Genomic DNA, 115,343 nt, shown 5'->3' with positions numbered 1-115,343 from the left:
GGCTTTGTAAAAAGCCTCCCCCTTTGGCGCATCTTTTGGTTACTTTTCTGTGCGAGCAGAAAAGTGACTCCCCGAAGGGCGTCCCCTTAATTAAACCTCGTACAGCTCTTTTTCCTTCTTCTCGGCAATCTTGTCGATTTCCTTCGTATAATCGTCCGTCATCTTCTGAAGGTCCTTCTCGATATCCTTCAAATCGTCCTCGGTGATCTCGGATTTCTTTTTCTGCGCCTTGAACACTTCCATCGCGTCCCGGCGGATATTGCGAATGGCCACCTTCGCCTCTTCGCTGTATTTGCTGACCTGCTTGACCAGCTCCTTGCGCCGCTCCTCCGTCAGCTGCGGAAACAGGAGCCGGACGACTCTGCCGTCGTTTGTGGGATTGATCCCCAGGTCGGAGGTCTGGAGCGCCTTGTCGATCTCCCTGAGGCTGGAGGCGTCCCAGGGCTGGATCACCAGCGTCCGCGGGTCCGGCGACGAGACGGAAGCGATCTGCTGGATCGGCGTGGGAGCGCCGTAGTATTCCACCCTGATGTGGTCGAGAACAGAGGCGTTGGCGCGCCCGGCGCGCACGGAGGTGAACTGCGAATGCAATACTTCAACCGTTTTCTTCATTTTATTTTCATATTCAGCGTACATGGCGTTCATGGCTATACCTCCTGATGTATTGATGATCAGCCGACAATCGTGCCGATTTTTTCACCCGTGATGACGCGTAGAATGTTTTCAGGGTCCTTGAGCGCAAAGAGGATGACCGGGATATGATTGTCCATGGAAAGAGACGTTGCCGTTGAATCCATCACCGTCAGCTTCTGAGCCAGCACCTCGTCATACGAGATGGTGTCGTACTTGACGGCGTTGGGGTCGAGCTTCGGGTCGGCGCTGTAAACGCCGTCGATATTCTTGGCCAGCAGGATAACGTCGGCTTCGATCTCGGCGGCGCGTAGAACGGCGGCTGTATCGGTAGAAAAATACGGGCATCCTGTGCCGCAGCCAAAGATGACCACGCGCCCGTTTTTCAGGTGCTTATCCGCCTTGAGCCGGATATACGGCTCGGCGACGGCCTTGATCTCAAGGGCGGTCTGGACCCGGACGGAGACGTCCATCTGCTCGAGCACGTCGGCCAGGGCCAGGCAGTTCATCACGGTGGCCATCATGCCCATATGGTCGGCGCGCGTGCGCTCGATCTTGCCGCCGCCGTCCTTCGTGCCGCGCCAGAAGTTGCCGCCGCCGACGACGATGCCGATCTCCACGCCCATTTCAACGCATTTTTTTATAACATGGCAGACGCTCTTTATCACATCAAAATCAAGCCCGAAATGCTTATCGCCAGACAGCGCCTCACCGCTGATCTTAAGCAACACGCGCTTGAAAACAGGTTTGTCAACAGCCATTTATGCACCTCCAAGAAGCTTTTCCCATGTATTTTAAACTATTTGCGGTAAAATTGGAAGAGCAAACTTTCAATATTATTCCCCGCGCCTCTTGTTGACATTGAATACGCCTGTTGCTACCATAAGATGGTGCGAGAAAAAGGCGTCGCGCTTCATAATACTGAATTCGGAGGCGTTATGGTTCAAAACGACTATCTGCTCCGGGGCGGCATCGCGGGCGCCCTTGTCCGGTTTGCCGTTCCCGTGCTCCTGTCCAGTCTCCTGCAGGTGTTCTACTCGGCCATCGATCTCCTCATCGTCGGGAAATTTGCCACCACGGCCGACATGTCGGCCGTGGCCGTCAGCAGCGGCGTCATGACGACGGTAACGCTGGGCGTGGCCGGCCTCACAACGGGCCTGACGGTGCTCATCGGCCAGTTTGTCGGCGGGGGGAACCAGGGGAATATCAAGCGCATCGTCGGCTCGTCGGTCGTCTTTTTCGCCGCCCTGTCGGCGGTGTTGACCATCCTGCTGGCCTTCTTGAGCGGCCCGATCGTGACAGCCATGAAAACGCCGGCGGAGGCCGTTCTGCCGGCCTGGCAATTCCTCTTCATCTGCTCCTTCGGCACCGTGTTCATCGTCGGCTACAACGTGGTGAGCAGCGCCTTCCGGGGCCTCGGGAATTCAAAGACGCCGCTGATTTTCGTGGCGGCCGCCTGCGGCGTCAACGTCGTTTTGGATTTGATTTTTATCATAGGGCTGGGCATGGGCGCCGCCGGCGCGGCGCTGGCCACGGTAACGGCCCAGGCGTCGAGTCTTCTGTTCTCCGTCCTTTATATCAAAAAACGGAAGGACACGGGCCTTCGCATAGGCCGCGCGGACCTGCGGCCGGATTTCAGGCTGCTTTGGAGCATGATCAAAATCGGCGGTCCCATCGCGCTGCAGGAGGTGCTCGTCAACTTCTCCTTCGTGCTCATTACCGCCGTTGTGAATGGAATGGGCCTGTACGCCTCGGCGGCCGCCGGGACCGTTGAAAAGATTATGAGCTTTCTGTCGATGCCGACGCTGGCTGTGTCCATGGCCGTGGCCACCATGTCCGCGCACAACTTCGGTGCCCTGCAGTATGACCGCGCCCGGAAGTGTCTCTGGACAGGGATCGGCCTGTCCCTCCTTTTTGCCGCCGTGTTCACCGCCTTTTGCTGGGCGCAGAGTACGGCCCTGCCATCGATCTTCAGCAAGGACCCGGAGGTCGTGCGCGAGGCGTCGCTTTACCTTAAAACCTACGTTCTCGACAGTCTTGGCATCGCCTTCGTCTTCAACTTCAACGGCTATTTTTCCAGCTGCAACAAGTCCCTTTTCTCCATGGCCCATTCGCTTTTGACGACGCTTCTGATCAGGATTCCCTTTGTACTCATCGCGGGCGGCATGGCCGGCGTGACGCTGTCGACCATCGGCTGCGCCGCCCCGCTGACGTCGCTGGGCTCGCTGATCCTGTGCCTCATCTACTTTATGAGCCTCCGGCGGAAGCTGGGGGACGGCGCCGGCGCGCCGGTACCGGCGGCGGTGAGCGACGGCGGCCCGGATGCCGCGCCGTAATAAGACGCTGTCATCCTGAGCGGCGGCGAAGGAGCTTTTGCGGCCAGGGCCGTATTGCGTAAGCTCCTTCGTCACATTGCTTCTCAGAATGACAGCTTTGTTCAGGTATCAGTTCGCGCCATATTCAGTTGGCTTCTTTAAAACCGCTGTGCCCTTACTTCTTGGGCAGATAGCTGGCGGGGTCGACCGGCTGGTCGTCCTTCGTTATGGCAAAGTGGAGATGCGACGCCTGGCTTGTTTCGCCCAGGGCCGTGTCGCCCACGGCGCCGATCACGGAGCCCATTTCGACCTTGTCGCCCTCGCTGACGACGGGGGTCTTTGCCAGATTGGCGTAGATGCTCTTCAGGCCGTTCCCGTGGTCGATGACGACGGTCGTGCCAAGAAGATCGTCCGCGTAGACGTCGGTGACCGTACCGTCGGCTGCGGCCATGACCTTGGCCCCGATGGCCGCCGAGATGTCCATGCCGTTGTGGGTCCGCCAATCGCCCATGGTCTGGTTGTAGACGAGCTCATCCTGCGAGAAAACAACGGAGATGTCTCCGACGACCGGCCAGACAAAGCTTGTCGCCTTGGCCATCGCCGCGGCGGACTTGCCCGCGTTGTTGTCGGTTTTGCCCGTCGTGGGCGCGGCGCTCGCGCTCGGCTTTGCCGAGGCGGACGGCGCGGCGGACGGCGAAGCGGACGGCTTTGCCGAGACCTCCGGCTTCTTCTCCAGCGTGTCGATGGCGGAATCACCGGGGTCGCCGGTGACGGGCGCGATGACCTGCTGGCTGCTTTGCGGGCTGGCGATGCTGTTCGTGTCCGTCTTATCGACCTTGTTCCCCGTAAAGAGCAGGATCCACGCCGAGACGCCGATCACTGCCGTGCAGACGAAAAGGACGACGTAAAAGCCCTTGCCCGCGAGAAAATCGCCTATTCTTTTTGAAAATGCCTTTTTATCCTTCACACCGAATCCTCCTGTTATTGTCGTTTGATTTATACCAACGCGGCGATAAGTATGGTATAACGATAAAAAAACGTGTCTGCCGCTATTTTTGACGGCAGACACGCTGTTTAAACCATATTCAGGAATTTTTTTGAGATATTTTGTTTCGGGGATGGATTCCCGCCTTCGCGGGAATGACATGGGGGCGGCTATTACGGCTTGAAGCTGTCCTTCAGGGGCACGGACCTGTTGAAAACGAGCTGCCCCGGCTTTGAGTCCCGGCTGTCCGCGGTGAAGTAACCCAGGCGCAAAAACTGAAAGGTGTCGGGGGATTTGGCGGATTCCAGGGAGCGCTCGGCCTTGCAGCCGGTGAGCGTTTCCAGAGAATTCGGGTTCAGGCATGTAATAAAGTCCTTGTCGCCGCCGTCGGGGTCCGGGTCGGAAAACAGATTGTCGTAGATGCGCACCTCGGCGTCCAGCGCGTTGGCCGCGTCCACCCAGTGGATGGTGCCGCGCACCTTGCGGCCGTCCGGCGTGTTGCCGCCCCTTGTCAAAGGGTCGTATTCCGCCAGCACCTCGGTGACGGCGCCGCTGTCGTCCGTCGTATAGCCGGTGCATTTGACGATATAGGCCGACTTCAGGCGCACCTCGTTACCGACAAACAGCCTGTTGTATTTTTTCGGCGGCTCGGCCATAAAGTCATCCTGCTCGATCCAGAGGTGTTTGGAAAAGGTGATGCGCCGGGTACCCGCCGCTTCGTCCTCGGGATTGTTCTCGATCTCGAATTCCTCGCTCTGCCCGGCCGGGTAATTGGTGATCGTGAGCTTTACCGGGCGCAGCACGGCCATGGCGCGGCGGGCGGTCAGGTTCAGGTCCTCCCGGAGGCAGTGCTCCAAAAAGCCGTATTCGACGGTGCTGGAGACCTTCGCCACGCCGATCCTGTCGCAGAAATTGCGCACGGCGGCCGGCGTGTAGCCCCGGCGGCGCAGGCCGCAGAGCGTGGGCATGCGCGGGTCGTCCCAGCCGGAGACGTAGCCCTCCTCCACAAGGCGCCTGAGCTTGCGCTTAGACATGACGGTATAGTTGATGCCAAGGCGGGCAAACTCAATCTGGCGGGGGTTCGACGGCACGTCGGTATTCTCGATGACCCAGTCGTACAGCGGCCGGTGGTCCTCATATTCCAAAGAGCACAGCGAATGGGTGATGCCCTCCAAAGCGTCCTGGATCGGGTGTGCAAAATCGTACATGGGGTAGATGCACCATTTGTCACCCTGGCGGTGGTGGTGGGCGTAGCGGATGCGGTACAGCACCGGGTCGCGCATGTTGAAGTTGCCGCTGGCCAGGTCGATCTTCGCCCGGAGCGTCATCTCCCCTTCCTTGAACTCCCCGCTTCTCATGCGCTGAAACAGGTCAAGGCTCTCCTCGACCGGCCGGTCCCTGTACGGACTCGTGGCCGGCACGCCCACGTCGCCGCGGCGCTCCTTGAATTCCTCCGGCGACAGCTGGCACACATACGCCAGGCCCTTTTTAATGAGGCCCACAGCCAGCTCGTATGTCTTTTCAAAATAATCGCTGCCGTAATAAAACCGGTCGCCCCACGTAAAGCCGAGCCACCGGATGTCCTCCTGGATCGCGTCGACGAATTCCTCGTCTTCCTTGGCGGGATTCGTGTCGTCCATGCGGAGGTTGCAGAGCCCGCCGAAACGCTCAGCGGAGCCGAAATCGATCGTCAGGGCCTTGCAGTGGCCGATGTGGAGGTAACCGTTCGGCTCGGGCGGAAAACGCGTGTGCACCGTTTTCCCCTCAAAACGCCCGCCGGGGGCGAGGTCTTCCTCAATAAAGGCGTGGATAAAGTTTTTTGTCTCTTCCATGGCGCTTCAACTCCAATAACTCCAATAGCATCTTAAAATGTTATTATAAACGAATAGAGTAGAAATTACAATTCTTACATGGTAAAATGTATTTAAGGATCAACCTCAAGGAGGCCGCTATGGTCGATATTATTGTTGTAGGGAGCGGGCCGGCGGGGCTGTCGGCCGCCATCACGGCGCGGATGCGCGGGAAAAGCGTCACCATCATCGGAAACAGCAGCGCCGAAAGCGGACTGGCCAAGGCCGCCGAGATCGGCAACTATCCGGGCCTGCCCGGCCTCTCCGGCGCCGAGCTCTCCGGCAAAATGCTGATGCACGCCGTGGGCATGGGCGCCGAGCACGTCACGGGCCGCGTCACCACGATCCTGCCCGTGGGCAGGGAACTGAGCGTCAGCTACGGGTCCGAGATCGCGACGGGGGCCAGCCTCATCCTGGCCACCGGCGTCGTGCAGTCCTCCGTATTCCCCGGAGAGGCGGAGCTTCTGGGCCGCGGCGTTTCCTACTGCGCCACCTGCGACGGCATGCTGTACAAGGGCAAAAAGGTCTGCGTCGTCTGCCTGTCGCCGGACGCGGAGGAAGAGGCCAATTTCCTGGAGTCCATCGGCTGCAGGGTGACGCGGCTGAAGACGAAAAAGATCAAGGTGAACGGCGAAGACAAGGTGACCTCCGTCACGGCGGACGGGAACGAGCTCGAGTGCGACGGCGTCTTCATCCTCCGGGCCACCATCGCGCCCACCGCGCTGCTGCCCGGCCTTGAGACGGACAAGGGCCATATCAAGGTGGACAGAGCCATGAAAACGAATATCCCCGGCGTCTTTGCCGCCGGAGACTGCACGGGCACGCCCTATCAGGTGGCAAAGGCCGCCGGAGAGGGTCAGATCGCCGTGCTCTCCGCCGTGGAGTATCTGGCGCACCGGTAAAAAAACATCCGATGATTTAAGAAAGGCTGGTTACTATGGAAATTCTTCATCTCACAAAAAACGATTTTAACGACGTTATCGCCTCCGGCACCGTGCTCGTCGACTTCTGGGCGGGCTGGTGCATGCCCTGCAAAATGCTCGCGCCTGTCATCGAGGAGCTGGCGGAGGAGCTGAAAGACAGCGTCAAGACCGGCAAGGTCGACGTGGACGCCGAGGGCGAGCTCGCCGCGGAGTACGGCGTCATGAGCATCCCCACCGTCATCGTTTTCAGAAACGGGCAGGAGGCCAAGCGCTTTGTCGGCGTCCAGCCCAAGGAAGTGTACACAAACTTCCTGGCGCCGGAAAAGGCCGCCGCGTCCGGGGCCGAGGCCGCCAACACCGGAGAAGAGGAATAGGGGACATAATAAATATAGATGTGTCCTCCTGAGCAATGAAATGACGAAGGATCTTTTCCCGCGGCCGTTTGCCGGAAAAGATCCTTCGCTTCGCTCGGGAGGACAGGCTGTTTCAGGGCTGCCCCGGTTCGTTTTCCGGCAGCGCCTCCAGCGCGTCCTGCACGTCGTTTTTAAAAGCCTCCCATGCGTCCGGATGGTCCACGAAATACTTCGGGCACACCTTCCCCGTGACGTCGTAATGGCGGATGACGTCGGAGGAATCCAGGCCGTAAGCCTGGCATAAATAGGCCGTGAGCTTCACAAGGGACGCGTATGTATCGTCGGTGAACTTTCCCGTCTTGTCCGGGTGGCAGCACTCGATGGAGATTGTGTCGTCGTTGCGCCAGTTGGAGCAGTAGGCCACTTCGTCCGTGGGGACGCATTGCAGTATCCCGCCGTCCGTCCCGATCACAAAATTGCTGCTGGCCGACGTTTCGCCGGTTTCAGCCAGATTTTCATAGTAGCTGCGGTTCTGCTCCGCCGTCGTGCCCGGATTGCCGACGTAGTGTATGACGATGGCGTTCACGGCGGCGAGCTTCGTGCCGGGCCGCGAATACTCGTTGACCGGCAGCAGGTCGGCGGTCACCCACGCCGGCATGGTGATGTTTTTGACATTTTTGATGCTGCCCGCGCCGGTGGCGCCGGGCTTGGCCTCCCCGGCCTCCGCCTTTTGCGTCCCGAACACCTGAAACCCCAGCGCGACGCCCAGGATGACGAGGGCGATAATCAGAAACGTACCGACCCGCCTCCCGGTCAGGCGCCTTCTGCGCCGGGTCCTTCTTTGTGTAATAACGGCCATACCGCACCCCGCTTTTCGACATATCTCGCGAATTTGCTTCTATTATACAATAGAAATATTTCGAAAAAGTAACGCAATTGCTACGAACTTGTAAAATTTTGTCGATTCCGGTCCGGAAAGCGGCGCGCGGGGGCTGACCGCGGCCATGTGGCACTTGACAATTTTATCGAAATCATCTATACTTTTTAGACAAATGCGGATAGGAATTCGCCCCCGGGACATCCCCGCGGGCGTTTTTTGCAGGAAGAAACCTGAATCACGGCGCGCCGCGCGCCTGAACAGCGGTACCGCTGCACAAGCCTGATAAGCGCCGTGCTTTTGGGCTAAACTTATTTAAATGTGGTGCGGAGCATGGAGCGTGTCTATGAATAAAGAATTGCCGAAAGTGTACGACCCCAGGGACGTGGAGAAGAAGATTTATAAGCTGTGGATGGACGGCGGGTATTTCAAGGGCGTCATCGACCCCGGGAAAAAGCCCTTCACCATCGTCATCCCGCCGCCCAACGTCACGGGCCAGCTCCATCTCGGGCACGCCTTTGACGAGACGCTGCAGGATGTTCTCGTGCGCCATAAGCGCATGCAGGGCTACGCCGCCCTCTGGGTGCCCGGCACGGACCACGCCGGCATCGCCACCCAGATCAAGGTGGAGGAGCAGCTCCGGAAGGAAGGCCTCACCCGCTACGACCTGGGCCGTGAGAAATTCGTGGAGCGCGTCTGGGATTGGAAAAACAAATACGGCAGCCGGATCGTCGAGCAGCTCAAGACGCTGGGCAGCTCCTGCGACTGGAGCAGGGAGCGCTTCACCATGGACGAGGGCTGCTCCCGCGCCGTCCGCGAGGTCTTTGTTTCGCTTTACGAAAAGGGCCTTATTTATAAAGGCAACCGCATCATCAACTGGTGCCCCAAATGCACCACCGCGCTTTCCGACGCCGAGGTGGAGCACGCCGAGCAGGCCGGCCACTTCTGGCACATCAAATATCCGGTGAAGGGCTCCGACGAGTATGTCGTCGTGGCCACCACCCGCCCCGAGACGATGCTGGGCGACACCGGCGTCGCCGTCCACCCGGACGACGAGAGGTATAAGCATCTCGTGGGCAAAACGGTCGTTCTGCCGCTCATGAACCGGGAGATACCCGTCGTGGCCGACGAATATGTTGACCGCGAGTTCGGCACCGGCTGCGTCAAGATGACGCCCTGCCATGACCCCAACGACTTTGAGGTCGGGCTTCGCCACAACCTGGAGCAGATTCTCGTCCTGGACGAGAACGCCCGAATCCAGAACGGCGGCAAATACAACGGTCTGGACCGCTACGAGGCGAGAAAGCAGATCGTCAAGGATCTGGAAGAGCTGGGCCTGCTCGTCAAGGTCGAGGAGCACACCCACAGCGTGGGCGAATGTTACCGCTGCGGCACCACCGTGGAGCCGATGACCTCTCCCCAGTGGTTTGTGAAGATGCAGCCCCTGGCCGAGGACGCGCTGCGCGTGGTGGAGGACGGGACGATCCAGTTCGTGCCCGACCGCTTTGTGAAGATTTATAACAACTGGATGACCAACGCCCACGACTGGTGCATTTCGCGCCAGCTCTGGTGGGGCCACCAGATTCCCGCCTGGTACTGCGCCGACTGCGGCCATGTGACCGTCAGCCGGCAGGACCCCGCGGCGTGCGAGCACTGCCACGGCAAAAGCATCACCCGGGACGAGGACGTGCTGGACACCTGGTTCTCTTCCGCCCTGTGGCCGTTTTCCACGCTGGGCTGGCCGGACAAGACCCCGGACCTTGAGTATTTCTATCCCACCAGCGTCCTCGTCACCGGCTACGACATCATCTTCTTCTGGGTCGCGCGCATGATCTTTTCCGGCATGGAGCATATGAAAAAGGAGCCGTTCAAAACGGTCCTCTTCCACGGCCTCATCCGGGACGCCCAGGGCCGCAAGATGTCCAAATCTCTCGGCAACGGCGTGGACCCCATCGAGGTCATTGACACCTACGGTGCGGACGCGCTCAGGTTCAATATCATCACCGGCAATTCCCCCGGCAACGACATGCGCTTTTATCCCGAGCGCTGCGAGGCCATGCGCAACTTTGCCAACAAGATATGGAACGCCAGCCGTTTCGTGATGATGAACCTCACCGTGGATAAAAACGCGCTGCCGGATAAGCTGGAGCTGGAGGACAAATGGATCGTCTCCAAGCTCAACACGCTTGTGCGCGAAGTGAACGAGAACATGGATAAGTTCGAGCTGGGCATCGCCGCTTCGAAAATCTACGACTTCATCTGGGACAGCTACTGCGACTGGTATATCGAGCTGACAAAGCCGCGCCTGAATGGCGACGACGCTGCGGCAAGGGTCGGCGCCCAGCAGGTGCTTTTGTATGTGCTTATTGAAACGCTGAAGCTCCTGCACCCGTTCATGCCCTTCATCACCGAGGAAATCTGGCAGGCGCTGCCTCACGAGGGCGCGGCGCTCATGGTGGAAAAATACCCCGAGTATTCCGAAAAGCTGGCCTTCCCCGAGGACGAGGCAAATTTCGAGATGATCATGGCCGCCGTCCGGACCATACGGCAGCGCCGCTCGGAGATGAACGTGCCGCCGTCCAAAAGGCCGCACCTCATTATCGCCGCCGACAAGACCGCCGTGTTTGAAACGGGCCGCGTCTACCTGTCCAAGCTCGCCTTCGCCGGGGAACTCACCATCGGCAGCGTCCCGCCGCCGTCGACCGACGGCATGGTCACCGTTGTCACAAACGACGCCAAGCTTTACATGCCTCTCAATGAGCTTGTGGACCTGGACAAGGAGCGCGAGCGCATACAAAAGGAGCTCAAAAAGGCCCAGGACGACCTGGGGAGGACCGAGGCCAAGCTTCAAAACGAGAGCTTCGTCTCCAAGGCGCCGGAAAACGTGGTAAACGCCGAGCGCGAGCGTGTCGAAAAGCTGAAAGCGCTCCTCGGGAACCTGCAGGAAAGCCTGAAGGCCCTGGGCTAATTGATGCAAAAGGTGATTTTCCGGCCGGAAAATCACCTTTTTTCATCCTCCTGCCATTTCCGTATCCCTTTCTGCCGCGCCCTTTGCTCCCGCTCTGTCATTCGCCATCTCGGCCCTGTCATGCCCTTGCCCCGCCGTGTCGTTCCCCGTCTCCGTTCTGCCATTCCCGTCCCGTTCTGCCATTCCTGCCCCGTTCTGTCATTCCCGTCCCGTTCTGCCATTCCCGCCCCGTTCTGTCATTCTCGTCCCCATTTTGTCATTCCCGCGAAGGCGGGAATCTACATTCTCCGCCGGACCTGGATTCCCGCCTCCGCGGGAATGACAGAAGTAAGCGGGAATGACAGAAGTAAGCGGGAATGACAGAAGTAAGCGGGAATGACAGAGGTAAGCGGGAATGACAGAAGTAAGCGGGAATGACAGAGGTAAGCGGGAATGGCAGGGGTGAGCGGGCGGGCAGCGGGCGGTCGTATCACGCGAATTCCCCGTTTCCCGTGCTATACTGATGCTGAAAAAATCTATTTTGGAGGTGTCGGTATGAAAAGGGTCACAACAACGGAAAGAGTAACGGCGACGGAAAGGCTTGTCAGGAAGTTCGCGAGGGGCTACGAGCGGGGCACCGGGAGCGCCCGCTACATCGCGGCGACGGAAATGGCGGTCTTTATATCGGATTTGATCCGGCAGTTTTCCGGAATGAGCTTCGCCGTGCGCAGGGACAGGGGCAATGGGGCCACGCTGTCCGTCAGGTCGAGAGCGACCCGGGACGAGCTTTATTTTGCGCATGTCCACAATACAAACGCCCGCGGGCTGGACAGGTCGCCCGTCGCGTACTGCCTGACATTTGAGAACGCGGACGTCAACTTCGAGGTTGGCTGAAAAAAATAAATAAATATAGCGCAAAAAGAGATTTCAAAATTTGATTATCCAGCAGCCGCAACGCTTTGAAGCCTGCGCGAACCATCAGAGGTTCATAATTCTGTAACAATTCATCCAAATAACAGGCCCAAAAGAGAGCAATTTGAGGAAAATACACGGCAAATTTCGCGCAATACAAGCCTGAATTCAAATTTATCGGGCATTTTCGGGGCGATACACCCCCTCCCGCAGGGTCGTGGCGGCCCCGGCACGCCGCCGGTCCGGGCCGTTTGATAACGGCCCATTCCCCGGGATGAACCGTCCCGGGACAGTCAGGAGGCTTATTATGGAGCAGCACATCATCGATACCGTCCGGGCGCTGCGGGCCGAGCTGCACGGGCTGGCCGAGCGCTCCGGCAAGGAAAAGAAAACGAAGGCGCGTTTGATGGCCTTCCTCAGGGAGCACACCTCCCTGGGTCTTGTGGACGAGGGACAGTGGTTCTGCGCCATACATAAGGAGCCCGGCGCGTGCGGCACCGTCGCCGGCGATACGGTCGCTTTCCGGGCGGACATGGACGCGCTCCCGTCCGGGGACGGCGCGGCGCATCTCTGCGGGCACGACGGCCACTGTGCCGTCCTGGCCGGGCTGGGGCTCTGGCTGGAGGGCAAAAGGGTCGGGAAGAACATCGTCCTCATCTTTCAGCACGCCGAGGAGACGGGCGAGGGCGGCAAAATCTGCGCCAGGGCGCTGGACAAATACGGCGTCGGCCGCGTCTACGCGTTTCATAACATTCCCGGCTGGCCTGCGGGAGCCGTCCTGCTGTGCCGGGGCACCTTTGCCTGCGCTTCGCGCGGCATGGTCATATCAATGGCCGGCGCGCCGTCCCACGCGGCCTATCCCGAATACGGGCGCAATCCCGGCTTTGCCGCCGCCCGGCTGATCGCCGCCCTGCCGGCGCTGACAAGGCAAGGCCGGTATAACGGTCCCGCCATGGCCACGCTGATCGGCGCGGACATCGGCGGCACGTCGTTCGGTACTGCCGCCGGCAGTGCCGAGGTGTATCTGACGCTGCGCGCCGCAAATGACGGCGATCTGGACGCGCTGATTGCCGCCGTCAAAGGCGCCGCCGAAGCCGAAGCGTCGAAAGACGGGGTGTCGGCCGCCGTCTCCTTCCGCGACGCTTTTCCCGCCACCGTCAACAGCCCCGCCGCCGCCGACCGTCTGGAGAGCGTCTGCCGCAAGGCGGGGCTCCGCTGCGTCGGCGTCCCCGAGCCCTTCCGCTGGTCGGAGGATTTCGGCTGGTACGGCAAAAGCGCCGAAGCCGTCATGGCCGGCATCGGCGCAGGCGAGGACTGGCCTCAGCTCCATACGGAGAACTATGAATTCAACGACGATATCCTTCCGTCGGCCCTGATGTTATTTTCCGCCCTGGCGGAATTCGGATAAAAGGCGTATGTACCCGCGCGGCGCGGGCTTACGCCTTTGTCACCAGCGCGGCGAGCTCTTTTTCGAGGGCGGATTTTTCCGAGACGCGCGCGTCTTTCATGGCGGACAGCCTCGACAGCGCGCCGCTGACCTGCTGCCGGAGCTGCTGTACGCTCTCCTGGGAATCCCGGATGCGGGAGAGGACGGACCAGTCGGCAAACAGCCCGTCAAAGAAATAGTCGGCAAAGCGCAGGAACCCGTCGATATTGATGGATTCCAATGAGGCGCTGACGCGGACATCCGCCAGCTCCGTATGGAACCGGCTCAGCAAAACCTGCAGGTGTTCGGCGTCAGCCTGCGCGTCGTCCAGGTGGGAATGCTTTTCCATGTCGGCGAACAGCCCACCGCCGAACAGGTCCCAGGTGCCCCAGCTTTCGGCGCTGTCAAGATTTTCTTCGATGCACCCGATCTGGTTCAGGACGGCCCTGCCGGCAGAAATGGCCTCGTCCAGCTCTTTAAGCTGGCCCGCGGCTTCGCCGCGCCGGCGCTCCAGGGAGGAAAGCCGTTCGGCGTAGTCCGGGTCCTCCCGGAGCGTTTCCTTCAAGGCTTCAAAAACCAGGTCATATTGCTTGAAGCAGTCTGAAAAGGCGTTTCTTTCCGCGCTCAGCTGCCCGATGCGCGCCCGGCAGTCGTCCAGCTGGCGGTTGGCGGCGCCGTATTTCAGGCGGGCGGAAAAGGCCTCCTGCCGTTCCTTATCCAGTCTGGCCTCCTTTTTGCCCAGCATGGCGTACAAAATCGACGTGGCCGTTGTTTTTTCGAGCCGGGATACGTCGGCGTCCTCCTTGGAAAGCGCCGCGTTCAGCTGCTGTGCGTGCTGTGCCAGCTCCTGTTCCTCCCGGTTAAGGCTTTGCAGCATAACGTCGAGCTTCTTCCGGCGCTCGATTTTGGCGGAAAGCTCGGCAAGCTCCGCCCGTAATGTTTCAATCATATATCTGCCTCCCTGTCTCCGCGCGCCGTGCAGGCCCGCGGACTGATGCTTCGATTATAACATACGGCGGAGAAAGGAATAACTTTACGGCTTCAAAGCGGCGCGGGGGCGCTTGCCTGAGCATGAGATTTGCCCGGCGCCCCATATACCGACAAAAACTGCGGGCAAAATCAGATAGAATACCCGTGAACAGCTTGTACGCGGGTATTTTTTTATCCGCCGGCGCATATACTAACCGGTTATTCGTTTGCAAAGGAGGGGAAAAGATGACGGTCGGCTCAATGTTTGAAAACGGGGTGCTGACGATTTATCTGGACGGCGAACTGGATCATCACGCGGCGAAAAAGGCCGTGGCCTATATCGAAGAGAAAATCGACACGCATCTGCCGCCTGAGATCGTTCTGGATATGAAAAGCCTGTCCTTCATGGATTCCAGCGGCATCGCCGTCGTACTCAAGACATACAGGCGCATGAAGGAGATCAGCGGCAAGGTGCGTGTGGAAAACGTCAACAAGCAGCCGCGGCGCGTTCTGGACGCCTCCGGCGTCGAGCGCATCATTAAAGTCATCGCCCTGACGAAGGAGGCCTGATACATAATGACGGAGATCAATTCTATCAAAATGGAGTTCCTGAGCCGGTCGGCCAACGAGGGCTTTGCCCGGACGGCCATGGCCTGCTTCGCCGCGCAGCTGGACCCGACGCTGGAGGAGCTGGGCGATATCAAAACCGCCGTCAGCGAGGCGGTCACCAACAGCATCGTCCACGCCTATCCGGACACGCTGGGCAAAATCACGGTGCGCGCCCGCCTGTTCGACGACAATTCCATGGAAATCGTTGTCCGCGACTGGGGCTGCGGAATCGAGGACATTGTCCGTGCCCGGGCGCCGATGTTCACCACCGGCGGGGACGACAGGAGCGGCATGGGCTTTACCATCATGGAGAGCTTTATGGACAAGCTGCAGGTGCGCTCCAAGCCGGGCCGGGGGACGACCGTCACCATGCGCAAGCGGATATTGGTCCGCAAAAGCGGTAAGTGATGGAGCAGACGGCGCTGGACCGTCTGCTCGCCGCAAAGAACGGGGACCGTGACGCGGCCGACGAGATGGTCAGTATGAATTCAGGGCTCATCTGGAGCATCGCGCGCCGCTATTTCGGGCGGGGCGTGGACCCGGACGACCTATACCAGCTGGGCTGCGTCGGGTTTTTAAAGGCCGTGGCCGGCTTCGACCCGTCTTACGGCACGCAGTTTTCAACCTATGCCGTGCCAAAGATCGCCGGCGAGATACGGCGCTTTCTGCGGGACGACGGCAGCATCAAGGTCAGCCGCAGCATCAAGGAGCGGGCGCACGCCATCCGCAGCGCGAAAAGCACGCTGGAGCAGCGGCTGGGGCGGGAACCGACGCTGTCGGAGCTGGCCGGCGAAACCGGCGTGTCCGTGGAGGAGATCGCCGTGGCGGAGACGGCCACCGGCGCGCCCGAATCCCTGCAGCGGGAGACGGGTGACGACGGCTTCACGCTGGAAAACGTCCTGGGCGACTGGTGCCAGGAGGAAAATCTCATCGAGCACGTGGCCCTGCGGGAGGCCATCGGGGCGCTGGCTGAAAAGGAACAGATCGTCATCAAGCTCCGCTATTACAGGGGCATGACCCAGGACCAGGTGGCCCGCGTTTTAAAGGTCTCCCAGGTGCAGGTCTCGCGCCTGGAGCGCCGCGCCGTGGAGCAGCTGAGAAACCAGCTGAAATAGGCGGATATTATATATGTATTTTGAGGAGGCAATCGGCTGCCGGTATAGCGGGAGCAAGCAGCAAGGGGGATGACCGTCGTCACGGTCAACCCCCTTGCTGCTTATTCTAAATTATTTTGTCACGTTCTTGACATATCGCATGAGGATCGTCGCCGCCTGCGCGCGCGATGCGATACCCGTTGGGGAGAGCGTCGTGGCCGTCGTGCCGGTGATCAGGCCCTCGGCGACAACCCACGTCATGGCTGTGGAGGCCCAGGAATCAACGGCCGACGCATCCGCGTACGCCGTCAGCGCTGTTGTTTTTGTGACATCGCAGCCCTTATATTTGGCGTAGCGGTACAGGATGACCGCCATCTGTTCCCGGGTAATCGCGTCGTTTGTCCCGAACAGGCCGTTGCCGTAGCCGTCGACGATGCCGTTGGCGCTTGCCCAGACGACGGCGTCCGCGTACCACTCGCCGCTCTTCACATCCGTAAAGCTGCTTATTCCGCTTGCCGCCGGCTTGCCCGCCAGCCGGTACAGCACTGTGACGAGCATCGCCCGTGTCGTGTTCGCGCCCGGGTCGAAGGTGGTTGCGGTCGTGCCGCCCATCAGGCCGTTCCGGCCGGCATACTGCACCGCGTCGTAGAACCAGTCGTCTGTCAGGACGTCGGTATATGGATTCGCCCAGTCGTCGTAACCCACGGCGTAGTACGACAGATGCGTCGTCACGAAGGTCGCCAGCCTTGCCGCCGCGTCGTACGAGCACGTCAGCCGCTGGAGCGCGCCGGCGTCATTTAAGTACCACACCGCGACGTTTGACGCGCTTTGACCGTTCTTGAGGGTATACGGCAGCGAGATCGTGAGATTCGCCCCGCCGAAGCCGGAGATATGCGTCCCGCCGCTAAGGACGGAGATGCTGTAGACCGTGTCGTTTCCCACGGCGGCCCGCTGCGTGTCCGTCAGCGACGCTGTGTTGACAGTTTCAAGGCTTACAGTGACCGCCGAACCCGATGCCTGGGACACGATGGAGGAGAGCGCCGCGTTGGAGAGCGTGATGCTCCCGAGGGAGGTTTTGATCGTCAGATCCGCGCTCGTCTGGACGGCGACGGCGTTCAATGCCTCCTTGCTCAGCTCGAGCTTGGCCGCTGTGACCGTTCCGCTCGCAGAGGGCGCGATGGTGATGGCACCGCCGCTCGTCTTGGCGCTGACGATGGCGTCCTTCAGGTCGGACAGCGACATGGAGACGCTGGCCACGCCATCCTTGACGGTTGCGACCGGCGTCAGGGTCTGTGCCGTCCCGGCGGTGGAGCCGCTGCCGGTGTCGTTCCACTTTTCGCTGCCCTCCTCCTGCGTGTAATCGTCCGTGTAGTGCCAGACAATCACGTCGCCGTTGGAGAGCCTCTGATCCCGCAGGGAGTTGAGAGAGTGCGTTCCGTTTAACGTGTACATCCAGCCGGAATTGGCGCCGTTGGTGAATTCGGCCAGCGTCACGCCGCCGGGCGTCGTAATGGAGGTGATGTAGTAGCCCGTGGTATCGTTGAGCAGTGTGCCGTTCGGCCCCTTGTTGTACCAGGAGTAGCCGTATTTCATCAGAGCGGCCGCGAATACGTCCATAACCGTGGAGCCTGCGGGAAGCGTGAAGGACTCCGGCGGATTGATCCATGGGGTGAGATTGCCGGCCTTGAGCGTGTGGACGATACCGTCCGTGTCGGAGTCGTGGACCGTGTCGCCGAGGAGACTGAAGGTCACGGTGATGTCTGTTTTCGGCGGTTCAGGCTGATTTGCAATCGCTGCCAGCGCCGCTTCCGCGTTCGTCAGCTTTTTATACGTTGCACTGGCAATCGTTGACTGGACCTCCGGACTCAGGGCGTTATAGGCCTTCCGCGCGTTTGTGATCCTCGCCTCGTCGCTTTTGACGACGCTGGCGCTGGCGGGCAGGGCGTTCAGCAGCGCCGTAACGGAAGCCGCCGTTGCCATGCTCAGCTTTTCAAAGCAGAACAGGTATCCGGATTCGTTGAAGAAATAAAGCCGCCCGTCGTTATCCGCCGCGATCTGCTCATACGCGAACTGGCTCGCCGTCGGCGATGCCAGGACGCTCACATTTGCCGGATCGGCTGCTGTGATGGCGGCCGAATCCTTCATGACATAAATGGGCGACGGCTCGGAATAGCCCTGGAAATAAAGGTAGACGGTCTTGTTCTCATCCGTGGCATAGGCGGTGGACAAAATGGGCGTGCTCTGGATTTTTGTGGCCCCCGGTGCATTGATCGTATAGAGCTTTGTAAGCGTACTGGCTGTTGTTTGCAGCACGTCAACATTGCCGCTCTGCCCCGTAACATAGACCCGTCCGTTATAGATGACCGGCGTACATACGGTGGACTGGCTGAGATCAATGGAAAGCGGCTTGTCCGCGGCGGGGGTATAGGCTGTTATCAGCTTTCCCGTGGCCTGATCGATTTTATATGAATAGAGCATCTTTCCGCCGTAGGTTCCCCAGTACAGCCGTCCCGTATCCGGGGAATACGCCACGCCGCCCCAGGTATATGCCGTGTTGCTGCCGAAGGTGTAGCTGTTGAGAATTTCACCCGTCTTGTAATTGACGGCGTAGATCTTTTTGGCCGCGGCCACGTAGTAAGTGTCGCCCACGACGACGCCGGTGTTCCAGTTGAAGTCGTCATTAATGCTCCAGGCGGGAGCGTTGTAGCCGTTGGCGTCTACGGCAAAGCTGGTGGCGCGGAACGCGTTTTTTCCGCAGAAAACGTACCCGTTGCTGTACACGATGGGCCGGAAGGTGTTGATCGTCCCGTTGCTGTTTTGGCTGCCGCCGACCATCGTGCTGTGCTGGCCGCCCACGCTGGTCCGCCACAGGAAGGTCAGCGACCCGACCTCATACGCGGCAATATAGCCCGAGGTCGACAGGAATATCATGCCGTCACCGTAGGCCAGGTAATCATAGACGTAGCTCGTAACGCCCGCTTGTGTCTGGGCAACGATGTTTCCCGTATCCACGTCGATTTTATTGAGGTAGCCGTTGCCCGTGATATACAGATAGCCGTTGACCACGACGCTTTGCCCGGCGTAGGCGGCGCCGTAGTTGTTTGTGCCGACCATTGCGGACCACTTCTGATAGGTGCCGTCGGCACTTGTCGGAAGTGTCTTGGCTACAACGGCGTTGCCGTTGGTGTGGTTGTAAGCGCCGCTCCAGTCGGCCGCAGGAGCGTCGATGCCGCGGTCCTTGTTCATAACGACAGGGACGGTCCCTTCGCTGCTGAAGGCGCCGGAGGCGGGATAGCAGCCGTCGAGCGTCACGGTAAAGGTATACGCGCCGTTAAGCTGCGAATACGTGCCGCCGGAGCCGGACACAGGCGCGTTGTCACTGTCGTAGACGGTAATGACGGCTCCGTCCGTGCTCGCTACACCCTCCCCAGCCCGGATATTGAAGGTGGCCCTATAGTATAGGGAAACGGACGCGCTGTTTGCGCCGCCCTCCGAGACCGCGAAGGTGCCTGTCCGCGTCGGGAAGCCGTCCTTGGAGACGGCGTAGGCGTATTCTCCGTCCTCAAGCTGATATGTATATACGCCGTCAGACGAGGAGACGGGGGAATACCTGAAATCGCCCTTGGAGACGACGACGTTGAGGCCGGGGTCCGCAATGTCCACGGTCAGGGTGGCGGTACGCGGATTCATCATGGGGACAACCGTCAGGTCGTACGTACCGGTCACACCGAGGCAGCTGACCGTGATCGTCGCCGTTCCCTCAGCCACTGCTGAAACGACGCCCGCGCTGTCCACGGTGGCAACGGCCGTATTGTTGCTCGTCCATTCCGAGACGAGGGCGGGGTCAATGCCCAACGGCATGGAGGTGTTCAGCGTCAATGTGTGCGTATTGCCCGGCGCGGTGACCGTAAACGACGCCGGCAGCGTTTTGACATAGGCGTCGACGGTCGCCGGCTTTTCCGCGAAGCTTCCGATCAACCCGGGGTTATACAGGCCGTTGCTCAGGGTCGTGATATAGCTGCCCGACGTTTCAAGATAATACGTGCTCCCCACAGAGCCGGCGAAGCCCATGTAGTATGTGTCGGCGGGCAGAGTTACGGACAGCTCGTCCGCCGGCGCGCCGCCGGACAGCTTTTTGAGCGTTAGTATACTGCCGGTGGTCAACGGACCGCCCTCGGCGAGCTTGAGGGATGTAAAGCCCTTGTCCGCACCGTCCGCTTGGGTAAACTTGCCGGTGGACTGGACGCTGTACGCCGCCGAGCCCTTATTGCCGGCGGCCGCTATCAGGGACGCCGCATCTTTGATTGCAAAGGCGGTTCCCGTATACATGCGCACGCCGCTTCCCGCGCCGTACGCGAACATCGTGCCGCCGTTCATGACCGCGGTGCCGTAAAAAATTGCGCCGTATGCGTAGGACGTCAGCGTCGTAAAATTATTGATGATGACCGACCCGCCGTTTTGCGTATAGGCGCTGCTGCTGCCGCTGAAGGACAGCGCGCCGGAGGTACCGGACGAGGTGCTGCCCTCTTTTTCGGGGATCGTCAGGGTGACGGCGCCGCTGTTAACGGTCAGCGACGTGTCGTTGAGCGACAGGCAGTTGAAATTCGGGCCGCTTACAGAGCAGGAGAAATTCACCGTGACATCCGAAATCGTTATCGCGCTGCCGGCGCTTGAATAGGCCGCATATGAGGTGCCTGTGGCGTTCAGCGTGCCGGTCCCGCCGATATTCAGCGTGGAGGCGTCAAGAGAAATGCCGCGGCCTGTGCTGCTGCCGCCGCTGTTGAGCGTTTCGGCCGACAGGGTGTTCACGGTGCCGTCCTTTGCCGTCAGGTTCACCATCGCGCCGCCTTTGATCGCCAGCGCGTAAGGCCCTGTGCCGGCGTAATCGGAAGGGAGCCGGATACTGGCGTTGTCAAGCGTCAGGTCGACAGCTTTGTCTGCCGCGCCGGTGGTGTCGATAATCAGGGTATACTGCGTTGTCGAGCCGGAAACGATGTAAGAGCCGCCTTCGCTGATGGTAACGTCCCCGGCTGCGTCGTTAAGGTCGACGACAGTCGGCGGGTCGGCGGCCAGGGCGGGCGCGGGCAGCAGCGCGACGACCATCAGGAGCGTCAATAACACCGCGATATTCTTCTGTAAACGTTTTTTAATCATGTTCTTCTCCTCTTTTTGATTTGCCTGTCATTCCACAACAGGCAGAAAAGCTTTCGGCTATATATCTTCTGTAATCACCTCCCACACGGCTTCCAAAGCCTTTTGTTTTTATAAGAAGCAAGGAGCTCCATTGCCAACGGTTATATCTTTAGCGGCGAAATGGAAATTCCCCATAGCTTATTCTCATCGGCCCCAGGCATGACAAAACGGAGGTAAAACAGATACGGGACGCTCGTCCTGTCTGTTAAACCTCCGTTGTTCGGTCAGTTTGTGGCTTGATTTGATGCCACAATCATTCGGTTTTTATATCGGCTTCAGCTTCCGGCCGGAGCCGTATCGGGTTCTGTGGGATAAAAAACGGCTGTGGCAATCAAAATGATCGCCACAGCCGTATATCTGTGTTCTTATGTGCTCCGCTGGATGGCATAGCTGTTGTGTGCGGAGCCATTTCTGAGCAGGTCTTCTGACTTGCGTCTGTGGGAGATTTATTCTCCCGAAACGCGCTCTGCCTTCTCAGGTTTCCCCAATGACCGGCTTTGGCCGACGAGCGCGGACCGTCAAACGCTTACAGCGGCGGTACCGTCCGTGATTTTCACACGATTCCCTATCCTTCCCCAAAGGCCATACGCCCAAGGGGACACTCGAAATGATATTCTGTTTTCATGAACTCAATCTTACTCAAAATGTCCTGAAATGTCAAATCTTTTTCATTTATTCCAATCTTGTGCCATGCGTTTATTTCCTGAAAACGGATCCGTCACCATAGAGATTATTATTGTTTATCGATAAAAAACTATTGCAATTCAATAACGGGTTTGATATAATGCGGGTGAAAGTGCCAAGGGGAGGAAAAACAATGTGGAATGACAGCAAGTCCATCGTTCTGAGCAGAATCAGCGTCATCGCGTTTATGGTGCTGCTGGTCCTGGCGGTCATATTTGCGCCGTGGATCGTCAGCATGACCTTTAGTTACGCCGTCAAGCCGGGGTGGGACAAATGGTTTCTCGTGACGATCTACACCGGCTGTATCCCGGCGGCGGCGCTGCTTTTAAGTCTGTATCGCCTCCTCCGGCGCATCGAGCGGGGAGAGGTCTTTATACAGAAGAACGTCGAGAGCCTCCGGCACATCTCCTGGTTCTGCTTTGCCGGGGCGGTCATCAGCGCCGTCTCCGCGCTTTATTACATCTCCTGGATCATGGTGGCTGTCGCCGCCGCGTTTGTGGCGCTCATCGTCCGCGTCGTGAAAAATGTGTTCGCCCGGGCCGTCTCCCTGCAGGACGACGCGGATTTCACGATTTAGGAGGCGTCATATGTCCATTGTCGTAAATCTTGACGTCATGATGGCAAAGCGGAAGATGTCCTCGGGCGAGCTGGCCGAGAAAATCGGCCTGACCCAGGCGAACCTGTCGATCCTGAAAACGGGCAAGGCCCGGGCCATCCGCTTTTCGACGCTGGAGGCCATCTGCAGGGTGCTGGACTGCCAGCCCGGCGACATCCTGGAATACCGGGAGGAATAAAGAAACAAGGAGGCCCGCTCATGAGCGAACCGAACGAAAATGCGCTGAATCCTCAGCCTGAAAATCATTATCTGCAGCCGGCGCCGGCAGCGGTGCCCAAGCTCCCGCCGCTTGCCGCCGACAGAAGAGACGGCTATTTTGCGATATTTGCCTTTGTCCTGGGGTATCTCTTTTCCCGATGGGTGCTCGGAACGGTCCAGGGCTGGGGCACAGCCGTTTTCACGACGGTTTATCTGGCCTCGGTGCTGGCTTACCTGCTTGTCAAAGACGTCCGGCTGCCGAAATCGTCCTGGTTCTGGTTTGCGGTCACGCTGCTGACCGGCTGGAGCTTTGCCTTTTGGGATAATACGGGGCTCATGCCCCTGCGCAATTTGTTCCTGTCCTGCGCGGCCGTCTACTGGGTCGCGGCGGCGACAAATGTCCAGATCGGCGGGAAAACGGGCAATCTGCTCCTTTTGGACGGGATCAACAGCGTGCTGCTCATCCCCTTCAGGAATTTCGCCAATCAATACAGGGCGCTCGGCGCGCTCAGAGGAAAGCGGGAGCGGGACCTCAAAAAGGCGCTGCCCGTCCTTTTGGGCATCATTCTGGCGCTGCTTGTCCTGCTCGTCGTCACGCCGCAGCTCCTGCGCGCGGACAGCGGCGGTTTTAATAATCTTTTGAAGGACGTCACGGGGCTCTTTAAATTCGACACGTCAAAGGTACTGGAATTTCTGTTTTACTGCCTTTTGGCCGTCCCGACGGCGGCGTACCTGTTCGGCCTCGTTTCGGGCAGCGCCGCGCGGCGGGCGACGGATACGATTAAGGCGGACAAGACGGCAAAGGCCGTCGCGGCCCTGCGCATCCTCGCCCCGGTCACGATCTATACCGTACTCGGTACCGCCTGTGCCCTGTATGTCCTTTTCATCGCCTGTCAGGTGCCTTATTTCTTCTCCGCCTTTTCCGGTGTCCGGCCGGACGGCTGGCTCTCCTATTCGGATTATGCCCGCCAGGGCTTTTTCGAGCTGTGCCGCCTCTCGGCCATCAATCTTGCAATGCTGCTAGCGGCCAATATTCTCAGCAAAAAGCCGCGGGAAGAAAGCGCTGTTCTCAAGGTATTCAATATTGCCCTGTCGCTGATCACGCTTTTGTTGATTGCCACGGCCATGAGCAAAATGGCGCTGTATATCGGGGCCTTCGGCCTGACCATCCTCCGCATCCTGCCGTGTGTTTTCATGCTCCTGCTGGCCGTCGTCTGCGTTGCCGTCGTCCTGCTGCAGAGGATGCGCTTTTCCATTGCCCGCGTGTCGCTGGCCGCCGGGGCTGTCCTGTTCGCGGCGCTCTGCCTCGTCAACGTCGACGGAATTATCGTCCGGTATAATACGGAGCGTTACCTCGCCGGAACGCTGGCCACCTATGACAGCGCCATTCTCTATCGCTCCGGTCCCGCCGGTGTCCGCCCCGCGCTGGAGGTCTATGAGACGACGAAGGATGCCGCCTTGAAAAACGAGATCGAATCGTATCTTGTCTTTGAGAAAGAGAAAACCACCGCGTACAGGGGCACGTTCCGCCACACGGTCGAGAAGGAGCGCACCTGGGAAGCGCTGCAGGATATAAAGCTGCCGCACTACGGCGAGCCGCGGGAAGCGGGAATTTAAGCGGGGGAGGGAACACGGCATGAAGCGCCCGAAAAGAACCGTAAAATTCGCCGTCCTCCTCGTTCTGGCCCTCCTGATACTGGCTCCGGCGGGATGGTTTACCTACACACGTTTCTGTGTCGACCGGTATGCCATATCGATGGACTGGGAAACGATCACGTTTAAAGGCGAAACGTATATCCCCAAAAAGGAGCAGTATGAGACGGACGCCGACCTGCAGGCGGCCCTCGGCTATATGAACAGCCACGTCGGGAAGAACATCGGTATCGGCGTCTTCCCGAAACGGTCCTTCACGGACCTGATCTGGCCCGTCTGGATCAGCGAATATGACGGCGACAAGTCGCATGGGGAGATATTTGTCCGCGGGCTGATGGATGTCGGCAGCGTCTATGTCAGACAGCAGTGAGGCGCCGGATGCAATCGCCCTGCACAGCGGATGAAATAAACGGACAGCCGATATTGAAAAAATATGATTTGGTAACAAAGCGGACGATCCTTGTCGTCCTCATTGAGAGCGTGCTTGCCGTTTTTCACGCTGAATTCGGCGGGGTGCTCCTGGCGGCGCTGTGCGCCGTTTTCCCCCTTGCCGTCCTGGGAATCCCGGTGCTTATGGTTCTTTTCCCGCTGCTTTATGGGTTTACGGCCGCTTGGTCGGTGATCTTTGCGTTCATGAAGATCAGGCGGCACAAGCTGATCTCGTTTGTGCCGCTTGCAATGGTCGTTTTGACGGCGCTCTATCTGTGGCACGCGCGTCCGATTGGCTTTTTTGATGTTTTGGATTGATCGGTTCAACCGCTTAAGTTAAGCGCCGTGTTCTTAAGAAATTAAGAAACACGGCGCTTTTATTCTGTGGTATTATTCGGCCTGTTCCCCTTCCAGGGACCAGAAGAAATTGTACAGCGGGACGAGGGCTTGAAAATCCTTGCAGAGCTTTTCGGCGAATTTCGGGGAGTAAAGCGGCTCGTGGCCCTTGCCGGAGGCGATGAGCGAAATTGTTTTGCGGTTGTACCACTCGGCGAGGAGGCCTTCCTTTTCGCCTTTTTTACGGCTGTATTCGTCGCCATCGATCTGAAAACGCTTCTTGTTCTTCAGGTCAGAGGCGATGCGCTCGAGCTCGGCGGGGTTTGAGTCCACCCGGGCGCGGAATTTTTTCATCGTCTCGGCCGTGGCCGCGTAATAGCCCAGGCCGTACATGTAGCCCTCCGGCTCGATCTCAAAGAAAAATACGGGCGTCGACTGCCAGTCCTCATGGTCCTTCTCCAGTGAGAACCAAAGATGCTCCTTGTACAGATTGCCGTCCCGGACACGGCGGGCGTCCCGGTAGATGCGGGCCACGCGGTAGCCGAGGTCCAGCTTATTTTTTTCGGTGAAGCGGGTCCAGACGTCGTTGGCCAGCTCCCGCATGGGGGCTTGCAGATGGTCCAGGTAGTTTTGCTTGTTTTCCAAAAACCACGCGCGGCTGTTGTTGAAACGGATGCCCCACAGGAACTCCGTCGTTTTCTCGTTAAAACCGGTGAACATTGTCGCACAACCCTTTCTGTAAGTCCCTGAGTCACTCGCCGATAATCTTGATCAGAACGTGCTTGTCGCGCTTGCCGTCGAACTCGTAATAAAAACGCTGGAGGTGATGTGCATGGGATGAGCGCCAGCCCTTCCGTAATGCCGCTTTCGGCGACGGCCTCCTCCACAAGGGGCGTGATGTTCACAAGGCCCCGGCGGGTGGGCAGGTTGAAGTACAGCTCCGTGCGGTAGGATTTCATGGATTATTGCCTCCGGTTTGATTCAGTTCCACTGTTTCCGATTCGGTGGTTATCGTCTCTTTTGCCGAAGCGGCTGTTGCTTTTTTTCTGAAAAAGCCGAGCTTCGTCTCGCTGATGAGGACGGCGGCAAACGTCAGGAGAAAGCCGATGACCAGCCGCAGCGTCAGCGTTTCGCCGTAAAAGAGGACCGAGGTGGCCGCGCCGAAGACGGCCTCGAAGGTCATGATGACGGAGGCCTGGGCCGTGGGCGTGTGCTTTTGCCCGAAGATCTGCAGCGACAGGCACAGCGCGGTGCTCATCACCGTCAGAAACACCAGCACCCAGACCGTGCTCACCGGGATATGCGTAGGGGCGGGCTGGAAGATGAGCGCCATAATGGCCGCCAGAACGCCGGCGACGGCAAACTGCAGCATCGAGACGAGGATAGGGCTGCGCTCCTCCACGACGGCGCCGCAGATGACCATATGCACGGCGTAAAGAAAACCGCAGATAAGCGTCAGGCCGTCGCCGAGGCCGATGGCGAAGTGGTTGTCCAGGGAAATGAAGCCGATGCCGGCAAGACAAACCACGCCGGCGATGACGTTATATTTATCCGGCCTTTTTTTGATGATGAACCAGTACAGAAACGGCACCATGACGCAGTATACCGAGGTGAGGAAGGCGTTTTTCCCCGGCGTCGTCAGCGGCAGCCCGAAGGTTTGGAAGCAGTACGCCGCCAAGAGGATGACGCCCATGACGACGCCGCCCCGGATATAGCCCCTGTCGATTTTTTTCAGTTCCCGCGCGCCGACGGCCAGCAGGATGACGGCGGCGCCCAGAAACCGGATCGCCAGTATATACAGTGCCGGGACGCTGTTCAGCGTCAGATCCATCAGGACAAAGGACACGCCCCATATGAGAGTGGCCAGAAACAGCGATACCCGCCCAAGATTTTTTTTATCAGTCACAATAAAACCCCGTTGCTTTACTCTGAGAAGAGAACAGATTTAAATTTTTTGCATATAGGCCGAGGCGGATTTCGCCATCAGCCGTTTTGTGCCGACGCTGTCGAAGGCGACCTCAATCAGCGCGTCGCCGCCCGCCGGCTGCACGTCCGTAATAAGTCCGCGCCCAAAGGCCTTGTGATTTACCACGTCGCCTTTATTGTAGGCCGGAACGGGCGCCGCCGCGGCGCCGGGCGGGGTAATTGGCTTGAGATCCCGCTTTTTATAGTCCTGGCGTTCGGCACGGTAGACGCGGGAGAACGACCGGCTTGCGGTCTCGTGCTTTTCGGAGGCTTCGCCGTCGTCGAAGATATAGCCGACCGGCGCGCTGACCGCCTCGGGCTTTTCGATGTTCTCGCTGGAAACCTCGTCCACAAAGCGCGACGTTCGGCCCGCCGTGGTGCGGCCGAAGATCATGCGCTGCCGGGCGGCGGTAAAATAGAGCTTCTTTCGCGCCCGGGTCATCGCCACGTAACAGAGCCGGCGCTCCTCCTCCATCTCTTCCGCCTCGCCGATGGAGCGCACGCCGGGAAAAATGCCCTCCTCGGCGCCCACGATGAACACCGTGTCGAACTCCAGCCCCTTGGCGCTGTGCATTGTCATCATGACGACACTGTCGGCGTTTTTGTCGTACTGGTCGATGTCGGTATATAAAGCGATCTCGTTTAAGAAGTCAAAGAGCGTGCCCTCGGGCATTTCACGCAGGAAATTCACGATGTTGCTTTTAAGCTCCTGGACGTTCTCGATGCGCGTCAGGTTTTCGTCTGTGGCCTTGGCTTCCAGGACCTTGACGTATCCGGTGCGCTCGATGAGCGTGTCGTAAAAGCCGTCGAGCGGGGCCTCTGCCGCCGCGCTTTGCAGGTCCGTGATCAGATTCACGAACTGGTGCAGCTTCGGCGCGGCTTTGCGGAGGTCCTCGTAGGCCTCTGATTCCTTCAGGACCTCGAAGACCGGTTGGCCCGTCCGGGCGGCCAGCGCTTCCACGGCGTCCAGCGTCACCTGGCCGATGCCGCGGGGCGGGTTGTTGATGATGCGCATCAGCCGCAGATCGTCCGATGGGTTTACGACGACGCAGAGGTAGGCCAGCATGTCCTTGATCTCGGCCCGGTCGAAGAAGCGCGTGCCGCCGATGATGCGGTACGGCACGCCGCTGCGTTTGAACGCATACTCCAGGGCGTTGGATTGGGCGTTTAAGCGGTACAGGACGGCGTGGTCGCTCCACTTGTCCCCGGCGGCGAGATCGGCGATGATCCGGGATGTGACGAAGGAGGCCTCCTCACGTTCGTCGTGAGCCACGTGGAGCGTCAGCTTTTCGCCGTTTTCCTTTTCGGTCCACAGCTTTTTCCCCTTGCGGCCCTGGTTGTTTTTGATGACGTCGTTGGCGGCGCTCAGTATGTAGCCTGTGGAGCGGTAGTTCTGCTCGAGGCGGATGACGCGGGCGTTTTTATAGTTGCTCTCAAAGCTGAGGATATTTTCGATCGTGGCGCCCCGGAATTTATAGATGCTCTGGTCGTCGTCCCCGACGACGCAGATGTTCTCGTGGCCGCCGGCGAGAAGGCTCGCCAGCAGGTATTGCAGATTGTTCGTGTCCTGGTACTCGTCGATCAGGACGTAGCGGAATCTCCGCTGGTAATATTCCAGAACGTCCTCGTGCTCCTGCAGGAGCCGCACGGTGAATAAAATGAGGTCGTCAAAGTCCAGGGCGTTGGAGGCCTTCATGCGATTGGAGTATTCCAGATACGCCCGCCCGATGTGCCGCCGCCGGATGTCGCCGCTTTTGTCGGCGGACTCGTAAAATGACTCGGCGGAGATCATCTCGTCCTTGGCGCGGCTGATGTAGCCCAAAAGCGTGCGCGGGGGATACGTTTTGTCGTCCATGTCCAGCTCTTTCAGGATGCGCTTCATCAGAGACTGGCTGTCCGACGAGTCGTAGATGGTAAACGACCGGTCAAAGCCCAGACGGTCGATGTCGCGCCGCAGGATGCGCACGCAGGCGGAGTGGAACGTCATGGCCCAGACGTCGTTTGCCCCCTCGCCCAGCACCCGCTCCAGGCGCGCCTTCAGCTCATCGGCGGCCTTGTTGGTAAAGGTGATGGCGATCATGCGCCAGGGCTCCACGGGCTCAACGGCGCAGAGGGACAAGGCGCGCCCGCTGCCCTCCGGCGTCGGATTTTTCGCGTAGTGCTCCAAAAACTGAAGGTCCTGCTCGGTCACAAAGTCCGGCACCTCGGTCGTGTCGGCGCCGCGCCCGTATTTCAAGAGGTTTGCGATCCTGTTGATCAGCACGGTCGTCTTGCCGCTGCCGGCCCCGGCCAGCAGCAGGAGCGGGCCCTCCGTCGTCATGACGGCCTTAAGCTGCATGTCGTTTAAATGCTTAAAATCCAGGGCGATCACGTCATGCCGCGCCTTTATAAATCTTTCTGTAAATGTCAGTCCGGTCATGTGCGATACTCCCAAATCCAAATGTTAATAACCAGACGCTATTATATACTAAAAAGGACAGGCGCGCAAACGGCCAGGTTAATATGATACTGATTTATTTCAGTAAACTATGCGTGGGGAGGAGAAGGATGTTATTAAAAAGAAGCGGCCAACGGGAGCTTTTGCAGCTCCCGTTGGCCTAAAAGGTTATGAGGATAATAAAATGAAAAAAGATAAAAAGATGGAATTGGCAACCCTACACCAGTTATATTACCAGGGAGTTGTTAACAAATATACATTAAATTGTTGCGAAATTATTAAACATTGAAAATTTTTAAATGTTTTTTTATGCAATTCGGAAAATTATTTGTAATATCAGTCGAAAGCCGGGCCATACCATTTCATATTATGCGCCGCGCCGTTTTCCAAATCGGCGTTCGCCAGCAGCATTCCAAAGCGTTTTTTCCCCGTCGGCGGCGTTACAGCGCAGGGCGACGTTGTCCGGACGGCGTATTCCGCCGCCGGAAAGTGTGCCGCCAGGGCGGATACGGCGTCTTTTGGGCGGCGGTCACTGTCGAGCAGCAGCTCTTTGACATGGACGGCGGGCCCGTCCGGCTCGACGATCGCGCAGCCGGCGTCGCGGCCGCCGTCGGACAGGGCGTACAGTCCGCCGCCGGAAGCCGCGCAGAGATACTGCTGGTAGGCAAGGCCGCGCTCGTCCATGTCGATGTACACGGTACCGTCCAGAAAGTGCCGCCGCAGCGCGCGGTAGGCTTCGGGCGTGGCCGGCGCGGCGGTCAATGTGGGCGCCGGCAGCGCAGAAGGGCGGTACCGGTATTCATAAACGTCAAAAAACTCCCGGAAATCGGAGCGCTGCCCGTAAAAGTCGAAAAGCCCGTCGTCAGCTGGCTTTAAAACGACGGCGGGAAAGCCGCGCTTGACCGCCAGGTTTCCCGCCGCCCCCGTCACCGCTTCGCCGTAGCCGCGGCCACGGCATGCCGGCTGTGTGGCCACCGCGTAAATCATCGCGCAATCCACCGGCGTGCGGCCCGGGCGGACAAGCCGCCCCACGGGCAGGATATACGCCGCGGAGACGGGCGTTTTGTCTTCGTCGATAACGGCCGTCAGTTCCGGGGAAAAATACGTCTCAAAGAAGTGGTCAATGTCCGCCGGGTCGTCGCCGAAGACGGCGCGCCACAGTGCTTTGAGCGCGGACTCGTCCTGAGCGTAGGCCGTCCGAACGATATTATCGCGGCCGCTCATGGCGCGGCGTAGGTATTCGGGCACGTCTCCCGGATGACGCGTTCCAGTTCCTTGAGGTCCACAAACGTTTCCGGCCGCCGCCCCGGGTCACGAAGGAGCGCGGCGGGATGATAAAGCGCCATGAATTTGACGCCGTCCTTGTCGTACCATTTGCCGTGGTCCCGCGTGATTTTAAAATCCTCGCCGATGAGCCGGTAGGCGGCGATGCGCCCGAGGCAGACGATGATTTTTGGTTTGATGAGCCGGAACTGGGCCCGCAGATGGTCGATGCAGGCGTCCTGCTCCGTGTTCAGGGGGTCCCTGTTTTTTGGTGGGCGGCATTTGACGATATTGGCGATGTAGATGTTCGTCTTCCGGTCAAGCTCGATGATCTTCAGCATGTCGTCCAGGAGCTTGCCGGCCCGCCCGACAAAGGGTTCCCCCTGCAAGTCCTCCTGCTCGCCCGGTCCCTCGCCGACGAAGAGAACCTCCGCGTCTTTATTCCCCACGCCGAACACCACGTTCGTCCGCGTCTCATACAGCGCGCACCTTGTGCACGCCAGACAGGCATTTTCGAGTTCTTCCCAGGTCAGCATGGCGGAGCCTCCGGATTCCTTTATTGTTGCATAGAGTATACTGCATCGGCATGAAAAAGTCCACGAAAACGCAATGAAACGGCCGCGTTATGGAGACTGGGAATCCAGCCGGTCCGAGGAGAACTCGCAGGATATAATGTAAGCGTAGCTGTATGCCTTTAATCTGTCGGGATTGCTGAGCGTGTCGGCATAAACGAACATGCTCTCCGGTTTGCAAAACAGCCGGGCGAACAGGGCATAAGTGTCTGTGGCTTTAATGCCGGCTTGCGGGCCGTTTGACGGCACGTCAATTTGTGACAGCGCGCCGACGTCCAGCGCGTTCTGCAGATTGAAGTACGCGCCGCCGCTGCCTGTCACAATGCTGAGATGAAAAGCGGTGTTGCTGCTCTGATCAGGCAGTACAGCCATTTTTCCTTCGGCAGCGTTTAAGCCGACGGCACCGGAGAGCTTTCTGTCAAGCAGGGTGCCATCCTGATAGACGTCGAGGTATATTTTCAGGCTTTTGACATCCTCGTTGACGGCATAATGATAGATGCTCGCATTGCCGCCGTTATTCAAAAGGTTGACAAGCTCCTGTTCCGCTGCCGTCAACGGCAGCTTTTCTATGTAGGCTTCTTTCGAATTCTGCGTCGTTTCGGCCGAGCACGCCGCCAGTAGTAACACGGATAAAGCCAGTACCAGGATAGTCTTTTTCATGGTATCATCCTTTCGGGAAAGATCGCTTCACAGAGGCTTTGCACCAATATGTGGTAATTATATAACGGCTGCGTCAAAGCGGCAAGCCACGGGCGTTTTCGCTTTTGTCGGCGCGGTCAGAATATTTGCCCTGCCGGGAAATATAACATCTTGACTTTGCCCAGCATATCTACTATAATAACAAAGCCTGCCCAAGGCGGGGAAAAATTGAATAGAATTATGGAGAAGTCGCCTAGCTTGGTCGAGGGCGCACGATTGGAAATCGTGTAGGCCGCAAAACGGTCTCGAGGGTTCGAATCCCTCCTTCTCCGCCAGACTGAAAAACCCGCAGAACCTTGATTTTACAGGGATCTGCGGGTTTTTATTCGTTACTAAAGGAGTGCTTGACCCCAATTTTGACCCCTTAGAGATTTGGCGCACTACACCCGGGTAAAATTGTCCTCCCTACTTACTCCGCCCTCAATGTTCCGACCCTAAAATACAGTTGTATTCTACTCAGTTACAGGCATGTTTGACAAACTAGGGCAGGCACCGTAAAGTGTCTGCCCGTTTTTCATTCAGCCGCACAGATTGATTTTATTCTTAGCACCGCTGTTTGCCGTTGTAAAGGAATGCCGACCTTTTGCTTAAATAAAAAAAGTCCAACAGATTATCTGTCAGACTTTTTTATGTTAACTATAGAATCCAAGATGTTCATTACTTCTTTCTGATCTTGCTTGCTCAACCGAATCACTTTATTCACTATTAATGGAACGATTAAATCTTCGTATTCCTTTGTTGAAGGCTGGATATATTTAAAAAATTCCTCAAAGGAAACCTCCAGCGCATTAAGTATCTTTTCAAGACTCAATAATGAAGGATTTTTTTGGCCCCTCTCCAGCTTACCAATGCTGGTAGGGCTTAGCCCTGCCATTAAAGCCAACTGCTCTTGGCTCAATGATTTTTCAAGTCTATGGTATTTAATTCTTTCACCAACAATTTTTACAATATTACTCATCTATTGACACCACTCCTTGTACATAGACAAGGTAAAAGTATATTTTAGTAATAAATTATGCAAGTTACTTTTATTCTGATTTATATATTTTAAAGAACTAAAGTGTTGACACCGATCCATTAATTTTCTATAATGGGCCATGTCATTAATTTACTTTTTGAGGTGATATTTGGTGATGATGTTCACAACAGGTAATCCGGTTGTTGATCTACTTCTTTTAGGCGGGTTAATATTTGCCCTTGTCTTGGCATTGATTGTTGACAGTATATACAGAAAGAAAAAGGGGCTTGGTCCCCGCTCAAAAGATGATTGGCCTTTCTGAAAAGCGCTGATATTTTGCTTAATAGGTTTCCCATTGTTTACGCTGTACGACAAAGCGATCAAGGGCATAATAAATAGTAAGCTAAATGACAGGTGACGGATTTGAAGGAAAAACTTTTTAAATATGCGCCTATTATCTTATTGGCGGTCAGTTCAATAATATGGCTTATTGCATTTCTGCTGCACAATATTATCAATTTTGTTACTTGCATCGTAAGTCAGGGGGTCCTGCTGGTTTGTTGCGGTATAATAATGAAGCAGTTGCACCAGCAAGCTATCAAGGACAGCCTGACGGGACTGTACAATCGTCGGTTCTTCCTCTCAAAATTACGCGAGATTCCAAAAGCAGACTTCCCTTTAGCTCTGCTGATGATCGATATAGACAATTTTAAAAAAGTGAACGACACTTACGGGCACCTAGCGGGCGACGAAGCTCTAAAGCAGGTCACTGAAATTCTGACCGGCAACATCAGAAAATCGGATTGGGGAGCAAGATTAGGCGGCGAGGAATTTGCAATCGTACTCTCTCGGTCCGATTCTGAAAATGCTTACAGACTTGCAGAGCGGTTGAGGGATATCGTTGAAAATTTTGATTTCAGCTTTGAGCAAAATACTATTAAAATGACAATCAGCATCGGGGTCGCAACGACATATAAATGCGTAAGCATCAACGATTTACTAAGACTAGCGGATATGGCGCTATACGAGGCAAAGGAAATCAGGAATACAGTCATCATGCTGTAATAAAACACAACGCGCCGGGCCTATTGGCCCGGCGCGTTGTGTCGACGTTGCTTTCCAATCTTCCTTCCGTGACCGCTCTGACCATTGCTCCATCACCAGGCGATCTTTCACTGCCTTTTCCTCCTAAGGTAATTAATTCATGTAGACCTGCTTACAGCTATTTTAACAAATAAAAAATTAATTTGATAGATAAATACGCAGGAAATGTTGTGAAGTCCATTTCCTGCGTATATTTTTTTAACCTTACGATGCAGGGTGTTAAGAATATTAATGGATCCATTTCGATTTAGTCAGATCCAACGTATAACACCATTATTTAACAGCGGCAGTAAGCAAAATTAGGTACAAATATGTTAGGGAGAACCAGGCAATAATACAATTCTAAGGAACAAAAACATAATTAAGGAGCGATCTGTATGGGTACACAAGCGGCCGATCATATTAGTTCAGAAAACCAAAAGCTCCTCAGCCGGGATTTAAAAGCCAATATTGTCACCCTACAAACCGACTTCGGACATAGCCCCGATTTGATCATCAATCTTGCGCAACTAAGGAAAAATACGGCATTGTATGCATCCGTCTATCTGACGGAAATGATCGACCACACCGTGATTAACTCAATTTCAAATGAACTGTCTCAAATTGACGCAGAACGCATAAAGAGCAAATCGGAATCTGTTTTTGATTTCTTGCTCAATACTGTAACAAAACTCAGAGCGACAAGATCAGGAAACGACTATACGAAAATGTACGAAGAAATCCTATCCGGCAACACTGTTTTTTTAGTTGACGGTTATGATATCTATATTTCCGTCAGCACGGCATCTGACGAAGGTCGTGCCATATCGGAGCCGACAACACAGACTGTCATTAAAGGACCGAAGGATGCTTTTACGGAAAACATCGATAAAAATGTTTTTATGATCAGAAGCAGGGTGAGAAACGAAGCGCTTCGCATTGAAGACATCACGCTGGGCACCGTCACGCATACAAAAGTCAAGCTGCTTTATTTTAATGGAATTGCCAAAAAGGATATTGTGGACGACCTCCGCAGCAGGGTATCCAAAATAAATTATGACGGGGTATTAGGCAGCAATTATATAGAAGAAATCATAAAAACGGATCCATATTCGATTTTTCCGACTATATTGAATTCGGAAAGGCCCGATACGGTCGCGGCTGGGCTGCTGGAAGGCCGGGTCGCGATTCTATGCGACGGTACACCCTATGTTCTGTTGGAGCCGGCGCTTTTTTCCGATTTTCTTCAATCGGGCGACGATTACTATGAAAACTTCTATGTACAATCACTGATACGCATTATCAGATATATTGCGCTGATATTTACGCTGTTAGTTCCGGCAGTATTTATCGCTTTGGTCACTTTTCATCAGGAGATCATACCGACGCCGCTTCTCATCAGTATTGCTGCGCAACGTGAAGGCGTACCGTTTCCCGCCGTGCTGGAAGTATTACTGATGGATCTGACCTTTGAGATTTTGAGGGAAGCCGGCGTTAGGATGCCGCGTGCCATCGGCTCCGCCATTTCGATTGTCGGGGCACTTGTTTTAGGACAGGCGGCCGTCGAGGCGGGCCTCGTATCGGCGGCCACAGTCATTGTCGTAGCGCTCACGGCTATATCGAGCTTTGCAATTACGAATTATGCAATGTCCAATGCCGTTCGATTGTTAAGGTTTGCCTTTATTTGCATCGCAGGGATACTCGGACTGTATGGCATATCCATGGGCCTTATCATTCTTCTCCTGCATTTGTGCAAGCTTAAATCCGCTTCAGTTCCCTACCTTACGCCGGCGGCGCCTTATATTAAGGGAGCTAATAAAGATACACTGGTCAGATTTCCTCTTTTTAAACTGAAATTCCGTCCCGCAGGTATCAGCGGCACCGGTAAGGCGCGAACTAACGGCCGAAATACTATGGACCCGAATATAACGAAAAAACCGGAAATAAGGTAGTCCCTATGAAATCAAGAAGAGTGCTGGCTGGTATTGTTTTGCTGGCAAATCTGTTCCTCTCAGGCTGTTGGAGCAGTCGTGAGGTCAACACGCTCGGCATCAGTGTTTGTCTGGGAATCGATAAATCCGATAAGGGCTACGTTATTTCCGAGCAGGTGATTAATCCGAAAACAATCGCCTCAAAAAAGATGACATCTGAGTCCCCGGTCGTCGTGTATACTCAAGAAGGCGAAGACATCAATGAGACCATCACGAGAATGACGACAATAACTTCCCGAAAAATATATCATTCGCATCTTCGGATGGTCATTCTCGGCGAGGAGATTGCCAGAGAGGGTATTTCAAATATCGTTGATTATTTGCTCCGGAATCCTGAATTCAGAACGGACTTTTATTTTGCTATAGCAAGAGGCTCCTCAGCCCGAGAAATTCTCAGTGTCCTGACGCCGATCGAATTGATACCCGGCGTCGATATGTTCACTAAACTGAAAATGGCCACTGAAGAATGGGCTCCTGTAAGAGGCCTCAGGATTATTGAGCTGGCCAACGACCTGACAGCAGACGGCATTAATGCGACAATCACCGCTGTTGAAAAAGTTGACGACGGCGACACAACCAATTCAACAGATACGCTTAAAAAAAGCGGAGAGTTTGAAAAACTTAAATTTACCGATATCGGGGTGTTTAAACAGGACAAGCTTGTCGGATGGCTGGACGAGCTTGAGTCAAAGGGATACAACTATATTACGGACAAAGTCCTGCATACAGTAGGCTTTGAGACTTATGGAGATAACGGCATGGTCTCTTATGACATACCAAAAACAGCTTCGAAGATCAAGGCAGTCGTACGAAATAACCAGCCTGCCATCACCGTCGAGGTGAAACTCACCTACGACATTGTCGACGTGAAGGGTGACCTTAATGTTTCAAAAGTTGAAAATATTGAATTGATCAATAAACTGGTTGAAAAAAAACTCAGAATTATTTGTGAATCGGCCATCCACAAAGCACAAAAAGAGCTGGGTTCGGATATTTTTGGTTTTGGAGAGCGTGTGCACGACGCCGATAAAGCTTACTGGAAGACCGTCAAGGACAAATGGAATGAGGTCTTCGTGGATATCCCCGTCACTTTAGAATTGTCGGCAAAAATGAATTCGACAGGCGACATCACAAAATCAATAACGCAGAAAAACTAGCGGGAAGCAGGAGGCGGCTATTATGGCAATCGTCTCATTCGCTGCAATAATAGTATTTGACATCGTCTTATGCATCGTGGAAATACCCAAAATGATCAGCCAGAAGCTCATAAAAGAATTTGTTACATTTTCCGTGCTGCTGCTGGTGGGAACAACTATTGCAGTGCTGAAATGTCTCAATATCAATGTCCCAAATCCGTCAGAATGGCAGGAATGGTTTTTTTCGCCGGTGGCTGACCTGATGAAATCTCTTTTGAAGCCATGAGTAAGGCCGCCATAACATTAAATCCTGAGAGGTAGAATCGATGGACGATAAAATTATTACGAATCATCAGCTATTTACTTTCACAGGCTTATCGCTGCTCGGTGGTTCTCTGCTTGTGATATCAGCTTCGGTCGCAGGGGTCGCGAAGCAGGATGCCTGGATCTCTCCGCTCATCGTTCTGGTGCTCGGCATTTTGATGATGTGCCTGTATGGATATCTTGGAACACGATATGAAGGATTGACGCTTGTCGGAATCTGTCAGCGGATTTTCGGAAAATGGCTCGGCAAAATCGTCGGCGCGTGCTATTTCATCTTTATATTTACAACGACATACGGCATCCCGTGGTGGATCGGCAATTTCGGAACACATGTTATGTCGGAGACACCGGTGCCTATAATAATTCTGCCTTATGCCGCGGCGCTGGTCATCGCCGTTTATTACGGTATCGAAGCGATCGTCCGAATGTCGGAACTGGCGTATATTTTTGTGACGGTTCTTTTTGTCCTGTCCATTGTACTCGTGCTGCCGAACGCCAGAATCGAGTATATGAAGCCTATTCTTGAAAACGGTATTGCTCCAGTGCTTAAAGGCGTCTGTTTGCTTCTTCCTTTTATTGTTTTTCCCGGTATTGTTCTTCTCATGTTTTTCCCGCGGCACGCTTCGGATGTAAGCGGCGGGAAAAAAGCGATCATCAAAGGATTTGTCTGGTGCGGTTCGGTTGTTTTCATCACCGTTCTTGTTTCGGGACTGGTACTTGGTAACGATGTCGTTGCAAAATCATCTTTTCCAACGCTGCAATTGGCAACGGAAATTAACGTCGGTACGCTGCTGACAAGATTTGAATATGCAATTTCAAGCATTTGGACAGTGACGGAGTTTATGGTCGGTATCTTCTTTTTCTATTCAAGCGTCACATCCCTGGCGGAATTGATCGGCTTAAAAGATCACAAGAAAATTGCCATGCCGCTGGGATTCATTGTCCTCCTTTTGGCATGGATTGTCTATCCAAATACAAACGAGCAGCTCAATTGGGTTAATGTCGGTTATACACCCGAAGTCACGCTGTTTGGATTTATCTTACCGGTAATCATGGTTATTGTGTATCAAATTAAAAAGGTGTTTAATCGATAGAGACAGTATCCAATTGTTTTCGTCGAAAGTATATCAAATGGTGTCGATCGAGGTTTTTATAAGCGACACGGCCTGGGGATTCTTATTGCTCATCAGTAGCTCCCCCTCCATGCCGGTGAGCAATATAGGCCTCAATTCGTATGCATAGACCGGGTAGCTGCCATTCCAATACTGGTTTGTCTCGTATGTCAGGAATTTTGGCGGTAGCCCCAGGTCTCTAATAAGATTTCCGAGCAGATTCAGGTGAAGCAATTCGACAGAGATGATGCATTGATAGGCCTCGGTAATCTGCGGTTGTACAAAAGTGAAGAAATTGTGTGCTGTGTACTGGGTAATCGCTGTTGTTTCAGAGCCGGGGCCAGCAAATACGCCCGAAATAAGCGTTGCGTAATATGTATTATATTCGGTTATCTCGACAGGCGGATATGGCAAATCGACAAGAAAGTCATGGCAGTTAATCATAAGACACCCCCTGATACCGCGTATGACTCAGTATTGGCTTCTATAACCCACGTCATCAACCGGTTGGCGCCTTACGGCACCGTAATTCTGTTTATATAAAGCTTACATAAAAGGAAGATGCAGATCATATGATCTGCATCTTCCTTTTACAAGCTCAATCTGTAGTGTTTAGTCGCCGTCATTATTCTGAATCTCGCTGCGGGCTTTTCTTTTCTTTATAAACCAAAGGATAAAACCAATGCCGATAACAGCCATAGCACCAAGTGCAACGTACGAATAAACATCCATGTATTTATTAATGCGTTCCCAGCCGGCTCCGGCAAAGGCACCAAGGCATACTAAAACTACATTCCAAATAGCGGTACCGAGAGTTGTGAAAAGGAGGAATTTTCCCCCGCGCAAACGCGCCATACCCGCTGGTATGGAAATTAGGCTTCGGACAATAGGAATGAACCGGCAGAAAAAGATGGATGACGTACCGCGCCGGATGAACCAATCCTCTGCCCGCTTTACATCTTCTTTTTTTAACCTGAGAACATGTCCCCATTTACCGATTATCCATTCTAATCTCTCCACCGTCAGCAGCCGGCCAACGCCATAGAGAATAATTGCGCCTGCAACCGAACCAATGGTAGCAGACAATGCCACTATCCAGATATTCATATTGGTATACGTGGTCATAAAGCCGCCGAAAGTCAAGATAAGCTCAGAAGGAATGGGCGGAAATATGTTTTCAATTGCTATTAATAAAGCAATTCCAAGATACCCAAACTGATTCATGATGTCGATAATCCAATCCTGCATCTTCTAACTCCTTTTTTAATCTGATAAGTCGGCTTTTCTGTTCTTTTTTAAAAATTTGTCATCCCAAAGATAATAGATACATATTGAGATAGCAAATCCGAATAACCATCCGCCTAAAACGTCTCCTGCATAATGTACTCCCAAATAAACCCTGCTGCATCCAATGAGAATTGTAAGAACAGCGCAAATCGCGGAAAGGGAGACCTTCAGGGGAGTGTTTTTAACGTATTTCCAAATCATCAAAATCAGCATAGTATAAAGACTGGCATTGATCATCGCATGACCACTGGGAAAGCTGTAGCCTGTTTCATTTATAAGCCGCAAGATATCCGGCCGGGCTCTTGCAAAGACCTGCTTGAGCAAAATATTGAGGGCAGTAGATGAAATAACTGCAATCGACATTGGCAAAGCAATTGTTTTTTTCAATTTTGGTATAATAAACAGTATCAAACAAAAAGAAATAATAACGATCGAATCACCTAAATATGTGATAACTTTCATGGCCATAGTTAAAGAAGGCGTCATATCTTCAACTGCTTCTCCATAGGCCCAGCCCTCAAATGGCGAAGAAATATTTGCCCGAACACATACGGCCAGCATCGCAAAAAGAATAATAGGCATTATAACAAACCATTTTCTGCGTTTATTCATCCTGTTCCTTCTCTCCGCTCGGCTTAACGCTGCAGTACCAAGTCTTATAATAGCCGCCCAACTTAAACTCCAGTCAAATTGGAGTTAAACTATTCTTAAACTATATGACTGCTTTTCGGATTGACGGGTGTCTGATTGGCGGATAAAAAAGGAGAAAATGGCAATCTGTCTTTAGCATTGTTTATGCTGGGTTTAACATTGACGAAAAGATTCATGCTATAATTGGGGGACATTAAGTTCGCAAGGCGGCGCCTGATATGACGATTAAAAAAAGGCTCATCATTTCAAATATTCTGATGATCCTCGTGCCGGTGGTGATCACCGCGCTCATCGCGCTTGCGTGCGTGGGTGTGATCTGGTATTCGGTGACACGCAACGCAGGAATCGGATTCGAAGACAGCGAGGACTTTTATAAGGCCAGCCGGAGCATTACTATGCTTGTCGAAAACACGCTTAAGGATATCTCTCACTCGGGCCGGCCGAAGGAATTGCCAGGACTCAGCAGGGCGCTTGATAAATACTCCATGGCGCTGTCCGTGGATGCCTCCGGCGAAAATATTTATCACTACGGAACGGGTACCGCTGCCGACGGGAATCTGCTGACAGCAGTGGACACATTGGGCGGTGAGGGCTTTGTTTCCAACGGGAACCGGGAGCTATACGTCCGGCAGACAGAAATTGACGGCATCGTTTACCGCATTGCGCTCTTCGCCAGCCCCTCGGAGTTGTCCTATAGCTCTTTAAAGATCGCTATTGCACTGTCTGCAATCGTTTTGACGGCTGCCATCGTCTTCTCCATCCTGCTCACCAATCGTTTTCTTACCAAATTCGTGTTCCAGAAGATCAAGCGCCCTCTTGACATTCTCTCCAATGGCGTGAAACAGATCAGCGAGGGCAATTTGGGGCATCGCATCGACTATGGATCACAGGATGAGTTCGCGCCTGTCTGTATGGATTTCAATGAAATGGCCGCCCGGCTGAAAGCCTCGGTCGAGCTGTCACAGCAGCATGAGCAAAGCCGTAAGGAACTGCTTGTTGGCATTTCACATGATCTTCGCAGCCCGCTGACCTCCATCCGCGCTTATGTGGAGGGGCTCTTGGATGGTGTCGCCAAAACACACGACGCACAAAAAGGGTATTTGGAAACAATAAAAAGCAAGGCCGAGGATATCGACCGAATGTTGGCGAAGATCTTTTTGTTCTCCAAAATGGAGCTTGGCGAGTTTCCGGACAACCCAGAGCTTTTGCGGCTTGACGACGAGGTGCGCCAGCTTGTACGGGCATTGGGAGCGGAGTATGAGGAAAAGGGACTTCTTCTCTCCGCCGATGCACTCGCACCGGCAACCGTTATGGCCGACCCGGATCAGCTGCAACGTGTGCTTATCAATATTATGGAGAATAGCCTGAAGTATAAAACGAAGGCGACGGGAAAGCTGATCATTTCTCTGCAGGAGGAAACCGGCAGATTTCGCCTGTCTCTTCGTGACGATGGCCCCGGTGTTTCACAGGACGCGCTGCCCCATCTGTTTGAGGTATTTTACCGCGCTGATCCATCGCGGCAATACCCCCATCGCGGCAGTGGTCTTGGACTTGCCATCGCTGCCAATGCGATCCACCGTATGAACGGAACCATTGAGGCGAAAGCCGGAGAAGACGGCGGCTTGGAAATCGTGATTTGTCTCCCAAAAGCGGAGGAGTAGTATGGAAAAAATACTGATAATAGAAGATGACGACGCCATCGCCGCCATAGAGCGGGATTATCTCGCTATTGACCATTTTGAGGTAGAGCTCGCACAAGATGGCAAGAGCGGAATGGAAAAAGCTTTACAGGGCGGGCTTGACTTGATCCTGCTGGATCTTATGCTCCCCGGCATGGATGGTTTTACCGTCTGCCGTGAGCTGCGGGAGAGGCTGGATATTCCGATTCTGATGGTTACGGCACGACGGGAAGACATCGACAAGATACGCGGACTCGGGCTCGGGGCGGACGATTATATCGAAAAGCCTTTTTCGCCGAGCGTGCTTGTGGCGCGGGTCAAGGCACATCTGGCGCGTTACTCCCGCCTGAAACAGGCCGGTAAAACCGGGCCAGCCCAGCAGATCGGCATGGGCAATATCCGAATCAACACCGATACCCACCGGGTCTATGTGAACGGAAAAGAAATCGACCTGAAAAATAAGGAATACGAACTGCTGCTGTTTATGATACTCAACGTGGATGTGGTCTTCAGCCGCGAAACGCTTTACGAGCGCATCTGGGGGATGGACGCCATGGGCGACAACGCCACGGTTGCCGTCCACATTAACCGCCTGCGGGACAAAGTGGAAGCGGATCCGAGCAATCCGCGTTATATCCAGACGGTCCGGGGTGCGGGCTACCGGTTTAAAGCGTAATTGAGAAAATAAGTTTATCTACAGTTTAATCATCGGATTTTTTACTCGTCCGCTTTTACCCTGCAAACCATTTTAAAATACAGCAAAACGGCTATTGCTTCCGCGATACAGGTCAAAGCAATAATGATCCACGCTTGATTCAGGTCGTATAGCCATCCCATCAGCGCTGATCCGATCAAAAAGGCCAGACCGTAGACAGCGTTGAAAACGCCATAGCTGGTGCCGCGTTTATAATAGGGCGTAATATCCGCAATGGCGCAACGCATGACGGTTTCGTGGGTGCCCATAACGATACCGAAAATTATCATACCAATAACAATCAGTATTACTGAGCTGCTTATTGTTGTGAATGGCAGCAGCAGTGTAATAAAGGGGATCGCCATCAGAACAGCAAGACCTCCCGTTTTCATTTCTCTTTTCTTTTTCAAATGGTCGTACACTTTGCCGACTACCAGTGCCGCCACGGCATCTACTGCCATAGCTCCCGCATACAGCAGCGTAATATTACCATCGGACATCAAATTATGTGCCTTCAAGTGATAACCAATGATGCTGAAATTGACAAACCCCAGGGTACAGAAAAAGGTGAAGGCCGTATATATCCAGAAGATCGGTTTGAGCCGCTCCGATCGGAATTCCTTCTTTTTTATGTCGGTGATCAGGTTGTTTCGTTTGATGCTGCGGTAGGCATAGGCCACAAAAAGCATCAGGAGCGCAAACGGTATAAAAAGCAATTTATAGCCTAGCTGGTACTCCGGAATCCTGTTTTGGCTTGTAAATAAGAATACGAATGTGAAAATCAGAGGACCGGAAAGGGCTCCAATCTGATCCAGAGCCTCCTGAAGTCCAAAAGCAAACCCCATACCGACCTGATTTTCAGCGACTCCGGACAAAATCGTGTCTTTTGCGGGATTGCGAAGTGATTTACCGATTCGCTCCATCAGGATGAGGATAACGAGAATATTCCAGTTCATTGTAAAACCCATAAAAGGCACAACGAGCAGCATGCCATAGCCCGCAAAAATAAAAATCCAGTGTTTGCCGCTCTTGTCCGACAGGACCCCGGCCAATAGCCTTAAAAAATACCCGAGGAACTCTCCGATGCCGAATACAAGGCCAACCTGTGCTGCGCTGATGCTCAGGAGATTGAAATATTGGCTGTTTGCACCGCGAGCGCTCTCATAGACCATGTCCCCCAGCAGGCTGATAACGCCGAACAAAATAATGATTTTAACGGCAGACGTAAGCCTTGGCCCACTTCTTGTTACCATATTCGCGCACTCCTTTTCAATATTTCAATAAAACAGTACGACAAAACTCCAAGTATGGCAGATGCTGATGTACTTTACATGAGAAAAACATTTTCATGCCTTCGCTTATATTTGGTCATTTTTTTCTGGTCCTCTGCCTGACGGCACGTATTTCTGATTGGCTTCCAGCTTGGAATCTTCGCGCAAATCCCAGAAGATTTTAAACTCCAATTTCTCAACCTCACGCTGCTGTTTATAGCTGACACGAAGCGTGGCGTTGTCGGGGATGATAATATCACGGTTGAGTTCATTCAATATGATTTTGATATTATTGTCGTGTTCCTTTACCTTGGACAAGGCTTCGCGGATCCTGTCGAACAAGGCGTTGGATGTGCCGGGTACATCTTCGGAAACCATATATCGCTCGTTCTGATTAATATAGTCAATCGAATCCCCGGAAGAAAACCATTGAACCAAGGCCTCCCGGCTGAACCGCCACTCCCGGCCAATCTTACGGGCTGGGATATGTTCTTCCCGGAGCAGTTTTATCAGCGTCTTTTCACTGACCCCCAAAAATTCAATTGCTTGCTCAAGACTTAAAATATCATCTGACATAAAAAATACCTCCTTACAACCTGTTTAATTATACGGCAGCAAAATGAAAATATCAATGGTGGCGGAATTTAATACCCATTTAGCAGTATTTAATATGAAGATAATATACAAATAACAAGTCCCGAAAACCTGGAATTTGGTTTTCGGGACTTTAAGTTTTGCGGATAATCGGAGGTAAGTGTCAGCTGCCAAAGAAAAATATTATCACGCCTCCGTTTTATCGGGGCGGGGCGGAAGGTAGAGGATGTGGAGCATACCCGACTGAGCATCGCGAATGATCTTGACGTCGACGTCGAAAACTTCTTTCAGGAAATCCCGGCGCAGGATATCCTGCGGTGTGCCGCTCCCGCAAAGGCGCCCGTTTTTCAGCACGTAAATATAGTCGCAGTACATCGCAGCCATGTTCAGGTCGTGGAGGGCCGTGACCACTGTGAGCTCCATGCGCTTGACAAGGCTCAGCAGCTGGAGCTGGTATTTGACATCCAGGTGATTCGTCGGTTCGTCAAGGATCAGGCACCTGGTGCGCTGGGCCAGGGCGCGGGCCAGAATGATCCGCTGCTGCTCACCGCCGGAGAGCGTCGAAAAGATCCTGTCGCCGTACGCCTCCATGTCGACCTGGCGCAGGGCATCGCTGACGATCTCGACATCCTCGGCGTTATCCCGCTCCATCTGCTTTTTGTGTGGCGCGCGGCCCATCATGACGACTTCCCGGACTGTGAAGTCAAAATTATAATAATTGTGCTGGGCCACCACCGCCATTTTTCTGGCCGATTCCTTATACGACAGCGCCCCAAGCGGCGAATCGTCAAGATATATCGTGCCGCCCGACGGCTTGAGTACACGGTAAATACACTTCAGCAACGTGGATTTGCCGCTGCCGTTAGGGCCGATGATGCCGACGAACGCGTTGGCAGACGCCCGCATTGAGATTTCTTTGACGATATCGGCCCCGCCAAGGGCGGCCGATACCCCGTCACACCGCAGCTCCACTAGTTATCCCCTCCAAAGCCATAGGATCGCCTGACGAGCAGGTAAACAAAGCACGGCGCGCCGACCATGGAAACCAGGATGCCGATCGGCAGCTCCGTATGCGGAATGATGATCCGTGACAGCACGTCCGCCCAGATCAGGAATATGGCACCGGTCAGCGCGGCTGTCGGCAATATCTTTTTATGGTCGGACCCGAAAAGCATCCGCATGAAATGCGGAATGATGAGGCCCACAAAGCCGATCATTCCGGAAGAGTAGACGACAAATCCGATGATCAGGGAGGTGGCCAGCATATATGCCTGCCGGTATCGGTGCAGATTCGTGCCCAGCGTAATGCTGACCTCATCCCCCAGCAGCATCAGGTTGAGCGTACGATACTGGGTCATGAAAAAGAGCGTCCCGACAAGGACGACGGACAGCACGACGGCGTTGGAGGACCAGGCCGCGCCGGCCAGGCTGCCCATCAGCCAGTAAGTGATGTTTTTGATCCCCTCCATATCGTCGGACAAATAGACAATAAAGCTGGAAAAGGCCGAAAACACCGCGCTGATGGCCATTCCCGACAGCAGCAGCTTTACAGGATTCGACCGTGTGCCGAGGTTGGATATCATCATCACGAGGGCGGAGGCGCCCAGCGCGCACAAAAACGCCACGATGCCGACAAAGTTCCTGCCCAGCGCCGCGCCGACGCCCAGCATGATCGCCAGCGTCGCTCCGAAGGAGGCCCCTGAGGAAACACCGAGGATGTAAGGGTCCGCCAGAGAATTCTTGACGACGGCCTGCATGACCGTGCCACAGACGGACAGGCCCGCGCCCACGGCCGCCGCCAGCACCAGTCTGGGCAGGCGGATGAGCCAGACGACGTCGTGAACGGCACCCTGGGCATAGGGCGACAGCTCATCCGGGTGGAAAAGCTCGTAGAGGATCACCGAGTATACATCCTTAACGGAGATGTGGGTGGAGCCGATTGTGACGGCGGTGACAACGGACACGACGACGGCGGCCAGCAAAGCGAGGGAAACGCCGATACTGACCGGCGTTCCCCACCGCGCTTCCTTTGCGCTATTCTTTTTGGCAGGATGGTTTTCCATTTATCTATTTGTAGAGTTCGGGATATATGCCTTTCGCCAGCCGCTGGATACCGTCCAGCGTCCTGGTGCCGCTGCAGTACACCTCTCCCAGCGAAATGGCGTAGACCTTACCGCTCTTTACGGCCGAGAGGCTGGCGTATTTCGGGTCGTCCAGCAGCTTTGCTGTGGCCGCGCCCGCGTCCGCGATGCTGCCGGAGCTGCCGAAGTATACGGTGAAGATCACATCGGGATTTTTGGCGATCAAGTCCTCGCCGCTCAGATGGTTATCCGGCGCCGCAACGAGATTTGCGCCCAGCTGCTTGACCATATCGCCGCCCAGCGTGTTCTCGCCGTAGACGCGGATGCCGTCATCCTCAAACTCCATCACCAGAACGCTCGGTTTTGCAGCGCTTTTTGATGCTTCCGAGGCAACCTTTGAGACCTCCGACTTCATTTCACTGACAATGACCTCCGCCTTTTCCTCAACGTCGAATATTTTCCCGAGATTTAGAATATCGGTGTATTCGTTTTCAAGCGTTTCCTGGGGCGCGCAGCCGGAATTGAGCATCATATATGTATTGACGCCTTTCCCCTGCCAGTAATCCACCTCACCCAGCTTTTTGTCGCTGAAGTACGAGTACCAGCTGAGAATGAAATCCGGCGCCATCATAACGACGCTCTCCTTATCCGGGGAGAACTCCGTCAGATAATTGACCTTTGAAAATGCGTCGGCATACTCCGGCTTGACATCCTGGTCGAGGCCGGCGCAGGCGACGATTTTGTCCCCGAGTCCAAGCGCCAGGAGCGTTTCGATCGAATCCTGATAAACGGCGAAGACCTTTTCCGGGGCTTTGTCAAAGGTTTCCTGAATGGGCTGCTTGGCGTAGTTATAGGTCGTGATCGTCACGGGATAGTGAGACGCCGGCGTTTCCGGCGACGAAGCCGGCTGCGCGGAGGAGGTGCCGGCGGAGGGCGAATTACTGCCTGACGGCGCGGGAGTTTGTGCCCCACAGGCATAAAAGGACATTAATAATGCAAGGGTCAGTAATACGAACGCTGTTTTTTTCATTTTTTTACTCCTTTTCTATATTGACCGCAGCGGCGCTGACGAACAGTGCCGCCGCCGCTGCCGCGCGCTATGACGCGCAACAAAAAAAGTCCAGCGAATCAGAGGGGATGCCTGTCCTCTCTGATCTGCTGAACCTCCGTTGTTCGGTCGGTTCCGGATTATAAGCAATAAAAAACGGCTGTGACGCATTGTCACAGCCGGATTCCTGTACACACAACAAATAACCGCGGCGTCTCGGGCCGACGGGCTACATGGATTTCAAGCAGGTCTTCTGACTTGCGCCTGGGGGAGTCTCCTCCCGCTCAGCACTCTGCCTTCCCGGTTTCCCAGTGACCGACTTTCGTCAACGAGTGCGGATATCAAGCGCATACAGCGGCGGTTCCGTCCGGGATTTTCACCCGATTCTCTATTCTTCCCCGGAAGCCGAACGCCTGCGGGGACACTTGAAATGCTATTCTTTTCCCTGTAAAGCTAACATATTACATTTTTCTTGTCAATACGAATGTGTACGAATCCGGATTTTTGACGGCCGGTTTTACGGCTTTATATAATTCACAAAAAATTCATGATTTCCACATAATATCTTCACATCAAGGCCGTTGACATTGCGCCGGCCCTATGGTATGCTTATTTTATATAATACATATTAATCATATATGTATTATATAATTTAGCGAAAAAGGGGTTCCGGTATGAAAAACAGATTGATCTCGGGGATCATATTCATCATTTTAGGCCTGTTCATAGCAGTGGGGCCGCAAACTGTTTTCCCTGTTTGCGGCGTACATACGGCGGCGCAAAGCGCCGAGCAAACCAGTATGCCGATGAACAGCCAGGAAACGGACCAGTCCGAGCAATGCGCTGCTGACGGGGACGCCATGTCCGCGTCCATGAACATGATGATGAAGTGCCATGGGACCGGGCAGGCGGCACTTGGCCTCGGGGCGCTCATCGCGGTTTCCGGCGTCCTGCTGATTTTGCTGCGGTCAAAACAGACGCGCCTTGGCCTGAGTATCGCGCTGTTCCTGAACGGGATACTGGCCCTGCTGATCCCGACGGCGTTAATAGGCGTCTGCGACGGGGCGCAGATGAGCTGCCGGATGCTGGCCCTGCCGGCGCTGACGATCCTGAGCAGCCTTGCTATCATCGCGGCGGCTGCCAACGCGGTATATCTGTATCAATCCGACAAAAAGGAACGGCAAAAAAATGAAGCAGCGGCCGTTAACCACTAACCGGATATCGATTTATAACATCCGGCGCAAGCCCTTCCGCGCGGCCTGCCTCATTATCGTCGTCGCCATTCTGGCCTTTGCCCTGTTTGGAGGCGCTATTTTGACAGGGAGCCTGAAAAACGGGATGAACAGCATGCAGCAGCGGCTGGGCGCAGACCTTATGGTGGTTCCCGCCGGACACGAAAGCGACATGAAGGGCATTCTCCTGGGAGGAGAGCCGGCCTATTTTTATTTCAGCGGCGCCGTCGCGCGGCAGGTCGCGCAGGTGGGGGGCGTCGCACAGGCAACGCCGCAGTTTTATCTGTCGTCTCTTTCGGCGGACTGCTGCGACGAGGCGGTACAGCTGATCGGCTTTGATCCCGGTACTGATTTTGTGATACAGCCGTGGATTGCCAGGGCTTACGGCGGCGCCGCCGGAGACGGGCAGCTGCTGGCGGGCAGCGGCATTATCATCCGGGACGACGGGACGCTGAAATTTTTCAACCAGACGTATCGGGTGGCGGCGCAGCTGGAAAGAACGTCAACCGGCCTGGACAATTCTGTTTTCATGAGTATGGATATCATAAAGGCGCTGGCCGCCGCGGCGCACAACGCCGGGATGAATTTCCTGTCCGACGAGGCGCCGGAGGACGCCGTCTCCGCCGTGCTGGTGAAAATTGATAAGGGCTATGACGCGGACGCGGTCGCCGCGGGCATCCGTTCGGGCGTACCGGGTGTGGAGGTTATTGTGTCACAAAGCATGATTTCGGGCATATCCGGCAATCTGGGCTCTTTGGTCGGCTATATCAATACCATATCCGCCGTGCTGTGGATTCTTGCCGTTGTCGTGCTGGCGGCCGTTTTTCCCTTTACGATGAATGAGCGGAAAAAAGAGTTCGCCATTTATCGGGCAATGGGCGCGACGCGGAAACGGCTGATCGGCATCGTTTTAAACGAAGCGCTTCTCGCCAGCGCGGCCGGCGGCGTTCTTGGGACGGCGATCGCCGCCTTTGTGGTGTTCCCGTTCAGCGCGTATATCGGCAGCAGGCTGAATCTGCCGTATCTGCAGCCGGGCACCGGCGGTATCCTGGGGACTCTGGCGCTCAGTCTGCTCCTGTCCTTCGCCGTTGGGCCCATAACGTCCCTGTATGCCGCCGTCAAAATCAGCCGGGCGGAAACCTATATGACCATGCGGGAGGGGGAGTAGCATGCTGCTGGAAGTAAAGGATCTCACCAAGGAATATCAGCGGGGCAAAGCGCCGTTCAAGGCGATAGATCGTGTAAACCTGTCGGTATCGTCCGGCGATTTTGTGAGCATCATCGGGCGGTCGGGCAGCGGGAAAAGCACGCTCCTGAATCTTATCGCCGGGCTTCTGAGCCCGACCTCGGGCAGCATTGAGGCGGATGGGCAGGACATTTTATCGTATCACGACAAGGCCGCGTCTCTTTACAGGAATTCCAAAATTGGCTATGTTCCGCAGGGGCACAGCGTTCTCGCCAATTTGACCGTTTTGGATAACGTCAGGTTGCCGTTCTATTTCTTTAAGCGCGCGGGCGGCGCGGAGGAGAAAGCGCTTTCCCTGCTCGGGCAGGTGGGTATCCCGCATTTGGCGCCGTCGTACCCGAAGGAGCTGTCCGGCGGCGAGCTGCGGAGAGTTTCCATTGCGCGGGCGCTGATCAACGACCCGGGGATTTTGATTGCCGACGAGCCCACAAGCGACCTGGACACCCAGACGACCGCCGAGATCATGGGGCTGTTCCGCCGGATTTCCGGGAGCGGCACGGCGGTTTTGATGGTGACCCACGAGCTGGATACCGTCGATTACGGGAACCGCGTGCTGACGATGGCTTCCGGCAGGCTGACCGAACGGGTAAAATGAGACGAGAACGGTTCCTTGCCGGAAGCAAAGAACCGTTCTCGTGTGTTTTGTGACTGTATCTGTACAGCGAAATTACCGCGGAGAAGCTTGGAAAACTGCCGCGCGGCGCGCCGGCCTCAGCAGAACTTATGGCGCATGGGGTCGATCTGCCGGGGGAGCAGGACGATTTTATCGATCTCAATGCCGGAGACCTCGATGCAGGCTTTTACCGCCTCGAGCTCCCGTTGCTCCACCAAAAGCGACATGCCGCAGCAGGAGGTCGCGGCCCTGGGCGCCGGAGAGATCCTGACGCGGATGCCGCGCTGCCGGACGAACTCGTATAGCGCCATGCCCGACGTGTGGCTGAAAAAAAGCACGTAATAATCGGTGACGGGCATGGGGTCAGCCAAGCAGCTCCAGAAAAGCCTGGATGCGCGTGCGGAGCTGCTCCGCGTCCGTATCGGTGTAATCCGTTTCGATGTTGAGCGCGGGGATTCCGGCGTCCTTCAGCGCGCGCATCACCGAGCGGCTTTCCGTATCGTAGAGCCCGCAGAATTTGAGATTCGTATTGATCACGCCGTCGGCCTTGTATTCCCGGGCCAGCCGGAGGATATCGTCGATGCGGCCCGTGTTCGGCGTAAAGCAGGCGCAGTTGTTTTTCATGTAGCGCGCCGCCAGCGCGTCGACCTGGCCGTCCAGCGTGGTTTGGCTCTCGTCCACCAGGTGCTCGAAGTACCGGGTGCCGGTACACATCTCCTCGCAGACGACGGCGGCGCCGGACGTCTCGATGAGGTGGTGCAGCTTCCAGTTCGGGATGGCCAGCGGCGTACCGGTGAGCAGGATGCGCTTCGTGCCCTTCGGGAAGACGGAAACGCCGTCCTTGATGCGCTTTTCCAGCTCGTCGGCCAGCTTGTTTGCCATTTCGGCGCATCGGGCGGGATCGTCGAAAAAGGCGATCTGCGTCATGAGCAGCCCGTCCTTGCCGCTGATGGGGATAACCTCCGACTTGCGGCACTCGTATACGCGGGCGAGGGCACGGCGCTTATTGTTGATAAGCCGGATGGCCGCCCCCAGGCTCTCCGCCGTGACCTTGCCGCCGGTGAGCTTTTCCACCACGCCGATGAAAATGCGGATTTCGTCGGCCCACTTTGTGTAATCCTGCGGGCGCTTCATCTGCGGCAGGTCCATTACATGAACGGGCACATCCTCCGCGAGAATCTCCCAGGCCTTCTTTTTGCCGTCGCAGGTGGTCTCTCCGATATACATGTCCGCGATGCGGAAGAAGGGACAGGTGCGGTCCAGCCGCGCGCCCACCGAGGCCTTGATGAGCGAGCAGGTGTTTTTAGGCAGCACCTTCTCGCCGCCCGGCACCCAGAACTGGGAGCCGCCGCAAAGGCCGGTGACGACGGCGCCCGCGGCGACGGCGACCTCGTCCGGGACGTAGACGCAGAACGTGCCCAGCACCTTGCCGCCCTTTTTCTGATGCTCTATGAGCTCGGAAGGACGGACACCGTGGATCTCCGAGACGACAAAATCGTAAAACGCCATGTTTTCGGGCCGGTTCTCCTGGGAAAGATACGTGTCTCCAAACGCCACCGGCAGGACCGCGCAAAGCGTATCGTGCGATTCCAGGTCCATCCCGAGCTCTTCCCACATCTTTCGGTAGTCAGCCATAAACTTTCCTCCATCAATTAATATTCTTTATTTCATGGATAGAATCCTCATCCTTTACCGATGGTCCCGGCGGTGACCGCGGCGCCGATGGCGCCCGCGTAACGACCCAGGGGGCTTGTGTTGACATCGGACCTTAAGCGCCTTGAAAGCGGCTCCAGCAGGCCGGGGCATTCGCAAAGGCCGCCCGTGAGATAAAAGGGCCCGCTGCCGCCGGCTCTATGGCACTGGGCGCACACCTTGTCCACAATGGACTCCACGATCCCGAAAGCGATATCCGCCCTTGCCTTCCCCTGGCCGATGAGGCTGATGACCTCGGATTCGGCAAAGACGGTGCACAGGGAGCTGATGGAGACACCGGAGCCCTGCCGGGCAAGCTCGATGAGTGCCGCGGGGCTCTGGCCCATGGAGTTTGCCATGATTTCAAGAAAACGCCCTGTCCCGGCAGAGCACTTGTCGTTCATGATAAAATCGCTGACCCGGCCGCCGGCGACGCTGATGATTTTCGTATCCTGCCCGCCGATGTCGATGACCGTGAAGGGCCCCTCGCCGAAAAGGTACGCCGCGCCCCTGGCGTGGCACGTGATCTCGGTCACCAGCTTTCCGGCGTAGGGGACGTTGAGCCGCCCGTAGCCGGTGGCGACGCAGGCGTGTCCGGCCGGGTCGAAGCCGGCCGAGGCCAGCTCCCCTCGGAGCCCGTCGGCCGCCTCCGCGCTGCTCCAACCCGTGGGGCGGATGCACTTGAAAACGAGCGTGCCGCCGTCGTCCAAAACAACGGCTTTTGCGCTGGTGGAACCAATATCAATGCCGATGGCTGCCATGGAACTCCCCCGTGTTTTTCATGTCAAAAGCAGTATCAAAGCCGCCCCGCGCGGTATGCCGAGGCAAGCTCGGCAACGGCCTTTGCCGCCGTGTCCGCCTCGGCCTCCGTGTTGAAGCAGGAAAAGCTGAAGCGCACGGCGCCCTGTCCGCTTGTCCCCAGCGCGTTGTGCATCCGGGGCGCGCAGTGGCCGCCGGAGCGGGTGGCGATGCCGTAATCCTCCGACAGGCGGAAGCTGACGTCCGCGGAATCCAGCGTGCCGATGTTCAGCGTAACGATGGGCGCGCGCTCCGCCTGCGTGAAATCGCCGTAGACGGCGACATCCTTCAGCGCCGAGACGGCCGTGTAAAAGCTTCCCGCCAGGGACTGTTCTTTATGCCGGATTTCATCCATGCCGACAGACTGTATGTAATCCACGGCCGCGCCCAGGCCCGCGATGCCGTGCCCGTTGAGCGTGCCGGCCTCCAGCGCCTCCGGGAGGCTGGACGGCTGCGTTTTGTCAAAGGTCTTGACGCCGGTGCCGCCGACCTTGAACGGACGGATGGCGACGCCTTCGCCCACGCAGAGCCCGCCGGTGCCCTGGGGGCCCAGCAGCCCCTTGTGGCCTGTAAAGCAGAGCACGTCGATATGCATCTGGCTCATGTCGATAGGGAAGACGCCGGCCGTCTGCGAGGCGTCGACGATGAACAGCAGCCCGTGCTCTCCGGCGATTTTCCCCACGCGCGCGATATCCACCACGTTGCCCGTCAGGTTGGAGGCGTGGGTGCAGACGATGGCTCTGGTCTCCGGCCGTAAAAGGCGGGCAAAATCGTCATAATCGATGCGCCCGGAGGTGTCCGCCGGGAGAAAAGACAGCGCCGCGCCGGCCTCCTCCAGCCGGTAGAGGGGCCGCAGGACGGAGTTGTGCTCCAGGTCGGTGCTGACGATATGGTCGCCCGGGCCGAAGAGGCCCGAAATGGCGATGTTCAGCGCCTCCGTCGAATTGGCCGTAAAGACCATATTCTCCGTCTTTGGGCAGTGAAACAGCTTTGCCAGCTTGTCCCGGGTAAAGAAGACGGTATAGGCGGCGTTCAGGGCCGATTCGTGGGTCGCCCGCCCGTAGTTGCCCAGATTTTGCATGGCCGAAACCACCGCGTCGACGACGGCCTGGGGCTTGTGCAGGGTGGTGGCGGCATTGTCGAGATAAATCATAGCGTCACTTCAAAGCTTTATCAGTTATTTTTGTTTTCCGATATCATCATATCAAGGCGCCGGGGAGAAGTCCAATCATAGTTATTAATAAATTTTATGGCATATATTTCGTTTTATAATAAATGCCGCGAGGCCCGAGGCCCAGAATAATTTTCATACCGTTAATTTTTCCTTTACACTTTGTTAATGACAATGCTGTTATAATAAAGAGGCGCCATGCTGCTCCAGGCTTTGGGTATGGCAATTAAAAAAGTAATATAATAAGGTGGCTTGATATATGCAAATCGTTTCAGAAGCGGTGAAAGACCGAAGTATTTATTTTGATGCGCTCGATAAGGACCGAGACCCCGGGGAGAATAAAAGCATCATCTTTTTTCTCACCGCCAAAGGGTCCGTCGCCTTTTTGGACGAACGCTGCTCCCTGCGGCAGGGGCTTGAGAAAATGAAGCATCACGGGTACACGGCCATGCCCGTCGTTGCCGAGGACGGCACCTACATAGGCACGGTCAGCGAGGGAGATTTCCTGTGGCATATGCTGAACAGCGGCGCGTATTCCATGAAAGAACAGGAGGATTACCCGATCTCCGAGATACTCCGGGAGGGCTGGAACCCGGCAGTGAAAATCGATACGTCCATGGATGAGCTGCTGCTGCGCATCATGGAGCAAAATTTTGTGCCCGTCGTCGACGACAGGGAAAAGTTTATCGGGATCATCACCCGCAAAAACGTCATCAAGCATTATTATGAATCGGAGAATATGCGGAGGTATACCAAAAAATAGGGGTCTCACGCTTAAGATAAAAGACTCCCGGATAAATTCCGGGGGTCTTTTGTGCATTTTATGGAACTTGACAACCGTGATTTGGAAGATTAGTATGAGCATACTAATAGATAGGAAGCTAATCATTAGGAGGCTTACACATGAAAACGCTGCTGGAAATGGCGCTTTACAGAGCGTTCCACGCGCAGAAAAATAAAATCCGGCCCGGCATGCTGGCGCTCGGCCTTTCGCCGGGACAGCCCAAGGTGCTCGGTTATCTGTCCAGGCGGGCCAACTGCATGCAGAAGGATATCGCGGCCGCGCTGGACATTGAGCCCGCCACCGTCTCTCAGCTGCTGAGCAATATGGAGCAGGCCTGTCTGGTCAAGCGCTCGGAGCCCGCCGAGCGCCGGCGGGCCGAATCCGTTTCCGTCACGGAGACAGGCAGGGAATACTATGAAAAATGGCTGAAGCTTTGCCGGGAGGTGGAGGAAATCTCCCTGGGGGGGTTTTCTCAAACGGAAAAAGAGCAGTTCCTGGATTATCTCGGCCGCATGTATCAGAATCTTACGGGTAAAACCCTGGAATAATTAAAAGGCCGCGTTTGCGGCAATTGGGGGAAAATATGTGATAAAGAGATTTTCGGTTTATTTCAGCGATTACCGGAAGGACCTGATCGGCAGCGTGGTCTGCGTGGCGTTCGAGGGCCTGTTTGAAATGGCGATACCGCTGATCATGTCCCAGATCATCGACGTGGGCGTCATGAACAGGGATAAGGGTTATATTTTGGGCAGGAGCCTGGCGATGGTCGTCTGCGCCCTGCTGGCGCTTTTGCTGGGGGCGCTTTACGCCCGCTTTGCGGCCCGGGCCGGGCAGGGCTTCGGCGCGGCGCTCCGCGAGGCCGAATACAAAAAGGTGCAGAGCTTCTCCTTTTCCAACATGGATCATTTCAGCACGCCGTCTCTGATCACGCGCCTGACCGGCGACGTGACGATTTTGCAGAACGCCATCTGCAACGGCATCCGCCCGATCGTCCGCGGCCCGTTTATGATGGTCGTCGCGCTGGGCCTGTCGATTTCCATGAGCCTGAAGCTGGCGGTGGTCTTTTTCGTGGCGCTGCCCGTTTTGGGCGTCGGCCTGTTTCTCATCCTCCGGAAGCTGAGCCCCCTGTACGCCGGCATGCAGAAGGCCATGGACAAGGTGAACTCCATCGTGCAGGAGAACCTGATCGCCATCCGGACGGTCAAATCCTTTGTCAAGGGCGACAGCGAATTTAAAAAATTCAGCCGGGTCAACGCGGAGTACAAGGGCGCGTCCGAGCGCGCCTACCACTATGCCGCCATGAATATGCCCTGCCTGCAGCTTGTCATGTACGCCACGATCACCTGCCTGTTATGGTTCGGCGGCAACTTTATCCATACCGGCACCATGCAGGTCGGCCAGCTGACCGGCTTTCTGAGCTATGTGATGCAGATCCTCAACTCCCTCATGATGATCTCCGCCGTCTTTCTGATGCTCAGCCGCTCAATGACCTCCATGAGCCGCGTCCTTGAGGTGCTGGACGAGACGCCCGCCATCTCGGACGGCACGGGCGGAGGCCGGGTGGCGCGGGGCGATATCGATTTTGAGCACGTTTACTTTAAATATCAGAGCTCGGCGAAGGAATACGTCCTGTCGGATATCAGCCTGCACATCATGGCCGGCCAGACGGTGGGCATCATCGGCGGGACGGGTTCGGCAAAGTCTTCCCTCGTACAGCTGATCCCCCGGCTTTACGACGTCACCGCCGGCAGCATAAAAATAGACGGCCGGGACGTGAAGGAATACCCTCTCGCCGGCCTGCGCGACGCGGTCGGCATGGTGCTCCAGAACAACACGCTGTTTTCCGGCACGATCCGCGAGAACTTAAAGTGGGGCAACGAGAACGCCACCGACGAGGATCTGGACTGGGCCTGCCGCATCGCGTGCGTGGACGAATTCCTCGGCCGGTTCCCCGAGGGCTATGAAACGGACCTCGGGCAGGGGGGCGTCAACGTCTCCGGCGGGCAGAAGCAGCGGCTGTGCATCGCCCGGGCCCTGCTCAAACGCCCGCGCGTTTTGATCTTTGACGATTCCACCAGCGCCGTGGATACCGCCACGGAGGCAAAGATACGGAAAGGTCTCGCCGAGGAGCTGACGGATACCACCAAGATCATCATCACCCAGCGCATCGGCTCCATTGAGGAGGCGGACCTGATCGTGGTGCTGGACAACGGGAGAATCAATGAGGTCGGCACCCACGAGGCTCTTTTGCAGCACAACGCGATCTATCAGGATATCTACGAGTTTCAGAGAAAGGGGGCGAGTGCGTAATGGCGCCGGTAGTCAGAGAGCATGCCAAACCGAAGAACATGAAGAAGACGCTGAAGTTTTTATGGCGTTATTTCAGAAAGCACAAGGCCGTCCTCCTCCTTGTCACCGTTATGATCGCCGTCAGCGCCCTGGCCAACGTTTACGGCACCTACCTTTTAAAGCCGGTGGTGAACGACTTTATCATGCCCGGGGATATCCCGGGGCTGGCCAGAGAGCTCTTGTTCATGGCCGCGATGTATCTGGTCGGCGTGCTCGCTACGTACGGTTATACGCAGCTGATGGTAAAGGTCGCGCAGCAGCTCGTCCGGGAGCTCAGGGACGATCTGTTCCGCAAGGTCCAGACGCTGCCCCTGCGTTTTTTTGACGCGAAGACCCACGGCGAGCTGATGAGCCGCTTTACGAGCGATATCGATACGATCGCCGAGGCGCTCAACAACAGCCTGGCGCCGATGATACAGAGCGTCATCCTCATCATCGGGACCTTCGCGGTGCTCCTCCTTCTCAACGTCACGCTGACGCTGATCGTCGCGGCGGCGTTTCTGTGCATGTTTTTGTTCATCCGGCACAGCGGGAAGAAAAGCCATGAATATTTTACCTCGCAGCAAAAGTATATGGGCAGCCTGAACGGGTTTGTGGAGGAAATGGTGGAGGGGCAGAAGGTCGTCAAGATATTCAATCACGAGGCCAAGGACTTTGTGGAATTTTCAAAGCGGAACAAAAGGCTGCAGGAGGCCGCCACCGGCGCGCTGACCTATTCGGGCCTGATGATCCCCGTGATCGTCAGCATCTCCTATTTCAATTACGCGCTGTCCGCCTGCATCGGCGCGTTCTTCGCCATTTCCGGCCGGATCGATATCGGCACGCTGGCCTCCTATCTCATCTACGTGCGGCAGATCGCCATACCGTTCAACCAGTTTTCCCAGCAGGCCAATTTCGTCCTGGCGGCGCTGGCCGGCGCGGAGCGCATCCTGGAGATCATGGACGAACGGCCCGAGACGGACGAGGGGACCGTCACGCTGGTGAACGTGACGGAGGAGCCGTCCGGGGCGCTGCGGGAGAGCGCCGCGCGGACGGGAAAGTGGGCATGGCGGACGGCGGCCCCGGACGGCGCTTTTGCGTTTGTGCCGCTGCGCGGCGACGTCCGCTTCAACGACGTTGTGTTCGCCTATCAGCCGGGGAATACGATACTCAAGGGGATCAATCTCTACGCCAAGCCGGGCCAGAAGATCGCCTTCGTGGGCTCCACCGGCGCCGGAAAGACGACGATCGCCAACCTGCTGAGCCGCTTTTACGACGTGACCTCCGGCAGCATCACCTACGACGGCATCGACGTCCGGGCCATCAAAAAGGACGACCTGCGCCATTCGCTGGCCGTCGTGCTGCAGGACACCCATCTCTTCACCGGTACGATCGCGGACAACATCCGCTATGGATTTCCGGACGCGACCATGGAGCAGGTGGTCGCGGCGGCGCAGCTGGCCAACGCGGATTCCTTCATCCAGCGCCTCCCGGACGGGTACGACACGCTGCTGACCGGCGACGGCACAAATCTGAGCCAGGGCCAGCGGCAGCTGCTGGCCATCGCCAGAGCGGCTGTGGCAAATCCGCCCGTTCTCATCCTCGACGAGGCGACGAGCTCGGTGGACACGCACACCGAAAAGCTGATCGAAACGGGCATGGACCATCTGATGGAAAACAGGACGGTTTTCGTCATCGCCCACAGGCTGTCCACCATCCGCAACGCGAAGGCGATCATCGTCCTGGAAAACGGATCGATCCTGGAGCGCGGCAGCCACGACGAGCTCATCGAGGAAAAGGGCCGGTATTTCCAGCTCTACACCGGCCAATTTGAGCTGGATTGAGCATAGTAAATTGACAATGTCTTACTTTATGGTATAATAAAATAAAAGGATAGGTGTGGCATCATTGGAAGACACGGGCGACTCGGAACGAAGTAGCGGCGTATTTTCTTTAAAATCCATATACATACAAACGCGCACAATGAGGCGGCTTGAGTAGGCCGGCTTGTCATTGTGCGCGTTTTTGCTGCCGTTTCATATAGAATGTGGCAAGAAGATCGCCGCCGAAAGCGGAAAGAATAATTTTAATGAAAGCATTTTTGATATTATCGGGAGGTTTTTTACTTGACAGACAGTGACCCTATATTATGGCAGATCATTTTGCAGCTGCTCTTAATCGCGCTGAACGCGGTGTTTGCCTGCGCGGAGATCGCCGTCATATCCATGAACGACAATAAGCTGGCGAAGCTGACCGCGGCCGGCGACAAGCGGGCCGTACGGCTATCGTCGCTGACGGCGCAGCCTGCCCGCTTCCTCGCGACGATCCAGGTCGGCATCACGCTGGCGGGCTTTCTCGGCAGCGCCTTCGCGGCCGACAATTTTTCAGGAAAGCTGACGGAGTGGCTTGTATCCCTCGGCGTCAGAATTCCCGCCGCGACGCTGGATACGATCTCTGTTATCCTTATAACGATCATACTGTCATATTTCACCCTGGTGCTGGGAGAGCTCGTCCCAAAGCGCATCGCCATGAGAAAAGCCGAGAAGCTGGCGCTGGGGATGTCTGGCCTCATCTTTGTCATATCGAAAATATTCGCGCCGGTCGTCTGGTTCCTGACGGTTTCGACAAACGGGCTCCTGCGGCTGCTCGGCATTGACCCCCGCGCCGAGGACGAGGAGGTCACCGAGGAAGAAATACGTATGATGGTGGACGCCGGCAGCGAAAAGGGCGCCATTGACCCCGAAGAAAAAGACATGATTCACAACATATTTGAGTTCGACGACACGACGGCGGCGGAAATCATGACGCACCGCACCGAGGTCTCGATACTTTGGGAGGACGAAAACGACGCGCAGTGGGAAAAAACCGTCACCGAGAGCAGGCATTCCGTGTATCCGATCTGCCACGACAGCGCGGACGATATTGTCGGCGTTCTTTACGCGAAGGATTATCTGAGGCTTAAAGACAAAACGCGCCAAAACGTCATGGACCATGCGGTCAGGCCGGCGTATTTTGTGCCCGAATCGGTAAAAACCGACGTGCTGTTTCGCAATATGAAGAAAAACCGGCGGCATTTTGCCGTCGTGCTGGACGAATACGGCGGCATGAGCGGCATTGTTACCATGAACGACCTGCTCGAGCAGCTGGTCGGAGACCTGGACGACGATATCGGCGCCGTAGAGCCGCCGGCCCTGATTGAAAGAATCGATTCCAGTACCTGGAGAATACAGGGCGTCACGCCGCTGGATATGGTTTCGGAGCAGCTTGGCGTCATGCTGCCCGAGCAGGAGTACGAAACCTTCGGCGGGCTCGTGTTCGGCATGCTCGGCACGATACCGGACGACGGAAGTACGCCCGAGCTTGAAGCGTACGGCCTGCTGGTCAAGATCACGAAGATACATGACCACAGGATTGAGAGCTCCGTCGTGTGCCTCCCCGAAAAAGCCAAGGCCAAAGAAGAACAGACGGTCTGACATCATCGGCGGACATCATAAAGATTATAAAAGAGCTTCCGGATTCCGGAAGCTCTTTTTGCTTGGGATTACTGGGGCTGCTTTAATTTGCAGTCGCTGCAGTAGCCGTATATTTCAATGCTGTGGCTTTTGACGTCGAAGTGATATTTGGATTTCATCACCTCGTCGAATTCGCCGAAGGGACAGTCGTCTATCGAAATGATGTTGTGACAGTTCATGCATACCGCGTGGTGCTTATGCTGCTTGCCGGGATACTCGTAGCGCGCCTTGCCGTCCTCAACGAAATTCGATTTATAAAGCAGGCCTTTCTGAGACAGCGTCTCGCAGGTCCTGTAAATTGTCGAGATGCTGACCTTCGCGTCCCGCTCCTTGGCGATCATGAAAATCTCGTCGATCGATTTCGGCGGGGAGTCCTTGAGGATGTCGAGGACCATTTGCCGGCTTTTCGTGATGCGCAGATTTTCTTTATTCAGGATATCGCCGTATATTTCTTTTTGCATCTGCGTCCTTCTCCGTCTTTTTTTATTATTTTAGTCGATTCTTCAAGTAATATCAATAAATTTCTGAGAAAGTCTCAATTGAAAAGCTCGGACATAAGTATTATAATAAACGAAAAATGCAAATGTATTTCATTTGCACCAATGATATTTGCCGATTATCTGGAGGAACTGCTATGCCGTCAGAAATATACGTGATTTCCGGCTTTTTGGGCGCCGGCAAAACAACGCTGATCCAAAAGCTGCTAAAAGAGGCTTTTCACAAGGATAAAACCGTGCTGATCGAAAATGACTTCGGTGAGATCAGCGTGGACGCCGCCCTGCTCAAGTCCGGCGGCGTGGAGGTCAGGGAACTGAATTCGGGCTGCATCTGCTGCAGCCTCTCCGGGGATTTCGTCAAATCCCTGCTGGAGGTCCTGGAACGGTACCGGCCCGACAAAATCATTATCGAGCCGTCGGGCGTGGGCAAGCTTTCCGACGTCATACGGGCCTGCGCGGACCCGCGGATTCAACAGGCCGCCGCCATCAAGACAAAAGTCACGATCGTGGACGTCAAGCGCTGCGGCGTATATTATGAAAACTTCGGCGAATTTTTTGAAAACCAGATTCAGAACGCCGACGTTGTCCTGCTCAGCCGGACGGAGAAATATCCCGATAAGATCGTTGAGGCGTGCCGCCTAGTCAAGGAGATCAAAAACGGGGCCGTCGTTTTATCAAAGGCCTGGGATCAGCTCACCGCCGACGAAATTTTAAACCCGCGGCTTGCGCGCTCGGCATACAGCGCGTCCGGAAGTCCGGTCCATGACCATCATGACCATCACGAGCATCGCGAGCATCACGAGCATCATGAGCATCATGAGGGCTGCGGGCACCAGCATGCGGCCGCGGAGATTTTTGACACGGTGACGATCCGGACAAGCCGGCGCTTTACCGCCGAGGAGCTGCGCTCCCGTATCGACGCGCTGGGCCGTTTGCCCGGCACCGTCCTGCGCGCCAAGGGCATCATCTCCGGCTTGGACGGCTACATAGACCTGCAGTATGTCCCGGGAGACTTGAAAATCACCAAATGCGATGCGCCCGGAGACATGCTGAGCATGATCGGAAAGAATCTGAACAGGCAGGAACTGGCCCGGCTTTTTGATGGAGAGTGAGCTCTTGCAGATTCCCGTTTACGTGATCTCCGGCTTTCTCGATTCCGGAAAGACGACGCTTTTAAACAGATTGCTGAACGGCAGGCAGTATCGGGGCGTGCCGTTGCTCGTCATTCAGTTTGAAGCGGGCGAGGAGGAATTCACCGGCCGGAAAGGCTGCGACGTCATGGTGATCCCCAAAAGGACCCTGGACCGGGACCCTGAGCAGGTAGCCGAACAGATTGAGGCCCGCCTGAACAGCAGCGCCCCCCGGGAGGTCTGGGTAGAGTGGAACGGTGTCACGCCGCTGGCGCTGCTGCAGGATATTTTCCGGCATCCGGCGCTGTACCGGTTATGCCGGCTGGAAAAAATCATCCACATGCTCGACGCGGAGACGCTGGAGAGCCTGCTGGGGAAAACCGGCGGGGCGCTGCCCGAGCAGATCGCCGGGTGCGACTTCGCGGTGGCCAGAGGCCTGCGGTCCGGCAAGGATTATGCGCGCGTCAAAAGGCTGCTGCGCAATTTGAATCCCGGCGTGAAGCTGCTGCGCATCCGGCAGGCAGAGAGTATTTATAGCGAGATATACCGCAAAAAGAGCCGCCCCGTCAACGCGTTCTCCGTGGGCTTATTACTGTTCGTGGGGATGTATCTCCTGGCGGCCCGGTTCGTCGATCTTTCGCAGACGCCGGTCAACACGGTCATCAACATCTACCTGGGGATCATGCTCCAGGCCGTGCCGTTTCTGCTCATCGGCGTGATGATCTCGTCGATCATCCAGGTTTTTGTGCCGCAGGAATACATAGAGCGCCGGTTCCCCAAAAACCCCGTGGGGGGTATGCTGACGGCTGTGCTGCTGGGCTTTTGCCTCCCGGTCTGCGACTGCGCGTCCATCCCCATATTCCGGAGCATGGTCAGAAAGGGCGTGCCGTTAGCGCCGGCCGTGACCTTTATGACGGTGACGCCCGTGGTCAACCCCGTCGTGATGCTGTCTACCTACTACGCCTTCAGCGGCAATCTCCGCATTGTCGCCGCGCGCGCCGGGCTCGGCGTTATCGCGGCCGTGCTGATCGGCCTGTGGTTTTCAAAAAAGCCGGCGCGCGCCGATATGCTGCCGGGCGTCGACGGGCTGATGTGCAGCTGCGGCTGCTATGAGGGCGTGTCGGCGGAGATGACGCTCGGGGACAAGCTGGGGCTTTTCATCCGGCATTCGCAGGCGGAATTTTTCAACGTGGGCAAATACCTGATGCTCGGCGCCCTTGTCGCCGCGCTTTTCCAGACCGGTATAAGGTCTGTGTCCTTCCAGAGCGGGATCGGATTTGATCTGGCGCTGCTGCTGATGATGGTGACGGCATTTTTGCTGTCCCTGTGCTCGTCTTCCGACGCCGTGATCGCCCGCAGCTTCGCCTCGAGCTTTCCGATGGGCGCCGTGATGGGCTTTTTGGTCTTCGGCCCGATGATCGACGTTAAAAATGTCATCATGCTGTCCGGCAGCTTTTCAAAGAAATTTGTCGCGGCCTTATTTGCCGCCGCTTTTGTGACATGCTATATCGTCGTATACCTTTTTGGCCGTTTTGCCGTAGGAGGCTGATATGCGTACTGTTAAAAGGATGCTGAATCCGCAGGTTTTTCTGGAGCTGTCGTGCTCCCTGGTGTTTGCGGTACTGATGCTGTACCTGCTGCTTTCCGGCAGGTATCAGATGTACGTGACGCCCAAAATGGTGCCGTATTTTTATTTTACGAGCGCCGTGATGCTCGTCTGGACCGTGGCCGGGTGCTTCCGGCTGGGGCGGCGCCAGCACAGAATCCGAGCGGCCCATTGCCTTGTTCTGGCGGTGCCCATTATTCTCCTGCTGCTGCCCCATACGGCGCTCGGCACCGCCGACTTGTCCGCCGGCTACGTGAGCGCCAACGCTTTCGCCGGAAAATCCGCCGGCGTATCCGCCAAAACGCCGGCGCTTTCGCCGAGCCCGCCGGCAGTCTCGCCGTCCGTCGATCTGCCGGCCGCCGGCAGCGACGTCCCGGAAATCAATATCACCACGCCCGCCGCGTCTGCCGACGCCGCGCCGTCTGATACGCCGGCCGTGCCGCCGCAGGACAACGCGCCCGCCGCCGCGCAGGCGCCCCTGCAGGACGAAGCAACGGCCGGTTTGGCCGGGCTGGACGTCAAAAACAAAAAAATCACCGTGTCGGACGATGATTTTGGCGCGTGGATGTATGAGTTCTACGATAATATGGATCAATACGCGGGATACCAGATTTCGATCAAAGGCTTTGTCTTCAAAGACCCGAATCAGATGAAAGCAAACGAATTTGTGCCCGCGCGCCTGATGATGTCGTGCTGCGTGGCGGACCTGTCGCCCTGCGGGCTGCTGTGCCAGTATGACAAGGCCTCAACGCTGGAAGAGGACAGCTGGGTCACCGTCGAAGGGACGCTGCATAAAGCACAGATCACTTACGACGGCCAGACGATCGACGATATCCAGATCACCGTGACAAAAATAACGCCGGCGGAAAAGGTGGACGGGTATATTTATCCCAATTACTGAAAGCTTTGAGCTTACAGCTTCTTCAGGTAATTCCCGTCCACCCGGACGCCCTCGTTGACGACGATAAAGGCCTCCGAATCGTATTTGCGGACGAGATGCCTCAGCTGGGCGACCTCGTACTTCGACAGGATGATATAAAAGATCTCGGAGTTTTCGTTCGTATAGGCGCCGGTGATGTTCCATTTGGTGAGGCCGCGCCCCAGCTGGCTCATGAAGTCCGACTGGAATTGCCGCATGTCTTTTTTGGAAATGATCATGACCTCGACGTTGATGTTCTGGGTGTGCAGCCTGTCGATGGCGATGGAGTCGGCGACCGCGACGATGATGGAATAGACCGCCGTCGTGATATCGAAAAGCGCGAAGCAGACGGCGTAGAGCACGACGTTGACGGCCAGCGAAACCTGGCCCACACCGGAGCGCTTCCGGCGCATGACGTAATAAAGGCCGATGATGTCCATGCCGCCGCCGGACCCGCCCATGATCAGCGTCAGGCCGCTCCCCACGCCGGAGACGATGCCTCCGATCAGGCAGTTGGTCAGAATATCGTCCTTGACAAGCAGGTGTGCCGGGATGGGGATCGCGGTGAGGAAGAACGTCACCGCCACCGTGCAGATCATTGTTTTGACGAAAAACAGCTTGCCCATCGTCCTGAAGGCGAGGAAGAACAACGGGATATTTATAATATAATAGATGATGCCGGCGAAATCGTATGCGCCGAAATCCACGTGAAAAAACCGGATCAAAATCGTGCGGATGATCTGGCAGATGCCCATGATACCGCCGCTGTAAACGCCGACCGGGACGATAAACAGGTTGATGCCGGCCGCATAGATGAGGGTGCCGAAGAGCGCCCCCGAGGTCCGGCCCAATTCTTTTTTGCTGAATAACGCTCTGACGCCGTTTTCCACAACTGAACTCCCCAATATATCCGTATTTGTAAAGCCGCTGCTATTATATGTGAAAATATCGTCCGGTGCAATAAAGTACCGCAAAAAGCAGACGCCGCGTCTCAGGCGCCTGCTTTTTTGCCGCTTTACAGTCCGCCGATGCCGCCCGCCAGGAGCACAGAGCCGGCATCCGCCGCGCTTAAGGGTACGGTGCCGAAAAAGGAGCTCAGCGGCGGAAGATACAGGATACCCGCCAGCATCGCCGCCGAAGCGGCGAGAGCAACCTTCATATAAGCACCCGCGGGGCGGTCCTTGTTCAGCCGGCTGCGGTAGGCGCTGAGCATCTGCGAGAGGATGAGCGCGGCGAACGCGGCCGTTCTGGCTGTTTTGAGGCCGAGGCCGCCGAGCATCGCGCCGGAGAATACGCCGAAGGTGGCAAGGCCGATGAGCAGCCCCTTTTTCAAAATCTCTATCATCGTCGGCCTGTCCACGAGGGCGTCGTCCCGGCCGTAGGGCGGTCGGTCCATAACGCCGGGGCAGGGCGGCTCCACGGCCACGGCGGAGCCCAGGATGGTCTCGGCGATGACGTTTGTCCAGAGTATCTGGATGGACAACAGCGGCAGGACGCCGAAGCCCAGGGCGCACAGCCCGATGGCAGCCACCTCGCCCAGGGCACCCGTCAGGAGATAGCGCATGGAGTTTTTGATGTTCTCGGTCACCGAGCGCCCCTCCTGTATGGCGTCGACAATGGTGAGGATATCGTCGTCCACAAGGGTGATGCCCGCCACGTCCTTGGCCACGTCGCTGCCGCTTTTGCCCATGGCGATGCCGATGTCCGCCTCCTTCATGGCCGGCGCGTCGTTGACGCCGTCGCCCACCATAGCAACGGTATGGCCGGCCTTTTTCAGGGCCCGGACGATCCGGTGCTTCTGCTCGGGGCAGGTCCGGGCAAAGACCTGGACGCTGTCCACTTGGGCGGCCAGCTCCCCGTCCGTCATCCGGTCCAGCTCCGCGCCGGTGACGATCAGGCCGTCCGTTAAAAGTCCCACCTGCCGCGCGATCTCCGCAGCGGTATTTTTATTGTCCCCGGTGATCATCACCACGTTGACGCCGGCCTTCCGGCACCGCGCCACGGATTCTCCGGCAGCGGGCCGGGCGGGGTCCGACATGCCCACGATGCCCAGAAAGACAAAATCCCCGTCCAGGCCCCGATGGGTCCCGTCCATTTTTTTGCAGGAAAAGGCCAGCACCCGCAGGGCGTCGTTTCCCATATCGTCGCAGATTTTCTGCACGGCCGCCTTCTCCGGCGCCGTAAACGGCCGCGCCGCGCCGTCCCGGAGGATATAGGCGCACTTTTCCGCGACCTTGTTGTAGGCGCCCTTGCAGTAGGCGGTCTCTCCATCGTCGGCGGAGGTGTGGGCGATCATGCACTGCCTGGCGCTGTCGAAAGGGACCTCCCGTATCCGGCGGCAGCGCGACTCGATATCGGCCGTGTCCATACCATACTTTCCGGCCGCCGCCAGCAGCGCGCCCTCCGTGGGGTCTCCCTGCACGGCCCACTTCCCGTCGGCTTTTGTGAGGCAGGCGTTGTTGCAGAGGACGCCGGCCAGGAGGAGCCGCTCCAGCGCCGGAGAGGCCGCGCCGCTCCCACAGTCCAGGGTGATTTCGCCCGACGGGCTGTAGCCGCTCCCGGTGACGGTGTAAAACGAATTGTCGGCCCAGATGCGCCGGACCGTCATTTCGTTCATGGTCAGAGTGCCGGTCTTGTCGCAGCAGATGACGTCCGTGGCGCCGAGCGTCTCCACCGCCGGCAGCGACCGGACGATGGCGTTGCGCCCCGCCATCCGCCGCACGCTCCTGGCCATGGACGCGCTGACGACGGCCGGCAGGCTCTCCGGTATCGCGCCGATGGAAAAGCAGATGGACAAAACGAGGACCTCCCCCAGCGGCTTTCCGGCCAGAAGTCCGGCGCCGGCGAAGAGAAGACTCAGGCCGCCCGCGGCGAGGGTGATCGTTTTTGTCAGCTTGCCGATCTTTTTCTGGATCGGCGGCACGCCCTCGCGGATGTTCTGGAGCATCAGGGCGATCTTGCCTATCTCCGTATCCATGCCCGTGGCGGTGACGACGGCCCTTGCCCTGCCGCACAGGATGTCGGAGCCCATATACAGCATATTGTGCCGGCTGCCGACATCCGTGTCCTCCCGGCAGGGCTTCATATTTTTTTCGACGGCGGCAGCCTCGCCGGTCAGGGAGGCTTCCGAGGTCCGCAGCTCGGTACAGTCGACGATCCGGGCGTCGGCGGGGACCTTGTCGCCGGCCTCCACGACGATGACGTCGCCCGGGACAAGGTATTTCGATGCGATAACGCGCTCCCGTCCCTCCCGGATGACCCGCGACTTGTTGACCATAAAGCCCTTCAGCAGAGTGATGGAATTTTCCGCCTTGTGGCTCTGGACGGTGCTGAGCACCGTCTGCATGGCCACGATGCCAAAGATCGCCAGCGCGTCCGGTATCTGGCCCGCGAGCAGCGAGACGACGCCCACCCCAAGAAGCAGCCTGTTGGAAAAACTGAAAAGATTGCCGAAAAGCTTGGCAATCAGCGATTTCCGTTTCTTTTCGGACAGGACGTTCAGCCCGCAGCTTTTCTGCAGCTCCTGTGCCTGCTTTTCGCTGAGGCCGCGCTCCGCGTTCGTGTTCAAAAGCCGCGTCAGCTCCCACTTGGGCATGGCGTGGTACGGCGCGGCCCCGCGCGCGGCCGCGCCGGCGGGCGGTGTCTCAGCGGCGGCGGCCGGCAGCCCCTGCCGGCGGCGCGCCTCGTCCAGGCTGATGACGTTGGACAGGCTTTGCCCGGCGCCGTTCCGGCCGAATAAATAAAGAAGGCTGCCGAGCTGATAATCATCGGTGACGGCCGCGTCGTACACGATGAGGATTTTCCCGGTCAGGGCGCTGGCGGCGGCCGAGACGACGCCCTTGGCCGCCAGCACATGGCGCGCCAGGGCCTGGGCGTTTTCCTCGTTATGGTGTATCGCCCGATGAAAAATCCTGATTCTTCGATACGTCAGAGAAAGCTCCGGCGTCTGTATTTTGCTGATGGCGTTTTGCATAATGCGCTCCCGGAATAATAGGTATAAAGTGATTATTCCATGGGGGAAAATCATTTATTCTCCGGCGGCGCCCGCGCCGTCAAACGCATAAATCAGGCGCGATCTGCTCATAAATACCTAATAACGTTTCACGATAGGAGTGCCTGTTGATGGAAGACCAGGTGTCAGATAACCAATATAAAAAAGTGCAGGACGACGTCAAAACCCTGCATCATGAATATCATGCCGTTTTGAACGACGTCAAAAGCCTGAATGCCGGCCAGTCGGCGCTGCAGAGCAATGTGGACGCCATCTGCGGCAATATGGAGAAAATCAGCCAAAGCGTTGAGGAAATGATGAAACAGCTGCAGGTGATCTCCGAGGAGCACCAGAAGATGGCTGTGGAAAATATGCTGCATAAAAACAGCGGACTCTTTTCGGCCGCACTGAAGAAATCCGTGCGGAAGCTGGCCGTCGGGACGGTGAGCGCCGCGATGCTGCTTGGCGAATTCTCGGCGGAAAAGCTGGCCTGCGCCAGAGAAGGGCTGGAGGACATTGTCGCCGAGGCCAGCTACAACAACAAGATACGAAAGCAGGGCAGCAAATCGGACGCTTAGCCGGCCGGAGATGAAATAAGGAGTTATTGTATGGCGGTAGCAAAGCCGGTGGCCGACGCGCTGGACCGCGCGGAAGCGGCTGTCAAAGAGGCGATAGAACTCAGCCTGAACGAGATCCGTGAGGAATCGAACAACGAAAAGGAATATATCGATCTCTGGGTCTCCTGCTGCAAAAGGATCGGAACGCATTTTCAGTCGGAGGCCGACAGGACGGGGAACCGGCAGCTGGCGCGGTATATCCGGCGGAACCTGACAAAAGCCATATTTCTGTGACGCCGGCGCGCTTGAAGTTTAATTGACCGAGGCGATTTTGTTGCTCGTGCTCCACCAGCTGCCCGGCAGATTCAGGGCAAAACACAACCGGTTATACGATAAAAGGCTGTCGCAGTATATCAATGTATACTGCGACGGCCTGTTCGGCGTGACCTGCTGCAACGCAAACTCCAGAACAGCCACGGTCCTCGTCGTCTACGACGAGAAAAAAACAACGGCGGACCTGCTGCTGCAAAAAATCGACGCCGCTATTGAAATCGGCGCCGAAAAGGACCGGGACTGGCTGGACGTCTTCGGGCATATGCTGACCGCCGAGAACCGCCGGGACGGGGCGCGGCGGAAGCTGTTTTTCTATGGCCTTTTTTACATCGCGCTCCGGACCAAGCAGGCGCTTTTTGGGAAGGCCCCCTTCAGCGGCGGCCTCCGGCTGCTGCAGGCCGCGTCCGTCGTCACTGTGACGGGCGGCTATCCGCTGCTCAAAAACGCGTACAGGGCGCTGGCGCGGCCGCTGCCGGCGGACCCCGACAAGCTCCTCTGGGCCGCGTCGCAGTTTTTTACCTTTACCCGGGGCAGCGCAAAGGGCGTTTTTCTCCTCTGGCTCAAGGAGCTGAGCGATTACGTCAAATTCTCCGCGGACGCGGACTGCTTCCGCATCCTGGGCCAAAACCTGAACAAGACCTTCGGCCTGGCCGTCAGGATAACGCCGGACGGAAAGGGCTTTATCCCGGCGGACCGACTGGATATCGGCGATGTTATCGAGGTCGGCAAGGGGGAGCTTGTGCCCGCCCGGGGCGTCGTCGCCCAGGGGGCGGCCCAGGTGGACGGGCTGTATTACGCCGGCCATCCCATGGTCCGGCGCTGCACGCCGGGACAGGAGGTCCATGAGGGCATGGCGGTGCTGGACGGAAAGCTCGCCGTGCGCGTGACCCAGGCACAGAAGCAGCCGCCTGCGCCCGATATCAAAGAGGAGGACGTGGCCGCGTACCGGAACACCAAGGCCTATTCATACCGTCTCACGGCGCCGGCCCTGGGGCTGTCGCTGCTGAATGCTCTGACCACCCGGTCCTTTTCGGGCGCTTTGGGCATGATGATGACGCTGAGCCCCTCGTCGGCCAACGCCGCCTTCGGCACAGGCATTAAAAACTACGCCGCCCTGCTGAACAAAAATCACCTTTACCTCAGAAATCCGTATATCATCGAGAAGCTCGCCGGGATACGGCACGTCGTTTTCGATAAGACCGGCACGCTGACGCGCCCAAAAATGACGCTCTGTGAGACCGCCGTTTACGACAGGCGCTATTCCGGCGCGGCGCTTTTAAGCATCTGCGCCGCCTGTGAGGCCGGGCACTACCATCCCGCCGCCTCGGCGCTCCGGGAGGCCGCCGGCGCGCCGGACGACGGCGGCGTCACCGAATCGTGCCTGATTCCCTCCCGGGGCATCCGCGCCCGGTATAACGGCCTGGACGTGCTGATTGGCAACAGGCAGCTCATGCTGGCCAGCGCCGTTGATATCTCCGAGGGGGAGAGCCTTTATGAGCGCCTGGCGGCGGATTATACGCCGGTCTTTATGGCCGTGGACGGCCGCTTGGCGGCTATCTTCGCGCTGAAGGAGGCGCTCAGGGACAGCGCGCCGGCGCTCATCCAAAAGCTGAAGCGCCTCGGCGTGGAGGTGACACTGGTCACGGGCGATACCGAACAACGAGCGAAAATCGCCGCAGGGGCGCTGGGCATCGACGCTGTTTTCAGCGCTTGCGCCGCCGGGGAGAAGGCGGACATTGTCCGCCGGCTCCGTGAGACCGGCGCCGTCATGATGGTGGGCGACGGCGTCAACGACCGGGAGGCCATGCGGGCCGCCGACGTCAGCGTCAGCTTTGTGGACGCCGCCTGCGACAAGGTCAAGCTCCAGTCCGACTGCGTCATCTTTGAGCGGGACATGGACAGGCTGCCGGACCTGCTCACGCTGTCAAATAAAGCGTACCGCTGCATCGGGCAGAGCATCGCCGTGTCCAAGGGCATGAACGTCCTGCTCGGCGCGATGGCGCTGTTGCAGCGCATCGATATCTATGGTGCCAAATCCTACAATACCATCAACTCCATCGTCTCGCTGCTCATGAATCAGCGCATCAACTTCCTCTCGCCCGGGCCGGGGAATCGATAATCGACAGGCGCGCCGGATGTTTATTCCCAGTCGGGGGGACCGACCTGGGTCTGGGTATCGTAGACCGGGTTGTAGATCAAAGAGCCGAAGGTTTTGAGAACATTTTTGCGTTCCACGTTGAGGGGCTCGTCGGGTACGGCGCGCAGAATAGCCTCGTTGCGGGCGATGAGGCCCTCCCTGAACTCGGGATGCGTCAGGATGAACAGGTCGCCCCGCCGGATGCCGCGGACGACGCGCTCGCCGACCTCCTCGGGGCTCATAAAGATCTTGGACCAGTCCGGCATGGGGCCGCTGCCCGGCGGTGGTGGCGGCGGCAGCTTTTCACTGTCGTTTTTCAGACCGGCCGGCCGGACCTGGGCGGAGGAGAAGCCCAGGTTGGACGTGACGGGGCCGGGGCAGAAGGCGGAGGCGCCCACGTTGGTCCCCTGCAGGTCTGTGGCCAGCGTCTCCATCATGCCGGCCACGGCGTATTTCGTCGTGCAGTAAAGGCCCGACATGCCCACGGTGATGAGGCCGCCCTTTGACGCGGTGCTGACCACGTGGCCGCCCTCGCCGTGCTTTAAAATGCGGGGCAGGATGATCTTGATGCCGTTGAACACGCCGGTGATATTGACGCCGACGATGAAGTCCCAGTCCTTAAAGGAGGCCTCCTGCATCGGGCCGCTGCCGGCGGCCACGCCGGCGTTGTTGATCAGCACGTGGATTTTCCCGAAAGCCGCTTCCGCTTCGTCGGCGGCCCGCTCGTAAGCCGGCCTGTCGGTGACGTCCAGCTTTATGGTGCGGGCCGGGTAATTATTTTCTTTAAACCACTTGAGCGCCTCGTCCAGCGCCTCCTGGCGCGCGTCGGCGACGACGACCTTCATGCCGTGTTTGGCGCACGCCTTGGCGATGCCGAGGCCGATACCGCTGGCGCCCCCCGTAATAAAGGCGACCTTGCCCTGCAAATTTTCCATCCGATGAATCTCCTTTCTCTGGAAAAACATTATTTGTCTCCAATGTAATACAATCCTGAAGACGTCACAAGAGGCGGCGCGCAAATATCGGCGATCCCGCCATAAGGATTTTTGCGCCTGGTATGCCTTAAAAGACAAGGAGAGACCCGGGGGCAAGTCGCACTTGAAAAACTCGGGCAATCATAATATGCTGAATACAAGCATCACAATGCCGGAGGGATGAATGTCCGATGGCCGAATTCAAAGGAGGAACAGCATGAAAATCAAAGCGGCGGTTGTTTTTGAAAAGGGACAGCCATTTGAGATCAGAGAGCTGGAGCTCGACGCGCCGAAAGCGGGCGAGGTGCTTGTCAAGGTGGCGGCCTGCGGCGTCTGCCATACCGACGAGGTGGCCCGCCAGCAGATCATTCCCGTGCCGCTGCCGGCCGTCTTCGGCCACGAGGGCTGCGGCGTCGTCGAGGACGTGGGCCCCGGCGTGACGGAGTTCAAGAAAGGCGACCGCGTGGGCTTTTCCTACGGTTACTGCGGTGTTTGCGAGGCCTGCCGCACGGGGCATACATACGGCTGCGAGGAAAACCGCCGCCTCAACTTTTTCGGCCTGCAGTTTGACGGGACGAAGCGGCTGCGCACGGAGGATAAAGAGGTTTCCTCCTTCTTCGGCCAGGCCGCTTTCGCCACCCATGCCGTCGTCCATGTGCACAACCTCATCCGCGTGCCGGATGGCGTGGAGCTGGAGCTCGTCGGCCCCCTGGGCTGCGGCATCCAGACAGGCGCCGGCGCGGTCCTGAATTATTTAAAGCCCGACCCCGCCAGCGCCGTTATCATCACCGGCTGCGGCCCGGTGGGCCTGAGCGCCGTCATGGCCGCGAAGATCGCCGGCTGCACCACCATCATTGCCTGCGACGTGGTTGATTCCCGCCTCGAGATGGCGAGGGAATTGGGCGCGACGCATACCATCAACAGCAAAAATGTCGACAGCGTTGTCAACGAGGTAAAAAAGCTGACCCGAATCGGGACGAATTACGCCATCGACTGCACGGGCATCGGCGCCTGCGTCCGCCAGTCCTTGAACTGCGTCCGCAGCCTGGGGACCTGCGTCGTCCTGGGCGCCACCCAGGAGCTCACCATCCATGTGGAAAACGAGCTGATGGGCGCGGGAAAGAAGCTCGTGGGCATCGTGGAGGGCTGCAGCGTCCCCCAGATATTCATCCCGCAGCTTTTGGAGTATTACAAAAAGGGCATGTTCCCCTTCGACAGGCTCATCACCTACTACGACTTTGAGGATATCTCCCGGGCGTTTGAGGATACCCACAAGGGCAAGGTGATCAAGGCGATCCTGCGGATGCCGGAATAACCGCGCTCAGGGATTTTCCCACGCTTTCCGGAGCAGGTCGACCGCCTTCGGAATCTCGTCGATGCTCAATGTGGCAAAGCCCAGCAGCAGATCGTTCGGATACCCGGCCTCCGGCCTTTCGGAGTAATACCGGGAAAGGCCGTAGATCCTGACCTGCCGGGCTTTTGCCTTTTGTACAAGCGCGGCCTCGTCCGCCCCGCCCGGCATGCGCAGGGTGAGGTGCAGACCGGCGGGGGCCCCGTCCAGCTCGGCACCGGGCAGCATTTCCCGTATGGCGGCCACCAGAGCTTCGCGCTTTAACCGGTAAAGGTTGCGCATCCTGTTCAGGTGGCGTTCAAAATGCCCCTCATCGATAAACCGCTGCAGCACCTTCTGCTCGATCGTCGGGACGGGGCAGATGTAAAAATTCAGCTTTTCCTCATAGGCCGCCAGCAGCGGCTCCGGCAGCACCATGTAGCTGACCCGCAGCGCCGGCGACATGGATTTTGACAAGGCACCGAGATAAATGACCTTTCCGCCCTGGTCCAGCCCCTGCAAGGACGGGATCGGCCTGCCGGAATAGCGGAATTCGCTGTCGTAGTCGTCCTCCACGATATACCGGTCTGGCTTTTCGCCCGCCCAGTTGAGGAGCTGTATCCGCCGGCTGACGGGCATGATGCGCCCCGTGGGAAACTGATGGGAGGGCGTGACACAGACGATGTTCGCCCCGCTTTCGCTCAGTGCGCCGGGGCGCAGGCCGTGAGCGTCGAGAGGGACGGAGCGGTAAGAGGCCCGGTTGCTTTTGAAGATCATGGACAGCTTTTCATACCCCGGGTTTTCGATGGCGTAGACGTCGCCCCCGCCGAAGAGCTGGATGAGCAGCTGGAGCAGAAACTCCGTCCCGGAGCTGATGATGATCTGCTCCGGCGTGCAGGAAACACCGCGGGAATGATGCAGGTACCGGGCAATGCCGGCCCGGAGCGGCGGATACCCCTTGGGGTCCCCTGTTTTCAAAAGATCCCTGTCATATTCGTTGATGACCTCTTTGGTGAGCTTGCGCCACGCCGCGAACGGGAAGGACTCGAAATCGACGCCCTGATGGGAAAAATCATAGAGATACCGCACCGTCTCGGTATCCTGCGCGGCCGGTGTTTTCCGCGCCGCGCCAAGGCTCAGTATGCCGTCCAGCGGTGCCACATAGTAGCCGCTTTTGGCTCTGGATACAAGATACCCCTCGGCCACCAGCTGATTATATGCCGCCTGGACGGTGTTCTGGCTGCAGCCCAGCGCCGCGGCCAGCTGCCGTTTGGACGGCAGCTTTTCATTTTTAGAGAAGCTGCCGCTTTTGATCTCTTTTTTTATGTATGCGTAAAGCTGCTCAAAAAGCGGCGCGGCCGACGCCTTACTGAGGCGCAAGGTAATTTCGTTCATTTAAAAGCTCCGATCTGATACTATGAAATAATCATAAACTGATACTTTCAGCCTGCCCAGTTTGCTTTTATAATAAAACAAACGCTTGAAAATATCAATGACGGGGTTGAGATTATGAACGACAGGTACGAGCTGAACAAAAATCTGGCGCAGATGCTGAAGGGCGGCGTCATCATGGACGTGACGACGCCGGCGCAGGCGAAGATCGCCGAGGAGGCCGGCGCCTGCGCCGTCATGGCGCTGGAGCGCATCCCGGCCGATATCCGGGCCGCCGGCGGCGTCTCGCGCATGAGCGACCCGAAGATGGTCAAGGGCATTCAGGAAGCCGTCTCCATCCCGGTCATGGCCAAGGTGCGGATCGGGCATATTGTGGAGGCCCAGATTCTGCAGGCCATCGAGATCGACTATATCGACGAGAGCGAGGTGCTTTCGCCCGCCGACGATACGTTTCACATCGACAAGACGAAGTTTGACGTCCCCTTTGTCTGCGGCGCCAGGGACCTGGGCGAGGCGCTGCGCCGCATCGCCGAGGGCGCCGCGATGATCCGCACCAAGGGAGAGCCCGGCACCGGCGACATTGTCCAGGCCGTCCGCCATATGCGCCTTATGAACCAGCAGATCAGGCGGCTTCAAAGCATGCGGGAGGATGAGCTTTTCGATGCCGCCAAGGAGCTCCAGGTACCCTATGAGCTTGTCCGCAGCGTCCATCAAAACGGCCGCCTCCCAGTGGTCAATTTTGCCGCCGGCGGCGTGGCTACCCCGGCGGACGCGGCGCTGATGATGCAGCTGGGGGCGGAGGGCGTTTTTGTCGGCTCCGGCATCTTCAAGTCGGGCGACCCGGCAAAAAGAGCGCGGGCCATCGTCCAGGCCGTGACGAACTATAACGATCCGGCCATCCTGGCCGCGCTGTCGGAGGATTTGGGCGAGGCGATGGTGGGCATCAACGAGCAGGAGATCAAGCTCCTGATGGCGGAGCGGGGCGTATGAACATCGGGGTTCTGGCCCTGCAGGGCGGCTTTGCCGAGCATATCGCCGCCCTTGAAAAGCTGGGCGCTTCGGTCACGGAGCTTCGGAAAAAGGACGACCTTCGCGCCGGCCTGGACGGCCTCATCCTGCCCGGCGGCGAGAGCACGGTCATCGGCCGGCTCCTGAATGAAACGGGGCTTTTTGCGCCCCTCAGGGACCTGCTGGATGCCGGCCTGCCTGTCTACGGCACGTGCGCCGGGATGATCCTGCTGGCGAAAAAAATCGTGGATGAGCCGGCCGTGTATTTCGGCGCCATCGACGTGTCCGTGCGGCGGAACGCCTATGGCCGCCAGCTGGGCAGCTTTGCCGCAACGGCACGGTTCGACGGTATCGGTGAGATTCCCATGACCTTTATCCGCGCGCCCTACATCGAGGCCGCTGGCGCCGGCGTCGCCGTCCGCGCCGTCGTGGACGGGCACATCGTCGCCGCCGAGTGCGGCAGCGTCCTGGTGACGTCGTTTCACCCGGAGCTCACCGACAATCTGCGGGTGCACCGGTATTTTTTAAATAAGATAGAGGCCCGCGAGGCCTGTGCGTAGAGCGGGCGCTGTCGATAAGGCCAGCCGCGTCCACAAGAGACGCTGACGACTGGTGGGGTGGGGGCTTGCTCCCGCCGTTCTTGTTGGCGCGGCATGGGGCTGCGGTGCCGCGCGGCACGGGAGCAATCCTCAGTTGGCTTCGCCGACAGCTCTTTTCAAAAAGGAGCCTTGGGGCGACGCGGACGGAGACGAGGACGAGGACGGCGGGCGATTCGTGAAACCATGAGGGTATCTGTAGAGGCGGGGTTCCATGCCCGCCTTTTTGTGCGGTACGGCGCCGGGAGGAGTTTCCTCCTTCAGTCGCCTGCGGGCGACAGCTCCCTCGTCTGAGGGAGCCGGGGAAAACGGGGATACGCGCGCGGCCCGGTCCCCGGGGTGCGGTGCGAGGGGACGGCAAGGGCGGCGCCCCCTACAACGGGGACGGCATGGAAGAATGGGTTGCCGGCGGCTGGATTGTCTTCGTAGGGGCGAACTGTGTTCGCCTACTCCTGTTGGCGCGACGGTGACCTGTGGATAAGGACCGACGGGGCGATGTGGGCATCGCCCCCTACGAGGGATTCGACAGGAAAACAGGCTTGTATTGGATGAAAAGGGGCTTCTATTAGATGTTTTGGGGCTGATTTTGATTAAAAATGCCTTGTAAAGCTTTGAAGAGGGGCCGGAGGGATGCTGTATTTTCCTTGATATGTTACGAAAGTATTAAGCATTTGAGGCTTGAAAATCGGTCAAAGCGCTGCGGTTGCTGGATAATGGGTTTTTGAAAATCTCGATTTGTGCTATATTTATATTTTTAAAAACGCCAATTGGGGGCGTTTGGCGTTTTATGTCGAATGAGTATGCGGGTGGGAAGACGGCTTTCTTATAACGGAAAAAGCACGCTCAGTATGTTATACTGAGCGTGCCGGTGCGGAGGCGACAGCGCTGATACAACGGTACGGCGGCGAAAAATTCGCCGGGGGCGACTATAATTCGCCGGCTGGCCCGAGTATTCGTGGGGCGATGTCCACATCGCCCCGTCGGTCCCCCGTGCTTTGCCGCGCCGGCAAGAGCGGGCGAACACAGTTCGCCCCTACGAAAAACGACAATATATGCCGTAGGGACGGCCAATGGCCGTCCGCCCCCTGTTCCGCGCCGCAGGTGCCGATCTGTGCCGAGCGCGCCGTCGTAGCTGTGACGACCTGGCCCGCCGCCGGTCCGCAGGGATGGCGGGCCGCGGAGTTGTCAGTCTCTGCGATACCGGTTTGCGCTAATCATCCTTCGTAGGGGACGCCGTCCTCGGCGTCCCACCGCGGCGCACTACGGGGAACGGGCCGCCGAAGGCGGCCGGATCGACGGCGGGCCGAGGTCGTCCCGCCCTACGGTGTGCGGTAAACTATGGCGTTTGCGCAGCCGCGGCTTCCCCGATGGACATGGCACCCAAACACCGCGCCATCTTTGCCGGTGCGTCTGGGGCCGCTGCTGCGCGTAAGAAGTCAACGCTATGCCGTGCCGCAATAAAGGGAGCCTATGAGGCGGCGGGGAAGTATTGTTACTGCTTGATCAGGTTGGAAATGCTGACGCGCTGCCGGTTGCCCGGCGCGTTGAGCGGGTGCACAAAGGCTGTGACGTCGTCCTGCAGGATGCTTTCAATATAGATCGGCACACCGTTGTGGGTGACGTTCGCCATGACCGGCGAGGCGGCGATTTCACGCGCGCGTTGAGGGTCCATCGTCATCGCTCCTTATGATTGGATTTCAGCGTTAGTATGGGCAATTTGTAAAAACTTAACCGGCGCTCCATCCTGTGATTTGTCCTTGCCCCGGCGGGGGACATGTGGTACAATAAAAGAACAATCAAATAAAGACAGTTCGAAAACCATCCTGTCTATAAACAAAACTAGGGATACAGAAATGGCGCCTTAGTGCCATTTTTTATTTTTTGCGGGCATTTTGGGCCGGACTGCTCTTTTATTTCAAGGAGACATGATATGAAAGAAAAGCTGCGCACCCCAAACCGCTATATGCCCGTCACCGCGAAAACACTGGCCGCATCCGGGATCGTTATGGCCGTCTACATCGTCGCCATGTACCTGACACAGAGCTTCGCTTTCGGGGCCTATCAGATGCGCGTGGCCACAGGCCTTTACGCGCTGGCCGCCATCCACCCTTATCTGATCGTCCCGCTGGGGCTGGCCAATCTTTTGAGCAACGCCCTGTTCGGCGGGCTGGGGCCGTTCGATATCGTCGGCGGCTTTATTGCCGGCGCGCTGACGGCGGCCGGCTGCTTTTTCATGAAAAAGCTCAGCGTTTATGTATCGTCCCTCCCGATTCTGGTGATCCCCACGCTTTTGGTGCCGGTCTGGCTGTCCCCGCTGCTGCAGGTCCCGTACGGGGTGCTGGTTATCAGCGTGGGTATCGGACAGATCATGCCGGCCGTTATCGGATTTTTTATCGTGAAGTACCTGGAAAAACCGCTGTCAAGAATATAGGAGGCGCGTTATGACGAGAGAAAACGAGGGCCTTAAAAATTTGGGCGGCAAAAACGTCCAATACGTGTTCGACTACGACCCGGGGCTCCTGGAGCGCTTTGAAAACAAGCATCCGGACAACGACTACTTCGTCAAGCTCAACTGTCCGGAATTCACAAGCCTGTGCCCCATTACGGGCCAGCCGGATTTTGCCGCGGTTTATATCTCCTATGTCCCGGACCGGTATCTGGTGGAGAGCAAGTCGCTGAAGCTGTACCTGTTCAGCTTCAGGAATCACGGGGACTTCCACGAGGACTGCATGAATATCGTCATGAAGGACCTGATCGGGCTCCTGGACCCGAAGTATATCGAGGTCCGGGGCAAATTCCTCCCCCGGGGCGGCATCTCCATCGATCCCTACTGCAATTACGGCAAGGCCGGTACCGTCTGGCTCGGCACCGCGCGGAAAAGGCTCCTCATGCACGACATGTACCCGGAGAAAATCGATAACAGATAGCCTGGACCGAAGATGGCCCGAGCTTAAGCCCAAGGCCGTCAGGCATCGCCTGGCGGCCTTGGGCCGTTTATTCTATTGCCGGCGGCTTTCGGCATATGTATGTCATGCGTGATGTGCAAAATGTATAAGGTGATGCGAAGATTGTCGTTTACGGCGCGGCGCCGCGGCGCTTATAATACAGTCAGGAACGGCCGTGCTTCGACGGCCGGGCGCATCCTGCCCTGCGGGTTTTAAAAGTCATTGAAAATAATACCAGCGGCCGATTGCATTTTGCTCTGGGCTTGGTATGATAACAATAAGTAAATTAAACTTGAGGGGGGCTATGATATGTTATCTGCAAAAGAAAATTATCTGAAATGCCTGCGCGGGGAAGTTCCTGACTATGTGCCGACGTACACGATGGGGATGATCGGCGTGGTGGACGGCCCGCCGTCCGACATGCTGGTGGAACCTAGAATCATCAGCGAGCACCGCGTGCGCGGCGGCGGCAAGGATATCTGGGGCGTGGAATATGTCCCCACGGAATCCACCGGCAACGCGCTCATCCCGAAAACCTCAGACTTTATTCTGGACGATATCACCAAATGGCGCGACGTGATCAAGGCCCCCGACCTCTCCGGCGTGGATTGGGAAAAGATGTGCAGAGAGGATTTTGAAGGGCGGAAGCTGAACCGGGCCGTGACGGCTGTCGGCATGAATCTGCATATGGGCTATTTTCAGACGCTGATGTCGTTTATGGGCTTCTCGAACGGCCTGTGCGCGATGTTTGAGGAGCCGGACGAGGTCAAGGCGCTGTTCGAGTACCTGTGCGACTTTTACTGCCAGGTCGCCGCAGAGTATGCCGACTACTGCAAGCCCGATGTCTGGACGATGATGGACGACACGGCGGCGTGGGCCAACCCCTTCATATCGCCCGAGATGTACCGCGAGTTTCTTATCCCGCTCTATGACCGCCAGGCCAAAATCGGCCGCGACAGGGGCCTGCCCATCTCCATGCACAACTGCGGCAAGTGCGAGTGCTTCCTGGACGACCTGGTAAAAATCGGCGTTACCATGTGGGACCCGGCGCAGACCTGCAACGACCTCGCCGGCATCAAGAAAAAATACGGCAACAGGCTGGTCATCGCCGGCGGCTGGGATGCCCGCGACAATCTCCTGTCCGACAATGTTACATACGAGGAGATTTACGGGTATACAAAAGGCCAGTTCGACAAGCTGACGCCGGGCGGCGGCTACTGCTTCCTCGGCATGTATCTGGGCGCCGTCGGCGACGAAAGAATCACAAAAAAGAACGAAATGCTCCACAAAGCCGTCGACGAGCTCAAGTATAAATATTACTGATCCTATCGGATAAGGAAACGCAAAAAACTCCCGCAGGGTGCGCCGCGTCCCGTGCTTAAGGACCGGGCAGCCCCGCGGGAATTTTTATGGGGCCAGCACCTTTTGGTACTTGACATATATAGATGGTCGATATATTATATGTATAGACTATCTATATATTGGAGGCGATTTTATGGCGGTGGACAAAGGGCTGCTGTCGGGCGGAACGACACTGATGATACTAAAGCTGCTGGAAGAGAGAGATATGTACGGATATCAGATGATTGAGGAGCTTGCCCGCAAATCGGAGGAGGTCTTCAACCTGAAGGCGGGCACGCTCTATCCCATCCTGCACGGTCTTGAAAACGAGGGCATGGTCAGCTCCTATGACGACCACGCCGATTCATTGCGGGTCAGGAAGTATTATCATCTGACCGATAAGGGGCGGGCGCAGCTGAAGGACAGGCAGACCGAGTGGACCAGGTTTTCCGGCGCGATAAACAGGGTGCTGGGCGGAGGGGTCAGCTATGCAGGCAACTGAGAGAATCCAGGCGTATTCAAAGACGGTCTGCGACCAGGTCCGGTGGAAAAAGGCCCATGGCATGATCGCGGAGGAAATAGAAAATCATTTGGTTGACCAGCGGGACGCCTATATCGCCGCCGGCGCGCCGGAGGACGAAGCCACCGGCCGCGCGCTCGCGCAGATGGGCGACCCGGTGGACATCGGCGCGCGGCTGGACCGCACGCACCGGCCCAAGCCCCAGTGGAGCATGCTCTTTCTGACGGCGGCGCTTTTATTGGCGGGGCTGGTGATCCGGCTTGTTATCGTCCGCAGCGGCTGGGACCGGGAGCTGCCGGTCCAGCTTTTGGCTATGGCCGCCGGGCTGGGCCTCATGGCGGCGGCCTATTTCGCAGATTTCACTCTGATCGGCCGGCATCCAAAGACGTTTTTCGTTCTGCTCATGGCCGCCGCCTTGACCGCCGCCTTGCTTTCGCCGCTCCTGAATGGCAGGAGATACTATGCGGAGTTTATGACCTTGCTTTTTCCTCTGGGCTTCTCGGCCGTCATCTATGCGCTGAGAAATAAAGGGTATCGCGGCCTTATTGCCTGCTGCCTGGCCTTTTTGCTGCCGTGCCTCATGGCGCTGCAGGTGCCGACGGTGGCCGGACTGCTGCTTTTCGCCTTCTGCGGCTTTGCGTTGCTGCTCCTGGCCATCGTGAAAAATTGGTTCGGTGTTAGCAAGCTGTTCGGCGGCCTGATCGCCGCCGTTCCGTTCGCCGCCGCTTTGTTGCTGGTGTCGCGGATGTTCGGAATGCGGCTTACGGCTGTGCTGGACCCGTTTGCCGACCCGAACGGGTACGGATATTTCGCCATAGCGATCAGGGAGATGCTGGCAAGCGCCAGGCTGCTCGGACCCGGCGCACCGCTGCCGGCCGATACGGCGCAGCTGCTGCGCTCTCCGATGACCGATACGACGCAGCTGCTGGCAAATCTCATCCACAGCGCCGGCTGGCTGGCTTTTATCGCGGTGATGGCCGTGCTGCTGCTTTTCGCCGTCCGGGGCTTTATGCTGTGCGCCCGGCAGAAAAGCGTTATCGGGCGGCTGATCGCGATGTCTGTCATGCTGACGTTTTCGGCGCAGGTGTTCGGTTACGTCTTGTACAACCTGGGGTATCCGCTGATGGACCCCATCTCCCTGCCGCTCATCTCCTACGGAAATGCAGCCATGATGATCAACCTGTTCCTGATCGGCCTGATGCTGTCGGTTTTCAGAACGGGGGACGTTGCCAGGGATAAAAGCGGCGGCGTCCTGAAACGCCAGAGTCCTATTGCCTGGGCCGACGGAAAGCTCATTATATCTTTTTCCAGGAAGTAATTTGAGGCGAAGGGTAATTCTTGAAAATTTAACAAATATAACAGAATGTTGACGAGATATTTGTGAATTATGTATAATCATTAATATCGGCAGCCATAGGAGTAAAAGATATTAATGGAGCACATCATTCGCATAATCGGGGTCGTGGTCGCGCTGGGATTTGTCCTGTTCAGCATTGACGACCTCATCTGGGATATCATCAGTATTGTCAGGAAAATCAGGGACGGCGCGCCGGAACGCCTGCCCATCGAACGGCTGGACGCCGTGCCGCCGAAGCTTTTGGCGGTGATGATCGCCGCCTGGCACGAGGACAACGTTATAGAGCCCGTCATAGACAATATGATCGCCGCGCTGCAGTATCCGCTTTCCATGTACCACGTTTTTATCGGCGTGTATCCCAACGACGCGCCGACAATCGCGGCGGTGGAAAGGCTCGGGGAGAAATATGAGAACGTCCACATGGTGGTCAACAGCCGCCCGGGGCCGACCTGCAAGGCGGACAACATCAACAATATGCTCCGGTACATACGGCAGTTTGAGACAGAGCGTCGCTGGAGGTTTTTCTCGGTGACGGTGCACGACTCGGAGGATGTGGTCCATCCTTACGAGCTTAAGCTGACGAACTATCTCATAGAGCGGCACGACGTGCTGCAGTTCCCGGTCATACCGCTGCAGAAGATGCCGGATATCAGGAGTGTTTTCCGGAGCATGACCACCGGTACATATGCCGACGAATTTGCCGAGAACCATTACAGGACGATGGGCACACGGGAGTCCATGTCCGCGGTGGTGCCCTCGGCCGGGACAGGCTTCGTCATATCGCATGTGATCCTGGACGGGCTCCACGGCGCGCCGCTTTTCCCGGAGGACAGCCTGACCGAGGACTATAAGCTGTCGCTCATGCTGACGCAGAAGGGCTATAATATCCATTTCGTGCTGGAAAGGGTGCCGCGCCTCATGGACAACAATACCGTCCGGTGGGACTATGTGGCCACGCGCAGCTTCTTCCCCGACACCTTCAGAACGGCGACCAGGCAGAAAATGCGCTGGATCTACGGCATTACGATGCAGTCCATCAAAATTTCCGATATATTCAGGACCGGCAAAATGGGCTTTGCGGCCAGATATTCGCTGTACAAGGACGCCAAGGCGAAGGCCAGCAACCTGATGGTCCTGCCCGGCTATCTCGTTTTTATCTATTTCCTTTTGTCGCTTTTCCTCCCGCTGCCGGACATGTATACCCGCCACTCCCTCGCGTGGGGGCTGTGCGTCTTCCTGACCTTTATGATGGTCTTCCGCCAGACGATGCGGGCCGTTGCCATCGCGAATTTTTACGGCTTCAAGAGCATGGCCGTGGCCTGCCTGCTTCCGCCGCTGATGCCCGTCCGGCTCGTCTGGGGCAATATCATCAACCTGACGGCCACGCTCAAGGCGTGGAAGCTGTATTTCCTGGGGGCCGGAACGAAAAAGAAAAAGGGAAAGGTCGCCTGGAACAAAACCGACCACACCTTTCTGAACAGGCACGTCCTCTACCGGTATTACCGCAATGTGGGCGATGTGCTCCTGGAGAAGCAGTATCTGAGCGTCAGCGCGCTGAGCGGGGCGCTGCGGCGAAGCCGGACCGAAGGCCGGCGCATCGGCGACATTCTGCTGAGCGAGGGCGCCGTCACGGAGGAACAGCTGATGGAGGCCGTGGCCAATGTCCAGCACCGCCTGTTCATCCGGGACATCGCGCCGTTTGCAAACGGGGCGGCGGCGGATTTCGACGGGACCCTGCTGGAAGAGTTGGCCGTATATCCGCTGTTTTCCTCAAAGGGACGCTATGTATTTGCCGCCGCCGACGCCACGCCCATCGAGAAAATCCCGGGGCTGCTTGGCGTCGCGCGGGAAAACTGCGGCTTTGTCTATTCGGCAAGGCAGAGTATTCTGGCGGCGCTTCACGGCGGCGCCGGACCCGCCACGGCGGCGCGGGAGGCGGTCGGCCGGCTGCTGGACAGGGACGCCATCACCATGGAGCAGGCCGTGCTGGCGCTGGGATATCAGGCCTTCACGCCGGATATCCTGGAATACATGGGTCTCCGGGATACAGAGCCCGCACCGGCGCCGGTCGCTTTGGCGACGTGAATAAACTGCTGCCCGCGAGGCAATATGAATCCGGAGGCCCGGCGCAGTCCGAGGCGTCAACCTGAGAGGACCGATGTGCTTGGCGACAAAAAAAGGCTGGTTTTCATACGCGGCGCTGGTGATTTTTGAAATCTGCGCCGCTTATGCCCTGTTCAGCGGGCTTTTGAGTCTGGCCGGCTCGAAAAAGTACCCGTATCTTTGGTATGGCGGCGCCATTTGCGCCCTCGCCGCCGCGTTTTTGCTGCTGTATGCGCTTTTGCGCCTTATAAGGCGCCTCCGGCTGCATCGGCGGCTGGCCGGGGACACGCCGGCCGGCAGAATAACGGAGCGTATTATCGCGGCGGCTGTCCTGGCGGCCGGCGCTTTCGCGAGGCTCCTGGTCATCGCGCACATGCCGGTCACGCCCGCGTCGGATTACAAAACGTATTACGATGTCGCGGTGCTGCTGTCTCAAGGGGGGCTCGGCGCTTCGGCGTATATTGCCAAATTTCCGCACGTTATCGGCTATCCGTTCGTTCTGTCGCTGCTCTTCAGGCTCACGGGGCCGTCCGTGGCGGCGGGGCTGTACCTCAACGCGGCCGCGGGCCTGCTGTCGGCTTTTCTGACCTACAGGATCGCCCGCCGGCTCAGCTCCCGGCTCGGCGGACTGATCGCCCTGGTCCTGGCGGCCTTCTGGCCGTCGCAGATCCTGTACGGGGCCGTGCTCGCGTCGGAGCCCGTTTTCACGTGCCTGATGCTGCTGGCCGTCTGGCTTTTTGTCTATCTGTTCAAGTATCCGTCCACGCTGGGCAATACGGAGGGGTCCATGTTCCTATGCGTCATCACGGGGATTGTGCTCGCGCTCTCCGCGGCGATCCGGCCTCTGTCGCAGATTTTGCTGGTGGCGGCGGTGCTCAGCCTTTTGACCCAAAGGGTGCGGTTCGACGTCAACGAAAGGATGCTCCACGGAAAGCTGAGCCGGGCCGCCTGCCAGGGCTGGTTCCGCGCGCTTGTCATACTGCTGGTTTATGTGCTGTGCTCCGGGCTCATCTCCGCCGCCATCTCCGATACCATCGGCTACAAGCTGCCGGGCGCCACCGTCTCCTATGGGTATAACCTCATGGTGGGCGTCAATATCGACGCCAAGGGCGCCTGGAATCAGCAGGACGCGGAGTTTTTCGACCAGGCGTTTGCGGCCACGGATTCCGCCGAAGCGGCGCACCGGGCCTGCATCGATGTGGCGCTCCGGCGCATCGCGGCCGACCCCGCCGGTGTCCTGAATCTGACGATGGAGAAATTCACGGACCTGTGGGGCAACGACGACTATGGCGCGTACTGGGTTTCCCTCTTCCTCGGCCAGCAGGGCGGACTGACGCCGGAACGGCAGAGCGTCATTGACACCATGACCCGGTGGAGCGATTATGTCTACCTGCTCGGCATCTTCTTTTCCGCGCTTTGCGGCCTCAGGCTTGTCAGGACAAAGGACGCGGGGCCGGAGCTGGCGCTTTTTCTGCTGGTGATCGGCACGGTGGTCCTCCACATGGTGCTTGAAAGCCAGAACAGGTATCACTACTTCCTGCTCCCCGTTTTCGCGATGCTCTCGGCCCTTTATATCTCGCGGCTCTACCGCGGGCTGCCTGGAAAGGCCTCCCCGGATATGTTGTAAATAGTGATTCCGGATTTGGCGAATATCCGCCCGATGTGGTACAATGGGACAAAGACGGGCGGAAGGAGAAGCCATGGATTTTTTCGGCAGCATCAATATCATCACGGTCGTTTTGATCGGGCTGGTGGCCGTGCCGGTCCTGATCGGCGTGGTCAGCCCCTTTTCCAGCTACAGGATGCAGCGGCTTTTGGGCTCGCTGCTCAACAGCCTGATATTCCTGGCGTCCATCATCCTGTCGGTCTACCTGACGACGCATTTCCTCTACGATACCCAAAGCCCGCTCCTGACAAAGCTTTTTAAGGTGATCCCGTCGTTTTACAGCCTCGTGACGAGCAGGGACATCTGGTCTTTCGTCATTGTCGCGGCCATCCTCACGGCGCTTCTCAGCGGGCTTTTATATCTTCTGACCATGCCGGTCTACCGGTTTGTCATCGTGCCGCTGACGGACAAGATTTCCTCGGCGATGGGCAGGATGAACGGGGTCGTCCGGCGGATTCTGGGCGGGATATGGGAGCTGCCGAAGGCGGCGATCCTTGTGGTCATCTGCGCGCTCCTATTAAATTTTTACGTGAGCTACAACGGCAATTCGACCCTGGAAAAGAGCATCGACGCGTCCGGGGCGTATCAGTATATCGACAAAACGATCCTCGATCCGCTCTTAAGCTCCCAGTGGGCGCAGAAAATCCCCGTCCTGCTCGGCGACTCCTTCAAACAGGCCGCAGAATCCCTGGAGGCGCGCAATATCCATCTGATCCGTTATTTCAACGGGATGACACTCGGCGACGCGGTCAAATCCAACGCGGATATCGACGCGAAGGCAAAAAGCATCGTCGGCAAAGAGACGGACCAGAAGGCCAAGGCCAAGCTTCTCTATACCTGGGTCGCCAAAAATATCGATTACGACAGCAAAAAGGCGGCGGCGGTTGCCGCCGATTCCTCCAGGGTCGCCTCCGGGGCCGTCGTCGCCTACGATACGAGAACCGGCATCTGCTTTGACTACTCCTGCCTCTACGTGGCCATGTGCCGGGCCGTTGACGTGAAGGTCCGGTTCGTCACGGGCCTGGGCTACAGCGGCACGGAATGGGGCGATCACGCGTGGAATCAGGTGTACGACCCGGCGGGAAACAGGTGGATCAATGTCGATACGACGTTCGGCAGCAGCGGGAGGAGCTATTTCGACCGCGCCGGCTTTGACGCCGACCACCAGTACGCGGTCGTCCAGGGCGAGTGGTGAGGCTGCTCAATTTGCAGCGGCAGCTTGTGTGTTTACTGAAGTCAGCAAAGGCACCCCGGCGGGGTGCCTTTTTCTGCGCAAGGGGTCGCCGGCTGAGCGTTGGCTTACGGCTGATTTAAGTATTCTTCAAGGCACAGATTGTTTTCCGTGATATATGTGGCGGCCTCGACACCGACGTAGCGGTAATGCCACGGTTCAAAGATGATGCCGGTGATATCGGACTTGTCCGGCGGATATCTGGGAATAAAACCGTATTTATAGCAGTTGTCCTTGAGCCACTGCGCCTCGGGCGTCTGCGCCTGCGCGTCGTCCAACAGCTGATAGTCTTTTGAAACGATGTCCGCGGCCAAGCCCAGATTGTGCTCGCTTGTCCCCGGACAGGCCACGACTTTTTTCGCTTCCTCGCGCGCTTTCTCATAGGAGAGGCCTTTTGCCGCCTGCTTGCTCACCTGGCTGTTATACAGCGACATCTGTTTATCGTAGGATCTGTAGGCCGAGCAGATGATCGGCGACAGGCCCGCGGTCCTTGCGTCCGCCAGCATCTTTTTCAGGGCGTCGGCGGCACGCTCGTCAAATTTATACTGGCCCACAGCGGCCAGCGGCGGCACGTAGTCTTTGGACAGCGGGTTTTTGCCGTTGACCAGCACAAGCTGCCACTGGTTTGCCGTGTCCTCAGGCGCCTTGGAAACGTCCGGGGCTTTATGTATGACGGCGCCGTCCGTCGTGTCTGCCGGGCTGTATGACTTGCCATCGGATGCCGGGAGGCCCTCTTTTGAATTTTTGGCGACCGCTTCCGCGGTGATGGAATTAACGAAGAAAAAGCATGCGGTGATTGCGCCGGCGCATAGCAGAGCGATCAGAAGCCTTTCAAGCCTGTCCCGCCGTTTCCTTCGCAAATTCGAAGCACGCCTGCCGGCTTTCGGATATCCCGGATTCATGAATATGTCTCCTTTCTTTCGTACAATTGTCGTATCAATTGTATCTAGGGCATATTCATGGAATCATCATGGTGTTGAAAAAGAGTTGTAAAAACGTTCCACAGGGCTTTTACAAAAAACGGCGCGCGCCGTTGACAATATCGTATGTCGATAATATAATGATATCGACACACGATATTGCTTTTTGTGGAGGCCGTATGGCAAAGAAGACGCTGGAGCTGCTGACGGAGACAATGTTTTACGTCCTGATGGCATTCAATAAGCGGGACATGTGCGGGACGGACGCGGCGGAATATATCGCCCAAAAGACAAAGGGCCGGCTCACGCTCGGCCCCGGGACTCTATATACGATTCTCGCCAAGTTCGAGGAAGAAAAGCTGATCGCGGAGGTCCACGTCAGCGGGCGGAAAAGAATTTATACGATCACCGAAAAAGGCAAAGCGGCGTACCGGGAGGAGCTGGCCCGGCTGCGGGCCTGCATCGCCGACGCGGAAAGCGGGGACGCGTGATGGATAAGGACAAGACCTGCAGCAGATACGCCCCTGTCAATAAATACGATATCCCCGGCATGGAGAGCTGGCTTGAGGACATGGCGGCCAGGGGCCTTTTTCTCAAGGGCTTTACGCTCGGATTCGGGGATTTCAAAAAGGGCGCGCCGAAACAGGTGCGCTACCGCCTGGAGCTGGCGGGAAAGGAGAAGGACGGCCCCGACGCCGAAATTTATCAGCTCTATCGTGACAGCGGCTGGCGCTATATCACGACGTTCCAGAAGCGCTTTCATATCTTTATGGCGGAGGACAGCGCCGCCCGCGAGCTCCATACCGACCCGGTGGTCCAGAGCTATACGCTCGACAAGCTGACCAGGGAGCTCGTCGTGTCGTCGGCGATATCGGCTGTCATGATGGCGGCTTTATTAGCGGCGCTGATATACGTCATTATTAGTGGCAGCTTCGTCAGGAATGTCATTCTCAATGCCACGGCTGCGAACCTTCTGGCTTTGCTGTTCTGGCTGTTCGTCGATGCCCGCAGCCTTACCTGGGCGATTCAGGTTTACAGGCTGAGAAAACGGCTCCGGTCCGGACTGCCGATTGCGCATCGAAAAAATTACCGCCGCGGCGCGGCGGCGCAGTACGCTGAGATTGCGCTTTGGGGCATCGCCGCGGCGGCGCTGATATCGGGCTGGGTCCTTCAGGCAAATATGGGGCTAAATCATAGTTATCGGTTGCCGGAGCTGCAAAAAGAAGGCATCCCCATCGTAGCCCTGTCAAGCATCGAGCAGGGCAGGACTACCGCTGAGGGCGGGAATCAGTATGGAAGCGGCTGGAAGGAATACTCGCTGCTTGTCCCGGTCCAGTATGTGATTTCACAGTACGGCTTCACGGAGACGGCGGGCCAGACCGGCGGGAACGGGATGCCACAGGTGTCGATGACGGCCTATTACTACAGGCCCGCGTTTGCGTTTCTGGCGAAACCGCTCTTCGATGCGCTTGCCGGTGAGGGCCGGGGGACCGGCGCCGAAGCTGACCGGAGGACGCTTGACACGCCGCACCTGGACGGCGCGGTCTACACGAAGCGTGAGGAGGCTCAGGGCGGGCAGATGCAGCGGCTGGTGGCGTATCAGGGCAGCCAGGTGATCCTCGTTTTATACCAGGGCGATGCCGATTTATCGGGCAAGCTCGATATCGTGGCAAAGGCCCTGAACGGGCAATAAAGAGAAATAGTGTTGAAAGAGAGGACGCGCGATGGGAAGCGAGAGGCTGTACAGAAGACTCAGTCCCGTTCAGCTGTACGACATTTCGGGCCTGGAGACATGGCTTGCCGACATGGCGGAAAAGGGTTATTTCTTTTACGAGTTCGGCTGGCTGTTCTGGCAGTTTACAAAAGGCGCGCCGAAAACCGTCCGTTACCGGCTGGAGCCCGCGGGGAAGGACGACGACTATCCCGACGTGGAGCAACGGCAGCTGTATATGGAGCGCGGTTGGCATTATATCGCCACCATCCGCAAGCTCTACCACGTTTTTATGGCGGAGGATGCCGCCGCGCCCGAGCTCCATACCGACCCGCGCATCCAGAGCTACACGCTGAACAATTTAAACCGGCAAATGAAGGCGTTTATGATATTGTTTGCCGTGATATTCACATTGATTGCGGGGACCATTGTCCGTACCGCCGCGCGTGGGAGCTTTGTCAGCGATTATATTCTCAACGCCAACGCCTTTGTCTTTCCCTTTTTGGTGCTATGGCTGCTTCTCGGCGGATTGCAGATTGTTTATGCCGCCAGAATGATAAAGCTGAAAAAGCGGCTGCGTGCCGGAATCCCTTTTGAGCATCATAAGAGCTACAAACACGGTATGGCGGCAAGAATCATGGAACTTACGCTCTGCTGCGTCCTTGTCGCCGTCTGGATCGCCAATCTTACCGTCGACAGCGGCTTGAGCCTGAATTCAGGCAGGTTTGACGATATAAAGCCGCTGTCTGAGCTGAGCGCGGATATCCCGGTCCTGCGGCTGTCGGAGATCGAGCAGAGCGCGGACTTTGGCGCTGATTATGGCAGCATTGTGAGCCTTGTCGGAGACACCTACTGGCGCGGGTATACGCTCCTTGTCCCCGTACAGTATTCGATCTCCCAGCACGGTGGAATTAAAGACGGGGGAAACGTAAATATGACAACGTATTATTACAGGCCGGCGTTTGACTTTTTGACAAAGCCGCTCTTTGACGAGCTCGTCAAGATGTACTGTGGAATGAACGGAGCCAACAAGAATTACGAGGTGCTGGACCCCGAAGCGCTGGAGGGCGCCGTCTATGCGCAAAATCTGGACGGGCAGCAGCTGGTGGCTTACAAGGGCAATCAAATTTTTGTCGCCTGGTATCAGGGCGACGAGGATTTGACGGAGAAGCTGCCGCTGATCGCCGAGATACTGGGCGGCTGAAGCGGCAAAAAATGATATGCCCCGGCTACAGCCCGCTTCGCTCCGGCCTGATCATGATCTCCGGGGACAGCGCGGGGTCGAGCCATTTCAGGATACGGAGCAGGCCGGGCTCGTCGACGGCGATGCAGCCGGAGGTGGGCCGCGTTCCGCAGTGGAGGAAGACGGCGGAGCCTTTGCCGGGGATGATATTCTCCATGTTGTATTCGACGACGACGGCCCAGGCGTAGCTGTCCGGGTAATCGAGCAGATGCTCGGCGCCGCGCCAATCGCCGCCCCCGGGCGCCTCCACCCAGGTGTTGTAGTACGGCGACAGCGGGTCGTCGACCCAATAGCTTTGCGGCGTGATGCGCCGGTACGGCATCCTGGTGTCCGGCTTTTCCCGGACGCCGAAGGCAGCGCCAAGCGGGTAAAGCCCCGTTGGGGTCCGGCCGTCGCCCTCCCGCTTGTCGCCGGAGACGCCGTTCCTGCCCACAAAGCCGGCCAGCGCGCCGGGCTCCGCGGCGAAATGCCAGAAGCCGCGCCGCTTTTCCAGGCACCGGATCGTCGCGGAGACGCCGTGCGCCGTGACGAGCAGGCGCTGGCGGCTGACCGGCGCCGCCGGGTCGGGGCGGCGATGCAGCTTTCTCACGATGTTTCCCCCTCTTTCATCCGTTTAGGGCAAATGGAATTGGTTTATCATTGAGACATAACAAGAAAAGAATTAAAAATAGCGGGAATTTCGGTAAATCGTGAAAAATGAGCCAGACTATTTTTTTTCGGAAAGTTATCTGATATAATACGGACATCACAGATATCCTGCAGCGAAAGAGGGGGATTACAATGGTTTCACACGGAAAAGATATAAAAATCTTTGCGGGAAATGCCAATAAGCCGCTGGCCGAAAACATCTGCCGCAACATTGGGATCAGGCTGGGGGATTCAAACGTCACAAGCTTTTCGGACGGAGAGATTTCCGTTTCACTTTATGAGTCGGTACGCGGCTCGGATGTTTTCATAATCCAGTCTACCTGTGGACCCGTCAACGATCATCTTATGGAGCTTCTCATTATGGTGGATGCCTGTAAGCGCGCGTCGGCCGGCCGTATCACGGCGGTCATCCCGTATTTCGGTTACGCCCGCCAGGACAGAAAGGCAAAAGCCAGGGACCCTATATCCGCGAAGCTGGTGGCAAATCTCATCACATCGGCAGGAGCCGACCGTGTGCTCACGATGGATTTGCATGCTTCACAGATACAGGGTTTTTTTGATATCCCGGTCGACAATCTTTTGGGCAGCCCGCTCTTCTCCGAATATTACATCAAAAGATTCGGCGAGGGCGCCGACGACGTGATCGTCGTCTCCCCGGACGTGGGCTCTGTGGCCAGGGCGCGCACGTTCGCCCTCAAAATGGGGCTCGGGCTCGCGATCATCGACAAGCGCCGCGAAAAGGCCAATCAATCCGAGGTCATGAACATCATCGGCGAGGTCCGGGACAAGAGCGTCATCCTGTATGACGATATGGTGGATACGGCCGGGAGCCTGGTGGGCGCGGCCAAGGCGCTTATTGAAGTCGGCAAGGTCAAGGAAATCTATGCCTGCGCCACCCACGGCGTCCTCTCCGGCCAGGCCATCGAGCGGGTCAACGACAGTTATATCAAGGAGCTCCTTTGCCTGGACACCATCCCGTATCCGGGGGCTGTGCCCAGTCCGAAAATCCGGTACCTCTCGGCGGCGCCGCTGTTTGCGGAGGCCATCGAGCGCGTCTACGAAGAAGTATCGATCTCCACGCTGTTCAGATGAAGCAGTATATGTCGCCGTTTCGGAGCTTTTGATATGTTCTTGAGAAAAAATACCGGGCCGGTTTCCTGGATCGTCGTTTTTCTCGGCAACCCCGGCGCCAAATACGCCGGGACGCGCCACAACGTCGGGTTCATGACGGCCGATGAAATCGGCAGGACGGCCGGCGTCAAAATCGACCGCCTCCGCTTCAAGGCACTGACAGGCGCCGGGACGCTGGGCGGCGAAAAGGTCTTTTTGATGAAGCCCCAGACGTATATGAACCTCAGTGGGGATGCCGTCCAGGAGGCCGTGCGGTTTTACAAGCTGCCCATCGACCGCGTCATCGCCGTCTCGGACGACGCGGCGCTCCCCGCCGGCAAAATCAGAATCCGGCGGAACGGGTCCGCCGGCGGCCACAACGGCCTGAAGGACATCATCGCCAAATGCGGCGGGGATAATTTTCCCCGCGTCAAAATCGGTGTCGGCCAGCCGCCCCACGCCGATTACGACATGGCCGACTGGGTGCTTGGCGCCTTTGCCGGCAAGGACAAGGAGCTCATCGCGGACGCGGTAAAAACCGCCGCCGCCGCCGTGGAAACCATCGTCGCCCAAGGCATCGACAAAGCGATGAATATGTATAACTGAGCATAAAAAAACTGCCGTTTACGGCAGTTTTTTGGTGCGATAAAAAGTAGAATTATCCGGCTTTTACTTCTAAATGTTCGACACGCTTTTTTAAATCCTCGACTTCCCGTTCGAGCTCCCACTGCTTTTCATGGGTAAGCTTATATCCATCAAACAGGGAGTCGATACGTTTTGTAACGGCATTTTCAATCATAAGATTGATTTTTACCGTTTGGGTTTCAATAAGCCTTGAAACTTGATCCAACAGTTCCTCGTTCGTCATTTGTATCACTCCCTGATGTGATTATACGGTTCCGGTACTCGGCTGTCAAGGTGCGCCGCGCATTGGGTTATCGCGGAGGCATCGACAAGGCGATGAATATGTATAACTGCGCATAAAAAACTGCCGCATATGCGGCAGTTTTTTATATGCCTTTGTGAAAGTCGGGGGACGTGGATTCCCGCCTTCGCGGGAATGACAGTACGGGGTACTCGGCGTGGTTCCGCCTTTGGGGATCACAGGGGCAAGGTTCCCTCTCGTCCGGCGCTCCGCGCCGCCTTCCCCGGGGGGGAAGGCTTGGGGTATGGGGCGGAGCCCCATACCTTTATTGGGCGGGTGGGCGGGCATTTACGAGCAGAAGCGGTGCTTGCCGATGACCACGATGAGGGGGCGGGACCAAATCCAGGCGCTGGTGGCGGTGGACGGGTTGAAGTAATAAATCGCGCCGCCGGAGGGGTCCCAGCCGTTCAGCGCGTCCTGGGCGGCCTTATAGGCGCTGTCGGAGACAGGCGTGTAAAACTGGCCGTCGGAGAGGCAGGTAAACGCGCCGGGCTGATAGATGACGCCCGAGAGCGAGTGCGGGAACGAGGGATGCTTTGTCCTGTTGAGCACAACGGCGCCGACGGCAACTTGTCCGGTGTAGGGTTCGCCCCGCGCCTCGGCCGAGATGAGGCGCGCCAGGAGGTTGACGTCGTTGGAGCGCGACGTGGCGCCGGAGGAGGTGTTGATGCCGATGGCGGCCAGCGTTTTGTCGCCGGCGACACCGTCGGCCGTCAGGCCGTTTTTGCTCTGAAAATATTTGACGGCCGATTCCGTCTGGCTGCCGTAAACGCCGTCGATACCGTCAGAGTAATAGCCCCAATCGGAGAGCTTTTGTTGTATCTGGGTCACGACGGAGCCGGTGGAACCTTTCTTGTACGCGGCGGCGTCCGCTCTCTGCACACATTGGATCAAAGAGATCACCATGATGTTGATCGCAAAAATGATAGCCAGTGACAGTGCGAGCTTTCTTTTATTCTGCAAAGTAAAAACTCCTTTGAATCATAGTGGCTGTAATCATAGTGTACGAGCACTGCCGCGATGTTATGTAATGTAAATTTTGTCGACGCGTCGTTGAAGCGCAAAAAAAAGAGCACGGCGTTTTCGCCGTGCTCAGCCTGTAGACAAACCCTTTTTCGATATAAAAGCTTCGCAGAATTTCCGCCGTGCTTAGAATATTTCGATTGCGGCTTTGAAAGAGATCAGACCGCGCGCGTATCTTTTTCCGCCGTGATGGCCGCGATAAAGTCGTCGAGCTTCATTGCGCCCTGATCGCCCCCGGCGCGCTTGCGGACGGTGACTGTGCCGTCCTCGGCCTCCTTGTCGCCCAGCACCAGCATGTAGGGGATTTTCTGCATCTGCGCCTCGCGGATCTTGTACCCGATTTTTTCGTTCCGAAGGTCGGTTTCGACCCGGAAGCCCTTGCCGTTCAGTGCCGCGGCGACCCTTTCGGCGTAGTCGCGGCTGCGGTCCGTGATGGGCATGACGATGGCCTGCACGGGCGCCAGCCACAGCGGGAACGCGCCGGCGAAATGCTCCGTCAGGATGCCGATAAACCGCTCCAGGGAGCCGAAGGCCACCGTATGGATCATGATCGGGCGGTGCTTTGCCCCGTCCGCGCCCGTGTACTCCAGCTCAAAGCGCTCCGGCATCTGAAAATCCAGCTGGATCGTGCCGCACTGCCAGGTGCGCCCGATGGCGTCCTCCAGGTGGAAATCGATTTTCGGGCCGTAAAACGCGCCGTCGCCCGGATTCAGCACGTAAGCCTGCCCGTGGCGGTCCAGAACCTCCTTCAGGATGCTCTCGCTGTAATTGCGCATCTCCTGGCTGCCGATAAAGTCCTCCGGGCACGTGGACAGCTCGATGTGGTAGTTAAAGCCGAAGAGCTTGTACACGCTGTCGATTTTATTGATGACGCCGAGGATTTCGTCCTGGACCTGGTCCTCCGTCATGAAGATGTGGGCGTCGTCCTGGGTGAAGGCGCGCACGCGCATCAGGCCGTGGAGCGCGCCCGACAGCTCGTGCCGGTGGACAAGGCCCAACTCACCCACGCGCATGGGCAGGTCCTTGTAGGACCACATGCGGCGCTTGTAGCTGAGCATCGAGCCGGGGCAGTTCATGGGCTTGACGGCGTAGTCGCCCTCGTCGATTTTTGTGAAATACATGTTTTCCTTGTAGTGGTCCCAATGGCCGGAACGGTGCCAGAGCTCTTCGTTCAGGATGATCGGCGTTTTGATCTCCTGATAGCCGCATTTCCGGTGCAGCTCGCGCCAGTAGCTCTCCAGCTCGTTTCGGATGACCATGCCCTTGGGGAAGAAGAACGGGAAGCCGGGGCCCTCGTCAAACAGCGCGAACAGGTCCAGCTCGCGGCCCAGCTTTCTGTGGTCGCGGCGCTTGGCCTCCTCGATGCGCTCCAGGTGCTTGTCCAACTCGTCGCGGGTCTGAAAGCAGGTGCCGTAGATGCGCTGCAGCATCTTGTTGTCGGAATTCCCGCGCCAGTAGGCGCCTGTAGCGCTGGTGAGCTTAAAGGCGTTGGCCTTGATCCGGCCCGTGCTGTCCACGTGGGGCCCGGCGCAGAGATCGGTGAATTCTCCCTGCTTGTAAAAGCTGATGACGGCATCCTGGGGCAGGTCGCGGATGAGCTCTGCCTTATACGGCTCGCCGAGCCCCTCCATGAATTTGACCGCCTCTTCCCGGGGGAGCTCAAAACGCTCCAGGGGCAGCTTTTCCTTGATGATCTTCCGCATCTCGGCCTCGAGCTTTTCCAGCGTCTCGGGCGTGAAGGGCTCTTCGGTATCGAAATCATAATAAAAACCGTCGGCAATGGCGGGGCCGATGGCGAGCTTCGTGCCGGGATAAAGCCGCTTGACAGCCTGTGCCAGAATGTGCGACGTGGTATGGCGGTACGCTTTCTTGTAATCCTCGTTCTCAAATGTATACAAATTATCGGACATTCGTATCATCTCCTATAAATTTATAAACTATCATGATAACGAAAACGTGTCAAGCGCGTCGGGACATGACACATTCTCACGAAATATCATGTTTTTTTAAAAATGTTTTAATTTTATTCATGCATTATACATAAAGAAGCTTTATGATACGATTGCTTAATGAAATATTCTGCTTTGGGAGAGCAATTTTCACAGCGAGGAGGAACCGTTTAATGTTTAATGAAGATGAAAATAGAAGCGGCGCCGATTTCACCGGCGGCGCGCCGTCGCCGGAAAATACGCAGGAGCCCCGGATCGCGCCGGAAAATACGGACGGGGTCGTCGTCGAGCCCCAGCAGCCGAAGCCGCCCGAGCCGGAACAGGAGCTGAGGCGGCCCGCGGGCCCCAACGTCTATTATGAGCCCTGGCAGGAGCCGGTGTACCGCCCGGCGGCACCCGGCCAGGAGCCGTTTTCCCCCGGGCTCCACAGCGGCTCGTACTATATACATCAAAGATACCCGGTGTTTGAGCAGCCGCCTGTAAAAAAGAAGAAAACCTTCTGGGCGGGCCTGGTGAAGGCTGTCTGCCTCGTACTGGTCTGCGCGCTGGCCGCCGGCGGCACGACGTACGGCGTCATACAGCTCAGCGGCGGCGGGAACCGCCAGGTCATCGTGGGCTCCGGCAACGGGTCCGCCTCGGATAACGATGCGGCCGCGAGCAGCTCGCCGGGAGGCTCCTCCGCGACGAATCTGACCGCCTCGGGCGCCGTCATGAGTGCCGAGAACATTTACGATATGGCCGTCAACCAGGTTGTCGGTGTCAATTCCGAGGACAAAACGTCCAATGTTTTCGGCCAGGCGACGAACGCCGCCGTCTCGGGCTCCGGCTTCGTCATCTCGACGGACGGGTATATCGTCACCAACTATCACGTCATTTCATACGCCGTCGAGCAGGGCTTCACGCTGACGGTCATGATGCACGACGGAAAGTCGTATCCGGCGAAAGTGGTCGGATACGATCAGGACAACGACCTGGCCGTCATCAAAATCGACGCCACGGGGCTGAACGCGGCGACGTTCGGAACCAACAAGGACATGAAGGTCGGCGACGCGGTCTACGCTGTCGGCAACCCGCTGGGCGAGCTCACCTATACGATGACAAGCGGCATCGTCAGCGCCCTTGACAGGGTGATCACGGAGGAAGACGGCACCGGCATCAACATGTTCCAGATCGACGCGGCGGTCAACCCGGGCAACTCCGGCGGCCCCGTTTACAACGACAAGGGCGAGGTCCTCGGCATCGTTTCGGCCAAATATTCCAGCACCGGCATCGAAGGGCTCGGCTTTGCCATCCCCATCGACGACGCCAGCGGCATCATCTCGGAGCTTATTTCCAACGGCCGCGTGACCGGCAAGCCGTCCATCGGCGTTACGGTGGAGACAGTGTCCAGCACGGCGGCGCAGTATTACAAGATGGTCGCCGGCGCGTACGTCGACAGCGTCCAGAGCGGCTCGGCCGCTGATAAAGCGGGCATCAAGGTCGGCGACATCATTGTAAAGCTCGGCAATACGGCGGTGACCGACGTCGGCTCGCTCAAAACGGCGAAAAATATGTTTAAGGCCGGCGATACCACCACGATCGTCGTCAACAGACAGGGCCAGGAGCAGACGCTGAACATCACCTTTGACGAGCAGGGCGTCACCGCCACGGCAATCCAACCCCAGCCCGGCTTCGGCGCGCAGGACAGAAACGACAGCTGATGCCGCGCCGGTAATAATAAATCCCGCCGTTATCGTGAGATAGCGGCGGGATATTTTATGCGTTATACGTTTTCGGGCAGCGGGGATCGGGCTGTCAGACCTTTTCCCAGATGGTGGCGACGCCCATGCCGCCGCCGATGCACAGGGTGGCAAGGCCGCGTTTGGCGTCGTCCCGCTTGAGCATCTCATGGACGAGGGTAACGATGATGCGCGCGCCGGAGGCGCCGACGGGATGGCCCAGCGCCAGCGCGCCGCCGTTGGGATTGACCTTGCTCATATCAAAGCCGAGCTCGCGGGCCACGGCCACAGACTGTGCCGCGAAAGCCTCGTTGGCCTCGATGAGGTCCATGTCGGAAATCTTCAGGCTGGCCTTGCTCAGCGCCTGCTTGGACGCGGGGACGGGGCCGACGCCCATGATCGTCGGGTCCACGCCGCCCTGGCCCCAGGAGACGAGCTTCATAAGCGGCTTGAGGCCGTGCTTCTTCACCGCGTCGCCGGAGGCGAGGATGATGGCGGCGGCGCCGTCGTTGATGCCGGAGGAGTTGCCGGCCGTGACGCGGCCGTCTTTTTTGAACGCGGGGGACAGCTTGCCCAGCGCTTCCATGGAGGTCGCGCGGGGGAACTCATCCACCTTGAAGTCGACGATCTCTTTTTTGACCTTCACCGGGACGGGGACGATCTCGTCGTTAAACCGGCCGGAGGCGATGGCTTTCGCGGCCTTGTCCTGGGAGGCGAGGGCGAACGCGTCCAGATCCTCGCGCGTGATGCCCCATTGGTCGCAGATATTTTCCGCGGTGACGCCCATGTGATAGTTGTTGAAAGCATCCGTCAAGCCGTCGTTGACCATGGTGTCGACCATGTTGGCGTTGCCCATGCGGGCGCCAAAGCGGGCCGTGGGGACGGCGTACGGCGCGGCGGACATGTTCTCGGTGCCGCCGGCAAGGATGATCTCGGCGTCGCCGGAGGCGATGGCGCGGGCGGCCTCGATAACGCTCTTCATGCCCGAGCCGCAGACCATGCCGACGGTGTAGGCGGGCACCTCGTTGGGGATACCGGCGCCGATGGCCACCTGGCGCGCCACGTTCTGGCCGAGGCCAGCCGTAAGTATGCAGCCGAACATCACTTCATCCAGCTTGTCCGGAGAAAGGCTGGCGCGCTCAAGCGCGGCCTTGGCGACAATGGACCCAAGCTTGGCCGCGGGGGTATCCTTTAAGCTGCCCCCAAAACTGCCGACGGCCGTCCTGCAGCAGCTGACCAAATAGATATCTTTCATAAATTTCCTCCTCACCCGATAAACGGTACGCAAAATAGCTTATAACGCAATAAAAAAGCCTTATAACGGCTTTAACTATACAACCGCGGCCCTTAAAAGTCAACCCGGAGCGCCCTTTTTTGGGGGATGGGCGATAATAGTATTTTCCGATAAAGGGAATTATGTTACAATGCACTGATACGAAAGGGGGGATGGCGCATGTCGACGGCGGTAATTCTGGCCGGCGGGGAAAGCCGGCGGATGAAAAGGGACAAGCTGGCGCTGCCATACGGCGCCTCCTCGCTGCTGGCCTCGGCCGTCCGCCGCTTTTCGGAATGCTTCGACACGGTCTGTATCAGTGTGGCCGATGCCGAAAAGTATCCGGAAATCCAGGCCGGGCGCATTGTGGACATCTATAAGGGCTGCGGCCCGATGGGCGGGCTGCACGCCGCGCTCACGGCGACGGAGGAGGAGGGGGTGTTCCTGGTGGCGGCCGACCTGCCCTACGCCGACCCCCGTGCCGCGCGCCGCGTTATGGAGCTGGCCGGGACGAGCGATATATGTATCACCGCCGGCGTTACCGCGCGGTACGAGCCGCTGTTTGGATATTACAAAAAAACGGTCCTGCCCCACGTGGCCGCCGCCCTTGAAAGCGGCAGCTACAAGCTCGCGGCGCTTTTCGACAAGGTCGATGTGCGCATCGTGTCAAAATCGGAGCTCGGCGGCCTGTGGCATGACAAGCTCCTGCTCAACATCAATTATCCTGAGGATTACGAAAAACTGATCCGCGAAAAAAGGCGGGATTTATAAGCGTTATTACCAAAACCCGGCGCGCGCACTTGAACTTTGCCGGGCGCCGTGTTACAATGCCGCATGTAATCATTTTTATGTACGGACAGCTTTTACTCAGTGCTGCAGCCGGTTATCGGCGATTTTGAATAAACGAAAGGGAATGATTTCATGAGTTACAAGATTACAAGGAAGAATGAAGCCTATACCTACGAGGCTCCGGGCCATTTTGATGTACGCACCACCCGCCTGCACGACGCCAAGGACGTCAACCAGGGCGGCATCACGATGGGGCTTTCCCACTTCCTGCCCGGCGGCGGCTGCAACTACGGCGCGAACGCCAAGGAGACGGTCTACTATATCGTCGAGGGCCAGATGTACTTAGAGAGCGAAGTCGGCACGCCGGATGAAATCAAGACCACCCTGTACGCCGGCGATTCCTATCACTGCGGCCCGAACACGAAGAAATCGGTGCTCAACACGGGCACGACCTCCTGCCAGATGCTCGTCGTCCTGATCACCCCGCCGCAGGAATAACATTTACTGTACTGAATAGCAAGGGAGCCGGACTCTTTGAGGTTCGGCTCTTTTTATGCCGAGAATATCTCTGATGTATAGTTACATCATCCGGCATCTGTGTTAGAATCGAAAAGCAAGATTTTCTATGAGGATGTGTGCTATGAGCTCGTTCAGATGGATACCGGAGAAGGCTTTTGGGCCAAGGCCTGTCGTCCGTATACGGGATATCGATGCGGTCGTTCACAATTACGGATTGTTCAGGGAAAAAGCGGCGCGGACAAATTCCATTTGCGCGGCGGTGGTAAAGGCGGAGGTCCATGGGCTGCAGATGAAGGACGCGGCCCCGGCGTTATACGAGGCGGGCGCCCGGTATTTCTTTGTCGAGGAGCTGATCGAGGGCATAAAGCTCCGCGGGCTCCTGCCGCATGGGGACGCGAAGATTTTCGCCATGGCAGGGCTTTTGCATGGCGAGGAGCGGTATTTCAAGGATTATGACATCATCCCCTGCGTCAACTGCCTGGAACAGCTCGAACGCTGGAACAGCTACTGCGGCGCGCACGGCGGCGCCCCGGTCGTCATCCATCTGGACACGCATATGAACAGGCTGGGGCTCCTGGACGACGAGGTCGCGCTGCTCGGCCGGGACTTTTCGGCGCTGACCGGAAATCTCACCGTGGAATTTTACATGAGCCATTTTTATGACATCAAGGGAGACGACCACACAAACTGCTTTCGCCAGTATGACGTTTTAAAGCGGTACCTCGGACTGCTGCCGGCCCGGCCCGTGTCGTTTGCCTGCACCGACAGCGTGATACTCTTGGACAACACGATTTTCAATATGGATATCATACGGCCGGGAATCGGCCTGGTGGGCGGCGCGCCCAACGCCCGGTCCCCGATATCGCCGGACGCCAGGCACACCCTGGAGATCTACGCAAAAATATCGCAGATCAAAGCTATCAAAAAGGGCGAAACCGTCGGCTACAGCGGGGCCTATACGACAAAGCGGGCCACGAAGCTGGCACTCGTGCATATCGGCTACAAGGACGGCTACCTGAGAAACCTCAGCGAGACGGACGCCGCCCCGAAGGGCGTTTACATGGTGATCGGCGGCTATAAGGCGCCGATCATCGGGAAAATCTCGCTGGGGATGACCACCGTCGACGTGACGGATATCCCGGAGAATATCCTGGAGAAATACAGGTACGCCGAGGTCGTCGGCCCGAACGTCGACATCAAATTTCTGGCCGATCAGGCGGGCTGCTATGAAATCCTGGCGGCCATCGGGCGGCCAAACGAGAAATTTGCGGACTATACGCTGCGGGAATTTCAGAATATGTTCCCGTAAACGAAAAAACCGGCCATGTGTAACGATGGCCGGTTTCGACATGCTTCGACTATTTTCGCGCCAGCGGAATGTCGCCGAGGTTGACGTCCTTTGTGGCGTCGACGTTTTCGAATACCTTGTACTCAAAGCCCGGGGCTTCGATGACCACGTCGTATTTGCCCTGGGCTAAGTCTTTAAGCCAGAAGTCGCCGTATTCGTCGGAGCGGACCTCCACCGTTTTGCCGCCGTTGGTGGCCCTGATGCGGGCGCCGATGACGACTTCCTTCTCAATGGGGTCGTAGACCGTGCCGGCGATGAATTTGCCGGGGATGTTGCGGTAGTAGACCTTCGGATGATTGCCGGTCTCGGGCCGGCGCACGGTGGCGCCGACGATGAAGTCCTGCATTTCGGATTCCTCGCCGAACATCAGGGCGTCCGTGGGGCAGGCCTCCACGCAGCGGGGGAGCTTGTAGCCGTTGTCGAGAAGATGGGCGCAGCCGGTGCATTTCTGGGAGATGCCCAGCTCCTCGTTGAAGTAGATGGCCTCGTACGGGCAGGCGGTTATGCAGGCCTTGCAGCCGTCGCACTTTTCGGGGTCGATGATAACAAGGCCGTCCTCGCGGCGGTAGATGGCGTTTTTGCCGCAGGCCTTCATGCAGGTGGCGTTTTCGCAGTGGTTGCAAAGCTGGGAGATATAGTGGATTTTCACCTTGGGAATGGTGCCGCCCACGTTTTCCTTGACCTTGATCCAGAACTGGCCGATCTCGGGCTGGGGGCGCGCGTAAGGCGCCCAGTCGTTGCCCACGTGCTCGTCCTTGCAGGCCAGCTGGCAGTTATAACAGCCGTTGCACTTGGCCACGTCGATACAGAATACTTTAGACATAATGGTGAGCTCCTTCTTTATCCGACCAGCCAGCCCTCGAGGCAGACGCCTGCGGCCGGGTCGATTTTGCGCGCGAAAGCCCCGGGGTAATCGCGGCGCCAGGCCGCCATCTCCTCATCGGTCACCTTCTGCACCTCCACCAGGTAGCCGGAGGTGGCCATGCCGGTGGAATTCTTGGACGTCAGGGCCGTGGGACAGATGGAGTTGATGCAGCCGCCGCGGTCCAGGACGCCGGGGATAATGGGGTCCAGCCGCGCGCCGTGGTCCACGTAGCAGGTATGAGGGATAAGGCGCTCGGTGACGTAGGCGCCGCAGAGGACGGTGCCGCGCTCGTTGAAGACCTTGACGATATCGCCGTGGCGGATGCCGCGCTTTTCGGCTTCGGCGGTGTTGAGCCAGACCGGCTCGTACTGGTACCCGTCCTTGCCGCGGATCTTCATCGTCTCCACCTCCCGGTTCCAGATGATGTCGTCGCACTGGGCGTGCATGCGCCAGCGCCCGTGGTTGGACATGCACAGAAGCGAATATTTTTCGGCGCGCGGGCTGGAAAGCCGCTCGTCGTGGGTCTCGCCCCGCTCGATCCACCGGGGGACGGGCGGGCGCTCAGGGTCGTCGGGCATATATTTTTCGATGTGGGTGGAGGAGTATTCCAAAAGGCCCGTGGGCGTGGTCAGCGGATTATTCTCCGGGTCCTTGAAGAACTCATAGAGCCCGGCCGGCAGCTCCTGGGCGTCCGGCTTGCAGGGGACGACGTAAATCTTCTTTTTCCGGAACTCTTCCCAGCTCATGCGCTCCTCGCAGCCGGAGGCCTTGTAGAAGAAGCGGACACGCTCCTCCTCGGACATGTTGCAGGTGTACGCGTCGTAATACTCCTTGCCGAGCTTTTCCGCCACCTTGGCGCAGACGTCGAAGTCCGATATGGACTCGCCTACCGGCGGGCAGCAGGGCTCCTCCAGGTAAACGGAGACAAAGGCGCCGCTGGAGAGGTCGCTGGCCAGATCGTTCATCTCGTGCTTTGTGGAGACGGGGAAGATGATGTCGGCAAAATAGCAGTCGTTTTCCAGCCACGGGTGCTGGGCGACGATGCATTCGATATCCGGGTGCTGCATGGCGCGGATGGACATATTGCCGTCGTTCCAGCAGGTGACCTGGCACGGCGCGTCCGTCCACATCATATGAACGCGGGAGCAGCCCTCCCGGGGATAGACGATCTTTTCAAATTCATATTCCGCCGTCGGCTGCCGGCAGTTCTGGGCGTTGGGGATCTGGCTGGAGGAAAAGCACTGCAGGCCGTACCATTCGGCGTGCCCCTCCAGGATCGCCTTGTGGATGAGGACGCGGGGGATGAACTGCTTGGGCGCGGGGAACTGGCGGAACAGCTCGATAAGCTCCGGCGCCCGTTTGGCCTGATCCGGCGTCAGCGTGAAGCGCTTCATGTTGATGGACGGGTCCACGTCCCCCTCAACGGGGCGCAGGGGGTCCGCGATATGGGGGACGGCCGGCATGAACTCGCCCTGGTACGGGAGCGGGAAGTCCTTGTTCCAGAGGTTCCACTCGATCATTTTCGCCTGGTGGACACCCGGCTTTCCCACGGCGCGCATGCCCAGGAGCATGACCTCCAGCCGCGCCGGCTCCGTGGCGTAGGGCCCGCGGATGTAGCCGCCGCCGTTGGCGTGCAGGATGGAGGCCGTCTTTTTGGCCCAGTCGCGGGCCAGGGCCTTGATCGTCCACTCGGGGACGCCGCACTTCTCGCTGGCCCAGGCCGGCGTTTTCGGCACGCCGTCCTCGCGGCCCAGGACGTAATCCTCGAATTTATCGAAGCCGTAGGCGTGGGTGGCGATGTACTCTTTTTCGTAGGTGCCCTCCGTCAGCCAGACATAAGCGATGGCCAGCTGGAGCGCCGCGTCGGTGCCGGGGAGGACGGGAATCCACTTGTCGGCGTGGATGGCCGCCCCGTAGTTCAGGTCCGGGCAGACGTAAACGCTTTTGAGCCCGATCTTTGTAAACCAAGAGCAGAGCCGGCTGGGCAGCTGGCTGACGACGCCCAGGGGCGTCGTCTCCGGGTCGCAGCCCCAGAAGAGGAGCAGCTCGGCGTTTTTGGCGATGTCCGGATAGAGGTTCGTCATGGGCATCATCTCGCCCACAGGCTCGCAGCCCCAGACGTGCTTTGCGCCCCAGAACCAGCCTTCCCAGCTGTCCATGTTGCGCATCTGCAGCGTGTAGCCGCCCATGAGGGATAAAAGCCTGTTGGGGCAGCCGTGGCTGGGGGCCACGTGCTTGCCCTCACCATGCATGTCCGCCTGGCACAAAACGGCCTCCGGGCCGTAAGTCTCCTTGATCCGGACGAGCTCGTCCGCCACGAGCTGCGCCGCCTCGTCCCAGGAGATGCGCACATAGCCGGATTTTCCGCGGTTTTGCGGGTTCCGCTCGCCCTTGGGGTCCCAGTCCACGCGCTTTAAGGGGTAGCGCACGCGGTTTTTGGAGTAAACGCGCGACTTGTAGCCCAGGCCGAAGGGCGTGATGGTCACGCGGTCCGGGGCCATGAACGTGCTGCCCCGGGCTTCGATCTTCCAGGGGTTGCAGTATTTGTCCGTATATTCCTTGTCATAGTGATACGGCCTGATGCGGGTGATCCTGCCATCCGTCGAGTCGACCAGGCACGGCCCGCCGCTCTCCGGCCCCATCAGGCTGAAGCTGATAATGTTTTGTTTATCGGGTTTGAATTTCTTGTCCATATCATACCTCTGATGAGCTGCCGGCGCGCCGCGGAATGCTCGCACCGGTGCACCTTTAGTATACATAATATTATGTATAAAGGGAAACGCAATCAGGGATGAATGGTTACAACCGATAGGCTGTAAATGGTTTGGGTCGCCGGCGATTCTCCATATTTTTAAAAATAAAAAACGGAGGGATACACTTGACATTGGTATTGTCCCAAGGTTTATAATCATTATAAATGTTCTGACGTACCTAGGACAATGTACAGTATGCCGATTTGGTCCGTGCCGTTTTGTTATGTTTATCAGGACGGCATGGAGAAAACAAGAAAATATTGTCATCAAGAATATGTAGAAGAGGAACATTCGAGCATAATAAGGGTGTCACGAAGGGTGCCACGGCATACCGGCGGCGGGATGGTCATTGCCGCCGCGTGTTTTGCTGTGCGCCTGCCCAAATCAATGAATGGCGGAGTATTGAAATATATGGAAGAAGTCAACCTCAGCAGAATACCGAAGGACGGCGGCAGAATGTTGGAGGAGCTCGGCAAGGGCAACATGGTCATCGTCCGCTCCAAGAATGATTTCCTCTATATCATGGACTTTGACCGCAAGTTTCACATGTTTTCTCATACACCGGGCGCGCCGGGCGGCGGGCAGAAGCAGTTTGACAAAGACGAAAAGCATACCGCCGTTATAAAAAAGCTGGCCGATCTGTCCGACCACGTCTATATGGCGGAGTTCGACAAGGGGCTCAATCTTTACGGCGTCATGGTCAGCGCGGAGGAAGGCATACTGTCTCTGTATCCCGGCGACGACCGCGACAGCGACGCGGATATCGAGTTTATTATTCCCGAAAAGAACAAAACCGACGACGACAAGCAATAATCTCGCGATTACCCGGCGAATTAAGAATACGAGAACAGGAGGAAGAGAGAATGGGAAGTAAAGTTTCAACCGGCAATACCCAGGAGCTCAAGAGCGCCATGACAAAGTGGCTGAAGGAGTTCCCGGGCGAGCTCATCTGTGCCAGACAAATCTGGTATGAGGGCCTGGGCGGCTGCGGCGTGCCGAATCCGACCGATGTGGAAGCCATGGAAGCCGTTCTGAACGGCCTCGGCGATTGGAAGAACGTCGGGACCCAGCGCTATGAGAAATTCGGCGGTCAGAACAGCTGGAAACGCGTCCAGTAATCAGGATTTGGCTGAAAGGAGTTGTTAAAATGGCCAACACAATGATGATTCAGCACATGTTCAAGCTTAACGGCCTGTACAAGACGCCGGACGGCAAGGTGCTGAAGGTTGTCTGCTCAGAGGTGTACAACCTCCGCTGCTTTGAAATCGTTAACGGCAATATGGTCGGCGGTATGATCAAAATCCACCCGACGTCCGAGCTGGCAAAATCACTCGTCGAGGTGCAGTGACCTCACGCCGGCGGTAAGGCGCCGGGCATATATTCAAACTTGAGCGAGGAGGAAAGAAAATGGCTGAAAAAATAACACACAGCGTTTGTGTAGGCGGCCCCATCGCTATACACACGGTCGACGGCGTCATCCGCCGAATCCGGCCGATCGTTTTGGATGACAACGACCCGAAGGGTTGGGTTATTAAAGCCAGAGGCAAGGAATTTACACCAGACCGGAAGGTGAAGCCGGCGTTCATTGCCCTGACGGAAAAAAATCGCGCCTATTCTTATGACCGCATCCGCTATCCGATGATCCGCGAGGATTTCGTCGAGACGCCGGACGGTAAAAACCGCAACGCCGAAAACCGCGGCAAGTCCGGCTACCGCCGCGCCACCTGGGACGAGGCTCTCGACCTCGTGGCCAGGGAGATCAAACGCCTCCAGGCCACATACGGCAAAGAGACGGTGACGGCCTGCACCGGCTCCCACCACTCCTGGGGCCTCGTGGGCTACAAGCTCTCCACCTTTGCCCGCTTCTTCAGAATGTTGGGCTACACCGAAATCAAGGACAATCCGGACTCCTGGGAAGGCTTTACCTGGGGCGCCCCCCACACCTACGGCTACTACTGGCGCCTGGGCGGCACGGAAGCGTTCGACCTTCTGGAAGACGGCCTGCAGAACGTGGAGACAATGATCATGTGGTCCCACGACCCCGACACCACGCGCGGCGGCTACGCCGGCAGCGAGTCGACCCTGTGGCGGCACTGGCTCAACGACCTGGGCGTCCAGTTTATCTATATCGATCCCTACAACAACTTCTCCTCCGTCAAGCAGGCGGACAAGTGGTTCGGTCCCCGCCCCGGCACGGACGCGGCGCTCTGCGAAGCCATCGCCTATGTCTGGATCACCGAGGGCAGCTACGATAAGGACTATATCGCCAAGCACGCTCACCGTTTCGACGAATGGGCCGACTATATCCTCGGCAAGGGCGTTGACAAAACGGCGAAAACGCCGAAATACGCCGAGGCGGAAACAGGCATTCCCGCAGCCGACATCAAGGCGCTGGCACGGCGCTGGGCCTCCACCAAGACCATGGGCGGCTCGGGCATGCGCGGCGGCTTCGGCGGCGTGTGCCGCACGGCCAACGGCACGGAATTCGCCCGTCTGATGATCCAGCTCTTCGTCATGCAGGGCATGGGCAAGCCCGGCCAGAACATCTGGGCGGGCACCACAGGCGCGCCCATGGATTACAATTTCTGGTTCGGCGGCTACTCGGACCCCCTCTCTCAGATCGCCAACCAGCCCATCGCCGACAAGACGGCGGTGAACTGCGTGATCCAGAAGCTCTACCGCCCCAACGTCCCCGACGCGATCCTGGACGGCCACTACGAGTGGTACGGCGAGGGCTTCTGCGGCGGCGGCATCGACCTGGAGTTTACGGAGCACATCTATCCCGAGCCGGGCTATAACAAGGTCCACATGTTCTGGCGCTACGGCGGCTGCTTCATGGGCACCATGCTGGATACCAACAAGTGGGTCAAGATGTACAAGTCCCCCGAGCTGGAGTTTGTCGTCAACCAGGATATCCACTTCCACGGCGAGGCACGCTTTGCCGACGTGATCCTGCCCGCCTGCACGAATCTGGAGCGGTACGATATCGGCGAGCTCTGCAACTCCGGCAACGGCGGCTATCAGTCCCACTCCCAGACCGGCAACAGCTGGCAGATCGTCATCTTCCAGGACAAGGCCATCGAGCCCTTGTGGGAGTCCCGGTCCGATTACTGGATCTTTGCGCAGGTGGCCGAGCGTCTCGGCTTCGGTCAGGAGTTCTCCGAAGGCCGCACCGAGCTCGACTGGTGCAAGCGCTTCTGGGAAAAATCCGACCTGTGCGAGAAAATCTCCTGGGAGGACTTTACCAAGAAGGGCTACTATGTCGCCGGCGTGCCGGAGGAGTGGGAGCGCCACTTCGGCTTCCGCTGGTTTGCCGAGGGCTATCCCTGCGACACACCCAACCACAAGCCGTGCCAGGAGGAGGGCAAGCTGGGCACCTTTACCGGCAAGTTCGAGTTCGTCTCCGAGAGCCTTCTGTACTGGGCGCCCAACGACGAGGCCCGCACGCCCATCGCCACCTACAAGCACAGCTGGGAGGGCCACCACTCCATCAAGGCGCGGAAATATCCCTTCCACCTGATCACGCCGCACCCGCGCTTCGACTATCACACGCAGCACAACGAGTCCACGCCGTGGTTCTGGGAGATCCCGGAAAACCGCGTGTATATCAACGGCAACCCCTACCTCGTCGCCCGCATCCATCCGAAGAAGGCCGCCGAGAAGGGCATCAAGGACGGCGATATGATGCTGCTGTTCAACGAGCGCGGCTCCGTTTTGTGCGTGGCGCGCGTCACCTACCGCGTTGAGGAAAACACCATTCACGCTTACGGCTCCTCGGGTATCTACAATCCCGTTGACCCGGGCGAAACCTCCATGGACATCGGCGGGTGCGTCAACATCCTGTCGCCGGGCAGACTGATCGGCGATATGGTGCCGGGCATGGCGCCGAACTCCACCCTGCTGGACGTGTGCAAATACGAGGGCCCGATCCCGGACAGCCAGTGCTTTGAATACAAGCTCGATGCCGTCGCCAAGGATGCCGATCCTGACGCGGAGTCCTGCAAGGAGATCATTGAAGGCCACGGCTTTGAAAAGATTCAGGCCAAGGTCAGAGCGTCCTATCTGAAGAAAGGAGCTGCAGCGAGATGAGATTAGGTATTGCAGTTGATTCCCGTATGTGCATGGCCTGCTACTGCTGCTTTACAGCCTGCAAAGACGAACACTGCGGCTACGCCTCCAAGCTGAGCGCGGCACAGCCCATGATGGGCCAGTACTGGATCGACGTGCGCGAATGGGAACGCGGAGACGATTCCCGCCACATCAAGACAGCCACGGTCCCCACGCTGTGCGCTCACTGCCAGGACCCCGCCTGCGCCAAGGTTGCCAAAAACGGCGCCGTGTATAAAAGACCCGACGGCATCGTCATCATTGACCCCGAAAAATCCAAGGGCCAGAAGGCCATTGCCGACGCTTGCCCCATCGGCGCCGTCTACTGGAACGAGGAATATCAGATCCCCCAGAAGTGCACCATGTGCGCCGAGCTTCTGGACGATCCCGAATATCTGGCGTACATGGGCGACCCGAAGTTCAAGGTGCCCCGCTGCGTCGAGGCGTGCCCGAACCACGCCCTCTATTTCGGCGACCTGGACGACCCGAACAGCGAAATCTCCAAGGCGATTGCCGAAAACCGCGTGACGCCGCTGGAGCCGCTGGCCGGCAAGGAGACGAACGTCAAATGGCTGAACGTCCCCACGGTTTTCCTGGCCGGCACGGTCTATTATCCGAAGGAGACGGAAGAGGTCGTCATCGGCGCAAAGGTCAAGCTGACGTGCAAGGAAACGGGCGAGACCTGGGAGGCCGAGACGAACTATTTCGGCGACTGGGAAGTTGAGTTCCTGCCGAAGAACAAGAACATCGACGTGGAGATCACCTTTAAGGGCTATAAGCCGGTCAAATGCTCCGCGCACACGGACATCGACCACTATACCGGAATGACATATCTGGAAAAGGCATAAACTGTGCGCAGCGTTTCTGTGCGGGAGACTGAGTCTCCCGCACAGATAACGGGTTTGCAGGGGCTGAGGCCCGGCATCGTTTTTTCTCGCCAGCGGTGTCTCAGGCGCCGCGTCAGGCATCGGCGCGGCCTCTGAAATGCCGCTGACGGGAAAAAACCCAGGCTCTCCGCAAGAGAAAGAGCGCTTTGCCCGGCGGAGACGGCATACATGTATACCGGGAAAAGGACAGGGCGCCATATCAAGTTTGAGGCGGGCTTTCGCTCCCCTCGCATTTAAGGAGTTTTTAGCATGCGTGATGTAGTCATCGTGGAAGCCTGCCGGACGGCCGTGGGCTCCATCGGCGGAACACTGAAGGGCGTCCCGGCCGAGGAACTGGCCCGCGTCGTGGTCCAGGGCATTCTGGACAGAAGCAAAATCGATCCGAAGGAAATCGGCGAGGTCATCATGGGCCACTGCCGCCAGACGTCGGATAACCCGAATATCGCCCGCATCGCGGCCCTGCGCTGCGGCATCCCCGAGGAAGTGCCGGCGCAGACCGTTATGCGCCAGTGCGCCTCCGCCATGACGGCCGTTCTGGACGGCGTCATGAGCATCCAGGTCGGCGACAACGACGTGGTCCTCGCCGGCGGCACGGAGAGCATGTCCACCGCCGTCTTCTATATCCGCGGCGCCCGCTACGGCCTGGGCACCGGCAATACCACGCTGGTGGACGCGCTTACCGAGGGCCAGTTCCAGAGCCAGCCGCAGGAGACATACGGCAGCTTTAACATGGGCGCGACGGCCGATAACGTGGCCGCCAAGCTGAACATATCCCGCGAGGACGCCGACAAGTTCGCGCTCCAGAGCCAGCAGCGCGCGGCAAAGGCCATCAAGGAAGGCAAGTTCAAGGACGAGATCGTCCCCGTCGTTATCCCCCAGAGAAAAGGCGACCCGATCGTTTTCGAGGTCGATGAGTTCCCGAGGGAAACGTCCCTGGAGAAGCTGGCAAAGCTGAAACCGGCCTTTACAAAAGAGGGCGTCACCACCGCCGGCAATTCCTCAGGCCGCAATGACGGCGCCTCCGCCGTGCTCATCATGTCCGCCGACAAGGCCAAGGAGCTGGGCCTCAAGCCGCTGGCACGTTTTGTCAGCTACGCCACCACCGGTCTTGACCCGCGCATCATGGGCCTGGGTCCCGTGGAGGCCACCAAGAAGGCGCTGAAGAGGGCGAACCTGACGCTGAAGGACATCGAGCTCATCGAGCTCAACGAGGCGTTTGCCGCCCAGTCTCTCGGCTGCATCCGTGAGCTCGGCCTCAATCAGGAGATCATCAACGTCAATGGCGGCGCCATCGCGCTGGGCCATCCGGTTGGTTCCTCCGGCTGCCGCATCATGGTGACGCTGCTCAGCGAAATGCGCCGCCGCGGCAACAAATACGGACTGGCCACGCTCTGCATCGCCGGCGGTATGGGCCAGGCAACGGTCCTTGAGGCGCTGTATTAATAGAGCCTTACGGCCGGTAATCCGACTAAATTCTCTCGCCGCGCCGCTGGCGCGGCGACGGAACTTAATAGCATACATCCTTTAATAAACGTAATCTTATTGTTTTGAAAGGAGCAAATATCATGGCAAACAAACTTTTTGACCTCACCGGCAAAACGGCCGTCGTCGTTGGCGGCGCGGGCGGACTCGGACAGGCGATCGCAGAGGGCCTCGCGGAGGCGGGTGCGAAGGTGCTCATCTCCAGCCGTAAAGAGGATTCCCTGAAAAAGGCGCAGGAAGAAATCAAGGCGGCCACCGGCGTCACCGTGGCGTACAGCGCCGCCGACGCGACGAATGAGGCGCAGGTTGAGGCCCTCGTCGCGGACGCGAAGAAGCAGTTGGGCGGCAAGATCACCATTCTCGTCAACGCCCAGGGCTTCAACAAGAAGCAGGACGCGCTCGACTTCGATATGGACACGTTCCGCCAGATGCTCGAAGCCAACGTCGTCAGCTTTATGATGACCGCCAAGCATTTCGGCCGCCACTTCAAGGAAAACGGCTACGGCAAAATCGTGAATCTCTCCTCCGTCCGCGGCAAGATCGCCACGAAGGGCACCGGCAACGCGGGCTATTGCACCACGAAGGGCGCCGTCGACATGCTCACAAAGCAGCTGGCCTCCGAGTACGGCCCCTTCGGCGTGACGGTCAATGCCATCGGCCCGAACATCACGGCCACCCCGATGATGGTCCCGGTGTTTGAGAAGCGTGCGGCGGAAGCCGGCGTCTCCGTCGAGGAATATCTGAAGCAGCAGGGCTCCGGCAACCCGATGCGCAAGATGGGCATGCCCGAGGACATCGTGGGCACCGCCATCTTCCTGGCGTCCAGCGCTTCCGATTTCATGACTGGCAACATCCTCTATCCCGACGGCGGCCTCACCGCGATCGGCTAAGAGTACACAAGATTTAACAAAACATAAAGATCAAGGGAGCTTCCGAGAAGGAAGCTCCCTTGATTATAGCCGGCGCGGTATAAATAATGTATAATAGACCCAAAGAATCGAATCGAGGTGAAACATATGGTTTCAGCATCCTACTTGGCAGGGTTCGCTTTCTTACTGCCGCTTTTGGAGATCGGACTGATGGTTTGTGGCATTATCGCCTTGATTTATGCGATAAAAGCGCTGCAGATTTATATCAAAAAAAACAGATTCTAAGCAGACCGGAGGAGTGCGAATGATCTATGAAAACATCCGTCGGGCGGTCTTTTTGGACCGCCCGAA

At 57.3% G+C, this 115,343-nt stretch carries 103 protein-coding genes, 1 tRNA gene and 2 riboswitches (1 of these 106 cut by a window edge); of the genes, 64 read left to right on the top strand and 40 right to left on the bottom strand.

The genetic code is table 11. The features are described 5' to 3' along the window. Positions 1-90: 90 nt before the first annotated feature. Both frr and pyrH read right to left on the bottom strand, forming a co-directional pair. Positions 91-645, bottom strand: coding sequence for a ribosome recycling factor (gene frr, locus BUB60_RS04370; protein ID WP_073076441.1), 555 nt, complete (start codon positions 643-645; stop codon positions 91-93). A gap of 26 nt (positions 646-671) precedes the next feature. Then, positions 672-1,391 (bottom strand): UMP kinase, encoded by a 720-nt coding sequence (gene pyrH / locus BUB60_RS04365; RefSeq protein ID WP_073076440.1) that lies wholly within the window; start codon positions 1,389-1,391, stop codon positions 672-674. A 177-nt stretch (positions 1,392-1,568) separates the two neighbouring features. On the opposite strand from pyrH, the gene BUB60_RS04360 reads away from it, so the two are divergent. Continuing rightward, a complete protein-coding gene (locus tag BUB60_RS04360) occupies positions 1,569-2,966 on the top strand; it encodes an MATE family efflux transporter (RefSeq protein ID WP_073076439.1) in 1,398 nt (465 codons plus the stop codon). 154 nt (positions 2,967-3,120) lie between these two features. Here the strand turns inward: BUB60_RS04360 and BUB60_RS04355 are convergent, their stop codons facing one another. Both BUB60_RS04355 and BUB60_RS04350 read right to left on the bottom strand, forming a co-directional pair. Continuing rightward, positions 3,121-3,912, bottom strand: a complete 792-nt coding sequence (locus BUB60_RS04355) for a M23 family metallopeptidase (RefSeq protein ID WP_242941149.1) — start codon at positions 3,910-3,912, stop codon at positions 3,121-3,123. A gap of 191 nt (positions 3,913-4,103) precedes the next feature. Further along, positions 4,104-5,762, bottom strand: a complete 1,659-nt coding sequence (locus BUB60_RS04350) for a glutamine--tRNA ligase/YqeY domain fusion protein (protein WP_073076438.1) — start codon at positions 5,760-5,762, stop codon at positions 4,104-4,106. 119 nt (positions 5,763-5,881) lie between these two features. Here BUB60_RS04350 and BUB60_RS04345 point away from each other — a divergent pair, with 119 nt between their 5' ends. Both BUB60_RS04345 and trxA read left to right on the top strand, forming a co-directional pair. Next, positions 5,882-6,682 carry an NAD(P)/FAD-dependent oxidoreductase gene (locus BUB60_RS04345; protein ID WP_073076437.1) on the top strand — a complete coding sequence of 267 codons (801 nt, stop codon included), beginning with the start codon at positions 5,882-5,884 and terminating at the stop codon, positions 6,680-6,682. Between the two features lie 35 nt (positions 6,683-6,717). Further along, positions 6,718-7,077 carry a thioredoxin gene (gene trxA, locus BUB60_RS04340; RefSeq protein WP_073076436.1) on the top strand — a complete coding sequence of 120 codons (360 nt, stop codon included), beginning with the start codon at positions 6,718-6,720 and terminating at the stop codon, positions 7,075-7,077. A gap of 112 nt (positions 7,078-7,189) precedes the next feature. Here the strand turns inward: trxA and BUB60_RS04335 are convergent, their stop codons facing one another. Then, positions 7,190-7,915, bottom strand: a complete 726-nt coding sequence (locus BUB60_RS04335; protein ID WP_073076435.1) for a peptidoglycan recognition protein family protein — start codon at positions 7,913-7,915, stop codon at positions 7,190-7,192. A gap of 364 nt (positions 7,916-8,279) precedes the next feature. On the opposite strand from BUB60_RS04335, the gene BUB60_RS04330 reads away from it, so the two are divergent. The 3 genes from BUB60_RS04330 (at position 8,280) to BUB60_RS04320 (ending at position 13,200) form a co-directional block, all read left to right on the top strand. Next, positions 8,280-10,901 carry a valine--tRNA ligase gene (locus BUB60_RS04330; protein WP_073076434.1) on the top strand — a complete coding sequence of 874 codons (2,622 nt, stop codon included), beginning with the start codon at positions 8,280-8,282 and terminating at the stop codon, positions 10,899-10,901. A gap of 534 nt (positions 10,902-11,435) precedes the next feature. Then, entirely contained in the window at positions 11,436-11,774 is a 339-nt protein-coding gene (locus BUB60_RS04325) for a hypothetical protein (protein ID WP_073076433.1), read from the top strand. Between the two features lie 325 nt (positions 11,775-12,099). After that, the gene (locus BUB60_RS04320; protein WP_073076432.1) at positions 12,100-13,200 is read left to right on the top strand and encodes a M20/M25/M40 family metallo-hydrolase; all 1,101 of its coding nucleotides are present in this window, start codon (positions 12,100-12,102) and stop codon (positions 13,198-13,200) included. Positions 13,201-13,228: 28 nt separating this feature from the next. On the opposite strand, the gene BUB60_RS04315 is transcribed toward BUB60_RS04320, so the two are convergent. Next, positions 13,229-14,167, bottom strand: a complete 939-nt coding sequence (locus tag BUB60_RS04315; RefSeq protein ID WP_073076431.1) for a hypothetical protein — start codon at positions 14,165-14,167, stop codon at positions 13,229-13,231. Between the two features lie 266 nt (positions 14,168-14,433). On the opposite strand from BUB60_RS04315, the gene BUB60_RS20070 reads away from it, so the two are divergent. The 3 genes from BUB60_RS20070 to BUB60_RS04300 are packed head-to-tail and all read left to right on the top strand — an operon-like array spanning position 14,434 to position 15,911. After that, positions 14,434-14,757, top strand: a complete 324-nt coding sequence (locus BUB60_RS20070; protein ID WP_073076430.1) for an anti-sigma factor antagonist — start codon at positions 14,434-14,436, stop codon at positions 14,755-14,757. A gap of 6 nt (positions 14,758-14,763) precedes the next feature. Continuing rightward, complete coding sequence (gene spoIIAB, locus BUB60_RS04305) at positions 14,764-15,204, top strand: anti-sigma F factor (protein ID WP_073076429.1); 441 nt, start codon at positions 14,764-14,766, stop codon at positions 15,202-15,204. Beyond that, positions 15,204-15,911: a sigma-70 family RNA polymerase sigma factor gene (locus BUB60_RS04300; RefSeq protein ID WP_073076428.1), complete on the top strand. Its 708-nt coding sequence runs from the start codon at positions 15,204-15,206 to the stop codon at positions 15,909-15,911. The genes spoIIAB and BUB60_RS04300 overlap by 1 nt, the downstream gene beginning before the upstream one ends. Before the next feature lie 111 nt (positions 15,912-16,022). Here the strand turns inward: BUB60_RS04300 and BUB60_RS04295 are convergent, their stop codons facing one another. Next, positions 16,023-21,044, bottom strand: coding sequence for an S-layer homology domain-containing protein (locus tag BUB60_RS04295; protein ID WP_073076427.1), 5,022 nt, complete (start codon positions 21,042-21,044; stop codon positions 16,023-16,025). A 436-nt stretch (positions 21,045-21,480) separates the two neighbouring features. Further along, a riboswitch (cobalamin riboswitch) is annotated at positions 21,481-21,704 on the bottom strand. A gap of 196 nt (positions 21,705-21,900) precedes the next feature. Between BUB60_RS04295 and BUB60_RS04290 the strand changes: the two genes are divergently transcribed. Genes BUB60_RS04290 through BUB60_RS04270 form a run of 5 tightly spaced genes read left to right on the top strand, consistent with a single transcriptional unit; the run spans position 21,901 to position 24,981 of the window. Next, the gene (locus BUB60_RS04290) at positions 21,901-22,344 is read left to right on the top strand and encodes a DUF2975 domain-containing protein (protein ID WP_073076426.1); all 444 of its coding nucleotides are present in this window, start codon (positions 21,901-21,903) and stop codon (positions 22,342-22,344) included. A 10-nt stretch (positions 22,345-22,354) separates the two neighbouring features. Then, positions 22,355-22,561: a helix-turn-helix domain-containing protein gene (locus tag BUB60_RS04285; RefSeq protein ID WP_073076425.1), complete on the top strand. Its 207-nt coding sequence runs from the start codon at positions 22,355-22,357 to the stop codon at positions 22,559-22,561. Positions 22,562-22,581: 20 nt separating this feature from the next. Continuing rightward, positions 22,582-24,198, top strand: a complete 1,617-nt coding sequence (locus BUB60_RS04280) for a DUF4153 domain-containing protein (protein WP_073076424.1) — start codon at positions 22,582-22,584, stop codon at positions 24,196-24,198. Positions 24,199-24,217: 19 nt separating this feature from the next. Then, positions 24,218-24,604 (top strand): hypothetical protein, encoded by a 387-nt coding sequence (locus tag BUB60_RS04275; RefSeq protein ID WP_073076423.1) that lies wholly within the window; start codon positions 24,218-24,220, stop codon positions 24,602-24,604. Between the two features lie 53 nt (positions 24,605-24,657). Continuing rightward, a complete protein-coding gene (locus tag BUB60_RS04270; protein WP_143162263.1) occupies positions 24,658-24,981 on the top strand; it encodes a hypothetical protein in 324 nt (107 codons plus the stop codon). A gap of 72 nt (positions 24,982-25,053) precedes the next feature. On the opposite strand, the gene BUB60_RS04265 is transcribed toward BUB60_RS04270, so the two are convergent. The 6 genes from BUB60_RS04265 to BUB60_RS04240 form a co-directional block, all read right to left on the bottom strand. Continuing rightward, positions 25,054-25,719: a DUF2461 domain-containing protein gene (locus tag BUB60_RS04265; RefSeq protein ID WP_073076421.1), complete on the bottom strand. Its 666-nt coding sequence runs from the start codon at positions 25,717-25,719 to the stop codon at positions 25,054-25,056. 235 nt (positions 25,720-25,954) lie between these two features. Beyond that, positions 25,955-26,905, bottom strand: a complete 951-nt coding sequence (locus BUB60_RS04260; RefSeq protein ID WP_073076420.1) for a DMT family transporter — start codon at positions 26,903-26,905, stop codon at positions 25,955-25,957. A 39-nt stretch (positions 26,906-26,944) separates the two neighbouring features. Then, positions 26,945-29,383, bottom strand: coding sequence for an ATP-dependent helicase (locus BUB60_RS04255; protein WP_073076419.1), 2,439 nt, complete (start codon positions 29,381-29,383; stop codon positions 26,945-26,947). A 354-nt stretch (positions 29,384-29,737) separates the two neighbouring features. After that, the gene (locus tag BUB60_RS04250; protein ID WP_143162262.1) at positions 29,738-30,649 is read right to left on the bottom strand and encodes a GNAT family N-acetyltransferase; all 912 of its coding nucleotides are present in this window, start codon (positions 30,647-30,649) and stop codon (positions 29,738-29,740) included. Next, a complete protein-coding gene (locus BUB60_RS04245; protein ID WP_073076417.1) occupies positions 30,622-31,200 on the bottom strand; it encodes a uracil-DNA glycosylase in 579 nt (192 codons plus the stop codon). The genes BUB60_RS04250 and BUB60_RS04245 overlap by 28 nt, the downstream gene beginning before the upstream one ends. An 87-nt stretch (positions 31,201-31,287) precedes the next feature. Then, positions 31,288-31,896 carry a hypothetical protein gene (locus tag BUB60_RS04240; RefSeq protein WP_073076416.1) on the bottom strand — a complete coding sequence of 203 codons (609 nt, stop codon included), beginning with the start codon at positions 31,894-31,896 and terminating at the stop codon, positions 31,288-31,290. Between the two features lie 221 nt (positions 31,897-32,117). Between BUB60_RS04240 and BUB60_RS04235 the strand changes: the two genes are divergently transcribed. Then, a tRNA-Ser gene (locus BUB60_RS04235) sits at positions 32,118-32,210 on the top strand. Positions 32,211-32,545: 335 nt separating this feature from the next. On the opposite strand, the gene BUB60_RS04230 is transcribed toward BUB60_RS04235, so the two are convergent. Continuing rightward, entirely contained in the window at positions 32,546-32,893 is a 348-nt protein-coding gene (locus BUB60_RS04230; protein WP_073076415.1) for a helix-turn-helix domain-containing protein, read from the bottom strand. 423 nt (positions 32,894-33,316) lie between these two features. Between BUB60_RS04230 and BUB60_RS04225 the strand changes: the two genes are divergently transcribed. From BUB60_RS04225 to BUB60_RS04205, 5 genes are all read left to right on the top strand, one after another. Further along, on the top strand, positions 33,317-33,958 hold the full coding sequence (locus tag BUB60_RS04225; RefSeq protein ID WP_084726234.1) for a GGDEF domain-containing protein: 642 nt from the start codon (positions 33,317-33,319) through the stop codon (positions 33,956-33,958). Positions 33,959-34,374: 416 nt separating this feature from the next. Then, the gene (locus BUB60_RS04220; RefSeq protein WP_073076413.1) at positions 34,375-35,928 is read left to right on the top strand and encodes a spore germination protein; all 1,554 of its coding nucleotides are present in this window, start codon (positions 34,375-34,377) and stop codon (positions 35,926-35,928) included. A 5-nt stretch (positions 35,929-35,933) separates the two neighbouring features. Next, entirely contained in the window at positions 35,934-37,124 is a 1,191-nt protein-coding gene (locus BUB60_RS04215; RefSeq protein ID WP_073076412.1) for a Ger(x)C family spore germination protein, read from the top strand. Between the two features lie 22 nt (positions 37,125-37,146). After that, the gene (locus BUB60_RS04210; RefSeq protein WP_073076411.1) at positions 37,147-37,389 is read left to right on the top strand and encodes a hypothetical protein; all 243 of its coding nucleotides are present in this window, start codon (positions 37,147-37,149) and stop codon (positions 37,387-37,389) included. Positions 37,390-37,429: 40 nt separating this feature from the next. Then, positions 37,430-38,521 carry a GerAB/ArcD/ProY family transporter gene (locus BUB60_RS04205; protein ID WP_073076410.1) on the top strand — a complete coding sequence of 364 codons (1,092 nt, stop codon included), beginning with the start codon at positions 37,430-37,432 and terminating at the stop codon, positions 38,519-38,521. 33 nt (positions 38,522-38,554) lie between these two features. Here BUB60_RS04205 and BUB60_RS04200 read toward each other — a convergent pair whose 3' ends face one another. The 3 genes from BUB60_RS04200 to BUB60_RS04190 form a co-directional block, all read right to left on the bottom strand. Beyond that, positions 38,555-38,983: a ferritin family protein gene (locus BUB60_RS04200; protein ID WP_073076409.1), complete on the bottom strand. Its 429-nt coding sequence runs from the start codon at positions 38,981-38,983 to the stop codon at positions 38,555-38,557. Positions 38,984-39,151: 168 nt separating this feature from the next. Next, positions 39,152-39,787: a DedA family protein gene (locus tag BUB60_RS04195; protein WP_073076408.1), complete on the bottom strand. Its 636-nt coding sequence runs from the start codon at positions 39,785-39,787 to the stop codon at positions 39,152-39,154. Between the two features lie 15 nt (positions 39,788-39,802). Next, positions 39,803-40,438: a phosphatase PAP2 family protein gene (locus BUB60_RS04190; protein ID WP_073076407.1), complete on the bottom strand. Its 636-nt coding sequence runs from the start codon at positions 40,436-40,438 to the stop codon at positions 39,803-39,805. A gap of 257 nt (positions 40,439-40,695) precedes the next feature. Between BUB60_RS04190 and BUB60_RS04185 the strand changes: the two genes are divergently transcribed. Together BUB60_RS04185 and BUB60_RS04180 are read left to right on the top strand one after the other, a co-directional pair. Beyond that, positions 40,696-42,138: a sensor histidine kinase gene (locus BUB60_RS04185; protein WP_073076406.1), complete on the top strand. Its 1,443-nt coding sequence runs from the start codon at positions 40,696-40,698 to the stop codon at positions 42,136-42,138. Position 42,139: 1 nt separating this feature from the next. After that, positions 42,140-42,832 carry a response regulator transcription factor gene (locus BUB60_RS04180; protein WP_073076405.1) on the top strand — a complete coding sequence of 231 codons (693 nt, stop codon included), beginning with the start codon at positions 42,140-42,142 and terminating at the stop codon, positions 42,830-42,832. Positions 42,833-42,873: 41 nt separating this feature from the next. Here the strand turns inward: BUB60_RS04180 and BUB60_RS04175 are convergent, their stop codons facing one another. The 5 genes from BUB60_RS04175 to BUB60_RS04155 all read right to left on the bottom strand — a co-directional run bounded on the left by BUB60_RS04175 (position 42,874) and on the right by BUB60_RS04155 (position 47,826). After that, positions 42,874-44,103 (bottom strand): MFS transporter, encoded by a 1,230-nt coding sequence (locus BUB60_RS04175; RefSeq protein ID WP_073076404.1) that lies wholly within the window; start codon positions 44,101-44,103, stop codon positions 42,874-42,876. Between the two features lie 105 nt (positions 44,104-44,208). Continuing rightward, a complete protein-coding gene (locus BUB60_RS04170; protein WP_073076403.1) occupies positions 44,209-44,697 on the bottom strand; it encodes a helix-turn-helix domain-containing protein in 489 nt (162 codons plus the stop codon). 204 nt (positions 44,698-44,901) lie between these two features. Then, positions 44,902-45,687: an ABC transporter ATP-binding protein gene (locus BUB60_RS04165; protein ID WP_073076402.1), complete on the bottom strand. Its 786-nt coding sequence runs from the start codon at positions 45,685-45,687 to the stop codon at positions 44,902-44,904. Further along, the gene (locus BUB60_RS04160; protein ID WP_073076401.1) at positions 45,687-46,778 is read right to left on the bottom strand and encodes a FecCD family ABC transporter permease; all 1,092 of its coding nucleotides are present in this window, start codon (positions 46,776-46,778) and stop codon (positions 45,687-45,689) included. Before BUB60_RS04160 ends, BUB60_RS04165 begins: the two co-directional genes overlap by 1 nt. A gap of 4 nt (positions 46,779-46,782) precedes the next feature. Continuing rightward, positions 46,783-47,826, bottom strand: a complete 1,044-nt coding sequence (locus BUB60_RS04155) for an ABC transporter substrate-binding protein (RefSeq protein ID WP_073076400.1) — start codon at positions 47,824-47,826, stop codon at positions 46,783-46,785. A gap of 244 nt (positions 47,827-48,070) precedes the next feature. Further along, positions 48,071-48,288, bottom strand: a riboswitch (cobalamin riboswitch). 230 nt (positions 48,289-48,518) lie between these two features. Here BUB60_RS04155 and BUB60_RS04150 point away from each other — a divergent pair. The 3 genes from BUB60_RS04150 to BUB60_RS04140 are packed head-to-tail and all read left to right on the top strand — an operon-like array spanning position 48,519 to position 50,917. Then, a complete protein-coding gene (locus BUB60_RS04150; protein WP_073076399.1) occupies positions 48,519-49,058 on the top strand; it encodes a DUF4418 family protein in 540 nt (179 codons plus the stop codon). Then, positions 49,033-50,244, top strand: a complete 1,212-nt coding sequence (locus BUB60_RS04145; RefSeq protein WP_073076398.1) for an ABC transporter permease — start codon at positions 49,033-49,035, stop codon at positions 50,242-50,244. Before BUB60_RS04150 ends, BUB60_RS04145 begins: the two co-directional genes overlap by 26 nt. Position 50,245: 1 nt before the next feature. After that, on the top strand, positions 50,246-50,917 hold the full coding sequence (locus BUB60_RS04140; protein ID WP_073076397.1) for an ABC transporter ATP-binding protein: 672 nt from the start codon (positions 50,246-50,248) through the stop codon (positions 50,915-50,917). A 116-nt stretch (positions 50,918-51,033) separates the two neighbouring features. On the opposite strand, the gene BUB60_RS04135 is transcribed toward BUB60_RS04140, so the two are convergent. From BUB60_RS04135 to BUB60_RS04120, 4 genes are read right to left on the bottom strand one after another with little or no spacing between them, the layout of a single operon-like run. After that, entirely contained in the window at positions 51,034-51,306 is a 273-nt protein-coding gene (locus BUB60_RS04135) for a putative Se/S carrier protein (RefSeq protein ID WP_143162261.1), read from the bottom strand. Next, positions 51,299-52,570 carry a double-cubane-cluster-containing anaerobic reductase gene (locus tag BUB60_RS04130; RefSeq protein ID WP_073076395.1) on the bottom strand — a complete coding sequence of 424 codons (1,272 nt, stop codon included), beginning with the start codon at positions 52,568-52,570 and terminating at the stop codon, positions 51,299-51,301. Before BUB60_RS04130 ends, BUB60_RS04135 begins: the two co-directional genes overlap by 8 nt. A gap of 47 nt (positions 52,571-52,617) precedes the next feature. Further along, entirely contained in the window at positions 52,618-53,388 is a 771-nt protein-coding gene (locus BUB60_RS04125; RefSeq protein ID WP_073076394.1) for an acyl-CoA dehydratase activase, read from the bottom strand. A 35-nt stretch (positions 53,389-53,423) separates the two neighbouring features. After that, entirely contained in the window at positions 53,424-54,578 is a 1,155-nt protein-coding gene (locus tag BUB60_RS04120) for an aminotransferase class V-fold PLP-dependent enzyme (RefSeq protein WP_073076393.1), read from the bottom strand. A 277-nt stretch (positions 54,579-54,855) separates the two neighbouring features. On the opposite strand from BUB60_RS04120, the gene BUB60_RS04115 reads away from it, so the two are divergent. From BUB60_RS04115 to BUB60_RS04095, 5 genes are all read left to right on the top strand, one after another. Further along, positions 54,856-55,359: a CBS domain-containing protein gene (locus BUB60_RS04115; protein ID WP_084726233.1), complete on the top strand. Its 504-nt coding sequence runs from the start codon at positions 54,856-54,858 to the stop codon at positions 55,357-55,359. 140 nt (positions 55,360-55,499) lie between these two features. Next, positions 55,500-55,928, top strand: a complete 429-nt coding sequence (locus tag BUB60_RS04110; protein WP_073076392.1) for a MarR family winged helix-turn-helix transcriptional regulator — start codon at positions 55,500-55,502, stop codon at positions 55,926-55,928. A gap of 37 nt (positions 55,929-55,965) precedes the next feature. Further along, a complete protein-coding gene (locus BUB60_RS04105; RefSeq protein ID WP_073076391.1) occupies positions 55,966-57,690 on the top strand; it encodes an ABC transporter ATP-binding protein in 1,725 nt (574 codons plus the stop codon). Next, positions 57,690-59,552, top strand: a complete 1,863-nt coding sequence (locus BUB60_RS04100) for an ABC transporter ATP-binding protein (RefSeq protein WP_073076390.1) — start codon at positions 57,690-57,692, stop codon at positions 59,550-59,552. The genes BUB60_RS04105 and BUB60_RS04100 overlap by 1 nt, the downstream gene beginning before the upstream one ends. Before the next feature lie 282 nt (positions 59,553-59,834). Next, complete coding sequence (locus BUB60_RS04095; protein WP_073076389.1) at positions 59,835-61,181, top strand: hemolysin family protein; 1,347 nt, start codon at positions 59,835-59,837, stop codon at positions 61,179-61,181. Positions 61,182-61,249: 68 nt separating this feature from the next. Here the strand turns inward: BUB60_RS04095 and BUB60_RS04090 are convergent, their stop codons facing one another. Continuing rightward, the gene (locus BUB60_RS04090) at positions 61,250-61,681 is read right to left on the bottom strand and encodes a Fur family transcriptional regulator (protein WP_073076388.1); all 432 of its coding nucleotides are present in this window, start codon (positions 61,679-61,681) and stop codon (positions 61,250-61,252) included. Between the two features lie 173 nt (positions 61,682-61,854). Between BUB60_RS04090 and BUB60_RS04085 the strand changes: the two genes are divergently transcribed. From BUB60_RS04085 to BUB60_RS04075, 3 genes are read left to right on the top strand one after another with little or no spacing between them, the layout of a single operon-like run. Further along, a complete protein-coding gene (locus BUB60_RS04085) occupies positions 61,855-62,829 on the top strand; it encodes a CobW family GTP-binding protein (RefSeq protein WP_073076387.1) in 975 nt (324 codons plus the stop codon). A gap of 4 nt (positions 62,830-62,833) precedes the next feature. Further along, a complete protein-coding gene (locus BUB60_RS04080) occupies positions 62,834-64,396 on the top strand; it encodes a permease (protein WP_073076386.1) in 1,563 nt (520 codons plus the stop codon). A gap of 1 nt (position 64,397) precedes the next feature. Beyond that, positions 64,398-65,354 carry a TIGR03943 family putative permease subunit gene (locus BUB60_RS04075; RefSeq protein ID WP_073076385.1) on the top strand — a complete coding sequence of 319 codons (957 nt, stop codon included), beginning with the start codon at positions 64,398-64,400 and terminating at the stop codon, positions 65,352-65,354. Positions 65,355-65,365: 11 nt separating this feature from the next. Here BUB60_RS04075 and BUB60_RS04070 read toward each other — a convergent pair whose 3' ends face one another. Beyond that, positions 65,366-66,262 carry a YitT family protein gene (locus BUB60_RS04070; protein ID WP_242941148.1) on the bottom strand — a complete coding sequence of 299 codons (897 nt, stop codon included), beginning with the start codon at positions 66,260-66,262 and terminating at the stop codon, positions 65,366-65,368. Between the two features lie 125 nt (positions 66,263-66,387). After that, positions 66,388-69,345 carry a cation-translocating P-type ATPase gene (locus BUB60_RS04065; protein WP_073076384.1) on the bottom strand — a complete coding sequence of 986 codons (2,958 nt, stop codon included), beginning with the start codon at positions 69,343-69,345 and terminating at the stop codon, positions 66,388-66,390. A gap of 149 nt (positions 69,346-69,494) precedes the next feature. Between BUB60_RS04065 and BUB60_RS04060 the strand changes: the two genes are divergently transcribed. Genes BUB60_RS04060 through BUB60_RS04050 form a run of 3 tightly spaced genes read left to right on the top strand, consistent with a single transcriptional unit; the run spans position 69,495 to position 72,372 of the window. Further along, entirely contained in the window at positions 69,495-69,941 is a 447-nt protein-coding gene (locus BUB60_RS04060; protein ID WP_073076383.1) for a hypothetical protein, read from the top strand. Positions 69,942-69,971: 30 nt separating this feature from the next. Continuing rightward, positions 69,972-70,214 carry a hypothetical protein gene (locus tag BUB60_RS04055; protein WP_073076382.1) on the top strand — a complete coding sequence of 81 codons (243 nt, stop codon included), beginning with the start codon at positions 69,972-69,974 and terminating at the stop codon, positions 70,212-70,214. Between the two features lie 46 nt (positions 70,215-70,260). After that, complete coding sequence (locus tag BUB60_RS04050; protein ID WP_242941157.1) at positions 70,261-72,372, top strand: heavy metal translocating P-type ATPase; 2,112 nt, start codon at positions 70,261-70,263, stop codon at positions 72,370-72,372. A 20-nt stretch (positions 72,373-72,392) separates the two neighbouring features. Here the strand turns inward: BUB60_RS04050 and BUB60_RS04045 are convergent, their stop codons facing one another. After that, a complete protein-coding gene (locus BUB60_RS04045) occupies positions 72,393-73,325 on the bottom strand; it encodes an SDR family NAD(P)-dependent oxidoreductase (RefSeq protein WP_073076592.1) in 933 nt (310 codons plus the stop codon). Between the two features lie 256 nt (positions 73,326-73,581). Here BUB60_RS04045 and BUB60_RS04040 point away from each other — a divergent pair, with 256 nt between their 5' ends. Further along, positions 73,582-74,679, top strand: a complete 1,098-nt coding sequence (locus tag BUB60_RS04040) for an NAD(P)-dependent alcohol dehydrogenase (protein WP_073076380.1) — start codon at positions 73,582-73,584, stop codon at positions 74,677-74,679. A 6-nt stretch (positions 74,680-74,685) separates the two neighbouring features. Here the strand turns inward: BUB60_RS04040 and pdxR are convergent, their stop codons facing one another. Further along, positions 74,686-76,089: a MocR-like pyridoxine biosynthesis transcription factor PdxR gene (gene pdxR / locus BUB60_RS04035; protein WP_073076379.1), complete on the bottom strand. Its 1,404-nt coding sequence runs from the start codon at positions 76,087-76,089 to the stop codon at positions 74,686-74,688. Positions 76,090-76,203: 114 nt separating this feature from the next. Here pdxR and pdxS point away from each other — a divergent pair, with 114 nt between their 5' ends. Next, positions 76,204-77,076, top strand: coding sequence for a pyridoxal 5'-phosphate synthase lyase subunit PdxS (gene pdxS, locus BUB60_RS04030; RefSeq protein WP_073076378.1), 873 nt, complete (start codon positions 76,204-76,206; stop codon positions 77,074-77,076). Beyond that, a complete protein-coding gene (gene pdxT, locus BUB60_RS04025; protein WP_073076377.1) occupies positions 77,073-77,654 on the top strand; it encodes a pyridoxal 5'-phosphate synthase glutaminase subunit PdxT in 582 nt (193 codons plus the stop codon). The genes pdxS and pdxT overlap by 4 nt, the downstream gene beginning before the upstream one ends. A gap of 1,528 nt (positions 77,655-79,182) precedes the next feature. Here the strand turns inward: pdxT and BUB60_RS04020 are convergent. Further along, positions 79,183-79,362 (bottom strand): H-type small acid-soluble spore protein, encoded by a 180-nt coding sequence (locus BUB60_RS04020; protein WP_073076376.1) that lies wholly within the window; start codon positions 79,360-79,362, stop codon positions 79,183-79,185. Positions 79,363-79,620: 258 nt separating this feature from the next. Here BUB60_RS04020 and BUB60_RS04015 point away from each other — a divergent pair, with 258 nt between their 5' ends. From BUB60_RS04015 to BUB60_RS03980, 8 genes are all read left to right on the top strand, one after another. Then, positions 79,621-80,121: a QueT transporter family protein gene (locus tag BUB60_RS04015; RefSeq protein WP_084726231.1), complete on the top strand. Its 501-nt coding sequence runs from the start codon at positions 79,621-79,623 to the stop codon at positions 80,119-80,121. 10 nt (positions 80,122-80,131) lie between these two features. Beyond that, positions 80,132-80,617: a preQ(1) synthase gene (gene queF / locus BUB60_RS04010; protein ID WP_073076375.1), complete on the top strand. Its 486-nt coding sequence runs from the start codon at positions 80,132-80,134 to the stop codon at positions 80,615-80,617. A 327-nt stretch (positions 80,618-80,944) separates the two neighbouring features. After that, entirely contained in the window at positions 80,945-81,958 is a 1,014-nt protein-coding gene (locus tag BUB60_RS04005; protein ID WP_073076374.1) for a uroporphyrinogen decarboxylase family protein, read from the top strand. A 172-nt stretch (positions 81,959-82,130) separates the two neighbouring features. After that, the gene (locus tag BUB60_RS04000; RefSeq protein WP_073076373.1) at positions 82,131-82,478 is read left to right on the top strand and encodes a PadR family transcriptional regulator; all 348 of its coding nucleotides are present in this window, start codon (positions 82,131-82,133) and stop codon (positions 82,476-82,478) included. Further along, entirely contained in the window at positions 82,465-83,814 is a 1,350-nt protein-coding gene (locus BUB60_RS03995; protein WP_073076372.1) for an FtsW/RodA/SpoVE family cell cycle protein, read from the top strand. The genes BUB60_RS04000 and BUB60_RS03995 overlap by 14 nt, the downstream gene beginning before the upstream one ends. Positions 83,815-83,928: 114 nt before the next feature. Continuing rightward, positions 83,929-85,938, top strand: coding sequence for a glycosyltransferase (locus BUB60_RS03990; protein WP_073076371.1), 2,010 nt, complete (start codon positions 83,929-83,931; stop codon positions 85,936-85,938). A 79-nt stretch (positions 85,939-86,017) separates the two neighbouring features. Next, entirely contained in the window at positions 86,018-87,583 is a 1,566-nt protein-coding gene (locus BUB60_RS03985) for a glycosyltransferase family 39 protein (RefSeq protein WP_159435339.1), read from the top strand. 73 nt (positions 87,584-87,656) lie between these two features. Continuing rightward, on the top strand, positions 87,657-88,817 hold the full coding sequence (locus BUB60_RS03980; protein ID WP_073076369.1) for a transglutaminase-like domain-containing protein: 1,161 nt from the start codon (positions 87,657-87,659) through the stop codon (positions 88,815-88,817). Positions 88,818-88,921: 104 nt separating this feature from the next. Here BUB60_RS03980 and BUB60_RS03975 read toward each other — a convergent pair whose 3' ends face one another. Next, a complete protein-coding gene (locus BUB60_RS03975) occupies positions 88,922-89,755 on the bottom strand; it encodes a M15 family metallopeptidase (protein WP_073076368.1) in 834 nt (277 codons plus the stop codon). A 197-nt stretch (positions 89,756-89,952) separates the two neighbouring features. Between BUB60_RS03975 and BUB60_RS03970 the strand changes: the two genes are divergently transcribed. From BUB60_RS03970 to BUB60_RS03960, 3 genes are read left to right on the top strand one after another with little or no spacing between them, the layout of a single operon-like run. Next, positions 89,953-90,264: a PadR family transcriptional regulator gene (locus tag BUB60_RS03970; protein ID WP_073076367.1), complete on the top strand. Its 312-nt coding sequence runs from the start codon at positions 89,953-89,955 to the stop codon at positions 90,262-90,264. Then, positions 90,264-91,466, top strand: coding sequence for a DUF2812 domain-containing protein (locus tag BUB60_RS03965; RefSeq protein ID WP_073076366.1), 1,203 nt, complete (start codon positions 90,264-90,266; stop codon positions 91,464-91,466). Before BUB60_RS03970 ends, BUB60_RS03965 begins: the two co-directional genes overlap by 1 nt. Before the next feature lie 31 nt (positions 91,467-91,497). Beyond that, positions 91,498-92,688 carry a DUF2812 domain-containing protein gene (locus BUB60_RS03960; RefSeq protein ID WP_073076365.1) on the top strand — a complete coding sequence of 397 codons (1,191 nt, stop codon included), beginning with the start codon at positions 91,498-91,500 and terminating at the stop codon, positions 92,686-92,688. Between the two features lie 25 nt (positions 92,689-92,713). Here the strand turns inward: BUB60_RS03960 and BUB60_RS03955 are convergent, their stop codons facing one another. After that, the gene (locus tag BUB60_RS03955; protein WP_242941147.1) at positions 92,714-93,316 is read right to left on the bottom strand and encodes a L,D-transpeptidase family protein; all 603 of its coding nucleotides are present in this window, start codon (positions 93,314-93,316) and stop codon (positions 92,714-92,716) included. A 191-nt stretch (positions 93,317-93,507) separates the two neighbouring features. On the opposite strand from BUB60_RS03955, the gene BUB60_RS03950 reads away from it, so the two are divergent. Both BUB60_RS03950 and pth read left to right on the top strand, forming a co-directional pair. Continuing rightward, on the top strand, positions 93,508-94,467 hold the full coding sequence (locus BUB60_RS03950) for a ribose-phosphate pyrophosphokinase (RefSeq protein ID WP_073076364.1): 960 nt from the start codon (positions 93,508-93,510) through the stop codon (positions 94,465-94,467). Between the two features lie 33 nt (positions 94,468-94,500). Further along, positions 94,501-95,091 carry an aminoacyl-tRNA hydrolase gene (gene pth / locus BUB60_RS03945; protein WP_073076363.1) on the top strand — a complete coding sequence of 197 codons (591 nt, stop codon included), beginning with the start codon at positions 94,501-94,503 and terminating at the stop codon, positions 95,089-95,091. 52 nt (positions 95,092-95,143) lie between these two features. Here pth and BUB60_RS03940 read toward each other — a convergent pair whose 3' ends face one another. The 3 genes from BUB60_RS03940 to thrS all read right to left on the bottom strand — a co-directional run bounded on the left by BUB60_RS03940 (position 95,144) and on the right by thrS (position 98,343). Further along, positions 95,144-95,353 carry a hypothetical protein gene (locus BUB60_RS03940; protein WP_073076362.1) on the bottom strand — a complete coding sequence of 70 codons (210 nt, stop codon included), beginning with the start codon at positions 95,351-95,353 and terminating at the stop codon, positions 95,144-95,146. Between the two features lie 345 nt (positions 95,354-95,698). Then, positions 95,699-96,316: a spore cortex-lytic enzyme gene (sleB, locus tag BUB60_RS03935; protein WP_084726256.1), complete on the bottom strand. Its 618-nt coding sequence runs from the start codon at positions 96,314-96,316 to the stop codon at positions 95,699-95,701. 275 nt (positions 96,317-96,591) lie between these two features. Continuing rightward, positions 96,592-98,343: a threonine--tRNA ligase gene (gene thrS / locus BUB60_RS03930; protein ID WP_073076360.1), complete on the bottom strand. Its 1,752-nt coding sequence runs from the start codon at positions 98,341-98,343 to the stop codon at positions 96,592-96,594. Between the two features lie 212 nt (positions 98,344-98,555). Here thrS and BUB60_RS03925 point away from each other — a divergent pair, with 212 nt between their 5' ends. Further along, positions 98,556-100,082, top strand: a complete 1,527-nt coding sequence (locus BUB60_RS03925; protein ID WP_073076359.1) for a S1C family serine protease — start codon at positions 98,556-98,558, stop codon at positions 100,080-100,082. A 94-nt stretch (positions 100,083-100,176) separates the two neighbouring features. On the opposite strand, the gene BUB60_RS03920 is transcribed toward BUB60_RS03925, so the two are convergent. Beyond that, positions 100,177-101,355: an acetyl-CoA C-acetyltransferase gene (locus BUB60_RS03920; RefSeq protein WP_073076358.1), complete on the bottom strand. Its 1,179-nt coding sequence runs from the start codon at positions 101,353-101,355 to the stop codon at positions 100,177-100,179. Between the two features lie 198 nt (positions 101,356-101,553). Between BUB60_RS03920 and mobA the strand changes: the two genes are divergently transcribed. The 3 genes from mobA (at position 101,554) to BUB60_RS03905 (ending at position 103,990) form a co-directional block, all read left to right on the top strand. Continuing rightward, complete coding sequence (gene mobA / locus BUB60_RS03915; RefSeq protein WP_073076357.1) at positions 101,554-102,144, top strand: molybdenum cofactor guanylyltransferase; 591 nt, start codon at positions 101,554-101,556, stop codon at positions 102,142-102,144. A gap of 150 nt (positions 102,145-102,294) precedes the next feature. Then, positions 102,295-102,660, top strand: coding sequence for a cupin domain-containing protein (locus BUB60_RS03910; protein WP_073076356.1), 366 nt, complete (start codon positions 102,295-102,297; stop codon positions 102,658-102,660). Positions 102,661-102,802: 142 nt separating this feature from the next. Further along, positions 102,803-103,990 carry an alanine racemase gene (locus tag BUB60_RS03905; RefSeq protein WP_073076355.1) on the top strand — a complete coding sequence of 396 codons (1,188 nt, stop codon included), beginning with the start codon at positions 102,803-102,805 and terminating at the stop codon, positions 103,988-103,990. 49 nt (positions 103,991-104,039) lie between these two features. Here the strand turns inward: BUB60_RS03905 and BUB60_RS03900 are convergent, their stop codons facing one another. Beyond that, entirely contained in the window at positions 104,040-104,852 is an 813-nt protein-coding gene (locus tag BUB60_RS03900; protein ID WP_073076354.1) for a 4Fe-4S dicluster domain-containing protein, read from the bottom strand. A 17-nt stretch (positions 104,853-104,869) separates the two neighbouring features. After that, positions 104,870-107,587 (bottom strand): molybdopterin-dependent oxidoreductase, encoded by a 2,718-nt coding sequence (locus tag BUB60_RS03895; RefSeq protein WP_073076353.1) that lies wholly within the window; start codon positions 107,585-107,587, stop codon positions 104,870-104,872. Positions 107,588-108,058: 471 nt separating this feature from the next. On the opposite strand from BUB60_RS03895, the gene BUB60_RS03890 reads away from it, so the two are divergent. From BUB60_RS03890 to sfsA, 8 genes are all read left to right on the top strand, one after another. Further along, the gene (locus tag BUB60_RS03890; protein WP_143162258.1) at positions 108,059-108,460 is read left to right on the top strand and encodes a hypothetical protein; all 402 of its coding nucleotides are present in this window, start codon (positions 108,059-108,061) and stop codon (positions 108,458-108,460) included. A 50-nt stretch (positions 108,461-108,510) separates the two neighbouring features. Further along, positions 108,511-108,765 (top strand): hypothetical protein, encoded by a 255-nt coding sequence (locus BUB60_RS03885; protein WP_073076351.1) that lies wholly within the window; start codon positions 108,511-108,513, stop codon positions 108,763-108,765. 29 nt (positions 108,766-108,794) lie between these two features. Continuing rightward, a complete protein-coding gene (locus BUB60_RS03880; RefSeq protein ID WP_073076350.1) occupies positions 108,795-108,995 on the top strand; it encodes a hypothetical protein in 201 nt (66 codons plus the stop codon). A gap of 59 nt (positions 108,996-109,054) precedes the next feature. Continuing rightward, complete coding sequence (locus BUB60_RS03875) at positions 109,055-111,736, top strand: molybdopterin-dependent oxidoreductase (RefSeq protein WP_073076349.1); 2,682 nt, start codon at positions 109,055-109,057, stop codon at positions 111,734-111,736. After that, the gene (locus tag BUB60_RS03870) at positions 111,733-112,602 is read left to right on the top strand and encodes a 4Fe-4S dicluster domain-containing protein (protein WP_073076348.1); all 870 of its coding nucleotides are present in this window, start codon (positions 111,733-111,735) and stop codon (positions 112,600-112,602) included. Before BUB60_RS03875 ends, BUB60_RS03870 begins: the two co-directional genes overlap by 4 nt. Positions 112,603-112,890: 288 nt before the next feature. Further along, complete coding sequence (locus tag BUB60_RS03865) at positions 112,891-114,084, top strand: thiolase family protein (protein ID WP_073076347.1); 1,194 nt, start codon at positions 112,891-112,893, stop codon at positions 114,082-114,084. 122 nt (positions 114,085-114,206) lie between these two features. After that, complete coding sequence (locus tag BUB60_RS03860; RefSeq protein ID WP_073076346.1) at positions 114,207-115,013, top strand: SDR family NAD(P)-dependent oxidoreductase; 807 nt, start codon at positions 114,207-114,209, stop codon at positions 115,011-115,013. A 283-nt stretch (positions 115,014-115,296) separates the two neighbouring features. Further along, positions 115,297-115,343, top strand: the beginning of a protein-coding gene (gene sfsA / locus BUB60_RS03855; RefSeq protein WP_073076345.1) for a DNA/RNA nuclease SfsA. 673 nt of this gene lie beyond the right edge of the window; only the first 47 of its 720 coding nucleotides appear in the window; it begins with the start codon at positions 115,297-115,299; its stop codon lies off the right edge, out of view.

This window comes from Sporobacter termitidis DSM 10068, from assembly GCF_900130065.1.
GTDB lineage: Bacteria > Bacillota > Clostridia > Oscillospirales > Oscillospiraceae > Sporobacter > Sporobacter termitidis.
Note: the sequence above shows the minus strand (reverse complement) of the source record. Positions and strands in the feature narration are given on the sequence as shown.

What these genes read in the sequence shown, in the direction of transcription:
- frr (WP_073076441.1), bottom strand. Translation starts at nt 645, where the DNA reads ATGAACGCCATGTACGCTGAATATGAAAATAAAATGAAGAAAACGGTT.
- pyrH (WP_073076440.1), bottom strand. Translation starts at nt 1,391, where the DNA reads ATGGCTGTTGACAAACCTGTTTTCAAGCGCGTGTTGCTTAAGATCAGC.
- BUB60_RS04360 (WP_073076439.1), top strand. Translation starts at nt 1,569, where the DNA reads ATGGTTCAAAACGACTATCTGCTCCGGGGCGGCATCGCGGGCGCCCTT.
- BUB60_RS04350 (WP_073076438.1), bottom strand. Translation starts at nt 5,762, where the DNA reads ATGGAAGAGACAAAAAACTTTATCCACGCCTTTATTGAGGAAGACCTC.
- BUB60_RS04345 (WP_073076437.1), top strand. Translation starts at nt 5,882, where the DNA reads ATGGTCGATATTATTGTTGTAGGGAGCGGGCCGGCGGGGCTGTCGGCC.
- trxA (WP_073076436.1), top strand. Translation starts at nt 6,718, where the DNA reads ATGGAAATTCTTCATCTCACAAAAAACGATTTTAACGACGTTATCGCC.
- BUB60_RS04335 (WP_073076435.1), bottom strand. Translation starts at nt 7,915, where the DNA reads ATGGCCGTTATTACACAAAGAAGGACCCGGCGCAGAAGGCGCCTGACC.
- BUB60_RS04330 (WP_073076434.1), top strand. Translation starts at nt 8,280, where the DNA reads ATGAATAAAGAATTGCCGAAAGTGTACGACCCCAGGGACGTGGAGAAG.
- BUB60_RS04325 (WP_073076433.1), top strand. Translation starts at nt 11,436, where the DNA reads ATGAAAAGGGTCACAACAACGGAAAGAGTAACGGCGACGGAAAGGCTT.
- BUB60_RS04320 (WP_073076432.1), top strand. Translation starts at nt 12,100, where the DNA reads ATGGAGCAGCACATCATCGATACCGTCCGGGCGCTGCGGGCCGAGCTG.
- BUB60_RS04315 (WP_073076431.1), bottom strand. Translation starts at nt 14,167, where the DNA reads ATGATTGAAACATTACGGGCGGAGCTTGCCGAGCTTTCCGCCAAAATC.
- BUB60_RS20070 (WP_073076430.1), top strand. Translation starts at nt 14,434, where the DNA reads ATGACGGTCGGCTCAATGTTTGAAAACGGGGTGCTGACGATTTATCTG.
- spoIIAB (WP_073076429.1), top strand. Translation starts at nt 14,764, where the DNA reads ATGACGGAGATCAATTCTATCAAAATGGAGTTCCTGAGCCGGTCGGCC.
- BUB60_RS04300 (WP_073076428.1), top strand. Translation starts at nt 15,204, where the DNA reads ATGGAGCAGACGGCGCTGGACCGTCTGCTCGCCGCAAAGAACGGGGAC.
- BUB60_RS04295 (WP_073076427.1), bottom strand. Translation starts at nt 21,044, where the DNA reads ATGATTAAAAAACGTTTACAGAAGAATATCGCGGTGTTATTGACGCTC.
- BUB60_RS04290 (WP_073076426.1), top strand. Translation starts at nt 21,901, where the DNA reads ATGTGGAATGACAGCAAGTCCATCGTTCTGAGCAGAATCAGCGTCATC.
- BUB60_RS04285 (WP_073076425.1), top strand. Translation starts at nt 22,355, where the DNA reads ATGTCCATTGTCGTAAATCTTGACGTCATGATGGCAAAGCGGAAGATG.
- BUB60_RS04280 (WP_073076424.1), top strand. Translation starts at nt 22,582, where the DNA reads ATGAGCGAACCGAACGAAAATGCGCTGAATCCTCAGCCTGAAAATCAT.
- BUB60_RS04275 (WP_073076423.1), top strand. Translation starts at nt 24,218, where the DNA reads ATGAAGCGCCCGAAAAGAACCGTAAAATTCGCCGTCCTCCTCGTTCTG.
- BUB60_RS04265 (WP_073076421.1), bottom strand. Translation starts at nt 25,719, where the DNA reads ATGTTCACCGGTTTTAACGAGAAAACGACGGAGTTCCTGTGGGGCATC.
- BUB60_RS04255 (WP_073076419.1), bottom strand. Translation starts at nt 29,383, where the DNA reads ATGACCGGACTGACATTTACAGAAAGATTTATAAAGGCGCGGCATGAC.
- BUB60_RS04245 (WP_073076417.1), bottom strand. Translation starts at nt 31,200, where the DNA reads ATGCTGACCTGGGAAGAACTCGAAAATGCCTGTCTGGCGTGCACAAGG.
- BUB60_RS04240 (WP_073076416.1), bottom strand. Translation starts at nt 31,896, where the DNA reads ATGAAAAAGACTATCCTGGTACTGGCTTTATCCGTGTTACTACTGGCG.
- BUB60_RS04230 (WP_073076415.1), bottom strand. Translation starts at nt 32,893, where the DNA reads ATGAGTAATATTGTAAAAATTGTTGGTGAAAGAATTAAATACCATAGA.
- BUB60_RS04220 (WP_073076413.1), top strand. Translation starts at nt 34,375, where the DNA reads ATGGGTACACAAGCGGCCGATCATATTAGTTCAGAAAACCAAAAGCTC.
- BUB60_RS04215 (WP_073076412.1), top strand. Translation starts at nt 35,934, where the DNA reads ATGAAATCAAGAAGAGTGCTGGCTGGTATTGTTTTGCTGGCAAATCTG.
- BUB60_RS04210 (WP_073076411.1), top strand. Translation starts at nt 37,147, where the DNA reads ATGGCAATCGTCTCATTCGCTGCAATAATAGTATTTGACATCGTCTTA.
- BUB60_RS04205 (WP_073076410.1), top strand. Translation starts at nt 37,430, where the DNA reads ATGGACGATAAAATTATTACGAATCATCAGCTATTTACTTTCACAGGC.
- BUB60_RS04200 (WP_073076409.1), bottom strand. Translation starts at nt 38,983, where the DNA reads ATGATTAACTGCCATGACTTTCTTGTCGATTTGCCATATCCGCCTGTC.
- BUB60_RS04195 (WP_073076408.1), bottom strand. Translation starts at nt 39,787, where the DNA reads ATGCAGGATTGGATTATCGACATCATGAATCAGTTTGGGTATCTTGGA.
- BUB60_RS04190 (WP_073076407.1), bottom strand. Translation starts at nt 40,438, where the DNA reads ATGAATAAACGCAGAAAATGGTTTGTTATAATGCCTATTATTCTTTTT.
- BUB60_RS04185 (WP_073076406.1), top strand. Translation starts at nt 40,696, where the DNA reads ATGACGATTAAAAAAAGGCTCATCATTTCAAATATTCTGATGATCCTC.
- BUB60_RS04180 (WP_073076405.1), top strand. Translation starts at nt 42,140, where the DNA reads ATGGAAAAAATACTGATAATAGAAGATGACGACGCCATCGCCGCCATA.
- BUB60_RS04175 (WP_073076404.1), bottom strand. Translation starts at nt 44,103, where the DNA reads ATGGTAACAAGAAGTGGGCCAAGGCTTACGTCTGCCGTTAAAATCATT.
- BUB60_RS04170 (WP_073076403.1), bottom strand. Translation starts at nt 44,697, where the DNA reads ATGTCAGATGATATTTTAAGTCTTGAGCAAGCAATTGAATTTTTGGGG.
- BUB60_RS04160 (WP_073076401.1), bottom strand. Translation starts at nt 46,778, where the DNA reads ATGGAAAACCATCCTGCCAAAAAGAATAGCGCAAAGGAAGCGCGGTGG.
- BUB60_RS04155 (WP_073076400.1), bottom strand. Translation starts at nt 47,826, where the DNA reads ATGAAAAAAACAGCGTTCGTATTACTGACCCTTGCATTATTAATGTCC.
- BUB60_RS04150 (WP_073076399.1), top strand. Translation starts at nt 48,519, where the DNA reads ATGAAAAACAGATTGATCTCGGGGATCATATTCATCATTTTAGGCCTG.
- BUB60_RS04145 (WP_073076398.1), top strand. Translation starts at nt 49,033, where the DNA reads ATGAAGCAGCGGCCGTTAACCACTAACCGGATATCGATTTATAACATC.
- BUB60_RS04140 (WP_073076397.1), top strand. Translation starts at nt 50,246, where the DNA reads ATGCTGCTGGAAGTAAAGGATCTCACCAAGGAATATCAGCGGGGCAAA.
- BUB60_RS04130 (WP_073076395.1), bottom strand. Translation starts at nt 52,570, where the DNA reads ATGGCTGACTACCGAAAGATGTGGGAAGAGCTCGGGATGGACCTGGAA.
- BUB60_RS04125 (WP_073076394.1), bottom strand. Translation starts at nt 53,388, where the DNA reads ATGGCAGCCATCGGCATTGATATTGGTTCCACCAGCGCAAAAGCCGTT.
- BUB60_RS04120 (WP_073076393.1), bottom strand. Translation starts at nt 54,578, where the DNA reads ATGATTTATCTCGACAATGCCGCCACCACCCTGCACAAGCCCCAGGCC.
- BUB60_RS04115 (WP_084726233.1), top strand. Translation starts at nt 54,856, where the DNA reads ATGCAAATCGTTTCAGAAGCGGTGAAAGACCGAAGTATTTATTTTGAT.
- BUB60_RS04110 (WP_073076392.1), top strand. Translation starts at nt 55,500, where the DNA reads ATGAAAACGCTGCTGGAAATGGCGCTTTACAGAGCGTTCCACGCGCAG.
- BUB60_RS04100 (WP_073076390.1), top strand. Translation starts at nt 57,690, where the DNA reads ATGGCGCCGGTAGTCAGAGAGCATGCCAAACCGAAGAACATGAAGAAG.
- BUB60_RS04090 (WP_073076388.1), bottom strand. Translation starts at nt 61,681, where the DNA reads ATGCAAAAAGAAATATACGGCGATATCCTGAATAAAGAAAATCTGCGC.
- BUB60_RS04085 (WP_073076387.1), top strand. Translation starts at nt 61,855, where the DNA reads ATGCCGTCAGAAATATACGTGATTTCCGGCTTTTTGGGCGCCGGCAAA.
- BUB60_RS04075 (WP_073076385.1), top strand. Translation starts at nt 64,398, where the DNA reads ATGCGTACTGTTAAAAGGATGCTGAATCCGCAGGTTTTTCTGGAGCTG.
- BUB60_RS04065 (WP_073076384.1), bottom strand. Translation starts at nt 69,345, where the DNA reads ATGCAAAACGCCATCAGCAAAATACAGACGCCGGAGCTTTCTCTGACG.
- BUB60_RS04060 (WP_073076383.1), top strand. Translation starts at nt 69,495, where the DNA reads ATGGAAGACCAGGTGTCAGATAACCAATATAAAAAAGTGCAGGACGAC.
- BUB60_RS04055 (WP_073076382.1), top strand. Translation starts at nt 69,972, where the DNA reads ATGGCGGTAGCAAAGCCGGTGGCCGACGCGCTGGACCGCGCGGAAGCG.
- BUB60_RS04045 (WP_073076592.1), bottom strand. Translation starts at nt 73,325, where the DNA reads ATGGAAAATTTGCAGGGCAAGGTCGCCTTTATTACGGGGGGCGCCAGC.
- BUB60_RS04040 (WP_073076380.1), top strand. Translation starts at nt 73,582, where the DNA reads ATGAAAATCAAAGCGGCGGTTGTTTTTGAAAAGGGACAGCCATTTGAG.
- pdxR (WP_073076379.1), bottom strand. Translation starts at nt 76,089, where the DNA reads ATGAACGAAATTACCTTGCGCCTCAGTAAGGCGTCGGCCGCGCCGCTT.
- pdxS (WP_073076378.1), top strand. Translation starts at nt 76,204, where the DNA reads ATGAACGACAGGTACGAGCTGAACAAAAATCTGGCGCAGATGCTGAAG.
- pdxT (WP_073076377.1), top strand. Translation starts at nt 77,073, where the DNA reads ATGAACATCGGGGTTCTGGCCCTGCAGGGCGGCTTTGCCGAGCATATC.
- BUB60_RS04020 (WP_073076376.1), bottom strand. Translation starts at nt 79,362, where the DNA reads ATGGACCCTCAACGCGCGCGTGAAATCGCCGCCTCGCCGGTCATGGCG.
- BUB60_RS04015 (WP_084726231.1), top strand. Translation starts at nt 79,621, where the DNA reads ATGAAAGAAAAGCTGCGCACCCCAAACCGCTATATGCCCGTCACCGCG.
- queF (WP_073076375.1), top strand. Translation starts at nt 80,132, where the DNA reads ATGACGAGAGAAAACGAGGGCCTTAAAAATTTGGGCGGCAAAAACGTC.
- BUB60_RS04005 (WP_073076374.1), top strand. Translation starts at nt 80,945, where the DNA reads ATGTTATCTGCAAAAGAAAATTATCTGAAATGCCTGCGCGGGGAAGTT.
- BUB60_RS04000 (WP_073076373.1), top strand. Translation starts at nt 82,131, where the DNA reads ATGGCGGTGGACAAAGGGCTGCTGTCGGGCGGAACGACACTGATGATA.
- BUB60_RS03995 (WP_073076372.1), top strand. Translation starts at nt 82,465, where the DNA reads ATGCAGGCAACTGAGAGAATCCAGGCGTATTCAAAGACGGTCTGCGAC.
- BUB60_RS03990 (WP_073076371.1), top strand. Translation starts at nt 83,929, where the DNA reads ATGGAGCACATCATTCGCATAATCGGGGTCGTGGTCGCGCTGGGATTT.
- BUB60_RS03980 (WP_073076369.1), top strand. Translation starts at nt 87,657, where the DNA reads ATGGATTTTTTCGGCAGCATCAATATCATCACGGTCGTTTTGATCGGG.
- BUB60_RS03975 (WP_073076368.1), bottom strand. Translation starts at nt 89,755, where the DNA reads ATGAATCCGGGATATCCGAAAGCCGGCAGGCGTGCTTCGAATTTGCGA.
- BUB60_RS03970 (WP_073076367.1), top strand. Translation starts at nt 89,953, where the DNA reads ATGGCAAAGAAGACGCTGGAGCTGCTGACGGAGACAATGTTTTACGTC.
- BUB60_RS03965 (WP_073076366.1), top strand. Translation starts at nt 90,264, where the DNA reads ATGGATAAGGACAAGACCTGCAGCAGATACGCCCCTGTCAATAAATAC.
- BUB60_RS03960 (WP_073076365.1), top strand. Translation starts at nt 91,498, where the DNA reads ATGGGAAGCGAGAGGCTGTACAGAAGACTCAGTCCCGTTCAGCTGTAC.
- BUB60_RS03950 (WP_073076364.1), top strand. Translation starts at nt 93,508, where the DNA reads ATGGTTTCACACGGAAAAGATATAAAAATCTTTGCGGGAAATGCCAAT.
- pth (WP_073076363.1), top strand. Translation starts at nt 94,501, where the DNA reads ATGTTCTTGAGAAAAAATACCGGGCCGGTTTCCTGGATCGTCGTTTTT.
- BUB60_RS03940 (WP_073076362.1), bottom strand. Translation starts at nt 95,353, where the DNA reads ATGACGAACGAGGAACTGTTGGATCAAGTTTCAAGGCTTATTGAAACC.
- sleB (WP_084726256.1), bottom strand. Translation starts at nt 96,316, where the DNA reads ATGGTGATCTCTTTGATCCAATGTGTGCAGAGAGCGGACGCCGCCGCG.
- thrS (WP_073076360.1), bottom strand. Translation starts at nt 98,343, where the DNA reads ATGTCCGATAATTTGTATACATTTGAGAACGAGGATTACAAGAAAGCG.
- BUB60_RS03925 (WP_073076359.1), top strand. Translation starts at nt 98,556, where the DNA reads ATGTTTAATGAAGATGAAAATAGAAGCGGCGCCGATTTCACCGGCGGC.
- BUB60_RS03920 (WP_073076358.1), bottom strand. Translation starts at nt 101,355, where the DNA reads ATGAAAGATATCTATTTGGTCAGCTGCTGCAGGACGGCCGTCGGCAGT.
- mobA (WP_073076357.1), top strand. Translation starts at nt 101,554, where the DNA reads ATGTCGACGGCGGTAATTCTGGCCGGCGGGGAAAGCCGGCGGATGAAA.
- BUB60_RS03910 (WP_073076356.1), top strand. Translation starts at nt 102,295, where the DNA reads ATGAGTTACAAGATTACAAGGAAGAATGAAGCCTATACCTACGAGGCT.
- BUB60_RS03905 (WP_073076355.1), top strand. Translation starts at nt 102,803, where the DNA reads ATGAGCTCGTTCAGATGGATACCGGAGAAGGCTTTTGGGCCAAGGCCT.
- BUB60_RS03900 (WP_073076354.1), bottom strand. Translation starts at nt 104,852, where the DNA reads ATGTCTAAAGTATTCTGTATCGACGTGGCCAAGTGCAACGGCTGTTAT.
- BUB60_RS03895 (WP_073076353.1), bottom strand. Translation starts at nt 107,587, where the DNA reads ATGGACAAGAAATTCAAACCCGATAAACAAAACATTATCAGCTTCAGC.
- BUB60_RS03890 (WP_143162258.1), top strand. Translation starts at nt 108,059, where the DNA reads ATGGAAGAAGTCAACCTCAGCAGAATACCGAAGGACGGCGGCAGAATG.
- BUB60_RS03885 (WP_073076351.1), top strand. Translation starts at nt 108,511, where the DNA reads ATGGGAAGTAAAGTTTCAACCGGCAATACCCAGGAGCTCAAGAGCGCC.
- BUB60_RS03880 (WP_073076350.1), top strand. Translation starts at nt 108,795, where the DNA reads ATGGCCAACACAATGATGATTCAGCACATGTTCAAGCTTAACGGCCTG.
- BUB60_RS03875 (WP_073076349.1), top strand. Translation starts at nt 109,055, where the DNA reads ATGGCTGAAAAAATAACACACAGCGTTTGTGTAGGCGGCCCCATCGCT.
- BUB60_RS03870 (WP_073076348.1), top strand. Translation starts at nt 111,733, where the DNA reads ATGAGATTAGGTATTGCAGTTGATTCCCGTATGTGCATGGCCTGCTAC.
- BUB60_RS03865 (WP_073076347.1), top strand. Translation starts at nt 112,891, where the DNA reads ATGCGTGATGTAGTCATCGTGGAAGCCTGCCGGACGGCCGTGGGCTCC.
- BUB60_RS03860 (WP_073076346.1), top strand. Translation starts at nt 114,207, where the DNA reads ATGGCAAACAAACTTTTTGACCTCACCGGCAAAACGGCCGTCGTCGTT.